The sequence below is a fragment of the Myroides profundi genome, assembly GCF_000833025.1.
GTDB lineage: Bacteria > Bacteroidota > Bacteroidia > Flavobacteriales > Flavobacteriaceae > Flavobacterium > Flavobacterium profundi_A.
Genome location: NZ_CP010817.1, coordinates 749,730 through 865,072, shown reverse-complemented (window position 1 = coordinate 865,072; position 115,343 = coordinate 749,730). Strand labels below are relative to the sequence as shown.

Here is a 115,343-nt window from a genome sequence, read left to right as displayed (position 1 = left end):
ATTTTGTGATACAAGGAGGAGATCCTACAGGTACAGGTTCTGGTGGCCCAGGATATGTATTTAAAGACGAGTTTGACCCAAGTTTAAAACATGATAAAGCAGGTACTTTATCTATGGCTAACAGCGGCCCTTTTACAAACGGAAGTCAATTCTTTATTACACATAAAGCTACTCCACATTTAGATGGAATGCATTCAGTTTTTGGATATACTGTAAAAGGTCTTGACATTGTTAATGCTATCACTCAAGGAGACAAAATGGAGTCTGTAAAAATCATTAGAGTAGGAAAAGAAGCTAAAAAATTCAACGCAGTTAAAGTATTTAAAAAATACTTTGAAGACGCTGACAAAGCTAAAAAAGATCAAGCAGACAAAGTAGAAGGTGCTCAAAAAGAATACGCTACTAAATTCGCAGAATTAAAAGCAAAAGCTACTAAAACACACTCTGGTCTATCTTATGTTATCATTAATGAAGGAGAAGGTAAAAAACCTAATATCGGACAAGATGTTATGATTGATTACGCAGGGTTCTTTGAAAACGGACTTATGTTTGACTCAAGTAATGAAGAGTTATCTAAACTATTCGGTACTTTTGATCAAAGAAGAGCTAACGCTAACCAATACATCCCTATCCCTTTTAAATATGGTACTAAAACAGGTTTAATACCAGGTTTTATCGAAGGAATAGAGCAAATGAAAATAGGAGACAAAGCAATTATCTTTATCCCTTCTCATTTAGCTTATGGAGAACGTGGAGTTGGTCCTATCCCTCCTAACACTGATTTAGTTTTCCAATTAGAAATGACTACTGAAAAGTAATATTCCGAGATATTTAAAATTACAAAAAGGATTGACATACGTCAATCCTTTTTTCTTTCCACATACCAGAGCATTCCTTATTTACTCATTTAGCACTGTATAAAACCATTTAACATTCCTAACTACAAAATCTATAGAAACAAAAAAAGACGTGCTTAAAACACGTCTTTTTTATTTCATATATCATTTTATAATGACATATTTATTTTTAAGCTTCAGATACCTCTTCTGCTGGTTGTTCTTGTTGTGGCAAATCTGCTCTTGTTAAGAATGTCATTACCTCAGAATCAATCTCGAAAATAGTCTTTCTAAATAACTCAAATGCTTCGAATTTATAGATCAACAATGGATCTTTTTGCTCATGCACAGCTAACTGCACAGATTGCTTTAATTCATCCATTTTTCTTAAATGCTTCTTCCATGCCTCATCTAGAATAGTCAAAGTAATGTTTTTCTCAAAATCATTAATTAATGACATTCCTTCTGTTGCATAAGCTTCTTCTAAATTAGTTACGATATTTATCGTTTTAACACCATCTGTAAAAGGAACTACGATACGCTCAAACTGACCTGCATTGTTCTCATAAACATTTTTGATCACTTTGAATGCTTCTGTTGCACTACGTTTACATTTATCAGCATAAGCATTATAAACGATATCGTATTGCTTATTAGCGATAGCAACTACATCGCCTTTTGCAAATTCTTCTTCACTAACTACATTGTTCGTACCGAAATTACGGATAATATCAAATTCGTAATTTTTATAGTCACTAGCTAATTTGTTAGTTTCTACAATACGCTCACATAGGTCATACATCATATTCGCGATATCCACTTTAAGACGCTCTCCGAATAAGGCATGCTTTCTACGTTTATAGATTACTTCACGTTGTGCATTCATTACGTCATCATATTCTAATAAACGCTTACGAATACCGAAGTTATTCTCTTCTACTTTTTTCTGAGCTCTTTCGATAGACTTTGTCATCATAGAGTGTTGGATTACTTCTCCATCCTCTAATCCCATTCTGTCCATTAATTTAGCTACACGATCAGATCCGAATAGACGCATTAAGTTATCCTCTAGTGACACATAGAACTGTGAACTACCTGGATCCCCTTGACGACCTGCACGACCTCTTAACTGACGGTCTACACGACGAGAGTCATGGCGCTCAGTACCGATGATAGCAAGACCTCCTAAGTCTTTTACTTCTTGAGAAAGCTTAATATCCGTACCACGACCTGCCATGTTTGTAGCAATAGTTACGATACCTGATTGTCCAGCTTCTTCTACGATTTGAGCCTCTTGTTTATGTAATTTAGCATTCAACACATTGTGTCTAATACCACGCATTTTCAATGATCTACTTAATAACTCAGAAATCTCAACTGATGTTGTACCAATCAATACTGGACGTCCAGCATTTGATAACTCTACTACATCCTCGATTACTGCTTTAAATTTCTCACGTACTGAACGATAAATCTTATCTTCTTTGTCATGACGAGCGATACCTCTATTCGTAGGAATCTCTACAACGTCTAATTTATAAATCTGTAAGAACTCACCTGCTTCTGTAATCGCCGTACCAGTCATACCTCCTAGTTTGTTATACATACGGAAGTAGTTCTGTAATGTAATTGTAGCAAATGTTTGAGTAGCTGCTTCAATTTTCACATTCTCTTTAGCCTCGATAGCTTGGTGTAATCCATCTGAGTAACGACGACCATCCATGATACGTCCCGTTTGCTCATCTACGATCATAATTTTGTTATCCATTACTACATACTCAGTATCTTTTTCGAATAGAGTATAAGCTTTTAACAACTGGCTTAAAGTGTGGATACGCTCACTTTTCACTCCGAAGTCTTGGAACAACACCTCTTTTGCTTCAGCCTCTTCATCCTTAGATAAGTTTAGCGCTTCAATCTTAGCGATTTCAACACCAATATCTGGAAGTACAAAGAAGTTTTGATCTGTATCTTTTGATAAGAATTGAATACCTAAGTCAGTTAACTGTACTTGGTTATTCTTTTCTTCGATTACGAAGTATAAAGCCTCATCTACTTTATGCATTTCTCTATTGTTGTCCTGCATATAGTAGTTCTCAGTTTTTTGAAGTAATTGTTTTACTCCTTCTTCACTTAAGAACTTAATTAACGCTTTATTCTTAGGTAAACTTCTATATGCTCTAAACAATAAGAATCCACCTTCTTTAGTATTTCCTTCACGAATTAATTTTTTAGCTTCTGCTAAGAATCCATTAGCTAGCTTTCTTTGCATCTCTACTAAGTTAGCTACTTCTGGTTTTAATTCATTAAATTCATGACGATCTCCTTGTGGTACAGGTCCAGAAATAATCAATGGCGTTCTAGCATCATCGATTAATACAGAATCCACCTCATCCACGATTGCGAAGTTGTGTTTTCTCTGTACTAATTCTTCTGGAGTATGCGCCATATTATCACGTAGGTAGTCAAAACCGAATTCGTTATTCGTACCGTATGTAATATCTGCAGCATAAGCCGCTTTTCTACCTGGAGAGTTTGGTTGGTGATTATCAATACAATCAACAGTCATTCCGTGGAACTCAAACAATGGAGCTTTCCACTGACTATCACGTTTTGCTAAGTAGTCATTCACTGTTACTAAGTGAACTCCATTTCCTGTTAATGCATTTAAGTACAATGGTGAAGTTGCTACTAACGTTTTCCCTTCCCCTGTATGCATCTCTGCAATTTTACCTTGGTGTAATACGATTCCCCCGATTAACTGTACATCGTAATGGATCATATCCCAAGTAACTTGTTTTCCTGCAGCAGACCATGTATTCGCCCAGTGTGCCTTATCTTCTACGATAGTCACATAAGGTTTAGTCTCTGCGAAGATTCTATCTTGTTCTGTTGCAGTAACGATTACTGTTTCATTTTCTTTGAATCGACGAGCTGTTTCTTTTACTACAGCGAATGCTTCTGGTAGAATATCCAATAGCAATTTCTCAGAGTTGTTATAAGCCTCTTTTTCTAAGCTATCAATGCTAGCGTAGATAGACTCTCTCTTATCGATATCTTGCGTTTTCTCAATTTCTTCTTTATAAGAAGCGATTTTAGCATCTTGATCTGCTCTAGATTGCTGTATCTTTTCTTTGAAGTAAATTGTTTTCGCTCTTAGTTCATCGTTTGAAAGGCTAGATAAAGCTCCTTCATACGTTTTTATTTTCTCAATTAAAGGTTTGATGTCTTTGATATCTCTTTCTGATTTATCTCCAACAAACACCTTTAATATGCTGTTTATGATACTCATAAATTTATGTGGTTTATTTTTTTATTACTGTCAAATCGTAAAATTAAATAAAAAAAAAGCCTTTTTAGAGGCTTTTTTCTTATCTATATCTTAATACTCATCCTCGTTCCAAAGGTAATCTTCGTCAGTCGGATAGTCTGGCCATATCTCTTCCATTGATTCATAGATTTCTCCCTCATCTTCTATAGATTGAAGGTTTTCTACTACCTCTAGAGGAGCACCTGTTCTAATTGCATAATCAATAAGCTCATCTTTCGTCGCAGGCCATGGAGCATCACTTAGGTAAGATGCTAATTCTAATGTCCAATACATCTCTATTCGTTTTAAATTTTTAATGCAAAAATAATTTTTATTATGAAATTATCAAGCTTTTTTTTATTTATTTCAGCTGTTTTCAAGAACGTAGCTTTTTAAAATCTACAGATTTTAAGAAAAATAACACTTTTTTAGTCTTCTTTTCTTGGAATCCATTTCACTTCTTCAGCCTGTAAATCAAAAGTCAACTTTCGTGCCAACACAAAAAGATAGTCAGAAAGTCGGTTTAAATACTTCAAAACTGACTCGTCTACAGGCTCTGACTCATTCAGACTCACTGACAAACGCTCTGCTCTACGACAAACACACCTAGCGATATGACAATATGACACAGTAGTATGTCCACCTGGCAAAACGAAATGAGTCATCTGTGGTAATGAATCTTCCATACGGTCAATTTCATTTTCTAACAGTTCTATATCAGCCACACTTATTTTTGGAATATTTAGTCTTTCTTTTCCGTTTTTTAAAATTGCTTTCTCTGGATCAGTTGCTAATATAGCTCCCACAGTGAATAATCTATCCTGAATCTCTATCAATACTTTTTTATACAAGGGATTCATCTCTTGATCGCGAATTAAACCGATATACGAATTCAATTCATCTACGGTACCATAACTTTCTATTCTAATGTGATGTTTTGGCACACGTGTACCACCAAATAACGCTGTTGTTCCCTTATCTCCAGTTTTTGTATATACTTTCATAATATTGTTCTTGGTTTAATTAACTCACAAAGTACAACAAAAAAAGAATTGTATAATATTTATTCTATAATCAAATAGCTATTATTTCTAACCAAAGATTTATACTTACTAGATAAAACAAAGCTATCCCTAAAGCTAGTTACTTTTAAACATCGAATATCAACATCTACTTAATACGTTCATCACTCTCTATCACTCCATCTCTCAGCCTGATGATACGATGTGCATGCGCAGCTATATCTTCTTCATGTGTTACTAGTATAACTGTATTCCCATTCGCATGTATCTCATCGAATAGACTCATAATCTCTACAGAAGTCTTAGTATCTAAATTTCCTGTTGGCTCATCAGCTAATATAATAGCTGGTTTATTTACTAAAGCACGAGCTACAGCTACACGTTGCCTCTGCCCTCCTGAGAGTTGATTAGGATGATGATCTATACGATCACTTAATCCCACCTGATCTAGCACTTCTTTTGCACGCGCATTGCGATCTGCTTTAGAATTACCAGCATATACCATAGGTAGCGCCACATTGTCTAACGCAGTCGTTCTAGGCAATAAATTAAAAGTCTGGAATACAAAACCAATATGCTTATTCCGAATCTCTGCTAGTTGATCATCTTTTAGAGCACTAACATCTTTACCATCTAAGTAATAACTACCTGAAGTAGGCGTATCTAAGCACCCTAAGATATTCATTAAGGTAGACTTACCACTTCCTGAAGGCCCCATTAGAGCAACATAATCTCCTTTTGCTATTTCTAAATTCACACCTTTCAGCACATACACTGTTTCAGATCCCAATTTAAAATCGCGTTTAATATCTTTTACTTGAATAATATGAGTAGACATAATAGATAGTTTAGTTATGCTTTTAGTTCATTATCTTTTCTAATAATCCGAAAGACTCTTCTAAGATAAATAAATTACTAGAAATAATACATCTACTTACTAACTATCTAACAGAACAAATTACATACGTAGAATAAAATGTTGTTTTAATTGTTCTGATCTAATAAATGCTACACCGTAATAATAGAAATCGATCGTAGCACTGAAGCGCTCATCTAACACGATCTGCTCCCAGAAAGTCTCTACCTCTTCTCGTCCTTCTCTTCTATCGATTACAAGGACGCTATCATTATGCATATGAGTACATACATCAGTTATAGCAATATCGTTCACACTAGACATATAGATCATATCTACTGCATCAGAAGATTCTTTTAATGATTTAGCACAAGCCACCTCCACAGAGAGTGTCCCATGTACAGCGAGAGACTGAGGCTGATAGTAATTTAGCATGCGCAGTATAAAAGCATCTTTCTTTGCCATTCCTCTCCATCTGCTATCTTTAGGATATAATCCTTTAGTCAATAAATTAAATATAAATGGAGAATGCACCCCGTGTTCATTACTTGACTTCCACCAATATCTAAAATAGTTTTCTTTCTTAGCCATCGCATTATAGTAAAGATTCTTCTACAAAAATACATATAAATAAAAAAAGCTTCTCAAATGAGAAGCTTTTAGTGACCGCGGCAGGATTCAAACCTGCAACCTTCTGAGCCGTAATCAGATGCGCTATTCAGTTGCGCCACGCGGCCATTATTCTTTTATTTATTTCTATCACAGTCTTGATTCAAATCAAGACTTTAGTGACCACGGCAGGATTCAAACCTGCAACCTTCTGAGCCGTAATCAGATGCGCTATTCAGTTGCGCCACGTGGCCTATTGCTTAATTGCGAGTGCAAATATAGGACGATATTTCGTAAATACAAACTCAGCAATCAAAAAATATCAATTAATTTTCACCCCTATATTTTAACTTTCTTACTATTAATCGTTTAATGATTTAAAAAAAAGTAATTTTAACATCTCTTTTATTTGACCTTTTCTACTAAAACCCCAGCTTCTTTCATTTCTTAGGTAATATTTATTTAAATCTATAAGAGAAAAACGAGTCAAAAGTGAGTCTATATCGAACATCACAGACAGTATTAGCAACAAAGAAAACTTTAAAAATCTCCTTTAGAGGGAAAATAGTGCAAGAATAATATCGCTGTAATAACGAAAATCATCAAAACAAAATAGAATGGATTACCTGTAAAAAGACCACAGACCAAAAACAACACAGTTGCCACAACTCCTATAAATAAGAAGTCAAAACTCTTTTTATCGATTAAATCATCGTCCCATTCCTCTTCTTCTTCTCTCAACATTTCCTCTTGTTCCCGTTTATACTGAAGATATTCTTCCTTGGTATTAAAACGCTTAATAGAGAAAAACCTTCTAACGATAAAATAGGCTAGTATAGCTACTACTATAAATATTGTTAGTTCATACATAATCTTCTTCTTTTACACCCTATACTCTGACAAAAAACAACTAGATAAAAACCGATATAGCATTCTACTACAGCCTTCTCTTTATATCGTCATTTCTTCTGTCATTAAAACTGAGTCAAAGAAACAACTTTTGTTTTATTCTCAAAACATTTAGTATTGAAAATTACGCATTTATATAACAATTAAGAAACTATTTATAAAAAAAAGAGAACATTTATAAATTATAAATGTCCTCTTTTCCAATATACATACAGGTTATTTTTACTTGCTTAATGTTTTTAATACCTCGTCATTATTCGTCGTATTTTTCACATTGTCAATGATAGATGTCATCGCCTCTACAGAGTTCATATCATCTATATATCTTCTAACCATAAGAGCACGCTTAAGCTCCCATTCGTTTAATAATAAATCATCTCTACGTGTACTTGATGAAGTAATGTCTATCGCAGGGAAAATACGTTTATTTGCCAACTTACGATCTAACTGTAACTCCATATTACCAGTACCTTTAAATTCTTCGAAAATCACCTCGTCCATTTTAGATCCCGTATCCACTAAAGCTGTAGCAATGATACTAAGAGATCCTCCATTTTCTATATTACGAGCTGCTCCGAAGAAACGTTTTGGTTTTTGTAATGCATTAGCATCTACCCCACCACTTAACACCTTTCCAGATGCTGGCTGTACGGTATTATAAGCTCTTGCTAAACGCGTGATAGAGTCTAATAAGATTACTACATCATGACCACACTCTACTAATCTCTTTGCTTTCTCTAATACGATATTAGCTACCTTCACATGTCTCTCTGCTGGTTCGTCGAATGTAGAAGCAATTACCTCAGCATTCACACTACGCTGCATATCTGTCACCTCTTCAGGACGCTCATCTATAAGTAACACGATTAAGTATGCCTCAGGGTGATTAGCAGCGATAGCATTCGCTACCTCTTTTAAAAGAACAGTCTTACCTGTCTTTGGTTGAGCTACGATCATACCACGTTGCCCTTTACCGATAGGAGCAAACATATCCATTAGACGAGTAGAAATAGTACTACTCTTCGCATCTAGATTAAACTTCTCATTCGGAAACAAAGGAGTCAAATGCTCAAAAGAAACTCTATCTCTAACAGACTGAGGATCGTGACCATTAATTTTCAACACCTTTACTAATGGGAAGAACTTCTCTCCTTCTTTCGGAGGGCGCACCACTCCTTTTACAGTATCACCAGTCTTAAGACCGAATAATCTAATCTGTGACTGAGATAAATAAATATCGTCTGGAGAAGATAAATAGTTGTAATCCGCAGAACGCAAGAATCCATATCCATCAGGCATCATTTCTAATACCCCTTCACTCTCTATAATACCATCAAATTCATAATCAGGTTCTCTGAAATTATTCTTTTTGTTGTTATTATTTCTATTCTGTTGATTGTTATTTCTTTTTTGATTGTCGTTTTCAGACTGTTGAGGAGCAGTATTATCTACAGTAGATATTTCCTCTTTCGCTACAGGCTCTCTATCTGTTACTGCTGCATTAGTTACTTCAGTAGAAGCATTATTCTTAGGCTGTGACTGTTGCTGACGAGATTTGAAATCACGTTTTTGCCCATCACGTCTATTATTATCAGGTTGTCTCTTTTTGAAATCCCTTCTATTCTCGTTTGTAGAACCTACTTTTTCTTCAGCAGTTGATTCACTTACGTTTTCTTTCTTTTGTTCTTGTTTCGCAGGAGCTTCTTCATTTCTCTGGTGAGTTGTTTTGCGTTGTGTATTATCTGCTAATACACGAGAAGCCTGCTCCACTTTACTCTCTACCTTACCCTCATCCTCATTAGGCTTACCTAGTCTAGGTCTTCTTGATTTCTCAGTAGTAGGAGTTGTATTTTGTTTAACTGTTTTATCTGTTTTTACATCATTATTAGCATTATCCACAGCTACTTTTTTAGCTACTGCAGGAGCCTTCTTTTCCTCTAAAGGAGCTTTATCCACAGGTTTAGCTTTTACAGGTGCTTTTTTCTCCTCTGCATTTGTCGCTTGTTGATGTTCTAATATCTGCCCTATAAGTTCGTCTTTTTTCAAAGAAGCCACCTTAGCAATTTTTGCTTTTTTAGCAATCTCCTGAAGATCTGCGACCTTCATTTTTTTTAGTTCGGAAATTTCAAACATATAAATGTTTATAGATTATAAAAATATTGAGTTGTGTAATTTTAAATAAGAATGGAAATTTAAAATAGAATTGCCGTATTATGAAGAACTTACGACAGTACTGTTGCAATATTACGAATAAAATTTTATAAACAATAGGTTTTTATAAAAAAGAAACACTATTTTTGTACTTCATACATTTTTACAATTATGTTACAGAGAATACAGACTGTTTATTTGATTCTTGTCTTTATCATTATGGGAGTGCTACCTTTTTTCATCCCATTATGGACAAATGGTGCGAATGAACCTATCTATTTCATGATGATGCCTTCATCTACTATCCTATTCGGATTATCTACTGCTCTTACAGTAGTAGCTATTATGGGGTATAAAAATAGAAAGAGACAGTTTGTAATTAATAGATTGAATATAATATCAAACTTTATACTATTAGGATTATTTGTATATCGTGCGCTAACAGTATCTGGAGAAACTGCGGAAGCTATTTCTGAGAAAGGTATTGGGATGTTCCTCCCTATTATTTCTATCCTGTTCCTTGTCTTAGCGAACAGAGCCATTAAGAAGGATGAAGATCTCGTAAAATCTGTGGATCGTTTACGATAAACCTAACATCTTAGTTTATTAGTGCGTTAAAAAAGCCGAACCTATATGAGTTCGGCTTTTTTGTTTTTAGGCCATTCGATAATTTCCATATCCTTTATCGCTCCGTTATCTATCGCAAAGCGCAACATCGTACGCACCTGATGAAAACCACTTATACCAGCTGCACCAGGATTTAGATGTAGTACCCCCATCATCTGATCATACTGCACCTTCAGTATATGCGAGTGCCCACAGATATAGATAGCAGGCTTCTCTTGCTTGATTCGCTCTCTTACATTAGCTCTATATTTCCCTGGATATCCACCTATATGGATCATATAGACCTTCATCCCTTCACACTCAAAGAATAACTCTTCAGAAAATTCTAATCGAGCCTCTTTACCATCTATATTTCCCCATACGCATCTAAGCGGTTTTAGCGCCTTTATGGTATCGGTCACTACTAAGTCTCCTATATCTCCTGCATGCCATACCTCATCTGCCTGTCTGACATACTTCAGGATAGACTCATCTATAGTGCCGTGCGTATCTGATAATAATAATATTTTTTTCACCTCTATCTATTTATAATAAGATAGCCTCTCACTAAGAGAGGCTATACTATGATTACTCTGTATAAAACAAAATTAATTCTTCTATTGCATTCTGACAAACAGGGCAGAACTCTGGATACTGATTCGTTTTCATTCTACAGTCTAACGTACCCTTATACACCTTGCGTCCTTCTAATCCTTCATATACTCCTAATGGGTATTTCTTACTGTCTTTTTCTAATGTAGGTACTGGAGTTCCCTTTTTAAGCATTTTTTTCCACTTGCTATCGAAGTCTACTAACGTAGTTATATTCTGCTCCCAAGGTTCTGTCTGATTAGAAATTAAATCACTCAACACATCATTAGGATAAAAATACTCATCTGCTAATCCTGCGAAACTATGCCCAAACTCATGTACTACCACAGGCTTAAAATCCTTATGTCCTGTAGTCGTCAATGTATAGGAATTATAGATTCCTCCTCCTCCATACACATCTGTATTCGCAAGAATGATAATGTGCTCATAAGGAATACCTGCTAGTACATCGTGTAATTTCTTAATTCTGTTCGTAGTCAAATAACGCTCCGAATAAAAAGTATCAAAATTAGACTCTACAGCTGTCTTTTTCCAATCTCCTTGTCTTGGGACACTTACCCCTGAGTCTTTAGAAGCACTCTGTACAGCAATAAAATTAAAATTATCAGCAAATTTATCGAAAGGTTTATGCGCTAATAATTGTTCTATAGACACCTTTACAGCATCCATAAATTTTCCCATTTCTTCTTCCTTAAATCCTTCTGCTACGAATACTACATTGATAGCCTTAGCATTGTCTTTCGCTTTATGTACATATTCATGTTTAGTCACATCCTTAGCACCCTTAGTATGGATTAATATATCTTTAGGATCTACATGATGTACTAATTTATCTTTTTCTTTTCCATCAGCATCAAATAGGATTAATTCTATACGCACATTATCTTTCGGAAACGGTACTAAGAATACATTCTCAAAGCTCTTGGTATTCTTCTGCGCTTCCTCTGTAGATAACCACTCTTGGAATAGTGTACTGAAGCTATTAGTATAGATTAATGTATTTGTTTGCTCATCATATACGCGCACTTGTCCATTTCCTTTTAAGGCATTCTCTCCTAAGTTATGCGTACGTCCAGCCCATGAAGGCAAAGAAATTAATTCATCTAATAAGATAAATTGTCTCTCATTATTTCCTCCGAATACATAATCTAGACGCAATGTTTTGTCTTCAAAATATTGATTAAAATCCTGTGCCTGTACATAAGAGCCTATACACAAGCCCAGTAATACTAGTAGTTTTTTCATTATTAATATAGTTAGGTTAATTGGGTTAGTTACTTGTCACAACAAGTCAAGTCGTAAAAATAAACATATTTCTAAACTATCTCTTGCTTTTAACGTTGTTTACTTCAGGTCGATTTAATTGACCTCTCTTTAGAACTAGTTTTTCTAATATAACCAACGCAAATTTATCAGAGCCATCTCCCTAATCCACCGTTCATACTATAGTCACACATATTAAGCACATAATTAGAACTGATCGAAAAAGAGATTTTTTTTGAGGTGGTCGCATAGTGATCGCATAGTGGTCGCATAGTGGTCGCATAAAAAGGGGCTAAAACTATGCGACCACTATGCGACCACTATGCGATAAAACTATGATCACTACTCTAGCAGTACAGATATACTTATAAACAACATTAAAAAACCACACCTCCATTAATCCACTAAAAACACAATAATCACCTATCAATCAATTTCTTATTTTTCCTTATCTTTAATTCAAAAAGCATGAAAACAAGACAAATTATTTGGTTTACACTTCTCTCTCTTTTCTCTTTCATTCATTCTAGTGCTCAAACAAACACTTTTTATGATGAGTATTACGAGAATAAAATAGAAGAATATACATTTAAAACAGAAAAAGATATTGATCGTTATTTTGATGAACTTGTTGGTGATACTTATATGGCTGGCTATACTAAAACCTATACACGATTCACTAAATCCAAAAAAGACCTCCTTTATATACTGGCTTATGGAGAGCAAGACTGTTTCTTTTTATTTTACTATGACAAAAACGAAGAAAATTATTCATTAGTTACAACTAGTTTCTTTAACTATTTTTACTTATCTCCTCGTTATCGTACAATAACTTATACAGAAACGAGCTGTTGTGGAGAAAGTCCTTTAAAAGGAAATGTAGTTCTAGAATTAAATGAAAAAGGTGTTGAAATCAAAGAAAATTACGCAATAGTAAACCTTGATATTCCTGAATCAGATATTCAAAAAAACGAATTAATTCATTCTACTTTATGGGGAGTTGTTCAGAACGAAGAATACAACCTACGCCTTTATCCCTCTGTAGAAAACAAGTACCCAGATAGTGATGACTTCTACAATTACTTCTCAGACAATCTACTAGGAAAACTAAAGAAAAATTCAAAAATAAAGATTATAGGAGAGCGATATAGTGAAGAACGCAAGTGGTATTATGTAGAAGTAGAATCTAAACAACTATCTACTAACTTTGCCTCTCATGCTATCCATAATGAGCTACAAAACATCAAAGGCTGGGTATCGTCTAATTTTATTACGATTCTATAACGATTTTTCATTCACTCCATATTCCTAATTTTATAATAACATCAACTACCTAGTCCCGATTTTAAAGTATATTTGCGTTTTACAAAACAAAGAGAATTACATTGAGATACTTTTTAGAATTCGCATATAACGGAACACATTATCACGGATGGCAATTACAACCTGATGCTATATCAGTACAGGAAGTACTGACTAAAGCAATTTCTACTCTACTACGCACCCCTATAGAACTAGTGGGAGCAGGTAGGACAGATGCTGGAGTACATGCTAAACAGATGTATGCACACTTTGATCACGAGTTACCTTTTGACAAAGATTCTTTAGTACAGCGAATGAATTCTTTTTTACCTGAAGACATTGTTATTTATAATATACATACGGTAGCAGATGATGCCCACGCACGCTTCGATGCGACAGCACGTACCTACGAGTATCACATTCATCAGTATAAAGATGCGTTCTGTAACGCGGGTAGCTACTACCACTTTAGACCGCTGAATGTAGAATTAATGAATCAAGCTGCTCAAATCTTATTTGAGTATGAAGACTTCGAATGTTTCTCTAAGACACATACAGATGTATTCACCTTCAATTGTACTATTTATAAAGCACATTGGGACATTCTACCTGATAACAGACTAGTATTCACCATCTCTGCTAATCGCTTCCTGCGCAATATGGTCAGAGCGATAGTGGGTACCTTAGTCAATGTAGGGCATGAAAAAATAACACTAGATGACTTCAGAACGATAATAGAAAGTAAAGACAGAGGCAAAGCTGGCTTTTCTGTACCTGGAAAAGGTCTTTATTTAACTCAAGTTAGTTACCCTTATTTATGAAAAAACTAAAATCATTATCTCTACAGAAATTATTACAATATACTAAGCCGTATCAAAAACGATTTAATTGGGTAGTTGTATTTGCGATTTCCCTTTCTATATTCGCTGCCATACGTCCGTATATGCTAAAGATAACTGTAGATGAATACGTACAGAAACAAGATCAATCTGGACTACTACTCTATATCCTACTGATGGGATTAGTACTCGTACTAGAAGTATCTTCACAATTCTTCTTTACCTATTGGGCGAACTGGTTAGGACAGGATATCGTAAAAGACATTCGAGAGAAACTATTTGATAAAATCATCAACTTCAGAATGCGCTATTTCGATAATGAACCCGTAGGAAAATTAGTGACACGTGCAGTATCTGATATAGAATCTATCGCTAGTATCTTCAGTCAAGGACTCTTTATGATCGTCAGTGACTTACTAAAGATGTTCGTGGTACTGTGTATCATGTTCTACATGAACTGGAAGTTGAGCTGTATCGTATTGATAGCTATGCCTATTCTATTATATGCTACTCGAGAGTTCCAACGACACATGAAAACTGCATTCCAAGAAGTACGTACACAGATATCTAATCTAAATACATTCGTACAAGAGCGATTAACAGGAATGAAGATCGTACAACTCTTTACGAGAGAAGAAATAGAATACGAAAAATTCAAAGAGATTAACCATAAGCACAATGTGGCTTGGCTAAAGAACATTCTGTATAACTCTATCTTCTTTCCGATAGCGGATATAGTATCTTCTCTTACACTTGGTTTTGTGATTTGGTATGGAGGGATGTCTATCGTACAAGGAGACAACCTTACTTCTTTCGGAGATTTATTCGCTTATACGATGTTGATCACCATGCTATTTAACCCATTGAGACAGATAGCTGATAAGTTCAATGTCATGCAAATGGGGATTATCGCAGCAGAGCGTGTATTCGAAGTATTAGAAACAGAAGAACAGATAGACGATAGCGGTACAGTCACTGCTCCACAATTTGACGGTAAAATAGAGCTAAAAGATGTTCGCTTTAGTTATATCGAAGGAACAGAAGTACTGAAAGGGATTAACCTAGATATAGCTGCTGGTAGCACCATTGCTATCGTAGGAAGTTCTGGAGCTGGTAAGTCTACTATCATCAATCTATTAAATAGATTCTACGATATAGACAGTGGTACGATCTGTATCGATGGTGTCAATATCAATGAATATAAACTAGCTACACTGCGCAAACAAGTAGCAGTAGTACTTCAGGATGTATTCTTATTTAGTGACACGATATACAACAATATCACACTACACGATGAGAGCATCACAAGAGAGACTGTCATCGAAGCTGCTAAGAAAATAGGAATACACGACTTCATCTTACAACTCCCTGGTGGATATGATTATAATGTGAAAGAACGCGGTGTCATGCTATCATCTGGACAGCGTCAGTTGATCGCTTTCTTACGTGCATATGTTAGTAATCCTAGTATTCTAATACTAGATGAGGCTACCTCTTCTATCGATACACATTCAGAAGAATTACTACAGAAAGCGACTGACTATCTGACTAAAGATAGAACGTCTATCATTATAGCACACCGATTAGCAACGATAGTAAACGCTGATCAAATCATCGTAATGGATAAAGGTAAAATAGTAGAGAAAGGAACTCATAAAGACCTATTAGAAATCCAAAACGGATACTATAAAAACCTACACGAGTCACAGTTTAACAAACAAATATAGTTCAATATACAGAAGCGATAGATTCACATCTATCGCTTTTTTATTGTTCATTATAGAGATGGTTTCTCTACTCAAAATGAATTAGGCGAAAACTTCTGAAGAGTAGAAATACTTTTGTTCTAAAATTTGAATATTTTTTAGTACGCTATTCTCTCCTAGTTTTTTAAAAGATTATCAACAATATTGCCTTTTTGATAATAATTGTCACGTCCTAATAGCCAAATAAGCCACACTCCTTGCAATTACCTTAGTTACAGCCTATCAACTTTTCGTATTGAAAGTTTCAATAACAGAAATAAATGATTATTTTCGTAGCATAAAATATAGAAATATATAGATATATGAAATTCGATATTATTGTTTTAGGAAGTGGCCCTGGAGGTTACGTTACTGCGATTAGAGCTTCTCAGTTAGGTTTTAAAGTTGCAGTTGTTGAAAAAGAAAATTTAGGAGGTATCTGCTTAAACTGGGGATGTATCCCAACGAAAGCTCTTCTTAAATCGGCACAGGTGTTTGAGTACCTTAAACACGCTTCTGACTACGGATTGACTATCAATGGTGATGTAGATAAAGATTTCAATGCTGTTATCGCACGTTCTCGTAACGTAGCTGAAGGAATGAGCAAAGGAGTTCAATTCTTAATGAAAAAGAATAAGATCGAAGTTATCGACGGATTCGGAAAAGTAAAACCAGGTAAGAAAGTAGACGTTACTGACAAAGATGGAAAAGTAACTGAACTATCTGCTGACCATATTATCATCGCTACAGGTGCTCGTTCTAGAGAGTTACCTAACTTACCTCAAGATGGTAAAAAAGTAATCGGATACAGACAAGCATTAACATTACCTCAACAACCTAAGAAAATGATTGTTGTTGGTTCTGGAGCTATTGGAGTTGAGTTCGCTTACTTCTATAAATCAATGGGTACTGATGTAACTATTGTTGAGTTTATGCCAAATATCGTTCCTGTAGAGGATGAAGATATCTCTAAACAATTTGAGCGTTCTTTAAAGAAAAACGGTATCAACATTATGACTAACTCTTCTGTAGAGCGTATCGACACTACAGGTGAAGGAGTAAAAGCATATGTAAAAACAGCTAAAGGTGAAGAGGTATTAGAAGCTGATATCTTATTATCTGCTGTAGGTATCAAAACGAATATCGAGAACATCGGATTAGAAGAAGTAGGTATCGCTACAGATAGAGATAAAATCTTAGTAAACGACTTCTACCAAACTAACGTACCTGGATACTATGCTATCGGTGACGTAGTACCTGGACAAGCGTTAGCTCACGTGGCTTCTGCTGAAGGTATCTTATGTGTTGAGAAAATCGCTGGACACCATGTAGAACCATTAGATTACGGAAATATCCCAGGATGTACTTATGCTACTCCAGAGATCGCTTCTGTAGGTATGACTGAGGCTAAAGCGAAAGAAGCTGGTTATGAACTTAAAGTAGGTAAATTCCCATTCTCTGCATCTGGAAAAGCAAAAGCTGCTGGTACTCCTGATGGATTCGTTAAAGTTATCTTCGATGCTAAATACGGTGAGTGGTTAGGATGCCACATGATCGGAGCTGGTGTTACAGATATGATCGCTGAGGCTGTAGTTGCTCGTAAATTAGAAACTACTGGATACGAAATCCTTAAAGCTGTTCACCCACACCCTACTATGAGTGAGGCTGTGATGGAAGCTGTAGCTGATGCTTACGGTGAAGTAATCCACTTATAAGAATTAGATTATTCAATATATAGAAACGGGCTATCTTAGGGTAGCCCGTTTTTTATTTATCCTTACTTCTTTTATACTTTAAAAATTAATGCCCTCTATGTTTTTCTTTTTTCTTCTTTTGCCTTAAGACATACTTAAACTGCTCACGTTCTTCTTTTAGCAATCTACTCTCTTTTTTGCGCTCACTCTTATCTATCTCTAGTTGCTCTTTCAACATGAGTTGTGCTTTTGTAAAAACATATTTCACTTTTAAATCACTTTGTAATAAACGATTTTTCTTAACTTGTTTCTTAAATCTATACTTGTTCTTCTTACAAGCTCCTTTAATACTAAAGGTATATTTCAATTCATTAAAGTCAAGTTCACACAGAAACTTATTAATGGTAGAGTAATCTGGTTCTGCTGTTCCTATAACTTCCTTAGCTACAGAATACTGTTCACCCTCTGTCTTCTCAAATAAAACAACCCAATAAGGTTGATCAAAATACACTGTTACCATTTGTTCTGTTATCATTTATTTATTTCTTTTGATTAAAAAGACAAAACTAAATATCAGAGAACTTTGATAATTGAATAAAACGGTCATTTTTATTTTGAAATAATTCTCTTGGTGTCACCCCACATAACTTTCGCGTTTCACGAATAAAATGAGCCTGATCTGAAAAACCTATGTCAGGAAAGAAACTTCCTCTCTTAACCCCTGCTACGTTAGAATAGAACCTCAAAACATTACAATACTTCTTTAAGGATATGCCAAAACTATTATTAAAATATCTATTCATTTGTCTTTGGTTCCAAAAAATAGTTGATTCCAACTCTTTAATCACAATATTCCCCCTATTCTTAGTAACAATATCAAATAAGTCAATCTTCTTCTGCTCAATATCTTCTACACCAATAGAAGTAACCCACATATAAGCAGAAGTTATTAGCTTTTGAATATTTCCTCTACTAAAATCAATTTGAGGCAAAAAATCTGAAGGTAAACAACATTGACTATCTACAATATCATTAATATTAATTTTCAAGAGATACTCTATACCAAGTGGAGTGAAACTAATCACTCTCATCTCACTATGAGGAGGAATGACAGTCATTTCTGGCTTAGTACACAAACCGAACAACATCTTCTGCATATTCCCTTCCAAATCGTAAAAACAACACATATCTATCATTCCATCAGGAATTAAAACAATCTCATGTCCAAAAGAACTAGTATTATTCAATACCCATACAGAACTGATATATATAGCTAGCTGATCCTTAAAAAGGTGTTCTTCAAAATTAATGGTATCCGTCATTTTTAAATCATTTCGAATTAATATTAAAATTAATAAAAAAGCGAGTCCTTCTTTCAAAAGACTCGCTTATTCATTTTATGGTAAATTCTTATTACAGAATATCTACTCCTAAATAATTAGCTGGTGTGATTGCTTTAAGCTCTGCTTTAATTGCATCAGATACATTTAATGTCTCGATGAAATTATGCATTGATTCTTTATTAATCACTGTATTCGTTCTAGTCAAATCTTTTAATGCTTCATACGGATTAGGATATCCTTCTCTTCTTAGTATAGTCTGAATAGCTTCTGCTACTACAGCCCAGTTATTCTCTAAGTCTTGAGCAAACTTATCTGCATTCAGCAATAACTTATTCAATCCTTTTAATGTAGACTCAAATGCAATAAGCGTGTGTCCAAAAGGCACTCCTACATTACGCAACACTGTACTGTCTGTCAAGTCACGTTGAAGACGTGATATCGGTAACTTAGCCGCTAAATGTTCAAAAATTGCATTAGCGATACCTAAATTTCCTTCTGAGTTTTCAAAGTCAATAGGATTTACTTTATGAGGCATAGCCGAAGAACCTATCTCTCCTGCCTTAATCTTCTGTTTAAAGTAATCCATCGATACATATGTCCAGATATCTCTATCTAAGTCTATCAGTATCGTGTTTATACGTTTTAATCCATCGAAGAATGCTGCGAAGTGATCATAGTGCTCTATCTGTGTAGTCGGGAAAGAATGTTTAAGACCTAAAGTCAATTCTACGAAGTCAGTTCCAAACTGTTTCCAATCTTGTTTTGGGTAAGCTACATGGTGCGCATTAAAGTTACCTGTAGCACCACCAAATTTAGCAGCAAAAGGTACTTGTTCTAATAATGCTAACTGCTGTTCTAAACGCTCCACGAATACGTAAATCTCTTTACCTAGACGTGTAGGAGAAGCAGGCTGACCATGTGTACGTGCCAACATAGGTACATCCTTCCACTCTATGCTCAACTCTTTTAATCTATTGATAACAGTGACTAAAGATGGTTTATACACATCCTCATACGCTTCTTTAGTCAATAAAGGTATAGAGGTGTTATTAATATCCTGAGAAGTTAGTCCAAAGTGAATAAACTCTTTATATTCTTCTAACTTTAAAATGTCAAATGCGCTTTTCAGAAAGTACTCTACTGCTTTCACATCGTGATTCGTCGTTTTCTCCATCTCCTTGATCCACAAAGCATCTTCTGTGGTAAACTCTTGATACAGTTTACGCAATTCAGGAAAGATAGAACTTGGGACATTGGCTAATTGAGGGACATTGTGCTCACATAGAGAAATAAAGTACTCTACTTCTACTAATACTCTGTACTTGATTAATGCTTCTTCTGAGAAATAATTAGCTAGTGCATTGGTCTTACCTCTATAACGCCCATCGATAGGCGAAATAGCATTTAATTCTGTTAGCATATTTTAGATTGTGTTGTTAAGACACAAAGATAAAGCATTCGATACAGAATCAAAGTATCTTAAATAAAAAAGATAGTTGATAGTAGGTTTGTTTTTTTGTGATGGTGTTTTTCTGTAGTTTGCCTACAACATAGCGTAATGGAAATTAGAGATATGATTAATTGACAGTTGAAGGGTTACAGCTCACAACTTCACAATTTCACAACTTCACGGTTTCACAACTTCACGATTTCACAAAAAGACAACTTCATAGAAACAAAAAAAGATAGTTCATTAGAACTATCTTTTTCTTTATATATTCAGCTATAAGCTTTCAGAAATCAGCATTTTAAGTACAATCTTAATTCTTAATTCTTAATTCTTAATTCTTAATTCTTAATTCTTAATTCTTAATTCTTAATTCTTAATTCTTAATTAAAATTACTTGCTCCACTCTCTGATAGCGTCTTTATTAATCTTGATATAATCAAGGTTATTCGCTTTCTCTGCTAACTCTAATGCCCATTTAGCAGTTTCTACAGCGGCTATTTTATCACCTCCTTTAGCTTGGATCTGTGATTTTAAGCGTACAAAGTAGTAAGGTATTTTCTCTCCTGATTTCTCAATAGCCTTATTTACCCAATCTAGAGCTTTTACAAGGTCTTTATTCGTTAGGTAGTAATATTCTGCTGCTCCGTAATAATCAACGATTGTAGGTCCTTCAAATGTCTCATCTATACTCTGCATTGCCAATTGATCTGTTGGTACTTTAAAACGAACAGGTACAACTGTCTTCTCCCACATAATCTCTAAGTCCGCATAGTCTATGTTCACATTATTCACCGCTACAGTTAATGTCTCAAACTTGCGATCAGAACCAATAGGTTTAACCTTAGTCGATAAAGCTACTTTACTCTCATCCCATTTCTCTGGTAATCCCCAGTTATTCGTGTCTGCATAGAATATTACTTCCCATTCTTCTACTTTAGGAATAGTAAATAATGCATACGATCCTTTCTTTAATTTCTTACCACCGATCTCTACATCATTACCAAAAGTAACTACGGTATTCATATTCGCTCCTGTTCTCCACATTCTTCCATAAGGAACTAAATCACCAAATACTAAACGCCCTCTCATATTCGGTCTTGAATAATCAATCTTGATATCCGTAAGCCCTACTACTTGATGTGATTCTGCTTTTGTACTTGTAGGTGGAGTGTGAACTTGTGCTTGTGTACACAGTGTAAACAATGCAAATGATAATGCAACTAAACTTCTTTTCATTTTTCTTAGCTTATTTTATACGCTCTAATTAATCATCTAATATTCTGAAGAATACATTCTCTAGTATTGATTAACAAAAGGTACTTAAATTAAATATTGTGTTTTGTTTCCTTACTTCAGAAGGTTATCAAATGTATTAACTTTCTTCTTAAAATTAAATCAAAACACCTTTGTTTTTTTATACTACCATCATAAAAAAAGCCACGTGATCTCACGTGGCTTCTTTAACTATAATTATAAAAACTTATTTCACTTTATTAATTCCGCTTTCTAACCAAGCTTTATACTCTGGTGCATCTGGCATATAACCAACAGCTTCATTTAAGCGATTACCTTCTTTATCTAATACGATATAGTAAGGCTGTGCATTCGCTTGGTAATGTTTCATTTGGAAATCACTCCATTTATTACCAATTGTTTTTATTTTCTTACCTGTAGTTTCAGAAATATATTGTTCGTTCTCAGGCAACTCTTTCTTATCATCTACATATAATGAAATTAAAACAACTTCATTTTTTAAGATAGATAATACTTCTGCTTCTGACCATACATAATCTTCCATCTTACGACAGTTCACACATGCAAATCCTGTGAAGTCAAGTAAGACTGGTTTATTTACAGACCTAGCATAAGCCATACCTTTCTCATAATCTGTAAAGGCAATAATATCATGCGCTCCTAGTTTAGCTCCGTCTGGAATAGCAGTAGCTACTCCTCCTGCATTACCACCTTTTCCTCCAACACCATAAGGACTTTCTGAATACGTCATCGGTGGAGGGAAACCTGAGATAATCTTAAGTGGTGCTCCCCATAGTCCTGGTATCATATAAATCGTAAATACAGATACTAATAAAGCCATAAATAATCTTCCTACTGATATACTATCTGTAGGGCTATCATGTGGTAGTCTGATCTTTCCTAATAAATATAATGCCCATGCTCCAAAGATAGCAATCCAGATCGCTAAGAATACTTCTCTTTCTAACCAATGTGCTTGTAATACAAGATCTGCATTAGACAAGAATTTAAACGCTAAAGCTAACTCTAAGAATCCTAAAGACACTTTCACAGTATTTAACCATCCTCCTGAACGTGGCATAGAGTTTAACCATCCAGGGAACATAGCGAATAACATAAATGGTAATGCTAATGCTAGAGAGAACCCTAACATTCCTACGATAGGTGCTATACCTCCTTTAGATGCTGCTTCTACTAATAGTGTTCCTACGATAGGTCCTGTACATGAGAATGATACTATAGCAAGTGCTAATGCCATAAATAAGATACCTATAATACCTCCTCTGTCTGCTTGAGAATCTACTTTATTAGCCCATGAGTTAGGTAGCATAATCTCGAATGCTCCTAAGAATGAAGTAGCGAATATCACTAACAATAAGAAGAAGATAATATTAAAATACACATTCGTAGAAAGTGCGTTTAATGAATCTGCTCCAAATATTGCAGTCACTATCGTTCCTAATACTACATAGATAAGAATGATAGATAATCCATAGATAATTGCATTCTTAATTCCCTTTGCTCTAGTCTTAGACTGTTTAGTGAAGAAACTCACTGTCATCGGAATCATTGGGAATACACATGGCGTAAGTAATGCTGCAAACCCTGATAAGAAGGCTAAGAAGAAAATAGTAAACAATCCTTTTTTCTCTTCTTTAGTATTTCCTGTTGTAGCTACTGTTGTATCAGTTGTATCACTGTCCTTTTTAGTATCTACAGTAGTAGTTGCTAAATCTTCGAAGTTCTTTACTTCTCTGGTTTCAAGTGTCTTTAAATCGTAAACAAATAAGTTACTCTGACTAATACACATTTCATCACATACCTGATAAGCTAATTCTACTTGGATAGTTTCCACAGCAGAATTGGTTATCTTAATGTCTTGAACTAGTTTAGCAGAGTCTACGAAGTAGATTTCATCCACACCAAAGACATCATTAAATGAAGTCTTTGTTTCACTCTCCTTTGCCTTGCCTTCTAATGTATAATTTCCTTCTTGATTATTATAAATAAACTCTAAAGGCAACGAACCTCCTTCTGGGTTATATTGGGAGTATAAATGCCAGTTCTTTTCTATTACAGCATCCCAAGTAATGGTGTATTCTGTATCAGACTTTTTCTCAATTTTAGATTGCCATTTAGCAGGATTAGTAATCTGAGCCTGCACTGATATAAATGACAATAAAAAAAGTAGCAAATAAGCTAATTTTCTCATAGATTAATTTGAATTTTAATAATGTTTGTTGTTGTATCTTTTATCTTAAATCGTTCATCCATTCGACTACCGATAACCCATACAATCTTATTGTCTGAACATAAAAGCCAAGTGTTCTCTTTATCAAATAGACTAAACTTCTCGTCTTTAAAAAACTTACTCACTTTCTTTGTTCCTTTCATCCCAAATGGGATAAATCTATCGCCACTTCGATATTTACGTATAGTCAATGGAAAAGTCAATAAATCCCCATCTACATAAATGGTCGAAGCATCGCTTGTTAACTGTTTTTCTTCATAAGGTGTTATACTAATCGTTAGTGGTTGGGTTAATGTTTGTTTGTTCTCTAATAAATATATTTGTTCTTTATTCTCTTTTTCTTGTGGAAGAGGTTTTATAATAAACTCTCCTCTATTCTTCAACAGTACATGAGTAGATGAATAAATCATCTTCCCTGATGCTCCATTAATTAAGTCTTCGATATCAGACCAAGCTGTAAATCCTAAAGGAGATAACCACTTATACAAATATGCTTTAGGTGACGAAAGACTTTTTAACTTCTCTAAGTTAATACTTATCTCCTCACCGCCATGTTCTGTAACTACCTGACTGTAATAATATTTACTAGCATCTTCACTCAAATCTACTGACTGCTGTAAATACTCTATTGTCTGTAAAAAAGACTGACAAAAATGTTCATTCGTCTCTTTTAGAAGTGGCAATATATTCCTACGAATTTTATTACGCAAATATTTTGTCTGACTATTTGTTATATCTTCTCTCCAAGTAATCTGATTCTCTTCTGCATAATGAGCGATATCCTCTCTAGTAAATGGCAATAAGGGTCTTCTGATATAGCCATTTCTAGCAGGTATCCCTAATAATCCTTCTATACCTGTACCTCTAGATAAGTTAATCAAGAAAGTCTCCATAGAATCATCTAAGTGATGAGCGGTTAATAGATAGGTCTTCTTCTGTTGTGTAGCTAGTTCTCTAAACCAATCATATCGCAATTCTCTAGCTGCAATCTGTATAGACACCTTGTGCTCTGTGGCATATAGTTCTGTATCAAACTCTGCTACAAAAACGGGAACACCTAATCTAGTACCTAACTCTTCTACAAACCGTTGATCTCCATTACTATCTTCTCCTCTTAAATGGAAATTGCAGTGAGCTATCGTTATATCTAGTCCTAACTTATGACATAAATGCACTAAAACGATACTATCTATCCCTCCACTTACTGCTAATAATAATGGTTCTTCTAATAACTCTCTGAAGTTATTCTCTATATGTAATTTAAACTGATTAAACATCTTCTCGTAAAGTCAACAAAGTAACTAAAATAATTTAATTACTTTCCCTCTATTTATGTTTTTTTAACCTAGATTAAGGCTTTCTTCTTCTTTTTTAAATGAGTTTTTACAACAACTTAAATAAAGCAAATAAAAAAAGCCTCATCTGATGATGAGGCTTTGATATATTAAAACAGACTATAGTCCATCTACTTTATTACCGAAATTAGAAGCTTGAGCATACGTTCTCCATTTCTCTATACACTCTACCATATCTGTAGGTATATCAGAGTTGAACCTCATTCTTTCTTTAGTTATAGGATGTGTAAATCCAAGTGTTTTGGCATGTAATGCCTGTCTAGGTAGAACAGCAAAACAATTATCTACAAACTGCTTATATTTCGTAAATGTCGTTCCCTTAAGAATTAAGTTACCACCATAACGTTCATCGTTAAACAGCGTATGTCCAATATGTTTCATGTGAACACGTATCTGATGGGTACGACCTGTCTCTAGACGGCAAGATACTAAAGTAACATATCCTAAGCGCTCAAGTACTTTATAATGCGTCACAGCCCATTTACCCATACTCTCATCATCGAAGGCTGCCATCTGCATTCTATCTTTGACGTGACGACCGATATAACTCTCTATTGTACCTTCATCTTCTTCTACATTCCCCCATACCATAGCAACATACTCACGCTCAGATGTCTTCTCTGCAAATTGCTTTTGCAGTTCAGTCATTGCCCATTCTGTCTTTGCTACCACTAACAGACCACTAGTATCTTTATCAATACGGTGGACTAGTCCTGGTCTTTCACTACTATTCAGTGGTAAATTCTCAAAGTGATAGGCTAAAGCATTTACTAGAGTTCCTGTATAGTTACCATGTCCTGGGTGTACCACTAGACCTGCTGGTTTATTCACTACTAATAATGAATCATCCTCATACACTATATCAAGAGGAATATTCTCTGGTATAATGATATTCTCGAATGGAGGTTGTTTCATCAACACACGCACCACATCATTAGCTTTTACTTTGTGATTTGATTTTACAGGTATATCATTCACGAATATATTGCCATTAGTAGCTGCTTGCTGTATTTTATTACGTGTAGCATTCTCTACTAAATTCATTAAAAACTTATCCACTCTTAAAGGAGCTTGTCCTTTCCCTGCTTCAAATCTATAATGCTCAAATAACTCACCTTCTAAGTCATCGAACATTTCTACATTATCTTCTTGCATTAATCTTATTTAAATCTTTTAAAAATCAAATTCACTAGAATTACTAGAATTGCCATTCGCATCTTCGATAGCTGGAGCTACGTCAAGCTCTTCTTCTGAGTAACCCGCTCTACCATCTCCTAAAACAAAGTCAATTCTAGAGTCTTTTGCTATTTTATCCCCTTCATTTAAGACTTTACCTTTTTGATAAACTTTAAGCACAACATCCTTTCCAATGAAAGTCTGGTATGTAATCGTTCCTTCTTTTAAACCTAATGATCTAATAGTAGCTAAGGCCTGGCGGTAAGTCAACTCTTCTAACTTTGGCAATTTTACATTACCATAACCCGACGCATTAATCTTCACATATATCTTTCTATTCGTTTTCACACCCGTCTTCGGAGCAGGATCCTGCTCTACAATACTTAACGGAGGGAAATCTTTATCATAATCAAGTGTATCTAACACAACCATATTCAACTCGTTTTTCTCTAACAGTTGTAATGCCTGGTCAGTATCTAACTTAATTAAACTCGGTACTTCTATCTTTTCTCCATGATTAGTCGTATGTGCCAACCACTTAAGCGCTAAGAATACACCTAGTATAACGATTACGACTGCACTCGCTAAGGAAATAAAAAAGGCTCTACTTTTTAGAAAATCCATTAATTTCATATCTACTTATTTTGAGCAAAGATATAAAATCGAAAACATTTTTTGTTTCTATGTTTTATTATAAATTTGTTTTGAACAAATACAAACTAGTAATTCATACTAATGTATTAAAATTTAGCTCTATATGAAGCACGTAGCAGTAATTATGGGGGGATATTCTAGTGAATACAAAATCTCATTGACTAGTGGTAAAGTGGTATGCGAAACACTAGACCGCTCTAAGTATATTCCTTATTCAATACATATCTTTGAAAACAAATGGGTGTATGTAGATGATAAAAATGATGAATTCCCTATTGATAAAAATGACTTTTCGGTAAACTATAAAGGCAACAAAATCACTTTTGATGTTGTATTTAACGCTATACATGGTACTCCTGGAGAAGATGGATTAATGCAAGCTTATTTCTCTCTTATCGGAATGCCTCATACTTCATGTGACTACTATCAAGCTGCTTTAACGATGAATAAAAGAGATATGCTTTCTGTCTTAAAACCATTTGGTATTAAAACAGCTATCTCTTATTATCTAAATGAAGGAGATGTTATCAATACAGAAGAAATTATTCAACGTGTTGGACTGCCTTGTTTTGTAAAACCAAATAGATCTGGTTCTAGCTTTGGTATCTCAAAAGCAAAAACTACAGAGGAACTACTTACTGCCATAGACCTAGCATATAAAGAAGATAACGAGATTATAATCGAAAGCTTCTTAAATGGTACAGAGGTATCTGTCGGGGTTATTGACTATCAAGGAGAAATAAAAGTACTACCTATGACAGAAATAGTTTCTGAAAACGACTTCTTTGACTACGAAGCTAAATACTTAGGTAAGTCTCAAGAGATAACTCCTGCTAGAATAGATGATAAGATTAGGGATAAAGTAGCGGATATAGCTAGTAGAGTATATACAATATTAAATATGCAAGGCTTCTCACGCAGTGAATTTATCATTGTAGATGGAGTTCCATTTTTATTAGAAATGAATACCGTACCAGGTTTAACGAACGAAAGTATACTTCCACAACAAGCAAAAGCGGCTAATATTGCCCTAGCTGACTTGTTTGACAATGCAATTGTTTTAGCTTTGCAGAAAGCAAATTAATTTTAGATACTATGAGAAGAGCAGTTTTGCCAGGTTCTTTTGATCCTATTACAAATGGCCATTATGATATTATCAAAAGAGCATTACCGCTATTTGATGAAATTATTGTTGCTATCGGAGTAAACTCAGATAAGAAATATATGTTTTCACTAGAAGACAGAAAGCGTTTTATAGAAGAAACATTTAAAGATGAACCTAAAATTAAAGTAGCTACTTATGAAGGACTAACTACAGATTTCTGTTTTAAAGTAGATGCACAGTTCATTCTTAGAGGACTAAGAAACCCTGCTGACTTCGAGTTTGAGAAAGCAATTGCACATACAAACCGTTTCTTGACAAAAATAGAAACTGTCTTTTTACTAACAGCTGCTAGTACTTCATTTATTAGCTCTAGTATAGTAAGAGATGTTATCCGTAATAAAGGAGACTATTCTAAACTAGTCCCTCCTACCGTAAAATTCTAATCCACAATATAGAATCTAAAAAAGCCTATCTAAATCGATTTAGATAGGCTTTTTAAATTATTCATCTTTTAATATTCCTAGTTCATCTATAAGCAACTTAATATTCTCATAAGAGTTATTCATTGCCTCTCGGATTTGTTCTTTATTTAACCAAGCCACTTGTTCTATGTCCTCTTCTATCTGCCCTACTAATGGTCCGTCAAAAGTAGAAGTCATCTCATACCAAGTAGTGATCTTTAGTCTATACTTACCATTTCGTTTAAAGATATGATACGTTTTAGGCAACTTACGCACTATCTTTAGTTTAGACACACCTGTTTCTTCCTCTACCTCTCGTATAGCTGTTTCCTCCATTTCTTCTCCTTTCTCTATTCCTCCTTTTGGTAAGTCCCACTTACCACTTCTAAGAATAAAAAGAATTTCTCCCTTTGGATTAAACACAACTCCACCTCCTGCTTTCTGTACAGGTATCTTTTCTTTTATCTTCTTTAAGATCTCTTTTTCATCAGGATGATATAAAAAAGCCTTCTCAATTTTATTTTGAAAATATTTAATGATAATTTTGTCAATATCGACACTATCTAATAAGAACAGTTGAAAATCGGTTTCTTTCTCGATTTTATCTGTTAAGAACAATGGTTTGTCGTTTACAAAAACTTTATACATTTGTATTATGATTTTTAATAAAGAAACAGCACACAAAACTGCCGAGTCACTTCTGCAAATTAACGCAATTAAATTAAATCCTAAAAATCCTTTTACTTGGGCTTCAGGATGGAAATCACCTATTTATTGCGATAACCGTATCACATTGTCTTATCCAGAGATTAGAAAATTCTTACAAAAAGAATTTGCTGAGAACATCGTAGCTAAATATGGCAAACCAGATGTAATCGCAGGAGTAGCTACAGGAGCTATCGGTATAGGCCTTCTAGTAGCAGAAGCATTAGAATTACCTTTTGTCTATGTACGTCCTGAACCTAAAAAACACGGAAGACAAAATCAAATCGAAGGACAATTAGAAGCTGGTAAATCAGTTATTGTTATCGAAGATCTTATCAGTACTGGTAAAAGTAGCTTACAAGCCGTTGACGCACTAAAAGAGAACGGAGCTAATATCCTAGGTATGGCTGCTATCTTTACTTATGAATTCCAAGTAGCTGAAGACAACTTCAAAAATGCAGGAATTGAACTAACTACATTAAGTAACTATTCTTCTTTATTAGAAAATGCAGTAAACCAAAAATATATTTCAGATAGCGATCTAGACACACTACAAGAGTGGAGAAAGAATCCTGCTGAATGGAATCAATAATAATATCCTAATACTAGAATATATGAATTTAGAAAGCCCAAAAGTAACTGTTGCTAAATCAGCTGAATATATCTTCAACGCATTGACAGATGTTAAAAACTTCGAGAAACTAATGCCTGAATCTATTGCTAAGTTTGAAGTTATAGGAGATGACTCTTTTATCTTTGCATTAAAAGGAATGCCAGAGATTAAATTAAAACAAAAGGACAAAACTCCTAATTCTAAAGTTGTTTTAGGTGCTGCTAGTGATAAACTTCCTTTTACATTAACTGGAAATATCACAGAAGTAGATGCTAATAACTCTGAGATACAACTTCAATTCGAAGGTAGCTTTAACCCAATGATGGCGATGATGGTAAAAGGACCTATCGGTAAATTCATTGAAGCTTTAGCTGGAAATATGAATAAATTATAATACAAAAAAGAGGAATTTACTGATCAGTAAATTCCTCTTTTTATTTTTAGATGTTCAACTTTACGGTTTTATTTGAATTCCACTTTATATTCTAACACTTTAGGATTAGCTATAATATCAGACATAGAGAATTTCTTTTCAAAAGATTTACCATCCTTACTGATTACGGCATCTTCATAAGACACAGATTTAATCTTCTTGTCAAAACTTGTTTTTAGAACATAAGTAAACATCGCTTCCATTCCTCCCATCTCATTCGATTTCTTAGCTTCCTCAGTATCTTTTACACTCACCTTTCTTTCGAATTGTTTACTGTCTAAACTATACTGACTATCAACTAATAAAGGTGGTTGTTTCTTTCCATTCTGTTTCTTATCTAGTTCACTTGTTTTATCTGTTATCTTATTGATATTAATAAGTGATTGATTCAAGTCTGCCATATCTTTTGCAATCACTTTTAAATTAAAATCAGCCAAAGAGTCTTTCATATTAATCATAAAGCGCACATTCTTAGTATTGTCAAACAGCTCTTTGTTTGCTTTAATAATACTATCTTTCTTCTGCTCTCCATTCTTTTCTTTTAACATAGCGAAATCAAGTATCTGATCTATGCTTAACTCCTGTCCACTAATCAATTCTAACTTCTCAGCATCTCCTTTAAAAATAGCATTCTTATCAGGCACATTTTGTAACAACTCTTTAAAGTCCATCTTAAAGGTGTAATCTACTGCACCATTATCTTTTACGTATAATTCTTCTTTTGTCACACATGACTGAAGTGATAAGCTCAATCCTAGAAGGAATAAATAAATCTTTTTCATTTGTTTTATTTTTTTTTATACACAAAGGTAAACTTTTAAACCACTGATAAAGTATAAGCATAAAAAAACAGCAACAAATCAATCTGACTTATTACTGTCTTTAATAAAGTATATTATTAATTCTACTCGTTTTTAATTTCTTATAGAATAGACTATTTTACTGTTTTAGGATCTCTCTATTTTTAAGTCCTCTATTTATAATAAGATGAGGATAAAATTGATCTATTCCTTCACCTGCTTTTATAAAATTCAAAGTAATCGCTGCTGATCTTTATTGATACTTTTCACAATAAAACTAAATTAACAACCTATCTTAAAACCATTTACACAAAAAAACAGTATCAGCTGCTCCCTCCCAAATTTAGGATATTAGTATCTAAATACCTTATAAATATTTTATTTGCAAAATATTTTTCTCATTTCTCTTGCACAATTCAAATCTTTTATACAATCTTTGCACTGAAATAAAGTTTAACAATTAAAAACGAAGAAAAAATGTTTGTACTAAATTATACTTCTACATCATTCGCATCAGCAGGGATTGCTGGGGTGTATCTTCGTGCTACTTTTATTTAGAATATCTAATTTTATATATAAATGAAAAGCCCGAAGATTTAAATTCGGGCTTTTTTGTGTTTATTCCGGAGCCTTAACGTCATTAAAACCCGAATTGACTGATAGATGCTAAAGATCTTCAGTAAAAAACAGATCAATTGTGAACTAACAATTGAGCATTTAGTCAATTTAAATTTTACATCATGGGAAGGAAACTTTCTGGGAGAGACTTTATTAAAATAGGCTTTCCTCAAAATAATACAATAAACATCGCCTTAGGGCAAGTAAATAGATATAAGAAAAAAGAAAACAAAAACAACATACTTGAAGAAGCTAAGCTTGTACTAAAGAACCCTGATTCTTACATAGGAGACGGTATCTGGGGCAAAGTAGCAGAGAGTATGATAAAGCAAGTAGAAGTCAAAAAGCATCAACTGAATACCAATAGAGTTCCATTCTCTATCTATGGAGAAGACGCTATAGACGAACAGACGAAGTACCAACTGTTCACTGCTTTAAAATTACCTGTAGCAATACAGGGGGCATTAATGCCTGACGCTCATTACGGTTATGGATTACCTATCGGAGGAGTATTAGCTACTGATAATGCTGTTATTCCTTATGGAGTAGGTGTAGATATAGGATGCCGTATGAGTATGTCAGTCTTTAATCTACCTGCCAGCTTCCTAAAAGGGAAAGACCATATGTTGTTAAACATATTATCAGAACATACTAAGTTCGGGATGTATGACACACATAAAGTCAAAGCTGATCATGAAGTATTCAGTAGAGAGGAATTTAAAAACATTCCTTTTGTAAAAGGTTTATTAGATAAAGCGTATAAACAATTAGGAACATCAGGTAGTGGTAACCACTTCGTAGAGTTTGGAATCGTTAGATTAACGGAGACTAAACCCGAGTGGAGATTAGAACCTGGAGAATATATCGCAGTTCTTTCACATAGTGGATCAAGAGGTCTTGGAGCTAATATCGCTAAGCACTATACATATTTAGCAACTAAACAATGCCCTCTACCAAGCAATGCACAACATTTAGCTTGGTTAGACCTCAACACACATGATGGGCAAGAGTATTGGTTAGCCATGAATCTTGCAGGAGATTATGCGAAGGCATGCCACGATGATATACACCGTCGCATTGCGAAAGCATTAGGTAAGCAGATAGCTTTCACTATCGAAAACCATCATAACTTCGCTTGGAAAGAAGTGATTAATAACAAAGAATTAATTGTTCACCGCAAAGGAGCTACTCCTGCTGCAGAAGGACAATTAGGAATAATCCCAGGATCGATGACTACTAATGGCTATATAGTCGAAGGTCTGGGAAATGCAGAGAGCTTAAATTCTGCCTCTCATGGAGCAGGACGCCTACACTCACGCACAACATGTAAACAGAAGTTTACCAAGAGTGAGATTAAGAAAGAGCTTAGCTCTACAGGTGTTCAACTTATAGGAGGTAGCGTAGATGAAGCCCCAATGGCTTATAAAGACATCAATGCAGTGATGCAAGCTCAAAGCGAATTAGTAAAAGTATTGGGAAGCTTTACCCCTAAATTTGTAAGAATGGATAAGTAATTATGGCTAAAGTTATTCAGATTACATCAGGTAGAGGTCCCCAAGAGTGTGATTTTGCCGTTAAGAAGATCGCACAACTTTTTATAGACGACGCAGTCAAATCCAATATTAAAGTTGATCCAATACAGGATGAAACCGACGCACATGGCGCGTCGGTCTTTATCCAAATCGTCGAAACGTCTAAAGAAGTTGATACTTTTTTGAAAACTTGGTTAGGTACAATACAGTGGATTTGCGAAAGTCCCTTTAGACCTAAACACAAAAGAAAGAATTGGTACATCGGTATTTTTGAAAGCACTAAAGCAAGTGATCCTGCGATTCTTGACCGTGATATTCAATACCAAGCTGTACGCAGTTCTGGAGCTGGCGGACAGAATGTCAATAAAGTTAGCTCCGCTGTAAGAGCTACTCATCTGCCTACAGGTATTACTGTATTAGCTATGGATAGTAGATCTCAGCACCAAAACAAAAAACTAGCCACTGAACGACTAGTCGAAAAACTTCAAAATATGGCATTAAATGAAGTCAAACTAGAAGAAAAGAACACATGGCTAAACCAAACGAAAATAGAGAGAGGTAACCCTACTCGAACTTTCATTGGCATAAAATTTAGAGATAAATAAATACAAAAAAGGCTACTCATATGATATGAGTAGCCTTTTTATATTCTCTACAGTACTTTAGTACTGTTACTCTTCTTTTACATCATAAGTATTAGATAATTTCAGCGCTTAAGCCTGCATCTAATAATTGTAAACACTGAGATTTAAGTTTCTTAAATTCTCCTGTTTTAACCGTACATTTACCTGTATAGTGTACTAATACAGCACATTGCTCTGCTTGTTCAGACGTATGATCACATACGCGAATCAGTGTATCTATTACATGGTCAAATGTATTTACATCGTCATTATACAAAACAATTTCACTGTTTCCATTCAGTAATTCAGATACATCTACATTCTCCTGAATTTGTTCTTGTGTACTCATAATATATTATATAGTAATGAAATTTTATGCTTTTATAAACTTCAAAGATACCCAATTATTCTTTTCTAAAGAACTTTCAAAAACCAAACCAATCTTTTCTGCACAATTTTTTATCGCTGTAATATCTTCTGTATAGAATCCACTGAAGTAGATCTCACCTCCTTTATATAAACTTGCAATATACTTGTCCATATCATTTAATAGGATGTTTCTGTTGATATTAGCTAAGATTACATTGTACTTAGGCTCTTTACTAATGATAGAAGCATCTCCTTCGAACACCTCTACGTTAGCACAGTTATTTCTCTCAGCATTCTCTATAGAATTAAGATAACACCAGTTGTCTATATCGATAGCATCTACATGTTTTGCACCACGCATAGAAGCCAGTATCGCTAAGATAGCTGTACCACATCCCATATCTAGCACTACCTTATCTTGCATATCATTATTTAATATTTGGCGAATCATCATAAAGGTAGTCTCGTGATGTCCTGTACCGAAGCTCATCTTTGGTTCTATAACGATATCATACTGAGCACTTGTTTTCTCGTGAAATGGTGCTCTAACATAACATATACCATCTACATCGATTGGGTCAAAATTCTTTTCCCACTCTTCATTCCAGTTTACCTGAGCTATTTCCTCTTTTCTATAAGTAACCGTAAACTGTTCTGACTGTAAAATAAAAACATCTTCTAAGATATCCTCTGTCCACAAATCCTTTTGAACATAAGCACTAACACCTGTTGCTGTCTCTTCAAAACTCTCAAATGCCTTTTCTCCTAACTCCGCAATCAGTATTTCTGTACCAAGTTCTCTTGGTTCCACATTAAAATGATAACCTATATATACCATAATTTCTTATTAAATCTGTTTCCTTAACCTTTTGGTAACACTATCTTTACATTGAAGTAATAACATAAGTATTCCTATTGCAAAACTAATGTTATTTTTGCACAAATAAATACAACACACTATGAAAAAGCTTTTACAATGTCTTTTTTTGCTTTGTCCAATGCTGATAATGGCACAGGAAATTAAGCATGAAACCACTAGTAATGAATTAAAATTAGAACAACTACCGTACTATAGCTATGGTAAAGGACTAGGAATGACTTCTGCAGACAGTATCTTCCAGCTGAATATCCGATTCAGAATGCAGAACAGATTAACCTTCAATGAAAACGATGGTGAGAAAAATACTTATGAAGGAGAAATTAGAAGATTACGTCTAAGACTTGACGGTTTCGTAGGTAGCCCTAAGTTCTTATATGTAATTCAGCTTTCATTCGCTCCTAAAGATTTAGGAACAACCAAAGAGAATGAACCTATTAATATCATCCGTGATGCTGCCTTAACGTATCGTCCTAACGAAAACTGGAACTTTATCTTCGGACAGACTAAGCTACCTGGTAACAGACAACGTATTAACTCATCAGGAGCGCTTCAGTTAACAGACCGTTCTATTAATAACGCTAAATTTAATATTGACCGTGACTTCGGTATCCAAGCTTATTATTTACACGAAAAGAAGAATGAGTTCGGATATAATATTAAGACTGCTGTATCTACAGGTAGAGGTCGTAACTTCTCAGGTAGCGAAAGCGATAGTTATGCATTAACAGGTAGAGTAGAGTTATTTCCTTTAGGTAGTTTCTCTAAGAATGGAGCATTCTTTGAAGGTGACTTAGCTAGAGAAGCAACACCTAAATTAATGTTATCAGGAACATATCACCGAAATAACAATGCTCAAAAAACTCAAGGGCAAACAGGTAGCAAACTATACGATCCTAAATCATTTAACTCTCTTATGTTAGATGGTATCGTTAAGTACAACGGATGGGCAGGTATGATTTCATACATGGATAGAACTTTAGATGATGCTATCACTTATAGCTATGACGCAAATAATGTTCAAACAGGAACATCTGCCGTATTTGCAGGACGTGGTATGGATTACCAATTAAGTTATATCTTCCCAAGTAACTATGAAATCATTGGTAGAGTGTCTAGTCAGAAAATGAAAGATCAATTACACGAAACTCTAAATATGCCTAATACTACACAATTTAGTTTAGGAGCAAACAAATACCTTTGGGAGCATACTTTTAAGTTACAAGCAGAACTAACGTATGATAAACAAGAGTTCTACCAAGGTCCTACGAAGAACAACTGGTACTTTAGAGTACAGTTTGAAATAGGAATATAATAAAAAATATGTCAATAAATTATTATTATCAAAAATACAATCTCTAAATAATTAACTATTATTTAGTAATTTATCAAACCTACTATAACCAAACTTTAAGTTCTTATTGTTTACTTTTGAAACATAATTCAAAGCTAAAATCAAGTAAGTATGAAAAAGATTATCGTTGTAGTAGGTTTTATTTTTGCTTTCAATGCTATAAGCTGTGGTAATAATAGTGCTACGGCAGGCAATGCTCCTTTAGACCAACCTAATTTATTGACTTCAGTTACAGCAGAAGATAGAGAGTTTAGAATAATCGAACAGAGTGAAATCAACACCCTGAATAAAACTATTTTAGAGCAGAATCTAAACTCTATCGAGAAGATTATGCAAGAGTATGCTCCAGAAGATACGGAAGCAGAAGGGAACTATACTTACATCATCACAAAGGCAACTACAACAGATCCTAATAAATTTACCCTTTCTTTATTAGAAGATGGGATCAATGATGATTCTTTAAAAGCTTTGAAAGTAATCATGACTGTAGAGAAAAAGAAAGACACTTTTAGAGTACTAGGTATTAAAGAAAGCTACCAGTGCTGGAAAGACAGAGGTCACCAAGACTGGGGAGCTGATTACTGCTTATAATATATAGATACACATTACCTCAATTAACTATAATAAAAAAGTCATACTTACATAGTATGACTTTTTTTGTATTATTTAGCTTATTCAGCTTGCTCTGCTTGAGGCTCGTCTTCTTTTCTTCCAATATTCATATTTGGGAATTTTTGTTGAATAGATTTCAAAGCGAACTCATTGATTTCATTCATTGCTTCTGGTGAAGGCAATTTCATTGTTTCTGCATTGTGCTTTAAAACTTCTTCTAATAAAATCTGTGTTCTTAATAATTGAAAATTTAAATCAATTATTTCTCCTGCTACATCAATGTCTCCTAATGTCATTATTACTCTTTTTTAAATTTATAACTTTCTATTGTTCGAACTCAAATTTAACAAACTATTCTTAATATGAAACTATTTTAATGTTATTCTTTGAAAAAATATTCTAACTCTTGTCTCAAGTTATAACGCGATGACATCACCTCTCCATAAGCTCCCGCAGAACGAATAGCAATAAGATCTCCTCTTTTTAATTTTGGAAGTAAAACATCTTTGCAAAAACAGTCACTACTCTCACAGATCGGTCCTACTACATCATACTTCACTTCTGTTTCGTTAGTCACCTCATCTGTATATTTATCAGATAGTAATTCTACCTTGTGATACGCTTGGTATAAGGCTGGTCGTAATAATTCTGTCATACCTGCATCTAGAATAGCAAAGTTCTTCTTTAACCCTTCCTTTATATATAACACTCTACTGATCAGAGTCCCACTATTAGCAATGATAGAACGCCCTAGTTCAAAGTGAATTTGCTGATGTGGTCTCACGTCTAAAAACTCGTGGAATAAATAGAAGAAATTAGAAAAGTTAACAATAGCTTCTTCATCAGGTTCACTATAATTAATTCCTAATCCTCCACCTAAGTTTAACACAGGTACATCATGTCCTCTCTCATAGAACCAAGTATTCCACTCATTTACTTTTAGACATAGACGTTTGAACACATTCAGGTCCGTGATCTGTGATCCCACGTGAAAGTGCAATCCTATTAATTCTAAATATTCATTCTTATTGATGATCTCAATACAGTTCATTAACTCATGCATCATGATACCAAACTTATTCTCATCTAATCCCGTAGTGATATAGTGATGCGTCTTTGCATCGACATTAGGGTTTATACGCAAAGCGATACGCCCTTTTAACTGATGCTTAGTAGCCAAATCACCAATCACTTGTAGCTCTTGTACAGACTCTACATTAAACGACATAATCTGATTCTCTAACCCGATTAATATCTCTCTATCTGTCTTACCTACTCCTGCGAACACGATATCTGATGGAGAGAAGCCTTCTGCTATAGAGCGCTCTATCTCTAGCCCACTCACACAGTCTGCACCGAAGCCGTGAGCACTAATCTCTCTTAAGATTCGCGGATTATTATTAGCCTTTATAGCATAGTGAATATGATAACCAAAACGATCTGCTGCACTTTTAGCGACAGATAGCGTTTCTCTTAAAAGTGGTAAATCGTAGTAATATAAAGGAGTCTCTACTCCTTCTAATTCTTGTATTATCTCTCTTGTCATCTTATTCCTTGTTTAAAATAATCTACTGTGTAATGATCTCAATGCTTCTAACTTCTGACTAGCTGAAACTAAAATAGATATATTATGCTCACTTCCACCATACGATATCATACGGATAGGCAAGTGCTTTACTGCTTCAGAAACAATAGTAGCATGTCCTAATTTATTATTTCTAAAATCTCCTACGATACAGATGATAGCCTGATCTGTATCTACCTCTACATGACCGAAGAAGTTTAGTTCTTCTATAATCTCTTTTAGATACTGCGTATTATCTATGGTTAGTGATACAGCTACCTCAGACGTAGTGATCATATCTATCGGCGTTTTATATCGTTCGAATACTTCGAAAACTCTTCTTAAAAATCCGTATGCTAATAACATACGCGAAGAGTGAATACGTATAGCCGTAATACCATCCTTAGCTGCTATCGCCACGATCTGATCATCATTCTGGCAGTTATCTGAGATTAAAGTACCTGGTGCACTTAACTCCATCGTATCTAATAATCGTACTGGTACATTAAATCTCTTCGCAGGGAATACACTCTGTGGGTGTAAAATCTTTGCTCCAAAATAAGCCAACTCTGCTGCCTCATCAAAGCTCAGATTAGCAATAGGCTTGGTATTCGGCACATAACGAGGATCGTTATTATGGAATCCATCTATATCTGTCCAGATTTGTATCTCTTCTGCTTGTAACACTGCCCCTATTAGAGAAGCTGTATAGTCAGACCCACCTCTTCTAAGGTTGTCTATTTCACCAAAAGCATTGCGACAAATATATCCTTGAGTAATAAATAAAGTATCTTTAGGATACTGTGCTAATAGAGTACTTGCTTGAGTACGGATATAGTCAAGATTAGGTTCCTGTTCTTCATCGATACGCATAAAATCAAGTGCAGGAAGTAACACAGAGCTTACCCCAATCTCTTTTAAGTAAAAGTGAAATAGCGTAGTAGATAGTAACTCTCCTTGTGCTAATACTATTCTTTCTTCTATAGCAGTAAATAGATCATTGCTAAAAGACTCTAACAAATTAAAGTGGTGATCTATTACTTCTGTCGCCATCCGCAGACCCTCCTCTGTTTTAAATAATTGCTTTATGAAAGTTTTATAAGTAGCATATAGGTTATCGATTTGTTTCTTTGCATCCTCCTTTTTGCCATTAGTATACGCTTCTGCTATTCCTACTAAGGCATTAGTAGTACCTGACACAGCAGATAAGACTACTAAATGACGATCGCTTTGCTGCGAATGAATAATCGGCAACAACTGTTGCATCCTTTCTGGGCTTCCTACTGAAGTACCTCCAAATTTTAAAACTTTCATATAAAATTAATTTGTTATTAAATGTATTCTCTTTACTCTGATCAAAAACTATACTATTCTGTAATACCCTCTGACCATAAACCAAAAAAAAGGGGCTTGTCGTGATGACAAGCCCCTTTAGTATATCTTTAGTTCATATCCATAGGAAAGCTGCTCACGACGTCGGACGTAAGTACTGTTTCTTTCCCTTCTTTATAATTGATATAAACATTTTCTTCATTGATTTGGGACAAATATAAACACTTTATTTAATAACCAATACTTTAAAACAACTTTTTTAAACAAACTGTAAAGCTCAATCATCTCTGTTTTAAAAAATCTTACCATAATATCTCTTCTCTATTCTCATATAAGAGATGACTATAAAGAATAACCTTACTCTTAGTTAATAAAGTACTACCCTCTTTAAAACAAAAAAAAGAGACAATACAATAATATCGTATCATCTCTTCTTGTTCAATTTATGGAAAACTATTTTATTTCTTCACTAATATATAATCTCCAGATTCATGCTCATTCACCACATCTCCTTCACTATCTAGAAAGTATAATTTGCCTTCTTTTACTAAGAACGCATGTGCAGCACTATACTCATCTTCTCTCAGGTACAGTCTATCTTGCTCTAGCTCCCACTCTCCTTCTTCATGATGTGTACCTGTGGAGCTAATGACTCTATACACATACTTATTATCTTCTTTGATCTGAGCAGATACTTGGAGTACCTCCATATCTTCTCCTTCCTCAGTCCAAGGAAACCTTCCATCATAAGTACCATATATGACCTCCTTCTCCTCTACTCCTTCTTCAGTAGGAGTTATACTACTTTGTTCTGATGGAGTAGGCACTTCTATAGTCTGCTCTACTTCTTTACGATCCTTACACTGTGAGAAAAACACACCTAATAAAGCGGTTAATATTACCACAACACTTCTTTTCATCATTCTATTTTTTAAGACAACAAAGATGAAGTATTTCTATCAAAAACTGATTATTCTAAGCTCGCTTTTTCAGCTCTACGGTCAGCTTCAGAAGCAGACTCTGCCTTACCAAACTTCCAATAAGAATAAGCGTACAACTCATCCTTTGTCCAGTTTAATTCTTTTCGAAGGTAGTTTCTCAATTCTTTTACTGTATCAAACTCAGCTGCCACATATCCGAACTTAGACATCTCATCACTGTGCTCTGCTATGATTTCTTTTGCTCTCTTCGCTAATTCCGAGTTTTGCCCAGAAGTAGGATTGATCAGCCATTCTATTTTAGACTCTGCATGAGTAGGTAGTTCTTGTATATCCTCTACACTTTCTACCTCTATCACAGCATTCACTCTAGCATCTACAGGTAGAGACTCTAATATAGCTCCTAGTACTGGTATAGCTGTACCATCTCCTACTAGGATATACCATGCAGCCTCAGGATATAGCTCACTAGGATCACATCCCATAGCTACACCTAGTGGATCACCGATCTCAGCATTAATAGCCCAGTTAGAAGCTGGCCCTTCATCACCATGTGCTACGAAATCTATGTATAACTCATTCTTTTCTAAATCGATTCCTCTATGTGTATAAGTACGTACATAAGGTTTGATTGATTCCTCTTGAGGCTTCCATGCCCCTTTCTCGAAGTCAAACTCTGGTAGGTGTACCTCAGCACATCCTTCTGGAGCGATAAATATTTTATTATTAACTCCTATCGTTGTATCCTTAAAATCAGCTACATCATTTCCGCTTAGTGTAATACGTATATAATGTGGCGTGATATACTCTCTATTCTTTAATGTAAATACTTTGCGCTGTATGTTACCTTTCTTTGCCATATTGTTGTTTTATTCTTTGGTTCTATTTCTTTAAATCACACAAATATAACTTTTTTATTTAGATTCAATATAAACAGTTAGTTAAATCAGTATTTTATCCAATACTAACCACTTATTGTCCAATTAATTCTAATATGGAAGTACTACCAGTATCCTCCTATTTTTGCTAACATCAGCATACACGCTGACTCCCCTTCTAATCTATTCTTCTTTTTTTCTATCCCTATCCTTAATGACATTACTATACTGCCTTATAATTACCACTATTTTCCATATCGTATCTCTTATATAATTCTTAGAGGAGAATACTTGGATATTAAAAGATCACTCCTTCGACAAACAACACCTCAGCTCCACTAAACTCGGCTTATTGTCCATGTATTGTCGAGCAATCTCTATACAACCCTATATTTTACAAGGGTTAAGCAACATATAATCAATACAGTAAAAAAACACAAAAACAAAACAAGCAACTATAAATCAATCAATTAACAAAAAATGTACTTAAAAAAAAGTATATCATTTATTTTGAAAAACAATCATATTGACCGCTAAAAACTACTTTTTAGAAAAAAAAGAGGGTATACATTCTATAAAAAGAAGATTTTAAAACTAAAAAAGGAGGTGAAAATAAAAAAACAATATCTTTTTTTTAGAAAACAGATCAATATAAGTAGTCTGAATCAGCGTATAGAAGCTTATTAAACTTTTGATAATAAAAGCCAAAAAACAGTGAATCAATAAAAAATGTTTCTATGCAAGATTATTAATTTATACTTTTGCTAAAAATATATTATAACATGCTTATTATAGGAATTGCAGGAGGTACTGGAAGTGGTAAAACTACAGTAGTTCAACAAATTATAAATGAACTACCGGAAACCGAAGTTGGAGTTATATCACAGGATTCATACTACAAGGCGACTGATAATCTTTCGTTAGAAGAAAGAACGTTAATTAACTTTGACCACCCTCGTTCAATTGACTTTGAATTATTGGTAAAACACCTAAAAGAATTAAAAGAAGGAAACAGTATTAACCAACCTGTTTACTCGTTCGTGAAACACAATCGTACTGATGATTATATCTTAACTCACCCTCGTAAAGTAATGATCGTAGAAGGTATTCTTATTCTATGTCATCCAGAGCTACGCGATATGTGTGACATTAAGATATTCGTTCACGCAGATTCTGATGAGCGTCTGATTAGAAGATTAAAGAGAGATATAGCTGATAGAGGTAGAGATATGATGGAAGTGGTAAACAGATATCAAACAACTTTAAAGCCGATGCACGACCAGTTTATCGAGCCTTCTAAGGCATTCGCAGACATCATTATCCCTAATGATACCTATAATACTGTTGCCATCGATATTGTTCGTACAGTTATTAATGAAAAAATCGGTTAATTTACTATCTTTAGGCTATGAAAATAGTTGAGACCCTAAAAAATTATAAATATGTAAGCCTACTAAAAAATCCTTTTTTTTTAGTAGGTCTTTTATTTGTAATTTGGATAATATTTTTTGACAGTTCTTCTTTATTAGAACAGCGGGTTATAGATCAAGAGATTAACAAGCTGGAGGACAATAAGAAGTACTTCGAAAACGAAATAGCAAAAGATAGACAGGCTATCAAAGGTCTAAAAAGTGGAGACGCTACAGAAAAATATGCTCGTGAAAATTATTATATGAAGCGGGAGAATGAAGATGTCTTTATTATAGAGTTTGACACACTGTCTGCACAATAAGTTTCACTACCAACCAAAAATTATGACTAACCAATTATTCGAAGAATTTGAAAAAGTTTCTTCTAAGGCGTGGAAAAACCAAATACAGTTTGAGTTAAAAGGCGCTGACTACAATGAAACACTTGTTTGGGAAAGTTTAGAGGGAATTAAGGTAAAGCCATTCTATCACAATGATGCTGATCACCGTCCGATTCCTGTACAGACTAGTACCTCTCATTTTAACATTGTACAGAGGGTATACGTTTTTGATATTGAGAGATCGATAGCAAAGACGCTTGATACACTTAATAGAGGAGCTGAAGTGATCTACTTCACGATAGACAATCCTTCTATAGATGCTACAGAATTATTAACTGCACTACCAAAAACGCACCAATACTTCTTCGTATTTAACTTCCTAGATACTGCATATGCTAGAAAGTTATCTACGTATGCTACTAGCAATGGATATAAGATAACAATCTTATTAGACCCTATACACCAACTAACAACTGATGGTAACTGGCACACTAACCTGAACAGCGACCTAAGTAATCTAAATGAATGTGTAGGTATAGCTAATAATGTAGCTATTCATGTAGATGCTACTGTGTACCAAAATGCTGGTGCTAATATGACACAGCAGTTAGCATACGCACTAGCTCATCTAAATGAGTACCTCAACAGAATAGAGTTAAAGAATACTCCTATTTATATAGAAACGGCTGTAGGAACTAACTATTTCTTCGAAATAGCAAAACTACGTGCACTTCGCTTACTAGCAGAGCTAGTAACTAAAGAATACAACACCGATACGAAGATACACATCATCGCTATCCCTACTAAACGAAACAAAACATTATATGACTATAATGTGAATATGCTACGTACTACTACGGAGTGTATGAGTGCTGTATTAGGAGGTGCTGACTTGATTAGTAACTTAGCTTATGATGCTATCTATCACAAAGAGAATGAATTCGGAGATCGTATATCTCGTAACCAACTCTTAATCTTAAAACAAGAAAGTTATTTCGATGCAGTGGACAATCCTGCTGAAGGGGCATACTATATCGAATCACTTACTAATCAACTAGCTGAGAAAGCATTAGAGCTGTTTAAATCAATAGAAAAAGCAGATGGATTAATCACTTCTCTAATCGAAGGAACAATCCAGAAAAAAATAAATGAAAGTGCTCAAAAAGAACAAGAGCTTTTCAACAATGGTAAAGAAGTCCTATTAGGTACTAATAAGTATCCTAATCCTCAAGATATGATGAGTCACGACCTTGAGTTATTCCCTTTTGTTAAACAGAATCCTCGTAAGACGCTTATCGTTCCGATTATAGAGAAACGACTGGCAGAAAGCTATGAACAAAATAGATTAGAGGAAGAAAAATCAACTAAACAATAAGGCATGAAAAGAAAGGACTTACAACATTTGACTATAAATACCTCAACAGTGAGAACTCAGTCAGAAGCATCTGACTTCACTACTGCTGAAGGTATTGATATAAATAAAGTCTACAGTGAAGCTGACTTGGATAAAGTAGAGCACATAGGCTTCGGAGCAGGGTTTGCGCCTAACTTACGTGGCCCTTATGCTACCATGTATGTACGCCGTCCATGGACGATACGTCAGTATGCGGGATTCTCTACTGCGGAAGAGAGTAATGCTTTCTACAGACGTAACTTGGCTGCTGGACAAAAAGGACTATCTGTAGCCTTCGACTTAGCTACACACCGCGGATATGACTCAGATCACGAACGTGTAGTAGGTGATGTAGGTAAAGCTGGTGTAGCAATAGATAGCGTAGAAGATATGAAGATCTTATTTGATCAGATACCTCTAGGCGAGATGTCTGTATCTATGACGATGAACGGAGCCGTACTTCCTGTTCTGGCTTTCTACATTGTAGCTGCTATGGAACAAGGAGTAGATAAAAAACTATTGTCAGGTACGATACAGAATGATATTCTAAAAGAGTTTATGGTGCGTAATACATACATCTACCCACCTACTCCTTCTATGAAGATCATCGCTGACATCTTTGACTATACGAGTAATCATATGCCGAAGTTTAACTCTATCTCTATCTCTGGATATCATATGCAAGAGGCAGGTGCTACAGCAGATATTGAGTTAGCTTATACCTTGGCAGATGGACTAGAATATATCCGTACTGGACTTAATGCTGGTATGAAGATAGATGACTTCGCACCTCGACTGTCATTCTTCTGGGCGATAGGAATGAATCACTTCATGGAAATTGCTAAGATGCGTGCAGGTCGTATGTTATGGGCTAAGTTATTAAAACAGTTCGAACCTAAATCTGATAAGTCATTAGCACTGCGCACACACTGTCAGACATCAGGATGGAGTCTTACAGAGCAAGACCCGTTTAACAATGTGGCTCGTACTGCTATAGAGGCTGCTGCTGCTGCGTTCGGTGGGACACAATCTCTGCATACGAATGCGCTAGATGAGGCTATCGCCTTACCAACGGATTTCTCTGCGCGTATTGCTCGTAATACACAGATATTCTTACAAGAAGAGACTAAAATATGTAAAACAGTAGATCCTTGGGCAGGTAGCTATTATGTAGAGAGCCTTACACAAGAGATCGCTGAGAAAGCATGGGCGCTGATAGAAGAAGTAGAAGAGTTAGGTGGGATGACTAAGGCTATCGAAGCAGGTATTCCTAAACTTCGTATAGAAGAAGCAGCTGCTCGTAAACAGGCTCGTATTGACAGTGGACAAGATGTTATCGTAGGAGTAAATAAGTATCGTCTTGAAAAAGAAGATCCATTACATATCTTAGAAGTAGATAATCAGACTGTGCGCAAGGCTCAGATAGACCGTCTAAACCATATTAAAGCTACTCGTGATAATACTAAGGTAGCTGAAGCACTAGCTGCATTAACACAATCGGCTAAGACTGGAGAAGGTAACCTATTAGCTCTAGCTGTAGAAGCTGCTACACATAGAGCTACATTAGGAGAGATAAGTGACGCGTTAGAAAGCGTATTCGGAAGATTTAAAGCACAAATCCAATCTGTAAGTGGTGTGTATAGCAAAGAAATAAAAGATGATAAGAGCTTTAAGAAAGCTCGTGAACTAGCTGATAAATTCGCTGAAGTAGAAGGTCGTCGTCCTCGTATTATGATTGCGAAGATGGGGCAAGATGGTCATGACCGCGGTGCAAAAGTAGTAGCTACGGGTTATGCTGACGTTGGATTTGATGTGGATATAGGTCCGTTATTCCAAACGCCTGCAGAAGCTGCTAAACAAGCTGTAGAAAATGATGTGCACGCATTAGGAGTTTCTTCTCTAGCTGCAGGTCATAAGACATTAGTTCCTCAAGTAATAGAGGAGTTAAAGAAATACGGTAGAGATGATATTATGGTTATCGTAGGTGGTGTTATTCCAGCTCAAGATTACCAGTTCTTATTCGATGCTGGTGCAGTAGCTGTATTTGGTCCTGGTACTAAAATCAGTGACGCAGCGATAACAATGTTAGAAATATTATTAGGTGACGAAACTTAATCGTCATAAGATTATAAAAAAACAAAAGCTCTTCAGTGATTCTGAAGAGCTTTTACTTTTTTATAATTCATCCGAATAAAAACTATATTCGTGATAAACAATGGACTTGTATATATCAGTATGACTAAAATTTTATACTGTATTATAGCCAAAATAATTGCAACTATAAATGGAGATAATAATACAGCTATCCACAGCCATCTTCTTTTCATTGATGCTTTTGCCAGACTATAGACGAGGTACTTTTTGTTAAGTTTATATAGGGTTAGAATAACCACACTTACCACTAATGTAAGCAATAAACAAAAAAGTATACCTGATGCCTCAACAAAGACACTAAGACCAAGTATAAAACTAACGATAACAAGTAAGTAGAATAATAGTACATAAACTACAGCGTAGAATAAGTCTTTCATAAAATAAATATTATACTAGTAGTTATGGCTTTACAGTACTAATAGATTGTATCCCTGATCACCTTCTTTAGAAAAGACCTTTTATAGTATCTACTACATTATATTCTATCAATACAGAGACTAAGCATATCACTACGATAACACTTAAGATATAGATAAACTTAAGCATCCATCCTAAATCTTCCATTACAAACTGTTTTGCTGTAAAAGTATCAGGTCTATCTCTATCGTAAGTAATATCGAACTCTTCTCCTACAGGGTTATAGTCTCGTAGAGCTATGTATTTTTCATTATAAGGATACTCGAAGTCAGTATCTTCTAGTTCTGGTTTATTCAATTTATACTGCATAGGTTTACCACGCACTATTTTGTTGTCTTTAGTAGTGAACTCCACAATAAGAATCTCTTTTTTCACATCTCCTCTACGGCTAGTAGCTAGGTCTTCATCGAAGTTTAGGTATGATTCATATTGCACTATTTTAGCAGTTGTAGTTATCCCTGCATATTTTAAACGTTGATTAGTGGTGTAAACCTTAATCATTGCTAAAAGTAGCAATACAGGTATAAATAATAATAGATAAATCATATCCTGAATAGCAGCATAGATAACTATGACAATCATAATAATTGCCACAGGATAGTATATTTTTTCAAGTTGTCTAACCATAATAAAGTAATTTACATTACAATTTAATCATTTTTTTATTAATACGAAAAATAGATACTTAGAAAATAGACTAGTTACTATATATACTGACAACAAGGAGCACTACTATACATACAATACAAAAAGAAAAAGCTTATCAATAGCACTTCATGTAATAAAAATAAAATGAAGTACCTTTGTATCAATAAATAGATGAAGTATATGACATTCGAAGACTTACAATTAAATAAGAATATATTACGTGCCATAGATGAGTTAGGTTACAAAGAACCTACTCCTATTCAACAAAAAGCAATCCCTTTTATCTTAGCTGAAAAAGATCTAATAGGATGTGCACAGACTGGTACAGGTAAAACAGCTGCCTTTGCAATGCCTATTATTCACTATTTACACAAACTTGGAAATACTAAAAAAGCAAAGAAAGCTAAAGTACTTATCGTTACTCCTACTCGTGAACTAGCTGTTCAGATAGGCGATAACTTCGAAAAATATGCTAAGTATACTAATGTGACGTATATCACACTATATGGAGGTATGTCTATCAAGCCCCAAATAGAACAATTAAACAAAGGTGCAGATGTGATCATTGGTACTCCTGGTCGTCTATTGGACTTATATAAACAAAAACACTTAGACCTAGATCATCTACACTTTTTAGTATTAGATGAAGCAGACTTAATGTTAGATATGGGATTCATTGATGATGTCAAAAAGTTAATACAACTTACTCCTTCTAATAGACAGACCCTATTATTCTCTGCTACGATGCCACTTCCTATTAGAGAGTTAGCTCATGAATTCTTACAAAAGCCAGAATATGTAGCAGTAGATCCTATCTCTTCAACGGCACAATCTGTTAAACAAAAAGTGTACTTCGTAGAGAAAGGAGACAAGAAAAAGTTATTATACCATATCATTCGTAACGAAAAGTTATCTGATGTACTTGTCTTTACTCGTACAAAGGCAGGTGCTGATACTGTAGTAGAATCACTTAAAAAGAACGGTGTCAATGCTGAGCCATTCCATGGAGATATGTCACAAACAGCTAGACAAGCTGCTTTAGATAGCTTTAAAAACAAAGAAACAAAAGTACTAGTAGCTACTGATATAGCTGCTCGTGGTATCGATATAGATAATCTACCTGTTGTAATTAACTACGACTTACCGAATATCCCTGAAACCTTTGTACACCGTATAGGTCGTACTGGTAGAGCTGGTAATGATGGAGTAGCTATTTCTTTCTGTGATAAATCTGAGAAGACCTATTGGGAGGCTATTTGTAAGTTCGGTAGATTACAACCAAAGATTGTTACGGATCATCCTTTCCCTTGGAAAGAGACTACCACTAAAGATGGTCAAACTCCTAAAAAAGATTATAGAAAAAAACCTGGTCAGAGCAATTCTCGTAAATCAGAAAACTCTAAAAAGAATAAAAAACGTTGGTATTAGTACTAACGTTTTTTGCTTTATATTTGATCTTAACAATTGCTATTATACAACTATGAAAAAGATCTTTAAATACACTTTCTACTTAGCACTACTCGCTTTATTCCTTATATGGTTTGCGAATTATAGGGTAACTAATACAACCAAAGACCAACTGTACAGCTCTGTACATGAAATACCTCACAACAAAGTGGGTATGGTACTTGGAACTACTAAATTACTTGCAGGAGGCTATTTGAACTATTACTTCACTTATCGAATAGAAGCTACAGCAGCTCTCTACAAGGCAGGTAAAATAGATTATATTGTAGTAAGTGGTGACCACAGTCGCAATGACTATAACGAACCTAAAGATATGGAACAAGCCCTAATAGAACAGGGTGTTCCTAAAGAAAAGATATACCTAGATTATGCAGGACTACGTACATTAGATTCTGTCTATCGAATGCAAGCTATATTCGGACAAGATAGTTTTACGATTATCTCTCAACCGTTTCACAATGAAAGAGCTGTATACATTGCTAATCATCTAGACCTTAATACAGTTGCTTATAATGCGCAAGATGTCTCTCGTAACTTTGGTTTTAAAACCATGCTTAGAGAAAAATTCGCTAGAGTTAAAGTATTACTAGATAACCTAATCAACAAAAAGCCTAAACATCTAGGAGCTCCTGTTCAAATAGGAGAAGGTATAATACAAGAAAGAGCTCAAGATAAATAACCTTGAGCTCTTTTTATAAAAACAAATACCCCCTAATAAACATATTGTCTATTAGGGGGTATCCTATGCTATACTCACTTAATAAAGCGATACTACAGCTTATCCTTTTGTCTCTTAAGTATTGCTTTCTGTTGCTTATACTCTGCTTTTCTATTGTTTTTTGCTATCTTTCTTTTAGAGTCGTTATTCTTATAAATGATTTCGATATTTTTAATATCTCGTTCATACTCTATTTCTAGCAAATCTAATTGGTATTCTATATCCTCCTTATTTCTTTTATTTTGATACTTATGATGAGATGCCTTATCCCACTTCACCTTCTGAGAGTCATTTAGAATAATATAAATATCTTGTCTGAAACTAATAGCTAACTCTCTCTTTTTTAATCCTTTTTCCCTTCCAGATAGAGAACGGTCTCTACCTATTGCCTCAAACTCTCTACCTATCCTACGCTTGCGCTCTATAATATTAGCTCTCTGCTCTGCTGTAAGGTCATAATACTCTCCTCTATCTAATAACTCTGAAGTACTTATCTCATACTCTACCTGTTTATTTTTCTTAGGTGATTGTGCGTATAGACCAGTAACTAATAATAAAGTCCCTAAAACCAAAACTCTTCTCATAGCTCATTTTTTTTAATTAAAGAATAACCTTTATCTCTATAAAGATCATTAGTCAAATAAAACAATTCGCATACAAGGTGACAAACATAAAGAGTTAATTCACATAAAATATGTACTTACACTAAGAGAATCTATATTATCTATCATATAATCTCATGATTCGCCTAATAATAAAGTTATTCTGTAATTATATAAAAAAAGTCCCCTCCTCCATATCAAATGAAGAAGGGGATACTATAATAAATATAATTATACTCTTAAGAAATTAGGTAAATAAATACCATAACTGCGCTACGACAAAACACACAATAACTCCAAAAAGAACTGGTAATAATGAAGCTACAGTAGTCCACTTCACACTATTGGTTTCTTTATAGATTGTATATATCGTAGTACTACATGGATTGTGTAGTAAACTAAACAACATCAAGTTCACTCCTGTCAATGTAGTCCAACCTGCCATGTGTAAGATAGTCGCTATCTCTCCATCAGACACCTCAAACATCACACCTGCTCCTTCACCGATAGATGCATCTCCTAATACCATAGCTGTCAACATTAACACTGTCGGGATAACAATCTCATTGGCAGGAATAGCTACGATATAAGCTAATAGAATAACTCCATTTAATCCTAAGAACACTCCTACAGGATCTAAACCTTGGATAGTCCATAATGCTATACTCTTATCTCCTATATCAATATTACAGATCAACCAAATAACTGCTCCTGCAGGTGCTGCAAATACAATAGCTCTCCACAATACGATTAGTGTTCTATCTATTAAGGATGTGTAGATCGTCTGTAATACTCTCGGAGGTCTATAAGGAGGCAATTCTAAGGTAAAGAATGAAGCCTGCCCTTTTAGCATAGTCTTAGACAGCATCCATGAAGTAAAGAATGTAAATCCTATTCCTAATACCACGATCCCCACTACTGCAAGCGTAGAGATAGTATTAGACAAATACGATGGTACTAAGGCCCCGATAAAGATACTTGCCATCAATATCTGTGTAGGCCAACGACCATTACACAACGAAAAGTTATTCGTAATGATAGCAATTAGTTTTTCTCGAGGGCTGTTAATAATACGAGTAGAGACTACTCCAGCAGCATTACACCCGAAGCCCATACTCATTGTCAAAGCTTGCTTACCATGTGCTCCTGCTCCTTTAAAAAGTCGATCTAGGTTAAATGCTACTCTTGGTAGATACCCAAAATCTTCTAATAAAGTAAACAGAGGGAAGAATATAGCCATAGGTGGTAACATCACTGCTATAACCCAAGCTGTAGCTAGATATACTCCATCTACTAAAAACCCTGATAACCACCATGGAAAATGCAGACTCTCTGCTCCACTCTTTAATATAGGATATAACTCTTCTAATAACAATGTTGATAATGCACTAGATGGATAGTTAGACCCGATAATAGTCAGCCATAGAATACCTCCGAGCATCAATAACATAATAGGAAAGCCAAATCGCTTACTCGTCACCACATTATCGATCATACGGTCTACTCTGAACGCGCGCTGATTCATATCTGATTTCACAGTGCTCTTCACTGTCTTAGATACTTGAGTGAAGATAGCCCCAGCCACATTATCAGAATAGTCTAATCCTAGCTTCTCATGATAATGAGCTGCTAATGTTATCACCTCTTTTATATTCTCATTATTGACTTTAGTAGATAAAGTTTGATTCACTAAAGCAGACTGAATAGTAGTATCTTGTTGTATTAATCTCATCGCTAGCCATGACGGACTAGGCAAATCCGCATCTATAGCTAATAACTTAGAAGCTACCTGCTGTACTGCCTCTCTAGATTCTCCAGATATACCAGATATTGTCTTATGCTCAGGCACATATTTACCTGTTGCTACTTGATCTATCGCTACTAATAAGTCTGTAATACCTTCTTTTCTTCTTGCAGAAGTAGGGATCACAGGTACTCCTAGATCACGAGATAACCCTCTCACGTCTATTTCTACACCATGGCGCTGAGCCTCATCCATCAGGTTTAGACACACCACCACCTTATTCGTAATCTCTTGTATCTGTACTACTAAGCTAAGATGACGTTCTAGTCGACCAGCATCTACCACTACTACAGTGACATCAGGACGACCAAATAAAATAAAATCACGTGCCACTTCTTCATCTTCAGAAGTAGACATCAGTGAGTAAGTACCCGGAAGGTCGATTATCTTATACTTACTATCCTTAAACTGAAAGTTTCCTTCTGCACGTGTAACTGTTTTTCCTGGCCAGTTTCCAGTATGTTGTTTTAGACCAGTAAGAGCATTGAAGATTGTACTCTTACCTGTATTTGGATTTCCTGCTAGAGCGATAGTATAATCAAACTTACCAGATGACTCACCTAGTTTTTTTAATTCTGCTGTTGCATTAAGATCACAAATATCACAGGCTGATTGCGCCATAATTTTTTTCCCTTCTTTTATAATTTAATTAGCTAAAGTCACTAATACCATCTCTGCATCCTCTTTTCTCAACGAAATGATGGTATTATAGATAGAATAAGCTACAGGGTCCTTTAATGGGCTGATATTATGGATATATATTTCAGCACCAGGAACAAACCCTAAGTCTAAGAAACGCTGATGTACCTCCACAGGACACCCTCGCTTTATACCTTGTATAGTAGCTTTTTCTCCTTTAGCTAGTTCTGATAAATTCATTACAATTTTCTTTAGATGTGTAAAATTACAAAATTAGACAAGCCTAACAATTAATTTAGTGTTAAAACCTCTATATAAAAACATTCTAATTTAAGGTTATGAGTCTATTTATAAGCTTGAAAGCCAATACAGCTAACATAAACAAGCCTTTCATACTATCTTATTATAATACAATTTATTACTCTGCTATTATACACATCATTACAAAGCCACTTTATATTATACCATACTTATAGGATAATGATCACATAGTGGTCGCATTAAAAATAGCCAAAACTATGCGACCATTATGCGACCATTATGCGACCATTATGCGACCACAAGCCGACCACTATGCGACCACCGCCTAAAAAATAGGGTCTCGTCCTACTATAGCTGTACAGTTATTGTTTATAATCCCATTTTTAACTGTACACTTGTTTTATAATCTTATGATCTACAAAATAGCCTATATAAAGTTAGAGTAGGGTATATTATTACTTACTGGTCTCAATGTATCTATGCTCTAAAAAAACATTTCTAAACGAGACAATATACATCTCAGACTTAAATCCATAAAAAAAGAGTAATTGGTATGAACTACTAATTACTCTTCTATGATTAATTTTTAAAGATTGTACTACTATACAGCCTTAAATGCATTCTCAAAAGGTACACGATGTACTAAACTTCTACCTAATGTCACTTCATCTGCATACTCTAACTCATCCCCTACTGCTATACCTCTAGCGATAGTAGAGGTGATGACACCTGTATCTTTTATCTGTTTATAGATATAAAAGTTGGTCGTATCTCCCTCCATAGTAGAACTCAACGCAAAGATGATTTCTTTTACCTCCCCTGCTTTTACCTTTTCTACTAGAGATTGAATATTTAACTGACTAGGTCCGATACCATCTATAGGAGAAATCTTACCTCCTAGCACATGGTATATTCCTTTAAATATCTGAGTATTCTCTAGTGCCATTACATCACGTACATCTTCTACCACACATATTGTCTGGTGGTCGCGTGCTTCGTTAGCACAGATATCACATAGTTCTGTATCTGATATATTATAACAACTCTTACAGAAGATAATATCTTTTCTAAGCTTTAATAATGCCTCAGTTAGATGCAGAGTTTGCTCCTCTGGCTGTTTTAATATATGTAACATTAGTCGTAATGCTGTACGCTTACCTATCCCAGGCAATTGTGATACTTCTTCGACTGCTTTTTCTAATAATTTTGACGGGAATTCCATAACTGCAAAGATAAAAAATAAACTAATAAATAACTCTACTCCTATAAACTACTACCATAACGACCTGTTCTACTTATTCTATACAGGATAGGTGAAAAACCAATCGTTGTTATTTCTAAAAAAGAATTACTTTTGGATTCTTAGGATATAAAACAATTGACTTACTATGACTCCAATAACCATTATCACCATCATTATTATCTACTTCGGAATACTGATAGGTATATCTCATTACATCAGTAAAAAAGATAGTAGTAATGACGCATTCTTCAGTGCTAATAAAAATGCTAAATGGTATTTAGTCGCTTTTGGGATGATAGGGACAGCCTTATCAGGGGTAACCTTTATATCTGTACCAGGAGAAGTAGGCTCGCCTAACGGTGAACAGTTTAAGTATTTTCAATTTGTTTTAGGTAATGCTGTTGGTTTTCTATTAACTGCCTCTGTTTTACTTCCTTTATATTATAAGTATAATTTAGTCTCTATCTATACCTATATAGAGAAGAAGCTTGGTCATTATAGTTATAAATCTGCTGCCTCTATATTTCTATTAAGTAGAACGATTGGTTCTGCATTTAGACTATACCTAGTCGTTATCGTTTTACAACGATATGTATTCGATTATTTCGGAATACCTTTCTTTGCTACAGTACTGATTGCCCTCTTACTGATCTATGCTTATACTTATAAAGGTGGGTTAAAAACCATTATCGTTACAGATACGTTACAGACCTTCTTCTTAGTTGCCTCTGTTATATTCACCATTATTTTTATCTGTCACAGTCTAGACCTATCGGCTGTAGAAGCCTTCGAAACCATAAAAAACAGTAACTATTCTAAGATATTCTTCTTTGAGGATTTTATCTCTTCTAGATACCATTTCTTAAAGCAGTTTATAGGAGGAATATTTGTAACGCTAGCGATGGTAGGATTAGATCAAGATCTTATGCAAAAAAATCTAAGCTGTAAGAACATCAAAGAAGCACAAAAAAACATGTATTCTTTCACAGCTATCTTTGTGGTGATTAACCTATTCTTCTTAGGTGTAGGAGCGTTATTATACATCTATGCAGAGAAAAATGGTATCCAAGTACCACTAGATCTAGCGACGGGTAAGCCAAGAACAGATCTACTATTCCCAGAGATTGCTTTTAACTACCTAAGTATAGTACCTGCTATCATATTCTTACTAGGATTGACAGCGGCTACATTTGCTACTACAGACTCAGCTCTGACGGCATTGACTACCTCATTCTGTATAGACTTCTTACACATGGATAAGAAGAAAGACGATGCCTCTAATGTGTGGAAGAGAAAGGTAGTACACTTAGTGTTCTCTTTATTAATGTTCTTAGTGATTATATTATTCAATGCTATTAACGATGCCTCTGTAGTAAGTATGATCTTCAAGATAGCCTCTTATACATACGGACCACTATTAGGTCTATTCGCCTTCGCCATTCTATTTAATAATAGAACTGTCAAAGATAAGTTAGTCCCTATTATATGCATACTAGCTCCCTTTTTGACATTATGGTTAAGTAATAACTCTGCTACTTTATTAGGTGGATATGTTTTTGACAATGAATTAATACTTGTCAATGGACTAATCACAGTGCTATTATTACTTTGCACTAGTCAATCTAAAGTATTAAACAAAATAAATTAAAACAATAAAGGTCTTATGCATACATAAGACCTTTATTGTTTTATCATTAGAACTGTTCTGTACGCAGTAATACTAATGTACACGCTTCTTCTGACGCTATACCTGCATCAGATAATCGTTGAACAAACTCATTATTCTCTGTACCTGGATTAAAGATTACACGTCTAGGCTTTAGTTTTATAATCTCTTCATAATACTCTTGCTGTCTAACAGGATTAAGATATAGAGTCACTGTATCGATATCTCCACCTGTATACCAGTCTGTATGAATAGTCACATCCTCTACCATACCTGTTCTCAGCCCATGAGCTACTACCTCATGTCCATATTCTCTAAGCATCTTTATTGCTTTATTAGAATACCTTTCTTCTTTCAAAGAAGCACCTATAACTAATGTTTTCATAATTTTTTATATTTTTAACAGATTAATCACACAAAAACACAACTAAAACAATTTATATATCAAAACATATTAAGTTTAGAAGCTAACCTACTCAATTTAATCAATTATATTTTATAAATTTAGCTAATATTTAAACTTTTTTTACAACAAAAAGTATATAAATGATAAAAGTCATATTTCAGATATAAATTTAACAGTAATTTTACTCTAGAAATTTAAAATCTCAATTATGAAAAAGTTACTACTTTCAATTTTAGGAGCTGCATTATTCGTAAGCGGTTCTACATTCGCACAAGAAACTACTAGTGCACCTGAGAAACAAAATTACAAATGGCAAATGCGTCTACGTGGAGTAGGTGTTATTCCTCATAACAGAGCAGATATTGACAAAATAGGTGGACAAATTGATGTAAATAACAACTTTATCCCAGAATTAGACTTTACTTACTTCTTCACAGAAAATTTAGCTGCCGAGTTAATCTTAGGTACTTCTAGACATACAGTAGGTACTCTAGGTTCAGATTTAACAGCTATTAATGGTCCTAGTACTGCTAACGTAGATTTAGGAAGTGTATACTTATTACCTCCTACATTAATGTTCCAATACCACCACAAATTTGGTGAAGTATTTAAACCTTATGTTGGGGTTGGGGTGAACTACACTATTTTCTATAACGAAAAATCAGGTGTAGCTCAAGACATTAAATATGACAACAAATTTGGTTGGGGTTACCAATTCGGTTTTGATATTGATTTAACAGAGAAATTCTTCATCAACGTTGATTTCAAAAAGTTATTCTTGAAAACAGACGTTACAGTTGATGCAACAAACTTATTACCTGAAGGAACACCTGCAGGAATAACATTACCAATTCCTGCAAAAGTAAAATTAGATCCAATGTTAATTGGTTTTGGTGTAGGAATGCGTTTTTAATTATTTAATGAGACATTTTTTTTTACCAGCCTTCTATGTACTACATAGGAGGCTGGTTTTTTATTGTCTATTATTTAACCGACCTTTGCAACTTTATTGAAAACAATAAGATATGCAAGCCAAAATCAGTTTTAAAGAAATTAATAAACTAGCTATACCCGCTATTTTTGCAGGAGTATCAGAGTCATTAATCTCTCTAACTGACATCGCCATCATCGGTAATGTGAAAGAAAATAGTGTAGAGGCACTAGGTGCAGTAGGGTTAGTGGGGTCTTTTCTATCTGCTATAATATGGATCGTAGCACAAACTAAAACTTCTATATCTGCTACCGTATCACAACACCTAGGAGCCAATAGAATATTCGCTGTAAAGACCCTAGTGCCACAGGCTATACTGTTTAACTTTTGTCTCAGTGTATTGCTATTCATATTCACTACTTTCTTCGTACACGAAATCTTTATTGCGTATAATGCAGAAGGCTTATTACTAACCTATGCTAAAGAATATTACTTAATACGCGCTTGGGGGTTCCCACTTACCCTAATCACCTTTGCTCTATATGGAGTTTTCAGAGGGTTACAGAATACAATGTGGGCAATGAAATGTAGCTTAACGGGAGCTATTATCAATGTGGTATTAACGTACTACTTTGTCTTTGGTATAGAAGGGATATTACCAGCTATGCATATCAAAGGAGCAGCTTATGCTAGTGTGATTGCACAAACGATTATGTTGCTTATGGCATTCTATTACTTCTTTAAACATACTCCTTTTAACCTAAGAGTAAGAAGAACGATTAATCCTTCTCTAAAGCCATTAATCATTATGAGCTTTAACTTTATTATTCGTACTGCAACACTTAATGTAGCCATATATTTAGCTAATGCTTATGCCACAGGATACGGCAAGAGTTATATCGCGGCACAGAGTATACTGATGAATATATGGTTATTCTTTTCTTTCTTTATAGATGGTTACGCCAGTGCAGGTAATGCTATGTCTGGAAAGCTAGCAGGTGAAAAAAACTACCAAACCATGTGGTCACTCTCCAAGAGTATCAGTAAATACGCTATTATTATTTCACTGATTTTAATTGCTATCTGCGCAGTTTTTTATAAACCAATTGGTTTACTATTCAATCAAGACCCAGAAGTTATCAAGGTATTTGTAAGCGTGTTTTGGTTAGTTCTATTTATGCAACCTATCAACTCTCTCGCTTATATCTTTGATGGAATCTTTAAAGGTATGGGAGATGCTAAAGTACTGCGCAATAATTTATTATTTGCTACCTTCTGTGGGTTCATCCCTACTCTATTGTTGTTTGATTATTTAGATTTCAAATTATATAGTGTGTGGATTGCTTTTGGGGTGTGGATGTGCTGTCGAAGCTTCCCTTTAATGTACTTATTTAAAAAGAATTACGTGGATAAGTAAGTAATGCAACAGCATTGCAAACATGGCTTGACATTATTTATAATCATTATAAGGTGGTACATTTGCTTTAAACAAAAACAAAAAAAACATCAAATTATGTGTCAAGAACATTCAAATCATAATCACTCACATAACCATAGTGATCATAATCATGGACACGACCATGATCATGACCACAGCCACGGAGGAGAAAACACGAAACTCTTTGTTGGCTTCAGTTTAGTTATGTTACTTATAGGAGTCTTTCTTGCTAATATTATAAAAGCAGACTGGTTTATCAACAATAATATATTAAGACTATCCTGGTATATCGTCGCTTATCTACCAGTAGCATTCCCTGTTCTTAAAGAAGCTGTGAAGTTAGGAGGCAAAGGGGATTTCTTTAATGAGTTCTCGTTAATGGGAGTAGCTACGTTAGGAGCTTTCTTTATAGGTGAATATCCTGAGGGAGTAGCTGTAATGATATTCTATACCATCGGTGAAATATTCCAAGAAAGTGCTGTAAATAAAGCCAAAGGTAATATCAAGGCTCTATTAGACATTCGCCCTAATGAAGCAACAGTACTTAGAAACAATGAATACACTGTTGTCAATCCTGAACAAGTAAGCATCGGAGAGATCATTCAAGTAAAAGTAGGTGAAAAAATTCCTTTAGATGGAGAACTATTAACGGATAAAGGTAGTTTTAATACTTCTGCCTTAACGGGTGAAAGTAAGCCAAGTACATACGAGAAAGGAGAAACTGTTCTTACAGGGATGATTAACTTACAGAATGTAATCGAGGTTAAAACAACAAAGTTGTATCAAGATAGTTCTCTTGCTAAAATCCTTCAAATGGTACAAGAAGCAAGTGCTCGAAAGGCTACAACAGAACTTTATATTAGAAAATTTGCTAAAGTATACACTCCTATCGTATTCTTTCTAGCTGTAGCTTTAACGATTATCCCATACTTTGTACTAGGAGAAGGATATGAGTTTAAAACATGGTTAGAGCGTGCACTAGTATTCTTAGTAATTTCTTGTCCTTGTGCTTTAGTTATCTCTGTTCCGTTAGGATACTTTGGAGGAATAGGGGCTGCTTCTAGAAACGGTATATTGTTTAAAGGATCAAATTACTTAGAACTAATGGCTAAATTAGACATCGTAGTAATGGATAAAACAGGTACGCTTACAGAAGGAGTTTTTAAAGTTCAAAAAGTAGAAACTACAGTTGCAGTTGAACAGACAGAATTTGTAAGTATTGTGTCAGCTATTGAAAAACAATCTACTCACCCAATAGCGAAGGCTATTGTAGAAGCTTACCCTACTTCCAAAACTGCAGAAGAGGTTCATGAGATTTCTGGAAAAGGATTAATGGGTAAAGTAGATGGCAAAGAAGTACTAGTTGGTAATACAGCTCTTTTAAAGCACTATAACATTAATTATCCAACAGAGATAGATGATATAGTAGAAAGTATCGTTATCGTTGCTATAAATAAAGAATACAGTGGATATATAACAATTGCTGATCAGATTAAGGTTGATTCTAAGGATGCAATCAAGCTGATGAAATCCCTTGGAGTAAAGAAAACTGTAATGCTTAGCGGTGATAAAAATACAATCACTCAAAAAGTAGCTAAAGAAACTAATATAGATCTAGCATTAGGAGGTTTGCTACCTGAAGGTAAGGTAGAGCAAGTAGAAAAGCTTAAAAAAGAACATCCGAATATGTCAATCGCTTTCGTAGGAGATGGAATAAATGACGCACCTGTACTTGCTTTAAGTGATGTAGGTATTGCAATGGGAGGATTAGGAAGTGATGCAGCTATAGAAACAGCCGACGTAGTAATACAGACTGACCAACCATCTAAGATTGCGACTGCAATACATATAGGTAAAGAAACACGTAAAATAGTAATTCAGAATATTACATTAGCCTTAGTGGTTAAAGTGATAGTACTTATACTAGGTGCAGGTGGAGTAGCCACGATGTGGGAAGCAGTATTCGCAGATGTAGGAGTTGCCTTACTAGCAATCCTTAACGCTGTAAGAATTCAAAAGATGAAGTTTATATAACTTAATACAAACAAAAAATCCCGATAGTAATCGGGATTTTTTTATTCTTGTTCCTTAAACTGATTTAAGGTATCTTCTATCTGTTTTAGGTATTGTCCATATAGTTTTTTAATCCAATACTTAGCAATAAAGTAAATTAGAACGACCATAATAATAGACACTATTCCTAAATACTTTAAAGCATGTAAGTCACCTCCTAAGATAAGATCTAATTGAGATGAAGGAGATACAGCTAAAAGCAACAAAATACCAAAAGGAATAAGTGAATAACAAAAATTCTCATACATTTGAATATAAAGTTTTACATTATAATAACTATCATATACACTGTCTCTACTGTTTAATTCTAACAAATCAGATGTTCTATAGAAGCGATACATCTTCCAAATATAGTATCCCATTATAAGTACAAATACTCCATAGAAAAGATAAAAACCTCCTATCCTAGTATCATCTATATGAAAAAAACGAGGAGTAAAAGCTATAAAAACAATACTCAAAACCTGTATCCAAATCTCTTTTTTGACATTTCCCCTTATCTTGTCTAATGGTAAACGACCTACTTTTTCATTAAGCTTCTCAGACGCTACTACATCATTAGGCAGTTCCTGTTCCTGCCATGACTTCTTTAAATCATCTAAATTCATAGCCTTGATCTTTAATTATTACTTGTAATTTACTTTTTGTTCTATTGAGTTTTACCCTAGCATTTCCTTCGGAAATACCAAGATTTCTTCCTATATCTTGATGAGAGAATCCTTCTAAATACAAAAATATCAATGCCTTTTCTACATCATTTAATAGATAGATGGCATTGTATAAATATTGTACTTGGCTTTCTACCACCATATCAACTTCACTTGACTGTAGATTCTTAACTTTATCATCAAAAGCCTCATTTCGTTCAACTACATGCTTAGCTTTCTTAAAATAAGTAATAGCTGTATTTAAAGCCACTCTATACATCCAAGTAGAAAATTGACTGTGCCCTTGAAAACGAGTATAGGATTTCCACAATTGTAAAATGATTTCTTGATAGAGATCATTTTGATCCTCTTGGTTATCCATATACATCTTAGATACTTTATATAAAATACCTTTATGCTTTTCAATTTGATCTAGAAAGGTTCGTTCTAAAATCTTGCTCACATTAACTAATTATAAACAGCTTTTACTTTATATCCTTCTTTTTCTAATAACTTCAATACTCCATATTCTCCACCCAGATGAGCACTTCCTACAGCAAATACTGTTGCCTTCTCCTTCATTATTTCTGGCATCTTAGCTACCCATTTCACATTTCTATTATCTAATAAGTCTTTCTTAAACTCTATAGGTACAAACTTAGGATCAGTTCCAAATTCATACAATACTTCAACATCTTCATCTAAGAAAGCTTGTTTCATCTCATTATAATTCTCCTTATAAGCATTAACTTCCTTAAACTGTCCAACCAATTCTTTAGGTGAATATATATTTTCCATTACTTTCTGTTGATCAATGAAATGTTCTAAACCAATTACAACTTTATTAGTTTGTAGCGCTTTTTCAAAAAGTTCTAAATCATATCCTTTAACTTCACATGTCACTAACTTAGACATCATTAATCCAACCAAAGCTATAGTTGAAAAGTTATTTACTTGCTCTAGTTCCAAATTATATTCTTCCTTCAGAATAGCCGAAAATTCAGCTAACTCTTTTTGAGATAATTGTGAAGACAAGGATTGCTCTGATATAAACATCTTCTGCATATATGCTAATTCAACAGGGTCACTAAAGTTAACCTCTAGAGCTAATTGCTTAGTTCTATCTAAAGCTTTCTGAACTTTATCACTAATAATCAATTCATCTTTACATAAAATATGAAATGTACCTAAAACATAAGAAGGCTCATTTAAATCTTTACCAGACACTTCCCATAATAGGCTTTTTCCAGATTCACTATGATCTTGAGCAACACAATTAAAACTAGCAAAAACAAATAATAAAATAAGAATAAGTATACGTTTCATAAATATAAAGTATTAATAAGGTTATCATATACATAGTAAGTATACAATAGAATGAAACGTTACAAAAAAAGTAGTTTTATTTTGCAAATTCTTTTAAAAGAAATAATATATAAACAAAAAAATCCCCAACCTCATACGAGATTAGGGATTCTATAAAGAAAGGCGGCGACATACTCTCCCACTGGTTAGCAGTACCATCTGCGCTAGCGGGCTTAACTTCTCTGTTCGAAATGGATAGAGGTGAGCCCCGCTGCAATAACCACCTTAAATCGGTTGTTACTTTAACGTAACTAATATTTTTAACTATATTGATATTTTAAACTTAACTATAATTTAGAAAGTTGCCCTCCCCTTGTTAAAAACAAGGGGAGATTCACATAAGCTTACGGGTTATTAGTACTACTCGACTTTGACATTACTGTCTTTACATCTATAGCCTATCAACGTTGTAATCTCCAACGACCCTTTAAAGAAATCTCATCTTGTGGTGGGTTTCGCACTTATATGCTTTCAGCGCTTATCCCTTCCCAACGTAGCTACTCTGCGATGCCCCTGGCGAGACAACAGATGCACTAGAGGTTGGTCCAATTCGGTCCTCTCGTACTAGAATCAGATCCACTCAAATTTCTAACGCCCACAGTAGATAGAGACCGAACTGTCTCACGACGTTCTGAACCCAGCTCGCGTGCCACTTTAATGGGCGAACAGCCCAACCCTTGGGACCTTCTCCAGCCCCAGGATGTGACGAGCCGACATCGAGGTGCCAAACCCCCCCGTCGATATGAGCTCTTGGGGGAGATCAGCCTGTTATCCCCGGCGTACCTTTTATCCTTTGAGCGATGGCCCTTCCATGCGGAACCACCGGATCACTATGCTCTACTTTCGTACCTGTTCGACTTGTTAGTCTTTCAGTCAAGCTCCCTTATACCATTGCACTCTACGCACGGTTACCAAGCGTGCTGAGGGAACCTTTAGAAGCCTCCGTTACTCTTTTGGAGGCGACCACCCCAGTCAAACTACCCACCAAGCAATGTCCTCCCCAATCAGGGAGTTAGATCTCAAATAAGCAAAGGGTGGTATTTCAACAATGACTCCACAACGCCTAGCGACGCCATTTCACAGTCTCCCACCTATCCTACACATCACTTATCCAAGAACAATACTAAGCTATAGTAAAGGTGCACAGGGTCTTTTCGTCCCACTGCGGGTAATCGGCATCTTCACCGATACTACAATTTCACCGAGCTCATGGCTGAGACAGTGTCCAGATCGTTACACCATTCGTGCAGGTCGGAACTTACCCGACAAGGAATTTCGCTACCTTAGGACCGTTATAGTTACGGCCGCCGTTTACTGGGGCTTCAATTCAATGCTTCTCAACAATTACTCATCGATAACATCTCCTCTTAACCTTCCAGCACCGGGCAGGTGTCAGGCCCTATACGTCATCTTACGATTTTGCAGAGCCCTGTGTTTTTGATAAACAGTCGCCTGGACCTTTTCACTGCGGCCAGCTTGCGCTGGCGACCTTTCTCCCGAAGTTACAGGTCTATTTTGCCTAGTTCCTTAGCCATGAATCTCTCGAGCGCCTTAGGATACTCTCCTCGACTACCTGTGTCGGTTTACGGTACGGGTACTAATAATCTAAGTTTAGAAGCTTTTCTTGACAGCCCTTAGGCACACTATCTCGTTGTCCGAAGACTCAAAGTACTATCGCATTTCTCCAAGTCTGACGCATTTTACTATCAAACCTATAGGTACGTGCTTCAACGAACTATTCCGTCAGTTCGCGGTGCTTTCATCACTGTGTCACTCCATCACAATTATTAGTAGTACGGGAATATTAACCCGTTGGCCATCGACGTCCCCCTTCGGGTGTGCCTTAGGTCCCGACTAACCCTCAGCTGATTAGCATAGCTGAGGAAACCTTAGTCTTACGGCGGGGGTGTTTCTCGCACCCCTTATCGTTACTTATGCCTACATTTTCTTTTCTAAAAGCTCCAGCAATTCTCACAAATCACCTTCTGCGCCGTTAGAATGCTCCCCTACCACTCACGCAACTAAATGCGCAAATCCATAGCTTCGGTAGTATACTTATGCCCGATTATTATCCATGCTCGATCGCTCGACTAGTGAGCTGTTACGCACTCTTTAAATGAATGGCTGCTTCCAAGCCAACATCCTAGCTGTCTGGGCAATCAAACCGCGTTTTTTCAACTTAGCATACATTTGGGGACCTTAGCTGATGGTCTGGGTTCTTTCCCTCTCGGACATGGACCTTAGCACCCATGCCCTCACTGATAATTATCATTACTTAGCATTCGGAGTTTGTCAGGAATTGGTAGGCGGTGAAGCCCCCGCATCCAATCAGTAGCTCTACCTCTAAGTAACTATCGATTATCGCTGCACCTAAATGCATTTCGGGGAGTACGAGCTATTTCCGAGTTTGATTGGCCTTTCACCCCTACCCACAGGTCATCCGAAAACTTTTCAGCGTTAAACGGTTCGGTCCTCCATTTAGTGTTACCTAAACTTCAACCTGCCCATGGGTAGATCACACGGTTTCGCGTCTACCACTACTGACTAAAGCGCCCTATTAAGACTCGCTTTCGCTACGGATCCATGACTTAATCACTTATCCTTGCCAGCAACGGTAACTCGTAGGCTCATTATGCAAAAGGCACGCCGTCACCCCACAAAGAAGCTCCGACCGCTTGTAGGCGTATGGTTTCAGGATCTGTTTCACTCCGTTATTCACGGTTCTTTTCACCTTTCCCTCACGGTACTGGTTCACTATCGGTCTCTCAGGAGTATTTAGCCTTAGCGGATGGTCCCGCCAGTTTCAATCAAGGTTTCACGTGCCCCGACCTACTCAGGATACCACTATTCTTATCTTCTCTTACCAATACGGGACTATCACCCTCTTCGGTTTACCTTTCCAGGTAATTCTCATTAAATCCGCAAGAAATGTCGTGGTCCTACAACCCCAAAATTGCCGTAACAACTTTGGTTTGGGCTATTCCGCGTTCGCTCGCCACTACTTACGGAATCACTTTTGTTTTCTTCTCCTCCGCCTACTTAGATGTTTCAGTTCAGCGGGTTCGCCTCCTATTAGGATACTATATCTTCAATATAGTGGGTTGCCCCATTCGGATATCTACGGATCAACTCGTGTGTGCCAATCCCCGTAGCTTTTCGCAGCTTATCACGTCCTTCTTCGCCTCTGAGAGCCTAGGCATTCCCCATACGCCCTTATTTTGCTTATGTGCTTACAATTCTTTCGAATCGTACTTTCTATATATTTCTATATCTTTTTATTCTTTCTAACTGTTTTGTTAGTTAAGTTTTATCAATATGTCAATGAACTTGTGGACTTTTGTCCTTGTGGAGAATATCGGAGTCGAACCGATGACCTCCTGCGTGCAAGGCAGGCGCTCTAGCCAGCTGAGCTAATCCCCCGTTTTATCTATCGGTATCACTACCTTTAAAACGGTTAGCTAACCTCTAGTATTTCCTTATCAAATTAGTAAACTAGTAGTCCCGGGCAGACTCGAACTGCCGACCCCTACATTATCAGTGTAGTACTCTAACCAGCTGAGCTACGAGACTCTGTATTACTTAATTCTTTTATTCTTTTTTTTGGTATTAACAGCGAGAGTAAAGTATCATACTTATTAATTATTCTCTAGAAAGGAGGTGTTCCAGCCGCACCTTCCGGTACGGCTACCTTGTTACGACTTAGCCCTAGTTACTAGTTTTACCCTAGGCAGCTCCTTGCGGTCACCGACTTCAGGTACCCCCAGCTTCCATGGCTTGACGGGCGGTGTGTACAAGGCCCGGGAACGTATTCACCGGATCATGGCTGATATCCGATTACTAGCGATTCCAGCTTCATAGAGTCGAGTTGCAGACTCCAATCCGAACTGAGACAAGCTTTGGAGATTCGCATCCTGTTGCCAGGTAGCTGCTTTCTGTACTTGCCATTGTAGCACGTGTGTAGCCCAGGACGTAAGGGCCGTGATGATTTGACGTCATCCCCACCTTCCTCACGGTTTGCACCGGCAGTCTTGCTAGAGTCCCCGCCTTAACGCGCTGGTAACTAACAATAGGGGTTGCGCTCGTTATAGGACTTAACCTGACACCTCACGGCACGAGCTGACGACAACCATGCAGCACCTTGTAAATTGTCCGAAGAAAAATCTGTTTCCAAATCTGTCAATCTACATTTAAGCCCTGGTAAGGTTCCTCGCGTATCATCGAATTAAACCACATGCTCCACCGCTTGTGCGGGCCCCCGTCAATTCCTTTGAGTTTCATTCTTGCGAACGTACTCCCCAGGTGGGATACTTATCACTTTCGCTTAGCCACTCAGTCCGAAAACCGAACAGCTAGTATCCATCGTTTACGGCGTGGACTACCAGGGTATCTAATCCTGTTCGCTCCCCACGCTTTCGTTCATCAGCGTCAATAAATACGTAGTAACCTGCCTTCGCAATTGGTATTCCATGTAATATCTAAGCATTTCACCGCTACACTACATATTCTAGTTACTTCCATATTATTCAAGCTCTGCAGTATCAATGGCCGTGTCCTAGTTAAGCTAGGAAATTTCACCACTGACTTACAAAGCCGCCTACGAACCCTTTAAACCCAATAATTCCGGATAACGCTCGGATCCTCCGTATTACCGCGGCTGCTGGCACGGAGTTAGCCGATCCTTATTCTTACAGTACCGTCAAGTCTCTACACGTAGAGAGGTTTCTTCCTGTACAAAAGCAGTTTACAATCCATAGGACCGTCATCCTGCACGCGGCATGGCTGGTTCAGAGTTGCCTCCATTGACCAATATTCCTCACTGCTGCCTCCCGTAGGAGTCTGGTCCGTGTCTCAGTACCAGTGTGGGGGATCTCCCTCTCAGGACCCCTAATCATCGTCGCCTTGGTATGCCGTTACCACACCAACTAGCTAATGATACGCATGCCCATCTTATACCGATAAATCTTTATTATCAATACGATGCCATATCGATAAACCATGGAGCATTAATCCGAATTTCTTCGGGCTATTCCCCTGTATAAGGTAGGTTGCATACGCGTTACTCACCCGTGCGCCGGTCTCAAAAAAGCAAGCTCTTTCTACCCCTCGACTTGCATGTGTTAGGCCTGCCGCTAGCGTTCATCCTGAGCCAGGATCAAACTCTTCATCGTATATTTTTAATTTCGTAAATTAAAAAAGTATAATCCCAAATCTTGCGATTTGCCTTACTCTCTTATTTGTATGCTGTCAATCCAATATGTTTATGAACGTTGTCTTCTTATTTCTAAGTCTCACTTGTTTTTCAAAGCGAGTGCAAAAGTAAAAACTTATTTTGAATTAGCAAAACTTATTTTGAAAATATTTTTCTTTATTTTTTCGCTCAACTCCCATTTTTACTGAAGCGGACTGCAAAGATACTACCTTATTTTTTACTTATCCAAATTTATTTTTATAAATTTTTTAAAGCTTATTTTTTAGTCGTTCTTGCTTCACTTTTTGTTTATGATCGTCTGCCTCTAGAGTCGTTATCACTTCTCTAATGCGGATGCAAAAGTAGTATCTTTTCCATTACTTCCAAACTTATCTTTGCCTTTTTTTAAAGGTTTTTGAAAAGTATTTCATAACTCTCTATTATATCACCTTTTACGAGTGAAAGTTTTTTTGTCTTTTTTTAAAGATTATAGCCTTATGCTATCTCTATACTATATATATGTAAGATTGGATCGCGGAATGTATTTAATATTGTACTCTATTGTATATATGTAATAATTGAGAATATGCCTTCATATCCCCTTTCTGTCTATGTATAGATATTACTTTATCCTACATAAAGGTGTTTTGTGCTCTTTTTTATAGTCTCTATACTTATATAGGTATGTGTTTTTAGAAGAAAAGCCCCTTATAAAGTACCTATATCCTTGTTTTGAAGAAAAACAGGCACACTTTTTTATTCTCATATTGAGCAAAAAACAACACAAATAACTGTTTATCAACAAGTAAAGATTATTATCTATACTCTCTTTCTAAAAACACAACACTTCACAATCCCAGTAATAACAAGCCTTTATACCTACTTCTTCAACACCGCTTCAACATTTCTCCAAGATTACTCTACCTGAGAACCTCTTTCTTGAACCAATATTGAAGAGGTCTTGTCGCACTCTTGAAGAGGGTTAACTTATAGTGGCAATAAAAAAGCCCTAGACTATATAGTCTAGGGCTGTAGGTAACACATTCTTTAATAAAAAAAGCTCTTGCTGGCTGGCAAGAGCTTTACTCTATAATTATTTCTTTTCTTTAAAGGACTCAAGCATTGACGTCATTGCATTCTCATACTTCTTTTTCTTTGTCATCGTCGTCCAAGTTACAATTTGATAATACCTATCCTTCCCTTCAATACAAGCTAACTTATAATGTACAGGAGTTTCATTTAAATCTCCATCATAACTAGTCAGATATGCAGATAGTCCATTAACATTGGTCTGTTCTAATGAAGCTTCTTGTTTTAAGTTTAAGCTTGTAGAGATAGAAGAATTTGCTAATTCGGCATAAATCTTAAAGTCTGGAGTAGGATTTCCATACACCTCTTCCACTAATTGTTGGAACTCTACCTTATTATCCTCTACTATCACCATATAGAAATCATCCTTCTTATCCTCCATCTGAAGAATAGCCTCTTTATTAAGATTCTTAGCTGGCAAAAGCCTATCAGATACCTCGATGGTAGCTACATTATCAATGGTTACTTCTTTTGTTTTTATAGACTCACTACATGAAGCCAAGAAAAAACTAAGCACCCCAATTATTAAAACAATATTTCTCATTTTATTTATACAGTTATCTCTCTTATTATTTTTCACTCAAGTAAGTTCTCAATTATTTGCCCTTCATAATTTCAGCAAATAACTCAACACTTCTCAATCTGTCCTCAGTCTTATATATAGGAGTAGTTATCATAATCTCTTCAACTTCGATTGTATTAAAGAAATCTGTTAAACCACTTTTCACTTTTTCTTTATCACCTATAAAAGAGAAGAATGTTTTTTGTTTTACAATGAACTCTTCATAATCTGTCCAATTGCCATCCATAGACTCACAAGGTTTTTGGAGTGGTTTTCTATCATTTCTAATAATTCCTAAAAACATTTTATAAAATGATGTGGCTAATTGTTCAGCTTTTTCATTCGTATCTGCTACAATAGCATTCACACAAGGCATAAAATAAGGTTTATCTAATTGTGCAGAAGGAACAAAGTTTTTTCTATAAATATTAGCAGCTTGCAATAAATGATCTGGAGCAAAATGACTCGCAAACGCATACGGCAAACCTAATTCTGCTGCTAAATATGCACTATCTGTACTAGATCCTAATATCCACATCGGTATTTCGCATCCCTCACCTGGAAATGCTCTTACCTTAGCTCCCTCATTTACTTTAAAAAACCGCTTTAACTCCTCTATCTGTTGTGGAAAATAATTAGCTGCATGCATATCGTTACGTCTTAAAGCAAGAGCTGTAGCCTGATCTGTACCTGGTGCTCTACCTAATCCAAGATCTATTCTACCAGGATATAAAGCCTCTAAGGTTCCGAACTGCTCAGCGATAACTAAAGAAGGATGATTAGGCAACATCACTCCTCCAGATCCTACTCTCAATGTAGATGTCCCCCCTGCCAAATACCCTATCAAAACAGATGTGGCAGAAGATGCTATATGTGGCATATTATGATGTTCTGCTAACCAAAGTCTATTAAAGCCAACTTCTTCTATATGTCGTGCTACTTTTAGAACATTCTGCAAGGTCTCAGTTGTTGTTGTCTCTTCTCCTATAATCGCAAGATCTAAGAATGAGTATGGTATATTATTATTCATATAAATATTCAATTAAAATGATATGACACAAGATAACATTAATATATAGAATGTAATTCGCTGTTATAAAAAATTAACACCCCCGAATATTTAATCCCATTAATAAGCTTATAAACAACATTTTATACCAATAAAAAATCGTAAATTTATAACACTAATCTTTACTTACATAATATGCTACATATAGAAAACTTATTAGAGCAGATAGAGTATGGTGAGAAAAAACCAGCTATCAAAATACTAGTGGACAACGACTTCTCTAAAGAAATCAGAATCGTGTTCAAAAAAGGTCAAGAGATGAAAGAACACAAGACCTCCTTCCCTATCGTTGTAGAAATCGTAAAAGGGACTATCACTTTTGGGGTAGAAGGAAAACCGTATGAACTAAAAGAAGGACACTTAATCGCATTAGATCCTAATATTCCTCATGATCTAATAGCTTTAGAGGACAGTATAGTACGGCTAACTCTACATAAATCTGATCAAGTCACTAGAGTAATGAATGTCATTAAAGACTAGACACCCTTATCCTTTAGATCGGGATGCGGAATGCTATCTAACAAAATATATTGTAAGGCAGATAACAATGAATCCTTATAAGTACAGTAAATTTGTGTAAAATTTAAAAAAATGAAGAAAATAATATCTAGCTTACTGTTACTATCAAGTACATTCTGTCTAGCACAAAATCTAGAAATCATACCCTTAGGTGTCTATGGTGGTGGAGATGAAAGTAACTTATCCTCTTACCTTATAGGGGTAGAGAATACTAATAGTTACTTAGCATTAGATGCAGGTACTATACACAGTGGTATCAATAAAGCTATCGAAGAAAAAACATTCAGTGTAGATAATAGTACAGTCCTGCGTGAGTATATAAAAGGATACTTTATCTCACATGGGCATCTAGATCACCTATCAGGATTAATCATTAATTCTCCTGAGGATTCTTCTAAGCCTATCTATGGACTACCTTTTGTGATTGATATCTTTAAGAACAATTATTTCACTAATGCTTCATGGGCTAACTTCGGTAATGAAGGAGAAAAACCTATACTAGGCAAATACAAATATACAAGAGTAAAACCTTCACAGTCATTTAATATAGAGAACACTTCTCTATCTGGTGAAGTATTTGAACTTAGCCATGTAAATCCACAGTTAAGCTCAGCTATATTAGTAAGAAATAACGATGAGTATGTACTGTACTTCGGAGATACAGGAGCAGATAGAGTAGAAAAGACTACTAAGCTTAATTATATCTGGGAATATATCGCTCCATTAATTATCAATAAAAACCTTAAAACCATCTTACTAGAAGTATCTTTCCCAAATAGTCAGCCAGAAGATAAGTTATTCGGACACTTAACTCCTAAACTATTAAATGAGGAATTAGGGAATCTAGCAAATCATGTAGGTAAAGAAAACTTAAAAGGTTTAAATATCATTATCACGCATCTTAAACCTAGTGGAACAGCTATCAACACAATCAAACAAGAATTAGCTACTCAAAATGATTATAATGTTAACTTCATCTTCCCTGTACAAGGGCAAAAAGTGAACTTAAAATAAAAAAATAAGCCGTCTGATTACACGGCTTATTTTAATTATATCACTTCTTAATACTCTATTTTGATTTCTGTTTAAAGAACATCTTATCTATTATAAACACAAGAATGAATGCTACTAAAGATGGTATTAACCAAGGTACATCATAACTACTCATAGGCAGAGACTTTATAAAAGCTTCTGCTGCCTGAGAATACTCAATAAAATCATATTTAAACGCAATGAAAGAGCTGAACTGAATCAATGCTACAATCGTGGTAGTCAAAATAGCTCCAACAAAAGGTGCTTTTCTCGTGACAGACTTACCTAAAGCTACCATATAAATAATCAACGTCAATGTAATAGGATATATAATCCCTAAAAATGGCGCTGCATAATCAATGATACTATCTACCCCCTTCACAGCTAATACTGCAGAAGAAACACAAGTAACTACAACTACTAATTGATAACTAAGCTTCCCTTTAGTCAATTGGCTAAAGAATGTACCTGTAGCACATACTAACGCAATCGCTGTAGTCAAACAAGCTAAAGCTATACATAGTGATAATGCCAAAGTTCCCTGGCTACCTAATACTCCATTAGAAATGTGAAGCAATAGTTCTGTTCTTTTTAAATCATCTGTAATAGGATATCCTGAAGTCGCACCTAAGTACACTAACCCTCCATAGATAAATAATAAACAAAAGATAGCTACTGCCCCAGACATATAAGTAACCTTAGTCTTCTCTTTTAAACTTACATATCCAGCAGCCTTCACAGCAGAGATAATAATACCTGCATAGATAACTGATGCTAAAACATCCATGGTCTGATATCCTTCAGCAAATCCAAGTCTAAAAGGATCAGGATAAGAAGTATTCACTAACTTAGATGTATCTAATGGATTCACGATACCAATCACCACCATCGTCACTAATAAGACTAACAATAAAGGTGTCAAATACTTACCTATAATATTAACTACTTTAGAAGGTGATATCGAAAGTATTAATGTAATTCCAAAGAAAATAACAGAAGACCACACAGCACTAAACTCAGGAAATACAGATAATACACCGATCTCATAAGTAGTAGCCGCAGTACGAGGAATAGCAACTAATGGACCTATACTAAGAATAATAGCCGTAGCTAATACCCATCCTAGAGTACTATTGATCCGTTTACCTAAATCTGTGAATTCGTCTCCAGAAATTAATACAGCAACTATTCCTAAAAATGGCGCTAATATAGCAGTGATAGAAAACCCTGTAACAGCAGATGTCCAAGAACCTTCTGTAAATAACCCAATAATAGGAGGCAAAATTATATTTCCAGCACCAAAAAACATGGCAAACAATGCAAAACCAATAGTTACTGCATCAAAGATGGATTTTTTATTCATTCATTAATTTTTATGTAGTTAACATTTGTTTTAATCTATAGTAAAATCGGTAAAATTTCTTAAAATTTGTATCTAAAAATAACAATTAAGATCCTTACATTCACTTAAGAGGAGCACAATATATAAAATAATAATTGGCTTAGATATATACATACCAATATTTTACACAATATTTTTTCAGATTCAGTGATAATTTAACACCATCTAGAATATGTTAAAAAAAACGATCTTAATAGCAGATTTAGAAACATAAAAAACTAAAAAATGATTCTTTTTACTACCAAAAATTTAAAAATAGAAACAATTCAATTAGATAAAGACTCTAATGCTCTATTAAAAATTCATAACTGTAAGGATACGATGAAGTGGATTCCTTCCAACACAAATAGCTGGAATACTGATACTTTAAAACAAAAATACATTAAGAATGACTTCCTGTACCCTCAGAATCTAGGTATCTATAAAATTTCTTTAATTAATGAGTTGCCAACCCAAATAATAGGGGAAGTATTACTACTTCGATATTCAGAACAAGACAATCAATTAGAAATAGGATACATCCTACATAAAGAATATTGGCAAAAGGGATACGGTACAGAACTACTTACAGGAATAGAAGTTTATATGAGTCAATCAGATATGAAAATTGACCTGATAGCACAGCTATTTGAATCTAATATAGCATCCCGTAAATTATTAGAAAAAATGAAGTACATCCTTATCGATAAGAAAGAACTAGGAACTAATAGTTATAAACTAATCTATCAAAAGAAGCTATAACTACCCTTGCAAGGCATTATATAAGTTATCAAATACAGGTATGACTAATCTCGCTCTCTCCGTTAGAGAATATTCTATATGGAGAGGCTTTTGATTAATTACATTTTTAATCAAGAATCCATCTTCTTCTAACTCCTTCAAAGCAACAGACACTGATTGCTTATTTGCTCCTTCTAATAGGCGCATATAGTCTCTAAACCTTCTAGGTTCTTCTTCTGTAATATGAATGATATGTACTTTCCATTTGCCACCAAGCGTTTTTATTAATTCTTCTGCAGGGCATTTAGTTGTCTTCACATCGCCTTTAATCATAATCCTTCAATATTTAAATACAAAACTACACAATTCTTATCACAAAGGAAAAGCAAGTGATATTGATATTACCTTATTTCTTCTTGTCTACATTAAATAAGATCACAATGCAAAAACTTCACATTTTAAACAAATAAAAGAGTCAATAAATCGCATTTTTAGAGATATACATTTATCATATAAATTCTAAAATAATATGTTTCAAATATTAAATTATAATCAAACTTATGCAATATATAGTAAAAATAAAATATCAATATAGACAAATCAAATGAATAAAAAACAATTTTCAAACACAATAAAGATAATAATCAATTCATTTTAAGTAAAAAAGACAATAAAAAACACTTTTTACACAACATTGATATGTTTCATATTCTTAATTTTACAATAACAAAACATCAACATATTATTAACATAAAATTCAACTATGATTAGCCACCTAAAAAACACAACTTAGTATAACCTAAATACGCAAAACTCACCCTCCCCATCAGAGTTTGTGTGTTTAAAATCACCTACATTATGACAAGCACAGCATCTAAAATCGTAATTCCTACTACAATAGTAGAATTCAAGAATCAACCCAAAGATGATTTTATCATTTATCAACAAGGGGAACAGACAAAAAGAATTTCTCCTTATAATAAAAGGAGTTATTACAAACTTTCTTATTTAAAATCAAAGAGTAAATTCTTTGATGGAAATAAAGTAATAGAGTTAGAAGGGCCATCCCTATTCTTTTCTAACCCTGTATCACATTATACATTTGAGCCAGTATCTGAAGAACCGGAAGGATACTATTGCTTATTTAACAGCAATTTTTTAGGCTACAAAAGTCATTTGCTAAAAAGTATTCTTGCTCACTTACACGAGAATCCTATTTATCTATTGACTCCTCAGCAAGACGAGTTTATCTCTTATGTATTTAAGAGAATCGAAGATGAAAGCAATCAGAAGTACGCACAAAAATACGAATTGATGCGTAACTATATTGAAATCATCATACATCAAAGTAATAAATTAAATGCTACTTATACAGTGGATCAAAGTGTGAATGCACCACAAAGATTGTGTTCAAAATTCTTAGAACTACTAGAGAAGCAGTTTCCTATAGAAAAAACAAATACAGTAATAAAGTTAAAAACGCCTAATGACTTTGCAAAAATACTTAATGTGCATGTTAATCATCTTAATCATACATTAAAGAAAACAATAGGAAAATGTACAAGTGACTGTATCCAAGAAAGACTATTGATAGAATCACAGAAGCTACTAAAGTCTAAACCATGGAGTGTAGCAGAAATAGGCTACTGTCTAGGCTTCGAATACCCTACGTATTTTTCTAGTTTTTTTAAGAAATATACTTTATTAACGCCGAATCAATATCGTAAAAATTAAATAATAGTAAGAAGTTGTTTGATTTGTTTTACAATCAATCAAATAAGTCCTATTAACTTTGTAAAGAACATAAAAAACAACTTTACTAAAAAATCACAATTGCAAAAAATTGCAAAACACATTGCTTCTCTTCAAGCTAAAAAAAATGAAGAATAGTAGCCCTAAATCTTTTTTATTGTTAAAAAAGCCACCTTTCTAGAAAGGTGGCTTTTTGTTTTAATCACTATTATAGTTTATTCAATAATTCTACTTCAAATATCAGTGTACTATATGGTCCAATCTCTTTACTAATATGTTCTTCTCTATAAGCATATTCTGGAGGTGTCACCATTCTAAACTTAGTTCCTATTGGTAATAACGGTACTACCTGCTGATATGCGACTATTAGTTTACTTAAATTAAAAATAGCTGATTTGCCTCTATTAATAGAACTATCAAAAACTTCTCCTTTTATATTTGTTCCTTGATAATGACATTCTATGCGATCAGAGAGCTCTACTTTCTCCCTATCTCCAAGTGACAATATCTCATAAGCTATTCCTGAAGGTAACACAATCACTCCTTCATTCTTCACATATTCTTCTAAATACTTAGCTCCTTCTTCTTTATTCTTCTGTTCTAATTGTTCTTTTCTTTTTTTTAATAGTTCTGCTACACTCATAAGTATTACTCTATTTTAAACTTGATCGCAAAAATAATGGATAATTTCTATCCTTCATGCTCTTTATAAGTATGTAGTTGCCAAATACTCAGATTATCCATAGCGCGTGTGCATCCCACATACCATTCATAAGGAGTTAATTTATTAGGTTTATCCACTACAAGAATAACATTCTTACGTTCTAATCCTTTAAACTTAACTGCTGTAGTATACTGAAGTTTCTTAGGCTTTAGCGTTAGATTATCTACTGTAAGCTCCTCCATTCCTAATTCGAGAATTAAGTCAGCAACGTTATTACGTCTCTGCCATACTTTACTTTGTACTAACACAATTACATCCTCCGCATTTAATGAAGAGCTAGGGTCATTAATACTACGTATCACCTCCTCCATCGCTTCCCTAATAGTCAATTGGTCATGGAATGAGCGCAATTCTATTTCATCATACTCTTTCTGATGAACACTAACCTCATCCCAATCTTCTGGATGTGCCTGAATATGTTCTGCTATTTGACGAATCTGTGATTTCTGAGCACTACGTCTCACTTTATGCAACTTAAAATGAGTAAAATACTCTTTTAAGAAATAGGCATAATCTGATACATCACGTCCAAAGAGAGAGAAACTCTGATCTAGATCATAAAGAAGCATAATATTACCTTGTTTCATTCCATTGTGATTACCACATAATTTATGCATCATTAAGTGAAGATTACGATCAAACAAATCTTGTGCTTCGTCTACAATCATATAATCATAGTTAGGCAGTTGGTCAATCTCTTCTAAATGACTAATTGTCTTTCTAATATAATCTGCAAATTTCTCTGGCTCAATGTATAATAGGTCACGCTCAGTAACATCTGGTAAATACTTCATCACAAACTGTGTGAATGTAATACAATCTATACGAACATTACTCGCCTTAAACCTCTGTGCGTTATAAGCACATAAGAGTGAGTTCCAACATAGATAGATACCTTGTCTTCCTACCTGCATCTCGCTATAAGCCATCGCCATAGTAGTCTTACCTGTACCTGGCGCACCTTCTATCATTAGACGTGGGTTTTCAGAAAGAGAGTACAGTATCTCTAAATTTCGTTCTTTCAGCCATTCTAAAGAATCTCTAGATTGGAATACATTAGTATCTTGAATCATTGGACTGAATGTATTCACAATATTATCCAATTCTGCTTTCGACAGATTATTAAATCTAATAGGGTGTGTATTCTCTAATTTCTGTCTTGAATAATCATAGATATGTAATAGAAATTTCTCTATATTCTTATATCTATTGCGTCGAGTATAGTCACTAAATATAAGATTCTTATCATAAATCGTATTCTCAATGGCTATTTTAGTAGTTGGAAAAGCAACTGCCTCACAGAATAATACATGCTTAAAACTAGGGAACACTTTATTCATTAAAGTGTATTTATACCCTTTTACTTGTTCAAAAGGGTTTTGGTTTAGCCACTTCTTACGCTTACCATCCTTAAAACAGAAACGTCCTTGGTCAACAAAAATATTTCCCCCTTTAACTTCTAATGCTATAATTCCAAATTTAGAAACAATGATAAAGTCAAGCTCAGCGTCTGCTTTAGCCCTTTTTATCTTAGAGTTATCATGAAAAGGAAGTTTCATACTATACCATACATACCAATCATGAGGGCTTTTAGACAGAGATTCTACAATATCTCCATATATTAAAAACTCTCCATAGGGAACCTTGTTCCCATTTATAAAAAGTTGCTCGAGCTCATCTAGAGGGTACTCCGGATAAATCTTTAAAGCCATGACTCTACATTTTTTTGATGAACATCTAAATTACGCCTTTTACCTCAACTCTACTCTATATTCTACAATTAAAAAAGGATAAACTAAAAATAGCTTATCCTTCTATAACATTTACATTTAAATTATGAAAAACTCCCTCTTCATCTTCATTATTCTATTGCAAAAATACACCTAGAGAATGTCATAAGATATCAGTCAAAAAATAAACGACTATTTATTTCTAAATAGTCGTCTATAAATATCTTATTCTGTTGGAAACTCAGGTCTTCTCATCTTAAATCTACTTCCTGATAGAGACTCTAAGAAAGCTACTATCGCCTTCGTTTCTTCTTTTGTTAACTCTAGAGGTTTCATTAAAGAATCTGTCACAGGGTACATCGGATCTTTTGCTTTTTGTTCAGCAGTAGGATCTATCATGTGCATTCCACTGTTGTACATATTTACTATTCCTTCTAGATCGTCAAATAATCCATTATGCATCCAAGGTCTAGTATTCAAAAGATCTCTTAAACCTGGTGTTTTAAATTTCCCTACATCATTAGGATCTTTGGTTACTTCATATCTACCTAGATCTTCAAACTTGCGTTTATAATACGTCAACCCAATATTGTGAAAAGACTCATCTGTTAGATATTGTCCATGATGACAATTCATACATCTGCCTTTCGTTCTAAATAAATGCATACCATAAATCTCTTGGTCATTAAGCGCTTTATACTTACCGTCTATAAAAGCATCTACACGACTAGGCTGACTCTTAATTGTCTTTTGAAACGTAGCTATGGCACCTACGATACGATCATAAGTAATCTTCTCATCACCGAAAGCTTCTTTAAAATAAGGTTTATACCCTTGTACTTTACTCAATTTGGCAGGTAAATCTACTACATCCATTGCCATTTCATTATGAGCAGATAATGGACCATTAGCCTGTTCTTCTAAACTATTAGCTCTACCGTCCCAAAAGTAAGAAGTACGCTCTGCAGTATTATATAACGAAGGTGTATTACGTGCTCCTTTTAAGTGATCATGTCCAAGTCCCACCATACGTCTATCTGTCCATCCTAATTCAGGATCATGACAAGAACTACACGATATCTGATTAGACTTTGACAATTTAGGATCAAAGAATAACATACGACCTAAAATTACTTCAGGTTTCGCTTGTTCTGTAAAATAATCATTATCACGTTTAATACTTGCCATTTCACTCCATTCCACACCTTCGTCTATCGTAGGTGCTGGCCATTGTGAAATAGGTTGCTTATAGCTTTCTATTATTTTTTGATACTCAGGATTGTCGCTTCCTAAGAATCCTACAAACTTTGGGCTGAAACTAAATAAGCCAAAAGCTAAGAGTCCTGATAATAAAATAACTACCTTTTTCATTGTTTATTTGTTGTTAGTTAATAACTACTTAGAAAGTAACTCCTAGAGACATTCCTATATAGTTATTTGTTTTGTTTATATTATACTTTGTCTGTTCATATTGAATCTGAGCAAACATAGCTGGTATATTACTAAACTTCACATCATATCTAGCCGTAATACCATAAGTCTGATAATTAGCAGTCTGAATTGCTAAATCATGTTGTACCCATTCTGTCATAGCAGGACTCTTATAAGATGCTATTAGATTGACAGTATCTTCTTTAAGATTACGCACTCTAAAATAAGGGCTTACTGTTATGATATTAGATTGATTCAATTGTCGCATATAATCAATTTCTAATCCATAATGTAAATATGTGAATCGCTGTCTAGCTTGAGTATCTCTTCTTTTTTCTTCTGTCTGCTCTACTGTGAAAGAAGGCGAAACTACTACTCTACTTACATCTGTACTATACTGATAAAATAAAGACGTATACAGATTACTTCTTACAAACTTATACAAATCCTGCTCTCCAATCTTTCTCTCTAACTTTTCTGTTTTAGAATAAAAAGATTCTATTCCTCTTGATTCACTTAGTAAGTAATTAACTTTTGCACCTAAACGATGTTCATCTAAATCAATGTATTTAATACCACCTATTGTATACTTTTGAGTCTTAAGTACAGACATTTCTTTAGAAGGACTACTACCAAAGTTCTTCTCAATATCAAACTGCCCAAACGAACCTTGTATCAAAAAGTCTTTACCTTTATTCTTAACTATAGTCCCTCCTACTTCATATCCTGTTCCCTCATAAATCATCTTCATATCTACAGCAGAACTAAAGTAATAATTATAAGCTCCTAAACCTGTCAGGTGATAAGCTATGGGTTTCCCTAATAGACTGACAAACTTAATCGTACTATTCTGAGTATATTTATTCCAGTTCGCATACACTCCTAATTCGTAATCCTTATAAACATTATAGTTTACTCCAATGCGTAAATTTAAATCTGAAGAGGTATTCTTAGGTCTTGGATCCACTTCTCTATAACCACTTTTGGCCTGATAACTAACCTCTCCTCCTACTGTCCACTTATCAAATTGTCTAGCCATCCCTCCTGCAAACTGATAAATCTCTTGCTTCATAGTACCTCCTATAGAATCACCTAACACATAAGGTCCTAGGATATGTCTATCTAGATTCTCATTCCACTTCATATTCTTTTGCTTCTGAGTATTATAAGAAGCGTTTCCCCATAGGACAGTATTATTCTTTAATCGTTGATAAGAAGAAGTATTTACCTTAAAGGCATCTAAGCCATCTCCATCCTGTATCAAATAAGCATCCTTACTGTCTGATAGATAATTCAGACTTAATTCAGAAAAAGACAAAGGACTATACGATGTCATGAAAGCACGATTAGCAAAAAAATCTTGTCCGAATACGATATTCATATCCCGTTGAGCTAGTCTACTCTCGTATAAATTAGCATCTGTTCTATCCTGAGCTTGAACCTCAGCATAAAACAATACACTAATTATTCCAACTATATTTATATATGTATTTCTCAATGTACTCCTATTTTATTTATGATGTATTCCGTCTTTTAGAGACATCTCTGACTGAGGAATAAAATCAACTGAAGAATTATTAGTATCCTTATACACATTACGACCTTGCTCATTAGGTCCTAAGACTTTTCTTCTGATAGTCTTTCCATAACGCGCTTTATCAGATTCTGATGTTGCACAGTATGAGTAGCCACTATCTAAAGAAGGAGCAGTCACTAAACGTTCAAACTTATCAGGAATACTTCCATTAACAGCATCAATAACCCATATATTAGGCATTTTATATCTGCTGAACTTTTGTTCTTTCCCTGCCGCTGTCAAATAGCTATAATCAAACTTATAATTGGCTAACCAAGTATCTGCATTCTCTCCTTCAGGAAAACGAGCTACGATATATCCTGTCTGTCCACGATCATGCATAGCGAACATACTAAAGTTTAACTTCGTATAGATCATCATCACATTAGGTACATTAGGGTTATCTGGTTGTACATTCTTAGGGTTTTCAGTAATAGGAAATTCAAAGTCAGCATTAGACAAATCAGCCCCTGGTACATTCGCTAAATTATGATTCTGAGCATTATCTGCTATTACAATAAAGTCTCCTGGCTCTACTGGGTACTGGGTACCACTACCTGGTAACATCATTACAGATTGTAAAACGAAAGCTTCGTTTAATACATCTGGTGTTTCTTTATTATCTCTAGTCGTCAAAAATTCAGATTGAGCAATCAATAATCCATCTGCATAAAGCACTCTATCTGTATTATTAACTAGTTTAAAATATTTACCTGTTTGGTATGCTTTTAATTCTGTAGTTTGTAATCCAGCAAAGAATATTTCTTCAAAGATAAAGTCATCGTTAAGTTGTTTGACAAATAAATTAATTGTCATATTTACTATCTGATCGGTCACGTCTAGCATTTCGCTTTTACTTCCTAATCCTACTTCTTCTTTATCTTCTAGTACACCAATTCCTTCTGCTGACATTCTATAAGAACCCACAGGTAGAGCTACAGAGAAATAAGGAGAACCTACTGCTTTCTCCACTATTCTTAAACCAGTATTAACTTCAACAAACTCTACTTCTAATTCTTTTATTTCTTTAATACCCTCTACTTTAAATGCCATAGAAACAGTCGAATTCTGATTACTCCCAAGCGCATTATCATCTGTCAAACACGAGCTCATTAATAAGCTCATTGTCATCATCAATCCGTATAAAAATATATGCTTTAATCTCATTGTCTTAAATATTGAAGTTTATTTCCATTCCAAAGTAAGGTCCGCTATCATCTTTTCTATTTACATTCACTCCATTATATGTATATGAAGAATAGTGTGTGAATAATCGATTAACAAACATCGATGCCTTTACTGATTTATATATTCTCTTTGATATTTTAAAATTAGCATTAAATGTAAATGGTCTTCTCTCCTCCATACCATCTGTCTTAGAAACTGGTCTAACTAAATGTTGTAGTAATGGATCATTTGCACTTTCTTCTGTATAAGGATGAACTACATTATCTATTCCCATATATGCATAAGGAGCAGCAACTCTATTTAGGTTTAGGTTTCTTCTAAACACATCTCCTTGTAAAGAGGCAGATATATTCATATCCAAGCTAGGCAAATAAGTATCTACAACTACATTGTACACTAGAGATGATCTTCTATTCCCATTGTCATCTGCATAAATACCTGTGTATAAATACTGTTGTCCATTTACAGAGATACCAGGTCTCCAAAGAATAGAAGCACTATTAGAATACGTCGTTTTAAACCATGCTCCATTTAAAGTAATACGAGTATTGATCCCTTCAAAACGAGGTGAAGAATATCCAAACTCTATTCCTTCTTTTAATGTTGAGCTTCCATTTTCAGTATGTGTATACTGCATCATGTCTTGTCTGTATGAATATGGGGATTGATCTAAATCTGGCTTACCTAACTCGTCATTCCACACTATATCTTTAGACTCATATCGCTTATACTCAAACCCCATAAACTGAGTCATATCTCTAAAGCCTGTTGTCATCTTCTCATCGAAGTAGGTGATATAAAACTTGTGCTTACTATATTCTAAATCTAGACGAATCTCTTTCTTCGTATTCTTCGCCCCTATCAGACTGTGATTAGCCAAAGGCATTCTGTAAGTATAAAACTGTGCGTATGCATTATCTGTCTTAGGATCTAAGTAACTTACTTGCACCATATCAAAGTAACGATCTTGTGGATATAGTAGAGCTAAAGTAGGTTGCTTATACAGTTCTCCATATCCTACTGTGATATCTGTTTTCAGATATTCTTGTCCCATCTTTAGTTTAGGAAGTCCCCATTGGAAGTTGACACGTGGCTCTGCAAATACCCTATCACTAATGCTAAACTCTTTTCCAACACCTAATAATTTAGACATTCTAACTCCTGCATATAATTGTAAGTGATGTTGGCCTAAATCATATTCCATACGATCACCTACATAAGCAGCTAATATCTGAGAAGCTGGTACTTCGTTAAAAGGACGAGGACGTTTCATAGTACCTACAGAAGGAGGTAATAAAGGATCGAATAACTCTCCTCTACCATTATTCTTTGAGTATCTAAAGTCAATCCCTACTTCTCCATGATGTTTAATCCCAAAAGTAGAAAAACCTAATTCTGACTGTAACTTTGTATTGATATTTAAAGGGCGTCCTTCTGTCTTAGAAGTTGCTATATATGAAGTTGGTAAAAATACACCTTCATTCTCTCCTGTTTCATTTCCAACAGGAATAGCTACACGTCCATTCTGCTGTATAAAGATAGTCTCCTTAATATCTTCTATTCCTTGAGATACATAAGCATTCAAGGTTATATTCTTGAATAAAGCTTCTTTGCCAAAGTCAAGTTTTAGATTGTTACCTAATGAAAAGTACTGCTTTTTATTCTTATAACTATCTGTTCTATCATAACCTGTATCTGGATCAAACTTATCGTTATCAACAGTACCACTATAATCAAAATTTGCTTTCCAACTCAGATCATATCCTCCTACTACAAATGTTCTATCTGATCTCAATGATGATGATATTCTCTTATAGTTCTGAAGGACATCTGTAGGATCGTTCTTAGCGTCCAAGAAATCTACGCTTGCATTCAGTTTCCATCCTGTCTTCGTATCTATTCCTTTCCCTACATAATATAGTTTGCTAAAACCGTCTACTTTAAAACGAGCTTGTAGTGGTGTATACCCTATCTTTCTATTTATCTTAATCAGACCAGAACTCAAATCTCCATAGGCAGCCGTAGGTATACCACGAATAACCTCAACACTTTCGATATCATTAGTTGCCAAACTACGCATATCCACTCCTATATGAGAAGTCTTAGCTCCTCCAACAGATACCTGCATATCTGCATTAGTATTGATAATATTATCATCTACCATAAACTGTACCCCTAATGCACCTGTTGCATATTTCTCTCCTGGGTTATTCTCTCTAATTAAAGCAGCATTCGCTACCGTAAGTTTAGGATCCTTTGCTTGCCCTCCAGGTAATAGTTCCATTAAATCAGCAAAGCTCGATGGTTGTAAATGTTCCATCGCTTGACGATTAATCACCGAAGTAGAAGTAAGTCCTTTGCTCTCCGTAGCAGTAATGACCATTTCTTCTAATAGATTAGAAGCTGCTGTCAACGTAATAGGTAATGTCTGACTTTGAAGTAAATTAACTACAGTAGAAGAACTTCCATAACCAATATGAAATACCTCAACAGTATAAGTATCAGCTTTCAAATCAAAAATAGCAATACCTTGATCATCACTAACCTTTAACTGTGACTCTTTCGTTCCAGTTACCTGAATACTAGCATTATTAATATTTTTATTTTGAGCATCTTGCAATACGATCTTCAATTGCAACTTAGAAGATTGTGCAAAAACAGAAGAACAGAACAAGACTGTAAAAGTAACAAGTAAGACTTGAATAACTTGATATAAGCGTGTCATTGAATAACTTAATTAACCGGATGCCAAAAGTAGTCAACAAAACCTATATCTTCCAAGTTATTTAGACTTGATTCAAATTAATTCTATATATCTATTTAAGAATGAATGTAAATAAGTTTAAATCTTTATTTTATACAATAATTAAACACAATCATCAAATAAAACATAATATTACATACAATTCATCAGCACATTATAAGTTACTTCGATATAAATAGTATACTTTATACTACTAATAATATAAAAAGGCTTCTTTAGAACTAACTCTAAAGAAGCCTTTTACATTTAATTAAAGTAAATAAGCGTTACTTCGTTGGAAATATAGGACGTTCCATTTTATAGTAACTTCCTGACATTGATTCTAAAAATGCTACAATAGCTTTTATTTCTTTCTCGTTTAATTTTAATGGTTTCATCAATGGATCTGTTATAGGGAAGAGCGGATCTAATGCTTTCTCTTCCTCTGTAGGATCTATCATGTGCATCCCACTATTATACAGATTCACTATTCCTTCTAAGTCATCCATTAACCCATTATGCATCCATGGCTTAGTCACTAATAGGTCTCTTAAAGAAGGAGTTTTAAATTTACCTACATCTTCTGCCTTTTTAGTATGTAAGTATAATCCTAAGTCTTCGTACTCTCTCTTGTAATATGTCAACCCTATATTGTGAAAAGACTCATCTGTAAGATATTTACCATGATGACAATTCATACATCCTGCCTTAGTTCTAAATAAGTGCATTCCATATATCTCTTGTTCTGTTAGGTACTGATACTCTCCTTGCATAAACTTGTCGAAACGACTAGGTTGACTTTTGATTGTCTTTTGAAAAGTAGCTATTGCCCCCACTATTCTTTCATAAGTCACTTTATCATCTCCGTAAGTTTCTTTAAACAAAGGTTTGTACTCTTTATACTTGCTTAACTTCGCTGGTAGTGATTTGACATCCATATCCATTTCGTGATGAGCAGATAAAGGTCCCATCGCTTGCTCTTCTAACGTTAATGCTCTACCATCCCAAAAGAAAGAACTACGCTCAGCAATATTGTATAAAGAAGGAGTATTCCTAGCTCCTAATAAATGATCATTCCCTAGTGATACCTGTCTATGGTCTGTCCATCCCATTTCAGGATCGTGACAAGAGCTACACGATATCTGATTAGACTTTGATAACTTAGGATCAAAGAACAGTGCCTTACCTAATACTACTTCTGGTAAATCTTGTGTCTCATAATATAATGTATCTACCTCTATTGCCCCAAACTCTTTCCATTTTACACTTTTATCTATTATCGGACTAGGCCAATAGCTTATAGGTCTTTTATATTGATCTGTAATCTCTGTGTATTCTGAAACGGATCTTACCTCAAAATTAGTGTAGCCTATAAATAGTAATACCGCCCCAATAATAACACCTACCTTTTTTTTCATCTATCTTCTCTCTCTTTTAAAACGTAATCCCTAAACTCATCATCACACTACTGTTGTTTTGAAACTGCTTATAGTTTTGGAAATAATACTCTCCACCTACAAATACATCTATTACTTTCGGCAAAGCAAAATCATATCGAACCTTAAAGCTTCCTTCCCAATACTCTGCTATCTGAACAGCATAGTTATCAAGTAGCATTTGATTTATAGCATTGCTATTTCCATAATTAAAAGCAGCCTTTTCTTTAGCAGTTTGTCTTACCTTCCAATTAGACGCTACTGTCAATAGGCTTCTATCTTTAAATGTGTACATCCATTGTAAATCTGCTCCCATATAGGTATACTGAATATCAGTTTTAGAATAAGGCTTTTTATAACGCTCTACCTCTTGAGATATTCCTATATACGGTAAGATACTATACACACTATTTAAACTTTCATACTTAAATACTCCACTTAATCTAAGACTCTTATTCTCGTATTTATATTGTTCTTCTTGTCCTATCTTTAAATAGTTCGTAGCGCTCACATTGACAAACAAATTCTCTGTACCCTTTCTCGTCTTCATGTTCCCATCTAAGCGAACACCTAACTGAGTAGCCTGTACATCAAATAGCTTCCCTACAGATAAAAAGTGTTCTACCTCTTTAACTTTAGAAGCTTGCAAATCATCAAAATCAGGTAGTAACTTCTCAAAACTAAACATATTCATTCCAACTGTGGCAAACCACTTCTTCTGAGAAATATCATATACTTGTAGAGAAGTACCATACCTCCAACCATCATAATAAGCCTCTCTTCTTTTTCCTTTCAATAGATTATTGAAGTTTCCCATTCCACTCATCTCATATATCACAGGAAATCCAGTAGGACTATAAAAGTCCATCTTGTGTTTCTGTGTATATTTCTCTATTGAGGTATTTACCCCTATAGTAAAGAGCTCCTCAAATACTCTACTCACACCTATATTTCCTCCTAATCGAGCAGAGAGATTCTTAGGTCTAGGGTCTATATTACGGTATTCCATCTTCGCTTTATAAAAACCAGAGATACCGATATTGTACTTTCCTAATCGTTGGGCATAACCACCAGCGATATGATAATCTTCATACTTAATATCTCCACCTACGCTATCCGCTACCACATACGGAAATATTAAGTCGTAATCTGCACTCTCATTCCACATTACATCTCTTCGCTTACCCTGTTGATAAGTAGCACTGCCCCACACGGCACTATGCTTATCTAATTTATGGTATGCATTCGCTTGAAAAGACAAATCATCTCTGTTTTTGCCCTCTTGAGCTAAAGTTGTTTCATTCTTACTATTCTGCTTTGCGATTTCGAAAGAAGTTAAACTGTACTTTCTATAGTCTAAATAGTGAGATGGATTGACATAAATAGGTTCTTCAAAATGACGTATTACATCTTGCTTCTCCTTTACTTTTATTGCCAATGAATCTGACTGCTGTCCATATCCCCATACAGTACTCAACAATGACAACAGACATAACCCAAAATGAAAGTGCTTCATACTACACTAATTAATATTTAAATAATGACGGTCTTACTGCAGGTGCAAAGTCAACTGTCGAATTATTAGTATCTTTTAGAACATTGTTCCCTGCTGCATTCTTACCTAATACATTTCTTCTTACAGCCTTACCATATCTTCCTTCATCCCCTACATGTTGTGTGATATAAGTATATCCCATATCTACTGATGGAGATGTTACATTCCACATATACTCATCTGCAATACCTAAGTTTACAGCATCTACTATCCATGAGTTTGGAATTTTAATAGCAGAATCAACACTAGGATATGCTTCTCCTCCGAATATCATTTCGTACTCATAATCATATATATTATCTACTACTAACTTCTCCGTTGTCATTCCCTCAGGCATTTTCACTAAAGCATAAGCATAACTTCCTTGAATATTAATCACTAATTCATCGTGAATCGTAATCATTTTAGCTGCTTTTAATCCTACTACATCATGTACTCCATCTCTAAAGTTCTGAAATTCTGCATTAGTCAAATCAATTGAGTTGCTGTTAAATTCTTTATGGTTAATAGCATTCTCTGCAAAGATTACTGACTTACCTGGTTCTACTGGGTGGTCTTTTCCTTTACCAGGGAACTGTAAAATAGCTCCAGCAGACAATGCCTCACTCATAATATTAGGTGTATAATCTTGCTTATCGTTTGTCATAAACTTAGATTGTACAAATAACATTCCATCTAAATATAATACCTCATCAGAGTTATTTGTTATTTTGAAGTATTGGTCATCTGTATACTGAAGTCCTTGTGGTGTCTTAGTCCCTGCGAAGAATACCTCTTCTATTACAAAACCTGTACTACTTGTTTTAAATACTATATCGATAGCCTTAGTCATTTCTCTACCCGAGATCACTACACCTTTAATAAAGTTACCTACTTTACTCTCCTCTACTACACCATTTACCTTATGTGTGATTACACCTTCTACTGTGATATCATAAGTACCTGTAGGAAGTGCTTTCTGTATTTTCTTATCTCCTTCATATACTAACTCTGTTTTCTTATTAGAGTTTAGTTCTGTCAACTTAATAGTCATCTGTTTTATCTCTTCTATCTTCGCATCTTGAGGATCATTAATCCAGAATGTTACGAAAGTCTGCTCATCCCCTGTCATATTGCTATTGTCATCAGAAGAACAAGCATTAAAACCTAATACCACTAGTAGTAAGCTTAATGATTGTAAAAGTCGTTTTATCATTTTTATAAGTATTTATAGATTAAAATTTATTTCCATTCCGAAGTAAGGGTCTCTTAGCCCCTTTCTGTTTACCTTAGTCCCATTCACAGAATATGGAGCATAGTAGGTAAATAACTTATTAGCGAACATAGACACTGTGATCTGCTTGTTTCTAAAGCTCTTAGATAGCTTTAAGTTCACATCCATCAGCATAGGTGTTCTCCTAGATTTATCAGCATTGCTATGTTGTGGGATTACTAATTGTTCTAATAATGTTCCCTTTGCCCCTTCTGCATCATAAGGTCGTAATTCTCCATCTACTCCTACATAGTAGCTAGGCATTCCATTCATCGGTTCATTCTTTGCTAAGTAGTACCAGTTAAACTGAAATGAAGTAGAGAATTGTAAATCTAGTTTAGGGATGTACGTATCTAATAATAGATTACTATTTAGCTGTTCATATTTGCTCTTAGGTTCCATCTCATCGTATAGTCCTAGGTACGGATAAGGCTTACCATTCACATTTGCATTAGAGTTACCACGTCTATAGGTTGGTAAGCTATTGCCTTGTTTAGTTCTAAACCATGCCCCATTAATTGTAATACGAGTATTAATAACAGGTATTCTATTAGAACTATACTGAAACTCTATTCCTTCCTTATCTGTTCTACTACCATTACGAGAGACATTGTATAAGAAGTTTTCATTAAACTGCTCATAAGGAAGATCTTCTTTATTAGGTGTACTTGTGATATGATCATGATCTATACTAGAAGTATCATATCTCTTATAATCAAAGATTCCATACTGGTTCATCGTTCTAAACCCGTTGCTCATTCTTTCTTTAAACACCGTAAAAGTCAGCTGATGAAAACCCCAATTCAAATCTAACCTAGCCTCTAGCTTATTGTTTAAAGCAGGTGTCAATGCTTTGTTCTGTGGGTCAAAAACGCTCGTTTTATAATTAACTGTACGATAATCAGGATTACTATGAAAATAGTTTAACTGCTGAACGTCTCTATAATATTTCTCAGGATAAAGAAGATTTAGGTCAGGGAATAGTCTCTGCTGTCCCCATCCTAACGTTAAGTCTACTTTTGCTTCCTTATTCGCTACTACAAAAGAGGGTAATGTCCATTGTACATTCACACGTGGATCGATATACATCTTTCCACTCATAGTGAAATCATTAGACAAGTTTTGCATAATAGATCCTCTCGCACCTAATGCTAATGTTAGACCGTGTTGTCCAAATTTCGCAGAAGAAATATGCTCTGCAAACAAAGCCGTCGTTACATAAGCAGGAATATCCTTATATGCTCTATTTCTATAAGTAGATTTAGGATCTAAAGGCTTATAGATATCATAGACCTGACCTCTACCGTTATTCTTACTATACTGCCAATCAATACCAGCACGTATATCTGTAGAAATAGCAGACATCTTATAACGAAATGCACTCACTACCTTAGCGAAGATATCTAGTGGCTTACCATCTACTACGCTCTCTGCAATATAATTAGCCGTAGGAAAAAAACCATCGTACTCACCATCCACCGTAGAAAGTGGCAATGCTGTAGCTGCCTCTAGCTGTACAAACTTTGTCTGGTTAATCTTATCGAAACGTTGATTAAACGTAGTCTGTAATTCTATACTTCTAAAGAAGGATTCATTTCTACTCTCATAAGTCACTATATTACTCAGACTATAGAACTGATTATCCACTTTATATTTATTCGCACCTGTCAGGTCAATATCTGGATCAGACTTAGCATCATCTATAGACCCTGTATAACTTAGATTAGATACCCAAGAGAACAATCCTCCATTGTTTAAATTCTTATCCTTACTCACGCGTACAGTACCTGTCACACGCTTATAACTCTCTAAATCATTGCGAGGTTCTGGTTTAGCATTTAGATAATCTAACCCTACATTTACCTTAAAGCTACTATCCTTAGATTCAAAACCTTTATTAACCGCAAATAGTTTACTATATCCATCTGCTTTAAAACGTGCTTGCCATTTAGAATATCCACTCTTCTTCGTGATCTTTACTACACCAGAAGTAAGGTTACCATATTCTACAGAAGGGATTCCTCTTATGATTTCTACTTTCTCTATTTGGTCTGTTGATATTGTACGCATATCAACACCTGAGCTAATATTGATATTCTTATTAACACCTGATGAAACATTATCCATATAGCCATAAGTATACTGAAGGTTTGCACCCGAGTTCAGTTGTGCTCCATCTACTACAAATAAAGTCCCAAGAGAAGAAGTGTCATATTGTTTATTTCCAACACCCCCTATATTAGAGCTTACTCTACCTACTTCTCTCAGTTGTATTTTATTGACACCACCTAGATATGGATCTTGTGCTCTACCCCCTGGTACTAATTCCATTAAGTCAGCAAAACTAGAAGGCTGTAGATGTTGCATAGCTCTTCTATTAATCACAGAAGTACTCGTAAGTCCCGTTCCTTCTTTAGCTGTAATCACGACTTCTTCTAATTGATTCGTTTCAGCCTTTAAGACAACTGTAAAATTATTGTGCGTTAAGGTATTTAGCTTTTGGCTGTAAAAAGAATAACTGATGTGCTGTACTTCTAAAAGGTAGTTATCAGGCACTAGTTTAAAAGTTACTTCTCCTGCCTCGTCTGTAAGTTCTAAGACAGACTCTTTATCACTTTTTAGCATCACCACAGCTGTAGGAATAGCCATTCCATACTCATTCTGCACTTTGATCGAGATAGGAGGACGAGTATTCTGCCCATAACTGATAAAGTGAATGAATAGCGATAAGATAATAATAGTTAGTTGGGTTGGTCGTGTGATAATAGTAAAGTGTTTGAGCATCACGACTGTATTATGTTTTATGGGGCAAATGTATAATCTAAAATCATTCTAAACAATATTATTTAGAAGTAATTTAAATAACAGAACTCAAAACACAGTCAAACAAGCTTTTAACTGACAAAAATTAACATTTATTCTCAAATCAATCTAAATAAAACAATACTTGATTCATTAATGTATCTTCAATTATGGCAGAAAAAGTACGTTATGTGTCATTTATACATCATAAAGCCTTCTTACCTTTGTCTTATCATAAAACAAGATAGCAGTATGAATACCCCACTACATCATATCGGATTTCTATTATTACCTCAAGTACAGCTACTGGACTTCGCAGGGCCGAGTGATGTATTCAATACTGCTAATCAACTCATAATCAAAACAGCTACATCCGCACTTACTCAATATCAAATCCACTTAATCTCTGGAACAGTAGACAAAAGTGTAATTACTAGTGCAGGCATTAGTGTACAGTGTGATTATACCATTTATGACCAACATATTCCTTTAGATACGTTACTCATCGCTGGGTCTAAGGCAGACCTAACGCATGAGTATGATCCAGCTGTGTTGCATTGGATAAAGGGAATACAACCTACTGTAAAGCGTATAGGTTCTATCTGTATAGGGGCTTTTTTACTAGCCAAAACAGGATTACTAACCAATAAAAAAGTAACTACACACTGGCAATATGCTAAAGTGCTTCAAGATACTTACCCTTCTATTCGACTAACCTATGATCACTTTTATATCAAAGATGACAATATCTATACTTCTGGAGGAATTACTTCTGGTATAGACTTAGCGCTAGCCTTAATAGAAGAAGACAATGGATATACCCTAGCCTCTGATGTATCACGATATCTAGTAGTGAATCTAAAAAGAACAAACACACAAGAACTCTATAGTACATTAATCCCTGCTGATATAGACCTCACTCCATTAGTTAGAAAAGTAAAACAGTATATCACAGATCATCTAACTCAGCAAGCAGTGACTATTGCAGAACTTGCAGATCATGTCTATATGAGTGAACGCAATTTTTCTAGGGTATTTAAGAAAGAAACAGGAATGACTCCAGGTGCTTTTAATGACTGTGTAAGGATAGAATATGCTAAGCGTCTATTAGAATCTACAACTTACTCTATAGTAGAAATAGCTACTCAAGTAGGATATACTTCTGATCATGTATTTAGGAAAGCATTTGCCAAACTGGTCAAAGTCACTCCTACTCATTATAGAAGTGTGTACCAATCTACGAGAATTAACCTTTAGCATTTAGTTACCCAACTAAATAATCACGAATAACCCAAGACAATACCGATATCGAAGCCAACCTTCGACAGATCTTCTATTGCCTTTTATCAACAATAAAATATGACAACAACAAACCGCCCCCTTAATGTAGCCTTTATCATTTTTGATCAAGTAGAAGTACTTGATCTAAATGGTCCATTAGATGTATTCGTCAAAGCGAATGTACTTAAACCCAACAGTTATAATCACTACTTAGTCTCTGTTACAAAAGAAGTAGTCAAAACAGAAGCGAACACTACGCAAATAGTACCTCAATACAGCTTCGAAGATTGTCCTACACCTGATATCATAGTGTTACCAGGAGCTAACCCTGACATTGTCATGAACTATCTACAAGACGAGTATTTCCAAAACACTTATACTTCTTGGATTATAAATCAACACCAGCAAGGTGCTCTGTTATTTACAGTCTGTACAGGTAGTCTACTGATGAGTAATACGGATGTATTCGATGGCTTAGAGATAACGACTCACTTTATGGCACTAGAGGCTCTTAAACAAGCTACCCCTAAAGCTAAAGTAATAACGGGTGTACGCTATGTACATCAAGATACTGTATTGACTACTGCAGGTATCACAGCAGGTATAGATGGTGCTCTATATTTAGTCAGTAAACAGCTTGGTGAAGAAATGGGACAAACCATCGCTCAATTATTTGAATACAAATCATAAAACCAAAAGGCGACTTAATTACTAAGTCGCCTTTTATAGCTTATCAAAAAAACGAATCCAGTCATGATCAATAAAACAATCATGATTACAGTCGAATTAAAATGACCGTCTATACTCCCAAAATAAGATTGACCAACAATACTTACTCCTAAAGCTATGCTTAATTGTTGTAAAGTGAGGTATAAACTTGAACCTATAGAGGTAATATCAGTAGGCAAACTACTCAGTGCATAAGTGAACATAGAAGGAAGAACAACACCACACCCCATACCGTACTCAAATAATAATAAAGCTACTTCATAAAAGAGAATATACTCTCTACTTAATAACCAGTAGTGTCCTACTAATCCACCTATCATTAACAGTAAACCAAAAAGCATAAATCGCTCTTTGTACTTAGATAAGAATTTTAATGATAGAAAGGAAGCGATAACATATCCTACACCTTGGAAAGCAAACAATAATCCTGTCTGTGTAGCTGTATAATCAAGTTTTAACTGAAAATGATTCGCATAAATAAAGAAGTATGAATCCTGTACTAAGGAGTAAAAAACTAAGGCAATCAAGGCTACTGCAAATGTCCTATAGGTAAAAGGTTTAAAATCTATAAGCACATTGATAGATTTCTTATAATTTTTAAACTGAATCACTAAAAATAATACAATGCATATGATAGCATTCACTAATACTAACAATAAAGTAGTCGTCCAGCCATAATCTGCTCCAGTCACTAAACTATACATCAGAAGTACCAATAAACACACCATCACAAGTTGAGATAGAGGTTGTATCTTCAAGTCTCTTTTGCGGTCTATCTCTACTAATACACCCCATGATAGTATCCCAACAATAAATGCAATTGGTACATTGATTAAAAATATTAGTCTCCATCCTCCAAATGCAAAATCAAGATCTGGGAGTATTCCTCCTAATATTTGTCCTAATACAGAAGATATCCCTGCTATCGCACCATAGATAGAATACGCTCTACGTCTCTCTTCCTCTATTACAAAGATACTAGACAGTAAAGTCACTCCCTGAGGTATCATAAATGCCCCACTTATTCCTTGAAACAATCTAAAAATATTCAACGAATGTATATCCCAAGCTAAACCACATAATAACGAAAACACACCAAAACTAAACATTGAAAGAATGAATATTTTCTTATGCCCATATTTTAAACCAACTTTACCCGATGTGATCAAGAATGCTCCATAGCCTATTACATAGTACACAATGATCAATTGGATATCAGCTACACTAGCGTGCATAGCTACTCTAATCTTAGGAATGGCAACATTAACAATAAACAAATCTAACACACTTAAGAAGATAGACATCGAGATCAAGAATAACATAATTCTCTTTTTGACTGTTGAAATATTTTGCATTGATTACTTACTATTTTTTATAATTATCTTTGCAAAAGTGACAGATATATCACTTACAGTCAAGTAGGTAAAAATTAAAGACTAAGTATGAAAAACAATACTAATACTGAAAATGAGCCGAATACATTAGAAAATAATTTAAACTATTTTGAAAATAACGGTGTTATACAACAGGCTCTTAAAACTATCTCTGGTAAATGGAAAACATCTATCATCAAAACCATAGCTGCCCAGTGCCCTAAGAGATTCGGAATATTAAAGAAAGAGTTAGATAATGTAGCCCAAGGCACACTGACTACTGTACTAAGAGAATTAGAACAAGATGGTCTATTACATAGAGAAGTATACGCTGAAGTACCTCCTAGAGTAGAATATATGCTGACAGAAAAAGGAAAGAGCTTACTCCCTATACTTGATCAGTTAGAGAAATGGTATACCACTGAATGATTCTTTGCTACAATTAATATAGAACATTTGTTCAGTCTTTTTTGAGATAAGATTAGTGTACTTCCTTAATATATCCATAGTAACTCCGTTATTTTAGTCAAAAAAACGGACTCACTACGGACTCATAACGGACTCACTACGGACTTACCCCAAAACAAAATTGTCTCGTCCTACTATAACTGTACAGTTATAGTTAATAATCCTACTTAATACTGTACAGATTTTTATTAATCCTTTTATTACTGTACAGGTTGTTGTTTTTGTTTATTAGTCTTGTAATAATTCTTCCATCTCTTAGTTAGAATACCTGTCTTTAAATGAGCTTGATTTGGAGTTAACCTATCACAACTATCATGAGGTCTAATTTGGTTATAAGCTTCTATACTATTCTTAATTTTATCAATCGTTTTTTGATAACCTAAACTTGAATAGTTTAAATCAAATTCACCTTTAATTATACCATTTACACGCTCAGCTATTGCATTATCTCTTGGTTCACCACCTTGTGTTGTACTAATAGATATGTTGTTTTCTATCAGTATTTTAGTATAAACACTACTGCAGTATTGACATCCTCGATCTGAATGATGAATAAGTTTCTCTGTATAAATCCTGTTCTTTAATGCCATTTTCAAGGCTTGTAAGCATCCATTAGTGGTTAAATCTAAGCTAAAACTATAGCCCATTATTTTATGAGAATAAGCATCTGTGATTAAACTTAAATAGCCCCAAGTATTATTTAACCTGATATAGGTGATGTCACTTACCCAAAATTGTTCTGGTCTAGTAACTTTTACTCCATTATACAAGTCTAAATACTGTCCTCTCCAAGCTCTGGAGTCTGTTGTATATGCTTTGCGCTTTCGTTGCCTAACCAACATTTTATGACTGTCTAATAAATCAAACAGATAATCTCTTCCTACGCTTATATTGTGCGAACCTAAGCGTTCTTGTAACATATGTTGAAGTTTTCGAGTACCTACTCTTGGTAGAGTAGCTCTAATATTTAAAACTTCTTGAAGAATAATCTCATCTTTAATAGATTGACTTGCGTATCTGTCTATTGACTGATAATAAGCACTTCGAGTTTTACCAAACAGTTGACATATTTTTTTTATTCCCTTATTAGGGTATAAGAGTTTTACTTCTTCAACTGCTTGGAACCAGACTTTTTTCTGATATCAATATCCAAACTTTTCTCTGCTACATCTATCAATGTATTTAAAGCTACTATCTTAAATTGTGCCTCTGATAAAGCCTTTTTTAAAGCTTTAATTTCTAAAGATTCTGTATTGGATGTTTTTTCTTCCATAAGTGACGGAATAACAATTTCATTACAAATATCTATGTTTTTATTATAATTAACTAACAACCAGTTATTTATTGTACTTATACTTTCTACACCATACATTATACAGGCTTCTTGTGCTGTCATATGGTGTTCTGTAATACTATGAACTACTTGACGTTTAAGGCTTTCTGAATAAACTTTATTCTTACGTGTAGCATGATACTCGGGACTTGCATATTTCTTAACCCAACGATTTAGCGTAGATTTATTTAGGCTATACTCGCGAATTACCGAATTTTGACTTGCTCCATTCTCTATTTCTTGAACTATTTGTTCTATGAATTTTAAATGATAACGCTCTTTGTTTTTTGGTTCTCTTCCCATCTTTTAATGTTTTAAAAACTGTACAGTTTTTTTAGGACGGGTCAAATGCACTCACTCCAAAAGCAAAACAGCCTCTAATACTTCCGAAATAGAAGCACTAGAGGCTATTTATATATTTTAAAAATCCTTATTATTAATCGTAACGAATCGCTTTTATAGGGCTAATCTTAGTAATCATATAGGATGGAATAAGCAATACTAAAAATGCAATGACTATTACTCCTAAATTTAATAAAAACACATCGCTAAATCGAATCAATACAGGAGCTTCTCTCACATAATAAGCCGTAGAATCTAACTTAATCAAACCAAAATACTGTTGTATATACAATAACCCTAATCCTATAAGATTACCATAAAGCAATCCTTTTACTATCAGGTATGTCGCATTGTATAAAAACACTTTTCTAATCGCCCAGTTATCAGCACCCATAGCTTTTAATATTCCGATCATCTGTGTACGCTCTAGTATTAGTACTAATAAAGCTACTATCATATTAATAGACGCTACCGCAATCATAATAATAATGATAATCTTTATATTAAAGTCAAACATATCTATCCAACCAAATACATTACTATACTTGTCTACAATAGTCTTACTGTCTACTGTAGAAGGTAAATTCATATAGAACTCTTGGCCTTTTTGTTCGATCTGATCAAAGCTATTTAATACTACCTCAAACCCTCCTACCTCATTTGCCTTCCATCTATTCAGGCGCTGTACATGCTTTATATCTCCTATTACAATATTCGCATCGAACTGCTGTAATGCCGAATTATAAATCCCTACAATCTCAAACTGACGAACATTTGGAATCTTATTTCCCCATTCTTTCATAAAGTAAGTCGTAATCTTATCTCCTACTTTAAAGTGCATTCTATCTGCTATATATTGAGACAGCAGTACTTCATTACTCATTCCATCAGCCGATTTCGGCAATCTCCCTTCTACTAGATAATCCTTGATCTCGTTTAAATCATAAAGAGAGTCTACTCCTTTATAAATAATTCCCTCAAAAGAATCCTCTGTTCTTATAATACCAGCCTTAGAGGCATAAGACTGTATTTTCTTTACTCCTTCTATATTCTTAATATCATCAGACTGTACTACACTTATATCTATCGGCTTAAGTGTAATATCTGTAACATTACTATCATAATTAGTTATTACGATATGACCGCTAAAAGCTGAAATTTTATCTCTAATTTTGTATTTCAATCCTAAACCTGTTGCAACAGAGATAAGCATCATGATCATGCCTAATGCAATAGCTGTAATTGCAATTTTAATAATTGGTGCGGATACACTACTTTTATAATTCTTAGTAGTGACAAGTCGTTTAGTTATAAAATATTCTAATTTCAAAATAAATATGATATCGAATTCAAGTTTCAAAAATACATTATTATTCTTAGTCTGTCTATTAGCACTAAGTGTTAATTTTAATACTTATGCAAAAAACACCTCTAATACACATGATAATAACAATACGATCTCAGTAGGAGCCGAACGATTATCTGCTTACTTTGAATTAGTAAAAGGCAAAAATGTAGGAGTACTGACTAACCAGACAGGAGTGATTAAAAATGCTGATGGCTCTTATACCTCTACAGTGGACTTCTTGTTAGAAAACAAAGTAAATGTAAAGAAAATCTATGCCCCTGAGCACGGCTTTAGAGGTACAGCTGATGCTGGTGAACTTGTAAAAGATGGCAAGGATACGAAGACAGGCTTACCTATCATTTCTCTATATGGGAATAATAAAAAACCTTCTGCTGATCAATTAAAAAACATTGACATTATATTATTTGATTTACAGGATGTAGGAGCGAGATTTTATACTTATATTTCTTCTCTACACTATCTAATGGAAGCGTGTGCAGAACAGAATATCCCAGTTATCGTATTAGACAGACCTAATCCTAATATCGCGATTATAGATGGTCCTACATTAGATATGAAGAATAAAAGCTTCGTAGGAATGCATCCTATTCCTGCGATGCATGGAATGACAATAGGTGAATATGCTAAAATGATCAATGGAGAGAAATGGTTAGCGAATGGAGTACAGTGTGACCTGACTGTAATCTCTGTAGATAACTATACTAGACAGATGAGCTACTCACTACCTGTAGCACCATCACCTAATCTACCTAATGATCAGGCTATAAATCTATATGCTAGTTTATGCTTCTTCGAGGGGACTAATGTTAGCTCTGGTAGAGGGACAGACTTACAGTTTCAGATATATGGTTCACCTTTCTTAACGAAAATGCCTTATCAGTTCACTCCTAAGCCTAACGCTGGTGCTAAAGATCCTATGAACAATGGTAAACTGTGCTATGGAGAGAATTTATCTAAAGAGAATAAAGTGTCTAAAATAGAACTAAGATGGTTGTTAAAAGCATATAATAGCTCTACGAATAAAGATAAATTCTTTACTAACTTCTTTATAAAACTAGCGGGTACTGCTGACTTAAAAGCTCAAATCACAGCTGGTAAAACAGAGAAAGAAATTCGTCAATCATGGCAAAGTGGGCTAGACAAATTTAAGATTACACGTCAGCCTTATTTACTATATCACAACTAACTTATAAACTTCAGCAAGGACATTGAAGAACAAAATATTTATATCGCGCAAAACCTTTATGGCTATCGGAATCGTTATTCTAATGATTACGATAGGTGCTATATATATGTTGAGTTCTTCTATTAATCAAAGCAATGAAGACACTTATAAGTATATCACCTCTAAAAACTTTTATCAAAAGCTACGTTCGTTAGAACTAGAGTTTAATAAAATAGATCGTCATCTAAACTCTCTAGACCATATTACTAAAAACACTCCAGTAGGTCAACTTTCTCTAAAGTATGAGACGCTTAATCAGATGTATAACCTAGATGGTGTAGTCTCTCTAAACTGGTACTTCAGAGTAAATCAGAACAATGAGATTATAGAGGCTCATATAGGCAGAGATAAAGAGATAGATAAGGATAATATATTCAATAAAATAATCTTAGCGAACCCTGATCATTCTCATAAAAACACTTTTGTAGAACAAAATGGTTTCCAATACTGGCTGATGTATCACAGTACGCCTATCGCTAATAACGAACGACTGATTTATGGTATCGTGGTAGATATGGCGCTATATCATAAATATCTAACGAATATAGATGTGACGACACCAAACTACGCTTATATATTCACTAAAGACGGGTTATGCATTTATCATCCAGAAGATAGTCTGATGGGTAAAAATGTATTTGAGCTTAGTAACTTCTCTGCTCAAGATACCGTTCGCAAAACAGATCCTGCTAATCCTCCTATCGTTAACTCTGAGTACTTAAACTTAGAAGTATTCCGATTTATCAGTCCTTTTAAATCCGAAAACTTCTCTGGCTATATTACGGTCAACTTTCCCAAGTTTAACGTGGATGATAATATCAAACCGATTAGACGCAATACGATTCTTATCTTTCTGACAACCGTAACTATTCTATTCTCTCTGTTTTATATCTTTAGTATGGCGAATAAAAAAGCCTATCTAGAGAAAGAGTTATTAGCTGTAGAAAATGAGAAGATTAGTAAAGAGAAAGCTTTAATTCAATTGCAACAATTAAAGAATCAGATTAATCCTCATTTCTTATTTAATTCGCTGAACTCTCTCTATATGCTTATAGAGCTAGAGCCTAAAACAGCACAGAAGTTTACATTAAATTTAAGTAAAACTTACCGTTACTTAATAACACCTCCTGCAGAAAACATTGTAGACATAGAGAATGAAGTAGAGTTTATAGAAAAGTATATCACGCTACAGAAAACCAGATTTACGAAAGAATTACACTTTGATTTACTTGATCAAAGAACAGAAAAATCACATCAAAAAATTCCGTTTTTAGGATTGCAAATCTGTGTAGAAAATGCGCTTAAACACAATATAGCTACTACAGAACATCCTTTATTTATAGAGATATTAATCCATGATGATGAAGTAATTATCACAAATAATTATCAACCTAAAAAGACTACTTCAGAGAGTGAGCTTTTTGGTCTAAAATACTTAGATTCAATCTATAACTATTATAACGTTATAGGATACGAGACAAAATGTGAAGAAGGTAAATTTATTTGCATTTTGCCTTTGATCAAATGTTAAAGTTATCCACTCACTCCCCTATTCCATCCATTCACTCCCAAAAATTTTAAGCATAGAGGTAAGTCAGTTAGTTTTATAGTGACTTAATAATAACTTAACATAACAATGGATAAAAACACGGTTAAACTAAGTATCAGTGCTTTAATATTTTCTTACTGCCTGGCACAGGTACCACCAGTCTATGCTGCTAAGAAAAAGAACACCCCAAAAACTGAAAAAACAGTAACCACAGAAAAAGACTCAACAGATAGTAAAAAAGATGACTATGCTGACCTAATCAAAAAGGGAGTCTATACTAAAGGGATGTTTAATACGATTCAGGTAAAAACTGATATCTATTTTGAAATCCCAGACAGCTTACTAAACCGTCAATTTTTAATTGTTAATAAATTATCTCAAGTTCCTTTAGAAGTGAATGATGCTGGTGCAAATACTGGTATGAACTATGAGAATAAACTGATTACATTTCACAAAGATACGATTGCAAAAAAAGTATGGGTTAAAACAATCACCCCAAGAGTTTCTTCTCCTGCTGATGATGCAATTACTAAATCAGTAAAAACAAACTTTATAGAATCAGTACTAGAAGTATTCGACATTGAAGCTCAAAGTCCAGATTCTACAGCTACTGTAATTAAAGTAAATAAAGTTTTTGACGGAAATCAAAAGAGTTTTAATGATGTATTAAATGGACTAGGTCTTCCTACGTCTATTAAAACAAACTTATCTTATATAGAGGGAGTAAAGACATTCCCTGAGAATATCGTAGTTAAATCTCTATTAACAACAAGTGTTAATGAAGGTTCTGGAGACTTACCTGTATCTTTAGGAGTAACGAGTAATATCGTATTACTATCAGAGAAACCTATGCAACCACGTATAGCTGATAAAAGAGTAGGTTACTTCACAGAGAAACATTGGTTCTTCAGTGATGCGCAACACAAAATGAAAGAACAAGAGTTCATCACGAAGTGGCGCATGGAACCAAAAGAAGAAGATGTAGAAAAATATTTAAGAGGTGAACTAGTAGAGCCTAAAAAACCAATCGTATACTATATAGACCCTGCTACTCCACCCCAATGGAGAGCTAAAATTATAGCAGGGGTACACGATTGGCAAGTAGCATTCGAAAAAGCTGGTTTTAAGAATGCAATTATTGCTAAAGAACCTACTGAAGAAGATAAAGATTTTGATATCGATGATGTGCGCTATTCTGTAATAACGTATGCTGCATCTCCTAAATCTAATGCTATGGGGCCATCTGTAATAGACCCTCGTAGTGGAGAGATTATCGAATCTGATATCATCTGGTGGCATAATGTAATGACTTCTGTTCATAGCTGGATGCGTATACAGACAGGTCCTATTGACCCTAAGGCTAGAGCGAATAAGTTCACTGATGAGCATATGGGAGAAGCTATACGCTTCGTATCATCTCATGAGGTAGGACACACTTTTGGTCTAAAACACAATATGGGTTCTTCTTATGCATTCCCAGTAGATTCTCTACGTTCAAAAGAATTCACTGATAAAATGGGAGGTACTGCTCCATCTATTATGGATTATGCTCGTTATAACTATGTAGCACAACCAGAGGATGGTGTAACTGCTATCACTCCGCAGATCGGTCTATATGACAAATATGCTATCGAGTGGGGTTACCGTTGGTATCCAAATCAAGAAGAAGAAAAAACTGCACTTCGCAAAATGATAGAAGATCATCAGGATGATCCTATGTACTTCTATGGAGAGCAACAAAGTTCACTAAACATCGTAGATCCTCGTTCTCAATCAGAAGATCTAGGAGATGATGCTATGAAAGCTAGTGAATACGGATTAAAGAACTTAAAAATAGTAGTAGATAATATTATTCCTTGGACATACGAAGAAGGAGAGGATTACTATGAAGCTGGTAAATTATACATGGGAGCTATAGGACAATGGCAAATGTATAATCAACACGTGTTAAACAATATCGGAGGGGTTTATCTAAACCATGCAGTATACGGAAACAACAAAAAAGCATACGAGCCTGTCCCTTACGAGAAACAAAAAAGAGCAGTAGAGTATTTGGCTAAAAATGCTTTACATATTCCAACATGGTTGTTCTTTAATGAAGTAGTTGAAAACACATATAGCTTAAAAGACTCTCCTGTAGGTCCATTCGAATACTCACCATATTCGTTAGCTAGAGAACTACAATATTCTACACTGTACTACACCCTAATGGATGAGCGTTTATTACGTCTATTAGAAAATGAAGTACAACAAGTAGAATTAGGTAAAGAGAAAAACTTTACGATAAATGATTTGTTTTCAATGCTTAATAGTGAGATTTTTGCACCCACAAAAAAAGGAAAGAGTTTATCTATCCTAGAGCGTATGACTCAAAAGAACTATGTGGATGCTCTAATCATAGATGTAAACAAGCTATTCGAAAAGACTAGTAAAAAAGGTTTACTAACTGCGCACTCTCTTCAGTTCCCTACTCTATGTAATCATGTAGAAGAGGATAACAAGTTGAGAAACATTAATTACACTGTAATGAAGCGAGTATCAGAAGTTACTTCTTACAAGAAAAGTGAATTAATGAATATCAAAAACATTCTGAATAAAAAGAAAAACAACGGAGATAAAGCTACTCGTGCACACTATGCTGATCTAATCAATAGAATAAACGAAGCTTTAAATCTATAGAAATAAACTAACCCCAATTTTATTAAAGGAAACATGAAAAAACTTTTTCTCCTTTTCTCACTCCTTACTATTTCTCTTGCCTTCGCGCAAGAGAAAAGAGTGATCACTGGTCTTGTCCAAGATAGCGTGGACAAGCTAGGATTACCTGGTGCCTCAGTAATTGTAGAGACACAGACAGTGTCTAATGCTACATCACAAGCAGGTATCGTAGAAAGTACTAGTATTGGTACTATGACTGATTTTGATGGTAACTTTACCTTAGAAGTACCACAGGATACTAAAAGCATTCGTATCAGTTTTATCGGATATGAATCTAAATTAATCACTTTAAATACTAAAGGTCATTATGTAGTGACTTTAGGTGCTGACCCTGATATTTTAAATGAAGTGGTTATCACAGGATACCAAACAATCGAAAAAAGAAAGCTTACATCATCAGTAGCTCAGGTGAGTATGGCTGAAATCAACCAAACTGGTGTAGCTAGTGTGGATCAGATGTTAGCTGGACAAGTAGCGGGTATGGCAGTAGTGAACCAAACTGGTGCTCCTGGTGCTCCTGCTAAGATTAGAATACGTGGTACGGCTTCTTTATCTGGAGCTCAAGATCCATTATGGGTACTAGATGGTATGCCACTAGAAGGTAACGATGTACCGAACTTTAATGATAAAGATAATATCGATCAACTTCAAAATTTCTCTATTGCAGGATTAAATCCAGACGATATACAAGACATTACGATTCTAAAAGATGCTTCTGCTACAGCTATCTACGGAGCTAGGGCAGCTAATGGAGTAATCTTAATCACAACTAAGAAAGGGAAAAAAGGTGATATGAAAGTAAACTTTACAGCTAATACTTTTGTAAACCAGAGACCTGACTTCAAGAAATTAAACTTAATGAACTCGGATCAGAAAGTTGATTTTGAGTTAATGTTAGCAGGAAGATCTGATATATTTAATGATCGATCTAATCAAGGTGAAGTAATGCGTATCTTAAATGGAAGTAATGAATTAGATATGTATAGAAACGGTGGCTTTGATGCATTATCATCTGCTACTCAAGCTTCTATTAACAACCTTAGAAAAACAAATACAGACTGGGGTAAAGAAATCTTCCGACCTACATTCAATAAACAATATGGACTAAGTCTCTCAGGTGGTTCTGATGTAAATGATTACTATTTCTCATTAGGATACTTTAATGAAGAAGGAACAACTATCGGTACAGGATTTGAACGTTTTAACATTACCTTAAAAGATAACTATCAAGTAAGTGATAAGCTTAAAGTAGGAATATCTCTATTTGGAACACATTCTAAAAAGAATAATTTCGTAACAGATGCTGATGCTGCTATTAACCCTATTAACTACTCTAGAAATGCAAATCCATACTTAGCTCCTTACAATACAGATGGTAGTTATATGTACGATAAAGATATCTCAGGATATGAAGATAGATACGTACCTTTTAACTTTGCAGAAGAAAGAACGAATACAAGTTATGAGTTAGTTAATAAATCTTTTAAAGCTGTATTTGATTTAGAATACCAAATCTTGAATGATTTAAAATTAACCTCTCAATTAGGTTTACAACTTGACAAAAGTGATACAGAAAAGTATTTAGGAAAAGAGACATACTCTACACGTAAGTTTAAAGAAGCTACTAGATATTATGATAGAGCTACTAAAACATATAAGTATTTCTTACCTGATGGAGGTATTATAGAAAACTTTAATGATGATATGTTCCAATACAACTGGAAAACACAGGCTACTTATAACGCAATCTTCAACGATATGCATGAAGTAGATGTAATGGCAGGTATGGAGATTAGAAAATCTGATCAAACAATCATTAAGTCAAAAGGTTTTGGTTATGATGCTAATACCTTAACTACTAAACCTATTATATTCCCAGAGGGAAGTACAGAATCAAAAGAAAAAAAATATGAAACTTATAAAAAGACTGTAAACGAAAATGCTTATGCATCATTCTTTGCAACTGCTTCATATACATACAACAGAAAATATACTGTCTTTGGAAGTGTAAGAGCCGATGGTTCTAACTTATTCGGTGTTGACCCTAAATACAGATACGTACCACTATGGGCTGTCTCTGGATCTTGGGATGTAACAAGAGAAAGTTTTATGGAAAACTTAGATTTCGTAAGTAATCTACGTTTACGTGCTTCTTATGGATTACAAGGAAATATAGACAAAACAACTTCTCCATTCTTGATTGGAGAATACAATACATCAACAATATTACCAGGATATCCAGGGCAAACAATACAGGTAACTGCTGCACCTAATGGTACTTTGCGTTGGGAGAAAACAACAAATACTAACCTAGGTTTTGATTTAGGTTTGTTCAACAATAGAATTTCTATTGGATTTGATGCCTACAACAGAAAAAGTACAGACCTAATAGGTCTTAAAGCATTACCTCTTGAGACAGGGTTTGAATTTACAAATATGAACTGGGCCCAAGTAACGAATAAAGGGTATGAGATTGCTATTACAACTAGAAATATCTCTACACCTGATTTCTCTTGGACTACAACGTTCAACTTCGCTCGCAATAAAAGTAAGGTAGATAAAATTCAAATATTCGATAACGAGACTTTACCATCAAGAGAAGGATTACCTGTAAATTCAGTATTCCATATTAAAACAGCTGGTTTTGATGAAAAAGGGAACTTATTATTCTGGAAAGAAGGTGAAAAAGTAACAGGAAAAGAATTCTTTAAATTATATGATCCTATGGCTGATTTCATGCCTGGTTATATGGTTGATACCAATCTGACCCCTGAAGAGTACCGTAACTTATATTCTTATGCAGGTGATAAAGATCCTAAATTCACTGGAGGTCTTATTAATACAGTAAGAGTTAAGAACTTTGATCTAACAGTATCTGCTGCTTTTAACATAAAGCAAACGGTACAAAAAACACCTTCTTACAATGCAGCTAAAGTTGACCCAGGAAGAAATTATACAACTGATTTATTAGATATATGGTCTCCTAATAACCCTAACGGATCATTGCCTGGTTTACTTGCTAATGATAATCAAGGAAATTATAATACAGATAATGACAATTGGATGTTAGCAAAATGGTTTGATGGTGGAGATAGTGGAAACTCTTATAAATACTTAGATATCTGGACTAAAGAAATTAGTTATGTTCGTATTAGTAGTATTCGTTTAGGATACTCACTACCAAAAGACCTATTAAGAAAATTAAATGTTGATAATATCAGATTTACAGTTGAAGGTCGTAATTTATTTGTATTTGGAACAAATTATGATGGTTATTTCGATCCAGAAACGTATGGTAATATCTATACACAACCAATCCAAAAGTCATTCACTCTAGGATTAAATGTAACTTTCTAACATTGTATCATAATGAAAAAAACAATATTAATATTAAGTAGTTTATTCTTAAGTCTATCCTTTGTTAGTTGTGATGACTTCTTAGATATACAGCCAAGTGGAAAAATTATTCCTGAAACAGTTGAAGATTATCACAAGTTAATGTTCACTGCTTATGTAAACTACCCAAATCATAAATCTTTAAGTAATTTCCGTACAGATGAAGTAAAGATTACAATAGATGAAGAATCTTCAAAAATTTTGTCTGTAAAAGATGTTTACACTTATCAAGATGTAAATCCATCTAAACAAACTCTTAGTTTTGGATATACTCAATTTTACAAAACCATTTTCTATACAAATGATTTGATTAATAATGGAGTAAATACCATGCAAGTAGGAGATCAAAAAGAACAATTATTAGGAGAAGCTTATGGGTTAAGAGCTTTAGCATACTTTGACTTGACTAATCTATATGCTAAACCTTATGACAAAGCAACTGCTGCAACAGAACCTGGTATTGTCTTACAATTAACACACGAAATAGAAAATAAAAAGAAGAAATCAACAATAGCTGAAGTTTATACTCAAATACATTCTGATATAAACAATGCAAAAAAACACCTAAAAGTAACTTCTTTTGAAATAGGAGAAAATCATCGCTTCACATTAGCTGCAATATACGCTTTAGAAGCAAAAGTAAATCTTTATGAAAAAGAATACGAAGCAGCTCTTGTAAGTGTAGATAAAGCTTTACAATACAAAAGTGAATTACAAAATCTAAATAAAGATATTAATACATCTGTAGCAAGCTTTAAATCTGTCGAATCAATCTTAGCTTTAGAAGAAGGTTTAACTGAAGGTATACAAGAAATTGCTTTAGTCTCTGATGAATTATATAATATTTATGATAGAGAAAGTGATTTGCGTTTTAATACTTCATTTCAACTAGTAAAAGGAGAATACATTAGTAAAAAAACAGGAAATGGAGAGATGAAAGCATCATTCCGTACTTCTGAGTTATACATGATTAAAGCGGAAGCATTAGGTCACTTAAACAGATTAGCAGAAGCTAAAAGTACAATAGAAAAATTGATAGTTAGCAGATATAAGCCAGAAGCTGCTGCAAAGGTAATACAGCAACTTTCTGGTTTAGATCAAAAAGGATTTATCTCTTTTATACTTGACGAAAGAAATAAAGAGTTCGCTTTAGAAGGTCACAGATGGTTTGACTTAAGACGTTTAAACCAAAAGAAAATAGTACACAAATTTGGTAATGACACGTTTATTCTAACAGAAAATGATTTGAGATATACGTTGCCATTCCCAAAAGAAGCAAGAGAAAACAACCCAAATCTATAGTCTTCGCCAGACTCATAACCAAAAAAGCCACTCGATATCGAGTGGCTTTTTTAATATCTCTTCCCTTAATTATAGCCTAGAGCTCTACATGCTAAGTCTAAATTATATTTTATACTTTTGTATAAATTTATCACCACATGAAAATTGCTATAGTAGAAGACGAAAGCTTAGCTTCAAATTACTTACATTCTTTGCTTTTAAGACAAGAACACCTTTCTATAGATGATATAGTTATCCTATCATCTGTAAAGGAAGCTACCGCCTTCTTTTTAGCAAATAAAGTTGATTTGATTTTCATGGATATCCATTTAGGTGATGGAAAGAGTTTAGAAATATTTGAACATATAGAGATAAAAACACCTATTATCTTTATTACTGCTTATGATTCTTATGCTATACAAGTGTTTAAGCAATTCACGATTGACTATATACTGAAACCATTTACTAGCGAAGAATTAGATGATGCTCTAATTAAGTTTAAAGAGATTAGTAAACAATTTGAGATTGCTCCTACCTTAGACAGTTTAGCTAAAATAGAAAATGGGAATGATTCTTCAATCAAAGAACGTTTTCTAGTAAATAATGGGCATAAATTAAAATCTATAGAAAAAGATCAAATAGCATACTTTGTTGCTTCTGGTAAACATTTATTCCTATATACTTTTGACAACAATTCATACATCTATGATGATACGATAAAAGATATCATTAGTAAACTAGATAGTAAAACCTTCTTCAAAATAAATAGAAAGTATATCATTAATATAAAATCAGTAGCTGATATTATTAAACATAATAGTCAAAAAATAGAACTTAAAATTACTCCAAATCCTGAAGATGAGTCTCCTATTTTAGTAAGTAAAAACCAAATACTAGATCTTAAAACTTGGTTGAGTTAATTATTTCTATACTCATTATTATAAAGGCTAAATTTTCTAATACTTTTAAGATAATTCAGTACTTATAATTGTTATATTTGAGATAACACAATAACATAAACTAAAAAAATATGGATTTAGGTGAGCGCTTAATCAACTTTGTTGATACGATATTAGATATGTTTAATGCTATAAAAGGCTACTTAGAAAATGCTGTAGCTTTTTTTGAAAAGCTAAAAAACAAAATCATAGAACTACTAGAGTATTTTACTGAACAAGTAGAAGACATCACAGAAGAGAACTTGAAAGCATTAGAAGAAGAGCACTTCTTCATCTAATACTTATTTTAATATAATTCGTCTCTTCATCTCCTCTACTACTTCATAAGCAGCAGGACATATCGCTACATTTTTAAGTGTAAGATTAGATATTTGATTAAACTTCTTTCTATCTGTGTGAGGATATTCACGACAAGCTTTAGGTCGAACTTCATATATCATACAGTAATTTTCATTATCTAAAAATGTACAAGGGAGACTCTGTAAGACATAATCACGATCCTCATCAATATATAGGTACTTATCTATAAATTGCTGGGGTTTCATTTTTAAATGCTTTGCGATACGTTCTATATCCGCATTCGTAAAAAGAGGCCCAGTTGTTTTACAACAATTAGCACAACTCAAACAATCTGTTTTCTTAAACACATTGTCATGGATTTCTTGCATTTGATAATCTAAATCTTTAGGTGCTTTCTTTTTTAGTTTATCAAAATACTTTTTATTTTCATTATGCTTATCTTTGGCCAACTTGGGAAGTTGTGAAAGTGTTTTATCCATTTGCATTCTTTTGGATACAAAATTACAACAACTCTACTTTAATTTTAAAAGAAAGATTAAATAATGAAAGACCTTTTAGGAAAAGCTATTTTAGATTTTCAGACAAATAATCATCCACAGAATGTAATCACCGAAACAGATATCTCTGAAGCAGAAGAAATGGATATTGCTTATCTATTTAGAAGTTATAAAGAGATGCCAAAGATCGAACAAAAGGCTCTTAATCTGGCTAAAGGAAGAATACTTGATGTAGGATGTGGAGCTGGTACTCACACTTTTTATCTACAAGAAAAAGGAGCTGATGTAAAAGCTATAGATATTTCTCCTAACTCTATAGAAGCTTGTAAACTAAGAGGAATCAAAAATGTATCTGTTCAAAACTTACTAGACTTATCAAACGAAAAGTTTGATACTATTCTGTTATTAATGAATGGTACAGGTATCTTCGGAAGATTAATAAATACAACTAAGTACCTACAGCACTTAAAATCTTTATTAAACCCTGGTGGGCAAATACTAATTGATAGTTCTGATTTAATCTATATGTTTGATGAAGACGAAGATGGAGGTAAATGGATACCAATGGAGAACAAAGATTATTATGGTGAATTAACCTTTACTGTTGAATATAAAGGAGAAGTTGATGATCCTCTTGAATGGCTGTATCTTGATTACAACACACTTCAAAACGCAGCTCATAGTAATGGACTAGAATGTGAACTTATTACAGAAGGTGATAACTGTGATTACCTAGCAAGACTAAGTATCCAATAAATCGAATAATAAAAAAAGCTCTATGTTTTCACACAGAGCTTTTTTTATTATTCTTGCATATACTTCATCATAATACCTTGTAGTCCTACTGCCCATTCCTCTCCAACTTTTTGACCTTTTTCAAAAAGCACTTCACTCTTATCACTAAGTTTTTTACCTACTGGAGACTCATAAAACTGTATAAGTTGCTTAACATCTTCATGACTAAATTCTGTCATATACATCTCTGCCATCTTATCAACTAAAACAACCATGCTTGCTTTTAATTCTTTTTCAAAATCTGCACGTTTAGTTTCCTCTACATTTAATGACAATTCTTTAGTTAACAATTCAAACGTCTTTAATTGTCCGCTTAAATCCATATACTTTTTAGTATCAGCTTTAAATGCATCTTGTGCAAAAGAAAACTGAGCTACTAATACCATTGCAAAAGCAAGTATTATTTTTCTCATAGTTTTTATTTTTAAACCTTCTTGTAAATTTAAAGCTATTTAAGGAATATCCAAATATTTATGTGTTTGAACAGAAATTTTCCACTTAGGGTTTTTCTTTACATACTCAACAATAAGAGGATTCATCTCAGCGCGTTTACTCCACTCCACTTGTAATAACAATAGTGCATCTTTATTAACTCTTGCTGCTTGCTCTTCTGCAAAAATGAAGTCATGCTTATTGTATATCACAACTTTTAATTCATTTGCTGCGTCATACACACTTTGAGTTGGTAATTTATTCTTTTTAGGAGATAAACATATCCAATCGAAATCACCTGTTAATTCATAAGCACCAGACGTTTCAATATTCGTTTGTAGACCCGCTTTCTTCAATTCAGCTGTAATCACATCTAAATTATACATCAAAGGCTCACCTCCTGTTATAACAGCTAAATTAGCTTCTTCACTTGCACGTGACACTATCTGCTGAACATCAGTTAAAGGATGTAATTCAGCATCCCAACTCTCTTTTACATCACACCAATGACATCCAACATCACACCCACCTAATCTAATAAAATACGCTGCATGACCAGAATAAAATCCTTCACCTTGAATAGTATAAAACTCTTCCATTAGAGGTAATATTCTCCCTTCATCTAATGCTTCTTTATCGTAATCTTTCGTCATTTTACTTTTTACATTAAGACAACAAAGATAAACGATAATAACATTCTAATAAACAATAACAAAAAAAACTCAACTGTAAAATCACAATTGAGTTTTCTTGATATTTAATATTCTAATTATTGTAATACTTTAATAGTACTCTTTGCAAACTCATTTTGAGGATCCAACTCTAATACTTTATTAAAGAACTTGATAGACTCAGCATTTTCTTCTTGATTCGCATGATAAGTAGCTAAAGAAGTATAAGCTTCAATTACTCTGTCTTTATTATCAGCTTTATCTAAAGTACCTGCTTCTGTAAGTTGTTTAATAAAACCAGAATACGCTTCATATACTTTCTTATAAGCCTCATCATCTTTCAGAAGACGATTAGCTCTAGCTTTAAAGAAATAAGCTTCTGCTAACTTAGCATCACCTTCAATTGCTATTGCAAAATATTTATCTGCTTCTTTTAAAGCTTGCTCATTATTACCACTTTCATCATCTCTTCCTAATACATAATAACAATATCCTGCGTAATAATTATCATAGACATAGTTGCTTTGTCCTTTAATAGCTCCTGAAATCACAAATACATCAATAGCTTCTTTTAGATTATTCTTTCTGAATAATTCTAGGCCTAATGCATGGAATTCTTCTGCTACTTCAGGGTCAACTTTAATAGCTTGTTTTAAACTTTCTATGCCTTTAGCATAATATCCATTGTTCTCCTTAGCGATATTCAAGTAACTAACACCTAAATATAGATGATCTCTACCAATAGTTTTTTTTGCTTTTGAAATATACTTTTCTAAACCTTCTACAGCTACAGCATAATTAGCATTATGATATCCAGCATAACCTAAGTATCTAAAAATACGGTTATTTACTCCTTCTTCATTTTTAAGAGAATTAGCTAAGCTTTCCAATTTTGTATACTCTCCTGTTACCAAAAGAAAATCAGCATACTTCATTCTTGCCTCAATAGAGTTATCTGAAGCACTGATATACTTTTGAAAATACTCTTCAGCTTTGACCATATTTTGCTCTTTCTTAGAACTATCCTGAACTGACCATAAATAGTAACTATCAGCAATTTCTCTTAATGCAGGAGCATAATTTGGATTAACAGCTAAAATTTCTTCACATGCTTTTATAGCCTCAGCAAAACCACGTCCTCTTTTAGTGATAATAGCCAATTGTAATTTAGCATCTAACAAT

At 34.5% G+C, this 115,343-nt stretch carries 97 protein-coding genes, 4 tRNA genes and 3 rRNA genes (2 of these 104 cut by a window edge); 39 read left to right on the top strand and 65 right to left on the bottom strand.

The genetic code is table 11. The features are described from left to right. On the top strand, positions 1-818 hold the 3' portion of the coding sequence (locus MPR_RS03900) for a peptidylprolyl isomerase (RefSeq protein WP_006262988.1). The gene continues 262 nt to the left of window position 1, outside the view; 818 of the gene's 1,080 nt are visible here — the last part of the coding sequence; its start codon lies beyond the left edge, outside the window; the stop codon is at positions 816-818. A 208-nt stretch (positions 819-1,026) separates the two neighbouring features. Here the strand turns inward: MPR_RS03900 and secA are convergent, their stop codons facing one another. The 9 genes from secA to rho all read right to left on the bottom strand — a co-directional run bounded on the left by secA (position 1,027) and on the right by rho (position 9,675). Further along, entirely contained in the window at positions 1,027-4,128 is a 3,102-nt protein-coding gene (gene secA / locus MPR_RS03895) for a preprotein translocase subunit SecA (protein ID WP_041889342.1), read from the bottom strand. Positions 4,129-4,218: 90 nt separating this feature from the next. Next, the gene (locus MPR_RS03890) at positions 4,219-4,440 is read right to left on the bottom strand and encodes a DUF2795 domain-containing protein (protein WP_002986941.1); all 222 of its coding nucleotides are present in this window, start codon (positions 4,438-4,440) and stop codon (positions 4,219-4,221) included. Between the two features lie 134 nt (positions 4,441-4,574). Beyond that, on the bottom strand, positions 4,575-5,150 hold the full coding sequence (locus MPR_RS03885; RefSeq protein WP_006260637.1) for a cob(I)yrinic acid a,c-diamide adenosyltransferase: 576 nt from the start codon (positions 5,148-5,150) through the stop codon (positions 4,575-4,577). A 166-nt stretch (positions 5,151-5,316) separates the two neighbouring features. Further along, the gene (locus tag MPR_RS03880) at positions 5,317-6,006 is read right to left on the bottom strand and encodes an ABC transporter ATP-binding protein (protein WP_041889332.1); all 690 of its coding nucleotides are present in this window, start codon (positions 6,004-6,006) and stop codon (positions 5,317-5,319) included. Positions 6,007-6,126: 120 nt separating this feature from the next. Continuing rightward, the gene (locus tag MPR_RS03875; RefSeq protein ID WP_041889329.1) at positions 6,127-6,615 is read right to left on the bottom strand and encodes a hypothetical protein; all 489 of its coding nucleotides are present in this window, start codon (positions 6,613-6,615) and stop codon (positions 6,127-6,129) included. A gap of 72 nt (positions 6,616-6,687) precedes the next feature. Beyond that, positions 6,688-6,761, bottom strand: a tRNA-Arg gene (locus MPR_RS03870). 52 nt (positions 6,762-6,813) lie between these two features. After that, a tRNA-Arg gene (locus tag MPR_RS03865) sits at positions 6,814-6,887 on the bottom strand. 286 nt (positions 6,888-7,173) lie between these two features. Continuing rightward, positions 7,174-7,503, bottom strand: coding sequence for a hypothetical protein (locus MPR_RS03860; protein WP_006266424.1), 330 nt, complete (start codon positions 7,501-7,503; stop codon positions 7,174-7,176). 261 nt (positions 7,504-7,764) lie between these two features. Beyond that, positions 7,765-9,675, bottom strand: coding sequence for a transcription termination factor Rho (gene rho, locus MPR_RS03855; RefSeq protein WP_041889324.1), 1,911 nt, complete (start codon positions 9,673-9,675; stop codon positions 7,765-7,767). Between the two features lie 189 nt (positions 9,676-9,864). On the opposite strand from rho, the gene MPR_RS03850 reads away from it, so the two are divergent. Continuing rightward, positions 9,865-10,281, top strand: coding sequence for a DUF4293 domain-containing protein (locus tag MPR_RS03850; protein WP_006257117.1), 417 nt, complete (start codon positions 9,865-9,867; stop codon positions 10,279-10,281). Positions 10,282-10,322: 41 nt separating this feature from the next. On the opposite strand, the gene MPR_RS03845 is transcribed toward MPR_RS03850, so the two are convergent. Then, positions 10,323-10,835, bottom strand: a complete 513-nt coding sequence (locus tag MPR_RS03845) for a metallophosphoesterase family protein (protein WP_041889321.1) — start codon at positions 10,833-10,835, stop codon at positions 10,323-10,325. A gap of 52 nt (positions 10,836-10,887) precedes the next feature. After that, entirely contained in the window at positions 10,888-12,156 is a 1,269-nt protein-coding gene (locus tag MPR_RS03840) for a M64 family metallopeptidase (protein WP_041889318.1), read from the bottom strand. Positions 12,157-12,642: 486 nt separating this feature from the next. Between MPR_RS03840 and MPR_RS03835 the strand changes: the two genes are divergently transcribed. The 4 genes from MPR_RS03835 to lpdA all read left to right on the top strand — a co-directional run bounded on the left by MPR_RS03835 (position 12,643) and on the right by lpdA (position 17,775). Continuing rightward, entirely contained in the window at positions 12,643-13,458 is an 816-nt protein-coding gene (locus MPR_RS03835) for a hypothetical protein (RefSeq protein WP_041889315.1), read from the top strand. 101 nt (positions 13,459-13,559) lie between these two features. Continuing rightward, complete coding sequence (truA, locus tag MPR_RS03830) at positions 13,560-14,297, top strand: tRNA pseudouridine(38-40) synthase TruA (RefSeq protein WP_006260628.1); 738 nt, start codon at positions 13,560-13,562, stop codon at positions 14,295-14,297. Continuing rightward, positions 14,294-16,042 carry an ABC transporter ATP-binding protein gene (locus tag MPR_RS03825; RefSeq protein ID WP_041889312.1) on the top strand — a complete coding sequence of 583 codons (1,749 nt, stop codon included), beginning with the start codon at positions 14,294-14,296 and terminating at the stop codon, positions 16,040-16,042. The genes truA and MPR_RS03825 overlap by 4 nt, the downstream gene beginning before the upstream one ends. A 341-nt stretch (positions 16,043-16,383) precedes the next feature. Further along, positions 16,384-17,775 (top strand): dihydrolipoyl dehydrogenase, encoded by a 1,392-nt coding sequence (gene lpdA / locus MPR_RS03820; protein WP_006257123.1) that lies wholly within the window; start codon positions 16,384-16,386, stop codon positions 17,773-17,775. 85 nt (positions 17,776-17,860) lie between these two features. On the opposite strand, the gene MPR_RS03815 is transcribed toward lpdA, so the two are convergent. The 8 genes from MPR_RS03815 to MPR_RS03780 form a co-directional block, all read right to left on the bottom strand. Beyond that, complete coding sequence (locus MPR_RS03815) at positions 17,861-18,289, bottom strand: YjdF family protein (RefSeq protein WP_041889309.1); 429 nt, start codon at positions 18,287-18,289, stop codon at positions 17,861-17,863. A gap of 31 nt (positions 18,290-18,320) precedes the next feature. After that, positions 18,321-19,076, bottom strand: a complete 756-nt coding sequence (locus tag MPR_RS03810) for a helix-turn-helix domain-containing protein (protein WP_041889306.1) — start codon at positions 19,074-19,076, stop codon at positions 18,321-18,323. A 91-nt stretch (positions 19,077-19,167) separates the two neighbouring features. Further along, positions 19,168-20,517, bottom strand: coding sequence for an adenylosuccinate lyase (gene purB / locus MPR_RS03805; RefSeq protein ID WP_041889303.1), 1,350 nt, complete (start codon positions 20,515-20,517; stop codon positions 19,168-19,170). A 420-nt stretch (positions 20,518-20,937) separates the two neighbouring features. Beyond that, entirely contained in the window at positions 20,938-21,783 is an 846-nt protein-coding gene (locus MPR_RS03800; protein WP_041889301.1) for a DUF2911 domain-containing protein, read from the bottom strand. A gap of 244 nt (positions 21,784-22,027) precedes the next feature. Beyond that, positions 22,028-24,013, bottom strand: coding sequence for a protein-disulfide reductase DsbD family protein (locus tag MPR_RS03795; RefSeq protein WP_041889299.1), 1,986 nt, complete (start codon positions 24,011-24,013; stop codon positions 22,028-22,030). Further along, positions 24,010-25,329 (bottom strand): tRNA lysidine(34) synthetase TilS, encoded by a 1,320-nt coding sequence (tilS, locus tag MPR_RS03790; RefSeq protein ID WP_041889297.1) that lies wholly within the window; start codon positions 25,327-25,329, stop codon positions 24,010-24,012. The genes MPR_RS03795 and tilS overlap by 4 nt, the downstream gene beginning before the upstream one ends. A gap of 177 nt (positions 25,330-25,506) precedes the next feature. Then, positions 25,507-26,562 (bottom strand): RluA family pseudouridine synthase, encoded by a 1,056-nt coding sequence (locus MPR_RS03785; RefSeq protein ID WP_041889295.1) that lies wholly within the window; start codon positions 26,560-26,562, stop codon positions 25,507-25,509. Between the two features lie 18 nt (positions 26,563-26,580). Beyond that, a complete protein-coding gene (locus MPR_RS03780; RefSeq protein ID WP_041889291.1) occupies positions 26,581-27,216 on the bottom strand; it encodes a PASTA domain-containing protein in 636 nt (211 codons plus the stop codon). Between the two features lie 124 nt (positions 27,217-27,340). On the opposite strand from MPR_RS03780, the gene MPR_RS03775 reads away from it, so the two are divergent. Together MPR_RS03775 and coaD are read left to right on the top strand one after the other, a co-directional pair. Beyond that, positions 27,341-28,321: a D-alanine--D-alanine ligase gene (locus tag MPR_RS03775; protein ID WP_041889288.1), complete on the top strand. Its 981-nt coding sequence runs from the start codon at positions 27,341-27,343 to the stop codon at positions 28,319-28,321. 11 nt (positions 28,322-28,332) lie between these two features. Further along, positions 28,333-28,785 (top strand): pantetheine-phosphate adenylyltransferase, encoded by a 453-nt coding sequence (gene coaD, locus MPR_RS03770; RefSeq protein ID WP_041889285.1) that lies wholly within the window; start codon positions 28,333-28,335, stop codon positions 28,783-28,785. Positions 28,786-28,842: 57 nt separating this feature from the next. On the opposite strand, the gene MPR_RS03765 is transcribed toward coaD, so the two are convergent. Then, positions 28,843-29,451 carry an NUDIX hydrolase gene (locus tag MPR_RS03765; RefSeq protein ID WP_041889282.1) on the bottom strand — a complete coding sequence of 203 codons (609 nt, stop codon included), beginning with the start codon at positions 29,449-29,451 and terminating at the stop codon, positions 28,843-28,845. A 7-nt stretch (positions 29,452-29,458) separates the two neighbouring features. Here MPR_RS03765 and pyrE point away from each other — a divergent pair, with 7 nt between their 5' ends. Together pyrE and MPR_RS03755 are read left to right on the top strand one after the other, a co-directional pair. Then, positions 29,459-30,100: an orotate phosphoribosyltransferase gene (gene pyrE / locus MPR_RS03760; protein WP_006257133.1), complete on the top strand. Its 642-nt coding sequence runs from the start codon at positions 29,459-29,461 to the stop codon at positions 30,098-30,100. Between the two features lie 22 nt (positions 30,101-30,122). Further along, positions 30,123-30,515 (top strand): hypothetical protein, encoded by a 393-nt coding sequence (locus MPR_RS03755; RefSeq protein WP_041889279.1) that lies wholly within the window; start codon positions 30,123-30,125, stop codon positions 30,513-30,515. 68 nt (positions 30,516-30,583) lie between these two features. Here MPR_RS03755 and MPR_RS03750 read toward each other — a convergent pair whose 3' ends face one another. Beyond that, positions 30,584-31,336 (bottom strand): hypothetical protein, encoded by a 753-nt coding sequence (locus tag MPR_RS03750; protein WP_041889276.1) that lies wholly within the window; start codon positions 31,334-31,336, stop codon positions 30,584-30,586. A 758-nt stretch (positions 31,337-32,094) separates the two neighbouring features. Between MPR_RS03750 and MPR_RS03745 the strand changes: the two genes are divergently transcribed. Then, a complete protein-coding gene (locus MPR_RS03745) occupies positions 32,095-33,486 on the top strand; it encodes an RtcB family protein (protein WP_041889273.1) in 1,392 nt (463 codons plus the stop codon). Between the two features lie 2 nt (positions 33,487-33,488). After that, complete coding sequence (prfH, locus tag MPR_RS03740) at positions 33,489-34,109, top strand: peptide chain release factor H (RefSeq protein WP_041889269.1); 621 nt, start codon at positions 33,489-33,491, stop codon at positions 34,107-34,109. 91 nt (positions 34,110-34,200) lie between these two features. On the opposite strand, the gene MPR_RS03735 is transcribed toward prfH, so the two are convergent. Together MPR_RS03735 and prmA are read right to left on the bottom strand one after the other, a co-directional pair. Next, entirely contained in the window at positions 34,201-34,476 is a 276-nt protein-coding gene (locus tag MPR_RS03735) for an ATP-dependent Clp protease adaptor ClpS (RefSeq protein ID WP_006257138.1), read from the bottom strand. 24 nt (positions 34,477-34,500) lie between these two features. Beyond that, a complete protein-coding gene (gene prmA / locus MPR_RS03730) occupies positions 34,501-35,334 on the bottom strand; it encodes a 50S ribosomal protein L11 methyltransferase (RefSeq protein ID WP_041889266.1) in 834 nt (277 codons plus the stop codon). Positions 35,335-35,455: 121 nt separating this feature from the next. Here prmA and MPR_RS03725 point away from each other — a divergent pair, with 121 nt between their 5' ends. Together MPR_RS03725 and MPR_RS03720 are read left to right on the top strand one after the other, a co-directional pair. Further along, positions 35,456-36,688, top strand: coding sequence for a porin (locus tag MPR_RS03725; RefSeq protein WP_041889263.1), 1,233 nt, complete (start codon positions 35,456-35,458; stop codon positions 36,686-36,688). 150 nt (positions 36,689-36,838) lie between these two features. Then, the gene (locus MPR_RS03720) at positions 36,839-37,318 is read left to right on the top strand and encodes a hypothetical protein (RefSeq protein ID WP_041889260.1); all 480 of its coding nucleotides are present in this window, start codon (positions 36,839-36,841) and stop codon (positions 37,316-37,318) included. A gap of 80 nt (positions 37,319-37,398) precedes the next feature. Here MPR_RS03720 and MPR_RS03715 read toward each other — a convergent pair whose 3' ends face one another. The 5 genes from MPR_RS03715 to MPR_RS03695 form a co-directional block, all read right to left on the bottom strand. Then, positions 37,399-37,635, bottom strand: a complete 237-nt coding sequence (locus MPR_RS03715; RefSeq protein ID WP_006257142.1) for a hypothetical protein — start codon at positions 37,633-37,635, stop codon at positions 37,399-37,401. Positions 37,636-37,718: 83 nt separating this feature from the next. Next, positions 37,719-38,885, bottom strand: coding sequence for a diaminopimelate decarboxylase (lysA, locus tag MPR_RS03710; protein WP_041889257.1), 1,167 nt, complete (start codon positions 38,883-38,885; stop codon positions 37,719-37,721). Between the two features lie 12 nt (positions 38,886-38,897). Beyond that, complete coding sequence (locus MPR_RS03705) at positions 38,898-40,217, bottom strand: aspartate kinase (protein ID WP_041889254.1); 1,320 nt, start codon at positions 40,215-40,217, stop codon at positions 38,898-38,900. Between the two features lie 476 nt (positions 40,218-40,693). After that, complete coding sequence (locus tag MPR_RS03700; protein ID WP_041895158.1) at positions 40,694-41,155, bottom strand: hypothetical protein; 462 nt, start codon at positions 41,153-41,155, stop codon at positions 40,694-40,696. 50 nt (positions 41,156-41,205) lie between these two features. Beyond that, positions 41,206-42,033, bottom strand: coding sequence for a siderophore-interacting protein (locus MPR_RS03695; RefSeq protein WP_041889251.1), 828 nt, complete (start codon positions 42,031-42,033; stop codon positions 41,206-41,208). Between the two features lie 800 nt (positions 42,034-42,833). On the opposite strand from MPR_RS03695, the gene udk reads away from it, so the two are divergent. From udk to scpA, 4 genes are read left to right on the top strand one after another with little or no spacing between them, the layout of a single operon-like run. Beyond that, the gene (udk, locus tag MPR_RS03690; protein ID WP_006257147.1) at positions 42,834-43,442 is read left to right on the top strand and encodes a uridine kinase; all 609 of its coding nucleotides are present in this window, start codon (positions 42,834-42,836) and stop codon (positions 43,440-43,442) included. A gap of 17 nt (positions 43,443-43,459) precedes the next feature. After that, a complete protein-coding gene (locus MPR_RS03685; RefSeq protein WP_006257148.1) occupies positions 43,460-43,783 on the top strand; it encodes an FtsB family cell division protein in 324 nt (107 codons plus the stop codon). Positions 43,784-43,805: 22 nt separating this feature from the next. Continuing rightward, on the top strand, positions 43,806-45,176 hold the full coding sequence (locus tag MPR_RS03680) for a methylmalonyl-CoA mutase subunit beta (RefSeq protein WP_041889248.1): 1,371 nt from the start codon (positions 43,806-43,808) through the stop codon (positions 45,174-45,176). Positions 45,177-45,179: 3 nt separating this feature from the next. Further along, positions 45,180-47,309, top strand: a complete 2,130-nt coding sequence (gene scpA / locus MPR_RS03675) for a methylmalonyl-CoA mutase (RefSeq protein ID WP_041889246.1) — start codon at positions 45,180-45,182, stop codon at positions 47,307-47,309. A 32-nt stretch (positions 47,310-47,341) separates the two neighbouring features. Here scpA and MPR_RS03670 read toward each other — a convergent pair whose 3' ends face one another. Continuing rightward, positions 47,342-47,725, bottom strand: a complete 384-nt coding sequence (locus MPR_RS03670) for a hypothetical protein (protein ID WP_041889244.1) — start codon at positions 47,723-47,725, stop codon at positions 47,342-47,344. A 67-nt stretch (positions 47,726-47,792) separates the two neighbouring features. Further along, positions 47,793-48,392, bottom strand: a complete 600-nt coding sequence (locus MPR_RS03665; RefSeq protein ID WP_041889242.1) for a hypothetical protein — start codon at positions 48,390-48,392, stop codon at positions 47,793-47,795. 201 nt (positions 48,393-48,593) lie between these two features. Here MPR_RS03665 and MPR_RS03660 point away from each other — a divergent pair, with 201 nt between their 5' ends. Beyond that, a complete protein-coding gene (locus MPR_RS03660) occupies positions 48,594-49,841 on the top strand; it encodes a DEAD/DEAH box helicase (RefSeq protein WP_006257153.1) in 1,248 nt (415 codons plus the stop codon). A gap of 52 nt (positions 49,842-49,893) precedes the next feature. Continuing rightward, a complete protein-coding gene (locus tag MPR_RS03655; protein ID WP_041889239.1) occupies positions 49,894-50,559 on the top strand; it encodes a SanA/YdcF family protein in 666 nt (221 codons plus the stop codon). A gap of 92 nt (positions 50,560-50,651) precedes the next feature. Here the strand turns inward: MPR_RS03655 and MPR_RS03650 are convergent, their stop codons facing one another. From MPR_RS03650 to recR, 4 genes are all read right to left on the bottom strand, one after another. Further along, positions 50,652-51,182 carry a hypothetical protein gene (locus tag MPR_RS03650; RefSeq protein WP_041889236.1) on the bottom strand — a complete coding sequence of 177 codons (531 nt, stop codon included), beginning with the start codon at positions 51,180-51,182 and terminating at the stop codon, positions 50,652-50,654. A gap of 265 nt (positions 51,183-51,447) precedes the next feature. Next, complete coding sequence (gene feoB, locus MPR_RS03645; RefSeq protein ID WP_041889233.1) at positions 51,448-53,625, bottom strand: ferrous iron transport protein B; 2,178 nt, start codon at positions 53,623-53,625, stop codon at positions 51,448-51,450. A 24-nt stretch (positions 53,626-53,649) separates the two neighbouring features. After that, positions 53,650-53,883 carry a FeoA family protein gene (locus MPR_RS03640; protein ID WP_006257162.1) on the bottom strand — a complete coding sequence of 78 codons (234 nt, stop codon included), beginning with the start codon at positions 53,881-53,883 and terminating at the stop codon, positions 53,650-53,652. A gap of 622 nt (positions 53,884-54,505) precedes the next feature. Then, a complete protein-coding gene (gene recR, locus MPR_RS03635; RefSeq protein WP_041889230.1) occupies positions 54,506-55,126 on the bottom strand; it encodes a recombination mediator RecR in 621 nt (206 codons plus the stop codon). Positions 55,127-55,292: 166 nt separating this feature from the next. On the opposite strand from recR, the gene MPR_RS03630 reads away from it, so the two are divergent. After that, on the top strand, positions 55,293-56,795 hold the full coding sequence (locus MPR_RS03630) for a sodium:solute symporter (protein WP_041889228.1): 1,503 nt from the start codon (positions 55,293-55,295) through the stop codon (positions 56,793-56,795). A 46-nt stretch (positions 56,796-56,841) separates the two neighbouring features. Here the strand turns inward: MPR_RS03630 and MPR_RS03625 are convergent, their stop codons facing one another. Next, the gene (locus tag MPR_RS03625; protein WP_041889226.1) at positions 56,842-57,198 is read right to left on the bottom strand and encodes a CoA-binding protein; all 357 of its coding nucleotides are present in this window, start codon (positions 57,196-57,198) and stop codon (positions 56,842-56,844) included. Between the two features lie 229 nt (positions 57,199-57,427). On the opposite strand from MPR_RS03625, the gene MPR_RS03620 reads away from it, so the two are divergent. The 3 genes from MPR_RS03620 (at position 57,428) to MPR_RS03610 (ending at position 61,622) form a co-directional block, all read left to right on the top strand. Continuing rightward, on the top strand, positions 57,428-58,132 hold the full coding sequence (locus MPR_RS03620) for an OmpW/AlkL family protein (RefSeq protein ID WP_041889224.1): 705 nt from the start codon (positions 57,428-57,430) through the stop codon (positions 58,130-58,132). Positions 58,133-58,244: 112 nt separating this feature from the next. After that, the gene (locus MPR_RS03615; protein ID WP_041889221.1) at positions 58,245-59,567 is read left to right on the top strand and encodes an MATE family efflux transporter; all 1,323 of its coding nucleotides are present in this window, start codon (positions 58,245-58,247) and stop codon (positions 59,565-59,567) included. A gap of 96 nt (positions 59,568-59,663) precedes the next feature. Continuing rightward, complete coding sequence (locus MPR_RS03610) at positions 59,664-61,622, top strand: heavy metal translocating P-type ATPase (protein WP_041889218.1); 1,959 nt, start codon at positions 59,664-59,666, stop codon at positions 61,620-61,622. Positions 61,623-61,663: 41 nt separating this feature from the next. Here the strand turns inward: MPR_RS03610 and MPR_RS03605 are convergent, their stop codons facing one another. The 10 genes from MPR_RS03605 to MPR_RS03560 all read right to left on the bottom strand — a co-directional run bounded on the left by MPR_RS03605 (position 61,664) and on the right by MPR_RS03560 (position 71,542). Further along, the gene (locus tag MPR_RS03605; RefSeq protein ID WP_041889215.1) at positions 61,664-62,269 is read right to left on the bottom strand and encodes a hypothetical protein; all 606 of its coding nucleotides are present in this window, start codon (positions 62,267-62,269) and stop codon (positions 61,664-61,666) included. Then, positions 62,256-62,696 carry an RNA polymerase sigma factor gene (locus tag MPR_RS03600; protein ID WP_235280663.1) on the bottom strand — a complete coding sequence of 147 codons (441 nt, stop codon included), beginning with the start codon at positions 62,694-62,696 and terminating at the stop codon, positions 62,256-62,258. The genes MPR_RS03605 and MPR_RS03600 overlap by 14 nt, the downstream gene beginning before the upstream one ends. An 80-nt stretch (positions 62,697-62,776) precedes the next feature. Continuing rightward, entirely contained in the window at positions 62,777-63,634 is an 858-nt protein-coding gene (locus MPR_RS03595; protein ID WP_041889211.1) for a TraB/GumN family protein, read from the bottom strand. A 157-nt stretch (positions 63,635-63,791) separates the two neighbouring features. Further along, a 5S ribosomal RNA gene (gene rrf, locus MPR_RS03590) occupies positions 63,792-63,901 on the bottom strand. A 106-nt stretch (positions 63,902-64,007) separates the two neighbouring features. Next, positions 64,008-66,901, bottom strand: a 23S ribosomal RNA gene (locus MPR_RS03585). Positions 66,902-67,019: 118 nt separating this feature from the next. Then, positions 67,020-67,093 (bottom strand) — tRNA-Ala (locus MPR_RS03580). A gap of 76 nt (positions 67,094-67,169) precedes the next feature. Then, positions 67,170-67,243 (bottom strand) — tRNA-Ile (locus tag MPR_RS03575). Positions 67,244-67,323: 80 nt separating this feature from the next. Continuing rightward, a 16S ribosomal RNA gene (locus MPR_RS03570) occupies positions 67,324-68,841 on the bottom strand. Together the 16S, 23S and 5S rRNA genes with 2 tRNA genes alongside form the textbook arrangement of a ribosomal RNA operon. A gap of 1,113 nt (positions 68,842-69,954) precedes the next feature. Further along, the gene (locus tag MPR_RS03565; RefSeq protein WP_041895155.1) at positions 69,955-70,494 is read right to left on the bottom strand and encodes a hypothetical protein; all 540 of its coding nucleotides are present in this window, start codon (positions 70,492-70,494) and stop codon (positions 69,955-69,957) included. 52 nt (positions 70,495-70,546) lie between these two features. Further along, positions 70,547-71,542 carry an LLM class flavin-dependent oxidoreductase gene (locus tag MPR_RS03560; protein WP_041889208.1) on the bottom strand — a complete coding sequence of 332 codons (996 nt, stop codon included), beginning with the start codon at positions 71,540-71,542 and terminating at the stop codon, positions 70,547-70,549. 174 nt (positions 71,543-71,716) lie between these two features. On the opposite strand from MPR_RS03560, the gene MPR_RS03555 reads away from it, so the two are divergent. Next, entirely contained in the window at positions 71,717-72,061 is a 345-nt protein-coding gene (locus tag MPR_RS03555; protein ID WP_041889205.1) for a cupin domain-containing protein, read from the top strand. Between the two features lie 111 nt (positions 72,062-72,172). Next, complete coding sequence (locus MPR_RS03550; protein ID WP_041889202.1) at positions 72,173-73,114, top strand: MBL fold metallo-hydrolase; 942 nt, start codon at positions 72,173-72,175, stop codon at positions 73,112-73,114. Between the two features lie 55 nt (positions 73,115-73,169). On the opposite strand, the gene brnQ is transcribed toward MPR_RS03550, so the two are convergent. Then, positions 73,170-74,495 carry a branched-chain amino acid transport system II carrier protein gene (brnQ, locus tag MPR_RS03545; RefSeq protein WP_041889199.1) on the bottom strand — a complete coding sequence of 442 codons (1,326 nt, stop codon included), beginning with the start codon at positions 74,493-74,495 and terminating at the stop codon, positions 73,170-73,172. Positions 74,496-74,759: 264 nt separating this feature from the next. Between brnQ and MPR_RS03540 the strand changes: the two genes are divergently transcribed. Further along, entirely contained in the window at positions 74,760-75,275 is a 516-nt protein-coding gene (locus MPR_RS03540) for a GNAT family N-acetyltransferase (RefSeq protein WP_041889196.1), read from the top strand. Here the strand turns inward: MPR_RS03540 and MPR_RS03535 are convergent, their stop codons facing one another. Continuing rightward, positions 75,276-75,587, bottom strand: coding sequence for a winged helix-turn-helix transcriptional regulator (locus MPR_RS03535; protein WP_041889193.1), 312 nt, complete (start codon positions 75,585-75,587; stop codon positions 75,276-75,278). Between the two features lie 525 nt (positions 75,588-76,112). Between MPR_RS03535 and MPR_RS03530 the strand changes: the two genes are divergently transcribed. Next, complete coding sequence (locus MPR_RS03530) at positions 76,113-76,988, top strand: helix-turn-helix domain-containing protein (protein ID WP_041889190.1); 876 nt, start codon at positions 76,113-76,115, stop codon at positions 76,986-76,988. Positions 76,989-77,214: 226 nt separating this feature from the next. Here MPR_RS03530 and MPR_RS03525 read toward each other — a convergent pair whose 3' ends face one another. The 10 genes from MPR_RS03525 to MPR_RS03480 all read right to left on the bottom strand — a co-directional run bounded on the left by MPR_RS03525 (position 77,215) and on the right by MPR_RS03480 (position 93,425). Then, positions 77,215-77,649, bottom strand: coding sequence for an FKBP-type peptidyl-prolyl cis-trans isomerase (locus MPR_RS03525; protein ID WP_052472634.1), 435 nt, complete (start codon positions 77,647-77,649; stop codon positions 77,215-77,217). A 47-nt stretch (positions 77,650-77,696) separates the two neighbouring features. Beyond that, positions 77,697-79,442 (bottom strand): nuclease-related domain-containing DEAD/DEAH box helicase, encoded by a 1,746-nt coding sequence (locus MPR_RS03520; RefSeq protein WP_041889187.1) that lies wholly within the window; start codon positions 79,440-79,442, stop codon positions 77,697-77,699. A gap of 243 nt (positions 79,443-79,685) precedes the next feature. After that, positions 79,686-80,831, bottom strand: coding sequence for a cytochrome-c peroxidase (locus tag MPR_RS03515; RefSeq protein WP_041889184.1), 1,146 nt, complete (start codon positions 80,829-80,831; stop codon positions 79,686-79,688). Between the two features lie 28 nt (positions 80,832-80,859). Next, the gene (locus tag MPR_RS03510; protein ID WP_041889181.1) at positions 80,860-82,389 is read right to left on the bottom strand and encodes a DUF6850 family outer membrane beta-barrel protein; all 1,530 of its coding nucleotides are present in this window, start codon (positions 82,387-82,389) and stop codon (positions 80,860-80,862) included. A 12-nt stretch (positions 82,390-82,401) separates the two neighbouring features. Continuing rightward, on the bottom strand, positions 82,402-83,634 hold the full coding sequence (locus MPR_RS03505; protein WP_041889178.1) for a DUF4876 domain-containing protein: 1,233 nt from the start codon (positions 83,632-83,634) through the stop codon (positions 82,402-82,404). A 4-nt stretch (positions 83,635-83,638) separates the two neighbouring features. Beyond that, the gene (locus tag MPR_RS03500; RefSeq protein WP_041889175.1) at positions 83,639-86,380 is read right to left on the bottom strand and encodes a TonB-dependent receptor; all 2,742 of its coding nucleotides are present in this window, start codon (positions 86,378-86,380) and stop codon (positions 83,639-83,641) included. Between the two features lie 305 nt (positions 86,381-86,685). Next, positions 86,686-87,816, bottom strand: a complete 1,131-nt coding sequence (locus MPR_RS03495) for a cytochrome-c peroxidase (RefSeq protein WP_041889173.1) — start codon at positions 87,814-87,816, stop codon at positions 86,686-86,688. Between the two features lie 16 nt (positions 87,817-87,832). Then, entirely contained in the window at positions 87,833-89,350 is a 1,518-nt protein-coding gene (locus MPR_RS03490; protein WP_041889170.1) for a DUF6850 family outer membrane beta-barrel protein, read from the bottom strand. A gap of 10 nt (positions 89,351-89,360) precedes the next feature. Further along, positions 89,361-90,584: a DUF4876 domain-containing protein gene (locus tag MPR_RS03485; RefSeq protein ID WP_041889167.1), complete on the bottom strand. Its 1,224-nt coding sequence runs from the start codon at positions 90,582-90,584 to the stop codon at positions 89,361-89,363. 12 nt (positions 90,585-90,596) lie between these two features. Continuing rightward, positions 90,597-93,425, bottom strand: coding sequence for a TonB-dependent receptor (locus MPR_RS03480; RefSeq protein WP_041889164.1), 2,829 nt, complete (start codon positions 93,423-93,425; stop codon positions 90,597-90,599). 270 nt (positions 93,426-93,695) lie between these two features. On the opposite strand from MPR_RS03480, the gene MPR_RS03475 reads away from it, so the two are divergent. Together MPR_RS03475 and MPR_RS03470 are read left to right on the top strand one after the other, a co-directional pair. Then, entirely contained in the window at positions 93,696-94,700 is a 1,005-nt protein-coding gene (locus tag MPR_RS03475; RefSeq protein WP_041889161.1) for a GlxA family transcriptional regulator, read from the top strand. A gap of 102 nt (positions 94,701-94,802) precedes the next feature. Next, positions 94,803-95,414, top strand: coding sequence for a DJ-1/PfpI family protein (locus MPR_RS03470; RefSeq protein ID WP_041889157.1), 612 nt, complete (start codon positions 94,803-94,805; stop codon positions 95,412-95,414). 14 nt (positions 95,415-95,428) lie between these two features. On the opposite strand, the gene MPR_RS03465 is transcribed toward MPR_RS03470, so the two are convergent. Beyond that, positions 95,429-96,808, bottom strand: a complete 1,380-nt coding sequence (locus MPR_RS03465) for an MFS transporter (RefSeq protein ID WP_041889156.1) — start codon at positions 96,806-96,808, stop codon at positions 95,429-95,431. A gap of 87 nt (positions 96,809-96,895) precedes the next feature. On the opposite strand from MPR_RS03465, the gene MPR_RS03460 reads away from it, so the two are divergent. Then, complete coding sequence (locus MPR_RS03460; protein ID WP_041889154.1) at positions 96,896-97,255, top strand: winged helix-turn-helix transcriptional regulator; 360 nt, start codon at positions 96,896-96,898, stop codon at positions 97,253-97,255. Between the two features lie 239 nt (positions 97,256-97,494). On the opposite strand, the gene MPR_RS03455 is transcribed toward MPR_RS03460, so the two are convergent. The 3 genes from MPR_RS03455 to MPR_RS03445 all read right to left on the bottom strand — a co-directional run bounded on the left by MPR_RS03455 (position 97,495) and on the right by MPR_RS03445 (position 100,299). Beyond that, a complete protein-coding gene (locus tag MPR_RS03455) occupies positions 97,495-98,364 on the bottom strand; it encodes an IS3 family transposase (protein WP_432416612.1) in 870 nt (289 codons plus the stop codon). 32 nt (positions 98,365-98,396) lie between these two features. Beyond that, positions 98,397-98,930, bottom strand: a complete 534-nt coding sequence (locus tag MPR_RS18090) for a transposase (RefSeq protein ID WP_052472632.1) — start codon at positions 98,928-98,930, stop codon at positions 98,397-98,399. 133 nt (positions 98,931-99,063) lie between these two features. Further along, positions 99,064-100,299 carry an ABC transporter permease gene (locus tag MPR_RS03445; protein ID WP_041895150.1) on the bottom strand — a complete coding sequence of 412 codons (1,236 nt, stop codon included), beginning with the start codon at positions 100,297-100,299 and terminating at the stop codon, positions 99,064-99,066. A gap of 7 nt (positions 100,300-100,306) precedes the next feature. Between MPR_RS03445 and MPR_RS03440 the strand changes: the two genes are divergently transcribed. The 7 genes from MPR_RS03440 (at position 100,307) to MPR_RS03410 (ending at position 111,744) form a co-directional block, all read left to right on the top strand. Continuing rightward, positions 100,307-101,524, top strand: coding sequence for an exo-beta-N-acetylmuramidase NamZ family protein (locus tag MPR_RS03440; RefSeq protein ID WP_041889152.1), 1,218 nt, complete (start codon positions 100,307-100,309; stop codon positions 101,522-101,524). A 58-nt stretch (positions 101,525-101,582) separates the two neighbouring features. Then, complete coding sequence (locus MPR_RS03435; protein ID WP_041889150.1) at positions 101,583-103,094, top strand: histidine kinase; 1,512 nt, start codon at positions 101,583-101,585, stop codon at positions 103,092-103,094. A 105-nt stretch (positions 103,095-103,199) separates the two neighbouring features. Further along, positions 103,200-105,791 (top strand): zinc-dependent metalloprotease, encoded by a 2,592-nt coding sequence (locus tag MPR_RS03430; RefSeq protein ID WP_041889148.1) that lies wholly within the window; start codon positions 103,200-103,202, stop codon positions 105,789-105,791. A gap of 33 nt (positions 105,792-105,824) precedes the next feature. Then, on the top strand, positions 105,825-109,187 hold the full coding sequence (locus MPR_RS03425; protein ID WP_041889145.1) for a SusC/RagA family TonB-linked outer membrane protein: 3,363 nt from the start codon (positions 105,825-105,827) through the stop codon (positions 109,185-109,187). 12 nt (positions 109,188-109,199) lie between these two features. Further along, positions 109,200-110,528, top strand: coding sequence for a RagB/SusD family nutrient uptake outer membrane protein (locus tag MPR_RS03420; protein WP_041889141.1), 1,329 nt, complete (start codon positions 109,200-109,202; stop codon positions 110,526-110,528). Between the two features lie 137 nt (positions 110,529-110,665). Next, entirely contained in the window at positions 110,666-111,427 is a 762-nt protein-coding gene (locus MPR_RS03415) for a LytR/AlgR family response regulator transcription factor (RefSeq protein ID WP_016650223.1), read from the top strand. A 110-nt stretch (positions 111,428-111,537) separates the two neighbouring features. Beyond that, a complete protein-coding gene (locus tag MPR_RS03410) occupies positions 111,538-111,744 on the top strand; it encodes a hypothetical protein (RefSeq protein WP_041889138.1) in 207 nt (68 codons plus the stop codon). Positions 111,745-111,747: 3 nt separating this feature from the next. Here MPR_RS03410 and MPR_RS03405 read toward each other — a convergent pair whose 3' ends face one another. Then, positions 111,748-112,245 carry a YkgJ family cysteine cluster protein gene (locus tag MPR_RS03405; protein ID WP_006257203.1) on the bottom strand — a complete coding sequence of 166 codons (498 nt, stop codon included), beginning with the start codon at positions 112,243-112,245 and terminating at the stop codon, positions 111,748-111,750. Between the two features lie 63 nt (positions 112,246-112,308). Here MPR_RS03405 and MPR_RS03400 point away from each other — a divergent pair, with 63 nt between their 5' ends. Further along, a complete protein-coding gene (locus MPR_RS03400) occupies positions 112,309-113,019 on the top strand; it encodes a class I SAM-dependent methyltransferase (protein WP_041889135.1) in 711 nt (236 codons plus the stop codon). Positions 113,020-113,066: 47 nt separating this feature from the next. Here the strand turns inward: MPR_RS03400 and MPR_RS03395 are convergent, their stop codons facing one another. From MPR_RS03395 to MPR_RS03385, 3 genes are all read right to left on the bottom strand, one after another. Next, complete coding sequence (locus tag MPR_RS03395) at positions 113,067-113,471, bottom strand: DUF2059 domain-containing protein (RefSeq protein ID WP_006257205.1); 405 nt, start codon at positions 113,469-113,471, stop codon at positions 113,067-113,069. Positions 113,472-113,510: 39 nt separating this feature from the next. After that, on the bottom strand, positions 113,511-114,143 hold the full coding sequence (locus MPR_RS03390) for a 7-carboxy-7-deazaguanine synthase QueE (protein ID WP_041889132.1): 633 nt from the start codon (positions 114,141-114,143) through the stop codon (positions 113,511-113,513). A gap of 116 nt (positions 114,144-114,259) precedes the next feature. Next, a protein-coding gene (locus MPR_RS03385) for a tetratricopeptide repeat protein (RefSeq protein ID WP_041889128.1) crosses the window boundary here: on the bottom strand, positions 114,260-115,343 show its 3' portion. The gene runs 572 nt beyond the window's last position; the window shows 1,084 of its 1,656 coding nt (coding positions 573-1,656); the start codon falls outside the window, past its right edge — the gene reads right to left on this strand; the stop codon is at positions 114,260-114,262.

What these genes read in the sequence shown, in the direction of transcription:
- secA (WP_041889342.1), bottom strand. Translation starts at nt 4,128, where the DNA reads ATGAGTATCATAAACAGCATATTAAAGGTGTTTGTTGGAGATAAATCA.
- MPR_RS03890 (WP_002986941.1), bottom strand. Translation starts at nt 4,440, where the DNA reads ATGTATTGGACATTAGAATTAGCATCTTACCTAAGTGATGCTCCATGG.
- MPR_RS03885 (WP_006260637.1), bottom strand. Translation starts at nt 5,150, where the DNA reads ATGAAAGTATATACAAAAACTGGAGATAAGGGAACAACAGCGTTATTT.
- MPR_RS03880 (WP_041889332.1), bottom strand. Translation starts at nt 6,006, where the DNA reads ATGTCTACTCATATTATTCAAGTAAAAGATATTAAACGCGATTTTAAA.
- MPR_RS03875 (WP_041889329.1), bottom strand. Translation starts at nt 6,615, where the DNA reads ATGGCTAAGAAAGAAAACTATTTTAGATATTGGTGGAAGTCAAGTAAT.
- MPR_RS03860 (WP_006266424.1), bottom strand. Translation starts at nt 7,503, where the DNA reads ATGTATGAACTAACAATATTTATAGTAGTAGCTATACTAGCCTATTTT.
- rho (WP_041889324.1), bottom strand. Translation starts at nt 9,675, where the DNA reads ATGTTTGAAATTTCCGAACTAAAAAAAATGAAGGTCGCAGATCTTCAG.
- MPR_RS03850 (WP_006257117.1), top strand. Translation starts at nt 9,865, where the DNA reads ATGTTACAGAGAATACAGACTGTTTATTTGATTCTTGTCTTTATCATT.
- MPR_RS03840 (WP_041889318.1), bottom strand. Translation starts at nt 12,156, where the DNA reads ATGAAAAAACTACTAGTATTACTGGGCTTGTGTATAGGCTCTTATGTA.
- MPR_RS03835 (WP_041889315.1), top strand. Translation starts at nt 12,643, where the DNA reads ATGAAAACAAGACAAATTATTTGGTTTACACTTCTCTCTCTTTTCTCT.
- MPR_RS03825 (WP_041889312.1), top strand. Translation starts at nt 14,294, where the DNA reads ATGAAAAAACTAAAATCATTATCTCTACAGAAATTATTACAATATACT.
- lpdA (WP_006257123.1), top strand. Translation starts at nt 16,384, where the DNA reads ATGAAATTCGATATTATTGTTTTAGGAAGTGGCCCTGGAGGTTACGTT.
- MPR_RS03815 (WP_041889309.1), bottom strand. Translation starts at nt 18,289, where the DNA reads ATGATAACAGAACAAATGGTAACAGTGTATTTTGATCAACCTTATTGG.
- MPR_RS03810 (WP_041889306.1), bottom strand. Translation starts at nt 19,076, where the DNA reads ATGACGGATACCATTAATTTTGAAGAACACCTTTTTAAGGATCAGCTA.
- purB (WP_041889303.1), bottom strand. Translation starts at nt 20,517, where the DNA reads ATGCTAACAGAATTAAATGCTATTTCGCCTATCGATGGGCGTTATAGA.
- MPR_RS03800 (WP_041889301.1), bottom strand. Translation starts at nt 21,783, where the DNA reads ATGAAAAGAAGTTTAGTTGCATTATCATTTGCATTGTTTACACTGTGT.
- MPR_RS03795 (WP_041889299.1), bottom strand. Translation starts at nt 24,013, where the DNA reads ATGAGAAAATTAGCTTATTTGCTACTTTTTTTATTGTCATTTATATCA.
- tilS (WP_041889297.1), bottom strand. Translation starts at nt 25,329, where the DNA reads ATGTTTAATCAGTTTAAATTACATATAGAGAATAACTTCAGAGAGTTA.
- MPR_RS03785 (WP_041889295.1), bottom strand. Translation starts at nt 26,562, where the DNA reads ATGCAAGAAGATAATGTAGAAATGTTCGATGACTTAGAAGGTGAGTTA.
- MPR_RS03780 (WP_041889291.1), bottom strand. Translation starts at nt 27,216, where the DNA reads ATGAAATTAATGGATTTTCTAAAAAGTAGAGCCTTTTTTATTTCCTTA.
- MPR_RS03775 (WP_041889288.1), top strand. Translation starts at nt 27,341, where the DNA reads ATGAAGCACGTAGCAGTAATTATGGGGGGATATTCTAGTGAATACAAA.
- coaD (WP_041889285.1), top strand. Translation starts at nt 28,333, where the DNA reads ATGAGAAGAGCAGTTTTGCCAGGTTCTTTTGATCCTATTACAAATGGC.
- MPR_RS03765 (WP_041889282.1), bottom strand. Translation starts at nt 29,451, where the DNA reads ATGTATAAAGTTTTTGTAAACGACAAACCATTGTTCTTAACAGATAAA.
- pyrE (WP_006257133.1), top strand. Translation starts at nt 29,459, where the DNA reads ATGATTTTTAATAAAGAAACAGCACACAAAACTGCCGAGTCACTTCTG.
- MPR_RS03755 (WP_041889279.1), top strand. Translation starts at nt 30,123, where the DNA reads ATGAATTTAGAAAGCCCAAAAGTAACTGTTGCTAAATCAGCTGAATAT.
- MPR_RS03750 (WP_041889276.1), bottom strand. Translation starts at nt 31,336, where the DNA reads ATGAAAAAGATTTATTTATTCCTTCTAGGATTGAGCTTATCACTTCAG.
- MPR_RS03745 (WP_041889273.1), top strand. Translation starts at nt 32,095, where the DNA reads ATGGGAAGGAAACTTTCTGGGAGAGACTTTATTAAAATAGGCTTTCCT.
- prfH (WP_041889269.1), top strand. Translation starts at nt 33,489, where the DNA reads ATGGCTAAAGTTATTCAGATTACATCAGGTAGAGGTCCCCAAGAGTGT.
- MPR_RS03735 (WP_006257138.1), bottom strand. Translation starts at nt 34,476, where the DNA reads ATGAGTACACAAGAACAAATTCAGGAGAATGTAGATGTATCTGAATTA.
- prmA (WP_041889266.1), bottom strand. Translation starts at nt 35,334, where the DNA reads ATGGTATATATAGGTTATCATTTTAATGTGGAACCAAGAGAACTTGGT.
- MPR_RS03725 (WP_041889263.1), top strand. Translation starts at nt 35,456, where the DNA reads ATGAAAAAGCTTTTACAATGTCTTTTTTTGCTTTGTCCAATGCTGATA.
- MPR_RS03720 (WP_041889260.1), top strand. Translation starts at nt 36,839, where the DNA reads ATGAAAAAGATTATCGTTGTAGTAGGTTTTATTTTTGCTTTCAATGCT.
- MPR_RS03715 (WP_006257142.1), bottom strand. Translation starts at nt 37,635, where the DNA reads ATGACATTAGGAGACATTGATGTAGCAGGAGAAATAATTGATTTAAAT.
- lysA (WP_041889257.1), bottom strand. Translation starts at nt 38,885, where the DNA reads ATGACAAGAGAGATAATACAAGAATTAGAAGGAGTAGAGACTCCTTTA.
- MPR_RS03705 (WP_041889254.1), bottom strand. Translation starts at nt 40,217, where the DNA reads ATGAAAGTTTTAAAATTTGGAGGTACTTCAGTAGGAAGCCCAGAAAGG.
- MPR_RS03700 (WP_041895158.1), bottom strand. Translation starts at nt 41,155, where the DNA reads ATGAAAAGAAGTGTTGTGGTAATATTAACCGCTTTATTAGGTGTGTTT.
- MPR_RS03695 (WP_041889251.1), bottom strand. Translation starts at nt 42,033, where the DNA reads ATGGCAAAGAAAGGTAACATACAGCGCAAAGTATTTACATTAAAGAAT.
- udk (WP_006257147.1), top strand. Translation starts at nt 42,834, where the DNA reads ATGCTTATTATAGGAATTGCAGGAGGTACTGGAAGTGGTAAAACTACA.
- MPR_RS03685 (WP_006257148.1), top strand. Translation starts at nt 43,460, where the DNA reads ATGAAAATAGTTGAGACCCTAAAAAATTATAAATATGTAAGCCTACTA.
- MPR_RS03680 (WP_041889248.1), top strand. Translation starts at nt 43,806, where the DNA reads ATGACTAACCAATTATTCGAAGAATTTGAAAAAGTTTCTTCTAAGGCG.
- scpA (WP_041889246.1), top strand. Translation starts at nt 45,180, where the DNA reads ATGAAAAGAAAGGACTTACAACATTTGACTATAAATACCTCAACAGTG.
- MPR_RS03670 (WP_041889244.1), bottom strand. Translation starts at nt 47,725, where the DNA reads ATGAAAGACTTATTCTACGCTGTAGTTTATGTACTATTATTCTACTTA.
- MPR_RS03665 (WP_041889242.1), bottom strand. Translation starts at nt 48,392, where the DNA reads ATGGTTAGACAACTTGAAAAAATATACTATCCTGTGGCAATTATTATG.
- MPR_RS03660 (WP_006257153.1), top strand. Translation starts at nt 48,594, where the DNA reads ATGACATTCGAAGACTTACAATTAAATAAGAATATATTACGTGCCATA.
- MPR_RS03655 (WP_041889239.1), top strand. Translation starts at nt 49,894, where the DNA reads ATGAAAAAGATCTTTAAATACACTTTCTACTTAGCACTACTCGCTTTA.
- MPR_RS03650 (WP_041889236.1), bottom strand. Translation starts at nt 51,182, where the DNA reads ATGAGAAGAGTTTTGGTTTTAGGGACTTTATTATTAGTTACTGGTCTA.
- feoB (WP_041889233.1), bottom strand. Translation starts at nt 53,625, where the DNA reads ATGGCGCAATCAGCCTGTGATATTTGTGATCTTAATGCAACAGCAGAA.
- MPR_RS03640 (WP_006257162.1), bottom strand. Translation starts at nt 53,883, where the DNA reads ATGAATTTATCAGAACTAGCTAAAGGAGAAAAAGCTACTATACAAGGT.
- recR (WP_041889230.1), bottom strand. Translation starts at nt 55,126, where the DNA reads ATGGAATTCCCGTCAAAATTATTAGAAAAAGCAGTCGAAGAAGTATCA.
- MPR_RS03630 (WP_041889228.1), top strand. Translation starts at nt 55,293, where the DNA reads ATGACTCCAATAACCATTATCACCATCATTATTATCTACTTCGGAATA.
- MPR_RS03625 (WP_041889226.1), bottom strand. Translation starts at nt 57,198, where the DNA reads ATGAAAACATTAGTTATAGGTGCTTCTTTGAAAGAAGAAAGGTATTCT.
- MPR_RS03620 (WP_041889224.1), top strand. Translation starts at nt 57,428, where the DNA reads ATGAAAAAGTTACTACTTTCAATTTTAGGAGCTGCATTATTCGTAAGC.
- MPR_RS03615 (WP_041889221.1), top strand. Translation starts at nt 58,245, where the DNA reads ATGCAAGCCAAAATCAGTTTTAAAGAAATTAATAAACTAGCTATACCC.
- MPR_RS03610 (WP_041889218.1), top strand. Translation starts at nt 59,664, where the DNA reads ATGTGTCAAGAACATTCAAATCATAATCACTCACATAACCATAGTGAT.
- MPR_RS03605 (WP_041889215.1), bottom strand. Translation starts at nt 62,269, where the DNA reads ATGAATTTAGATGATTTAAAGAAGTCATGGCAGGAACAGGAACTGCCT.
- MPR_RS03600 (WP_235280663.1), bottom strand. Translation starts at nt 62,696, where the DNA reads ATGTATATGGATAACCAAGAGGATCAAAATGATCTCTATCAAGAAATC.
- MPR_RS03595 (WP_041889211.1), bottom strand. Translation starts at nt 63,634, where the DNA reads ATGAAACGTATACTTATTCTTATTTTATTATTTGTTTTTGCTAGTTTT.
- MPR_RS03565 (WP_041895155.1), bottom strand. Translation starts at nt 70,494, where the DNA reads ATGAGAAATATTGTTTTAATAATTGGGGTGCTTAGTTTTTTCTTGGCT.
- MPR_RS03560 (WP_041889208.1), bottom strand. Translation starts at nt 71,542, where the DNA reads ATGAATAATAATATACCATACTCATTCTTAGATCTTGCGATTATAGGA.
- MPR_RS03555 (WP_041889205.1), top strand. Translation starts at nt 71,717, where the DNA reads ATGCTACATATAGAAAACTTATTAGAGCAGATAGAGTATGGTGAGAAA.
- MPR_RS03550 (WP_041889202.1), top strand. Translation starts at nt 72,173, where the DNA reads ATGAAGAAAATAATATCTAGCTTACTGTTACTATCAAGTACATTCTGT.
- brnQ (WP_041889199.1), bottom strand. Translation starts at nt 74,495, where the DNA reads ATGAATAAAAAATCCATCTTTGATGCAGTAACTATTGGTTTTGCATTG.
- MPR_RS03540 (WP_041889196.1), top strand. Translation starts at nt 74,760, where the DNA reads ATGATTCTTTTTACTACCAAAAATTTAAAAATAGAAACAATTCAATTA.
- MPR_RS03535 (WP_041889193.1), bottom strand. Translation starts at nt 75,587, where the DNA reads ATGATTAAAGGCGATGTGAAGACAACTAAATGCCCTGCAGAAGAATTA.
- MPR_RS03530 (WP_041889190.1), top strand. Translation starts at nt 76,113, where the DNA reads ATGACAAGCACAGCATCTAAAATCGTAATTCCTACTACAATAGTAGAA.
- MPR_RS03525 (WP_052472634.1), bottom strand. Translation starts at nt 77,649, where the DNA reads ATGAGTGTAGCAGAACTATTAAAAAAAAGAAAAGAACAATTAGAACAG.
- MPR_RS03520 (WP_041889187.1), bottom strand. Translation starts at nt 79,442, where the DNA reads ATGGCTTTAAAGATTTATCCGGAGTACCCTCTAGATGAGCTCGAGCAA.
- MPR_RS03515 (WP_041889184.1), bottom strand. Translation starts at nt 80,831, where the DNA reads ATGAAAAAGGTAGTTATTTTATTATCAGGACTCTTAGCTTTTGGCTTA.
- MPR_RS03505 (WP_041889178.1), bottom strand. Translation starts at nt 83,634, where the DNA reads ATGAGATTAAAGCATATATTTTTATACGGATTGATGATGACAATGAGC.
- MPR_RS03500 (WP_041889175.1), bottom strand. Translation starts at nt 86,380, where the DNA reads ATGACACGCTTATATCAAGTTATTCAAGTCTTACTTGTTACTTTTACA.
- MPR_RS03495 (WP_041889173.1), bottom strand. Translation starts at nt 87,816, where the DNA reads ATGAAAAAAAAGGTAGGTGTTATTATTGGGGCGGTATTACTATTTATA.
- MPR_RS03490 (WP_041889170.1), bottom strand. Translation starts at nt 89,350, where the DNA reads ATGAAGCACTTTCATTTTGGGTTATGTCTGTTGTCATTGTTGAGTACT.
- MPR_RS03485 (WP_041889167.1), bottom strand. Translation starts at nt 90,584, where the DNA reads ATGATAAAACGACTTTTACAATCATTAAGCTTACTACTAGTGGTATTA.
- MPR_RS03480 (WP_041889164.1), bottom strand. Translation starts at nt 93,425, where the DNA reads ATGCTCAAACACTTTACTATTATCACACGACCAACCCAACTAACTATT.
- MPR_RS03475 (WP_041889161.1), top strand. Translation starts at nt 93,696, where the DNA reads ATGAATACCCCACTACATCATATCGGATTTCTATTATTACCTCAAGTA.
- MPR_RS03470 (WP_041889157.1), top strand. Translation starts at nt 94,803, where the DNA reads ATGACAACAACAAACCGCCCCCTTAATGTAGCCTTTATCATTTTTGAT.
- MPR_RS03465 (WP_041889156.1), bottom strand. Translation starts at nt 96,808, where the DNA reads ATGCAAAATATTTCAACAGTCAAAAAGAGAATTATGTTATTCTTGATC.
- MPR_RS03460 (WP_041889154.1), top strand. Translation starts at nt 96,896, where the DNA reads ATGAAAAACAATACTAATACTGAAAATGAGCCGAATACATTAGAAAAT.
- MPR_RS18090 (WP_052472632.1), bottom strand. Translation starts at nt 98,930, where the DNA reads ATGGGAAGAGAACCAAAAAACAAAGAGCGTTATCATTTAAAATTCATA.
- MPR_RS03440 (WP_041889152.1), top strand. Translation starts at nt 100,307, where the DNA reads ATGATATCGAATTCAAGTTTCAAAAATACATTATTATTCTTAGTCTGT.
- MPR_RS03435 (WP_041889150.1), top strand. Translation starts at nt 101,583, where the DNA reads ATGGCTATCGGAATCGTTATTCTAATGATTACGATAGGTGCTATATAT.
- MPR_RS03430 (WP_041889148.1), top strand. Translation starts at nt 103,200, where the DNA reads ATGGATAAAAACACGGTTAAACTAAGTATCAGTGCTTTAATATTTTCT.
- MPR_RS03425 (WP_041889145.1), top strand. Translation starts at nt 105,825, where the DNA reads ATGAAAAAACTTTTTCTCCTTTTCTCACTCCTTACTATTTCTCTTGCC.
- MPR_RS03420 (WP_041889141.1), top strand. Translation starts at nt 109,200, where the DNA reads ATGAAAAAAACAATATTAATATTAAGTAGTTTATTCTTAAGTCTATCC.
- MPR_RS03415 (WP_016650223.1), top strand. Translation starts at nt 110,666, where the DNA reads ATGAAAATTGCTATAGTAGAAGACGAAAGCTTAGCTTCAAATTACTTA.
- MPR_RS03410 (WP_041889138.1), top strand. Translation starts at nt 111,538, where the DNA reads ATGGATTTAGGTGAGCGCTTAATCAACTTTGTTGATACGATATTAGAT.
- MPR_RS03405 (WP_006257203.1), bottom strand. Translation starts at nt 112,245, where the DNA reads ATGGATAAAACACTTTCACAACTTCCCAAGTTGGCCAAAGATAAGCAT.
- MPR_RS03400 (WP_041889135.1), top strand. Translation starts at nt 112,309, where the DNA reads ATGAAAGACCTTTTAGGAAAAGCTATTTTAGATTTTCAGACAAATAAT.
- MPR_RS03395 (WP_006257205.1), bottom strand. Translation starts at nt 113,471, where the DNA reads ATGAGAAAAATAATACTTGCTTTTGCAATGGTATTAGTAGCTCAGTTT.
- MPR_RS03390 (WP_041889132.1), bottom strand. Translation starts at nt 114,143, where the DNA reads ATGACGAAAGATTACGATAAAGAAGCATTAGATGAAGGGAGAATATTA.